General features: G+C 38.1%; 130 protein-coding genes, 1 tRNA gene and 2 pseudogenes (1 of these 133 running past the window's edge). 28 read left to right on the top strand and 105 right to left on the bottom strand.

Annotated features, from left to right (window positions below):
* Positions 1–325: the 3' portion of a type IA DNA topoisomerase gene (locus M2444_RS23150; RefSeq protein ID WP_280788167.1), read on the top strand. The gene continues 1,811 nt to the left of window position 1, outside the view; the window shows 325 of its 2,136 coding nt (coding positions 1,812–2,136); the start codon falls outside the window, past its left edge; it ends in the stop codon at positions 323–325.
* 310 nt (positions 326–635) lie between these two features.
* Here M2444_RS23150 and M2444_RS23145 read toward each other — a convergent pair whose 3' ends face one another.
* Positions 636–1,046: a hypothetical protein gene (locus M2444_RS23145; RefSeq protein ID WP_094877658.1), complete on the bottom strand. Its 411-nt coding sequence runs from the start codon at positions 1,044–1,046 to the stop codon at positions 636–638.
* A gap of 829 nt (positions 1,047–1,875) precedes the next feature.
* On the opposite strand from M2444_RS23145, the gene M2444_RS23140 reads away from it, so the two are divergent.
* Both M2444_RS23140 and M2444_RS23135 read left to right on the top strand, forming a co-directional pair.
* Positions 1,876–2,661: a ParA family protein gene (locus tag M2444_RS23140; protein WP_094877659.1), complete on the top strand. Its 786-nt coding sequence runs from the start codon at positions 1,876–1,878 to the stop codon at positions 2,659–2,661.
* The gene (locus M2444_RS23135; protein WP_280788166.1) at positions 2,651–3,352 is read left to right on the top strand and encodes a hypothetical protein; all 702 of its coding nucleotides are present in this window, start codon (positions 2,651–2,653) and stop codon (positions 3,350–3,352) included. The genes M2444_RS23140 and M2444_RS23135 overlap by 11 nt, the downstream gene beginning before the upstream one ends.
* Positions 3,353–3,433: 81 nt before the next feature.
* Here the strand turns inward: M2444_RS23135 and lepB are convergent, their stop codons facing one another.
* Entirely contained in the window at positions 3,434–4,024 is a 591-nt protein-coding gene (gene lepB, locus M2444_RS23130) for a signal peptidase I (protein WP_094877661.1), read from the bottom strand.
* 114 nt (positions 4,025–4,138) lie between these two features.
* Complete coding sequence (locus M2444_RS23125) at positions 4,139–4,342, bottom strand: hypothetical protein (protein WP_094877662.1); 204 nt, start codon at positions 4,340–4,342, stop codon at positions 4,139–4,141.
* A 621-nt stretch (positions 4,343–4,963) separates the two neighbouring features.
* Between M2444_RS23125 and M2444_RS23120 the strand changes: the two genes are divergently transcribed.
* From M2444_RS23120 to M2444_RS23090, 6 genes and pseudogenes are all read left to right on the top strand, one after another.
* On the top strand, positions 4,964–6,187 hold the full coding sequence (locus tag M2444_RS23120) for a hypothetical protein (RefSeq protein WP_280788165.1): 1,224 nt from the start codon (positions 4,964–4,966) through the stop codon (positions 6,185–6,187).
* A 761-nt stretch (positions 6,188–6,948) separates the two neighbouring features.
* The gene (locus tag M2444_RS23115) at positions 6,949–7,380 is read left to right on the top strand and encodes a hypothetical protein (protein WP_094877664.1); all 432 of its coding nucleotides are present in this window, start codon (positions 6,949–6,951) and stop codon (positions 7,378–7,380) included.
* A gap of 12 nt (positions 7,381–7,392) precedes the next feature.
* Complete coding sequence (locus M2444_RS23110) at positions 7,393–8,736, top strand: FtsZ/tubulin family protein (RefSeq protein ID WP_094877665.1); 1,344 nt, start codon at positions 7,393–7,395, stop codon at positions 8,734–8,736.
* Between the two features lie 419 nt (positions 8,737–9,155).
* Complete coding sequence (locus M2444_RS23105; protein WP_280788164.1) at positions 9,156–9,989, top strand: hypothetical protein; 834 nt, start codon at positions 9,156–9,158, stop codon at positions 9,987–9,989.
* 821 nt (positions 9,990–10,810) lie between these two features.
* Positions 10,811–11,509 (top strand): hypothetical protein, encoded by a 699-nt coding sequence (locus tag M2444_RS23100; RefSeq protein ID WP_094879046.1) that lies wholly within the window; start codon positions 10,811–10,813, stop codon positions 11,507–11,509.
* A gap of 930 nt (positions 11,510–12,439) precedes the next feature.
* A pseudogene (locus tag M2444_RS23090) lies at positions 12,440–12,586 on the top strand (group II intron reverse transcriptase/maturase); the annotation flags it as partial.
* 4 nt (positions 12,587–12,590) lie between these two features.
* On the opposite strand, the gene xerS reads toward M2444_RS23090, so the two are convergent.
* Together xerS and M2444_RS23080 are read right to left on the bottom strand one after the other, a co-directional pair.
* The gene (gene xerS, locus M2444_RS23085) at positions 12,591–13,661 is read right to left on the bottom strand and encodes a tyrosine recombinase XerS (protein WP_094875994.1); all 1,071 of its coding nucleotides are present in this window, start codon (positions 13,659–13,661) and stop codon (positions 12,591–12,593) included.
* An 889-nt stretch (positions 13,662–14,550) separates the two neighbouring features.
* Positions 14,551–15,150, bottom strand: coding sequence for a hypothetical protein (locus M2444_RS23080; protein WP_280788163.1), 600 nt, complete (start codon positions 15,148–15,150; stop codon positions 14,551–14,553).
* Positions 15,151–16,227: 1,077 nt separating this feature from the next.
* On the opposite strand from M2444_RS23080, the gene M2444_RS23075 reads away from it, so the two are divergent.
* Positions 16,228–16,725 (top strand): hypothetical protein, encoded by a 498-nt coding sequence (locus M2444_RS23075; protein ID WP_094875992.1) that lies wholly within the window; start codon positions 16,228–16,230, stop codon positions 16,723–16,725.
* A 419-nt stretch (positions 16,726–17,144) separates the two neighbouring features.
* On the opposite strand, the gene M2444_RS23070 is transcribed toward M2444_RS23075, so the two are convergent.
* The 27 genes from M2444_RS23070 to M2444_RS22940 all read right to left on the bottom strand — a co-directional run bounded on the left by M2444_RS23070 (position 17,145) and on the right by M2444_RS22940 (position 40,122).
* Positions 17,145–17,738 carry a hypothetical protein gene (locus M2444_RS23070; RefSeq protein WP_280788162.1) on the bottom strand — a complete coding sequence of 198 codons (594 nt, stop codon included), beginning with the start codon at positions 17,736–17,738 and terminating at the stop codon, positions 17,145–17,147.
* 62 nt (positions 17,739–17,800) lie between these two features.
* Positions 17,801–20,083, bottom strand: a complete 2,283-nt coding sequence (locus M2444_RS23065; protein WP_280788161.1) for an adenine nucleotide alpha hydrolase family protein — start codon at positions 20,081–20,083, stop codon at positions 17,801–17,803.
* 177 nt (positions 20,084–20,260) lie between these two features.
* Complete coding sequence (locus M2444_RS23060; RefSeq protein ID WP_280788160.1) at positions 20,261–20,914, bottom strand: hypothetical protein; 654 nt, start codon at positions 20,912–20,914, stop codon at positions 20,261–20,263.
* Positions 20,915–21,621: 707 nt separating this feature from the next.
* Positions 21,622–22,146: a hypothetical protein gene (locus tag M2444_RS23055; RefSeq protein WP_280788159.1), complete on the bottom strand. Its 525-nt coding sequence runs from the start codon at positions 22,144–22,146 to the stop codon at positions 21,622–21,624.
* A gap of 62 nt (positions 22,147–22,208) precedes the next feature.
* On the bottom strand, positions 22,209–22,589 hold the full coding sequence (locus M2444_RS23050; RefSeq protein WP_280788158.1) for a hypothetical protein: 381 nt from the start codon (positions 22,587–22,589) through the stop codon (positions 22,209–22,211).
* Positions 22,590–22,764: 175 nt separating this feature from the next.
* On the bottom strand, positions 22,765–23,388 hold the full coding sequence (locus M2444_RS23045) for a zinc metallopeptidase (RefSeq protein WP_280788157.1): 624 nt from the start codon (positions 23,386–23,388) through the stop codon (positions 22,765–22,767).
* A gap of 59 nt (positions 23,389–23,447) precedes the next feature.
* Positions 23,448–24,227 (bottom strand): hypothetical protein, encoded by a 780-nt coding sequence (locus tag M2444_RS23040; protein WP_280788156.1) that lies wholly within the window; start codon positions 24,225–24,227, stop codon positions 23,448–23,450.
* Positions 24,228–24,294: 67 nt separating this feature from the next.
* Positions 24,295–24,786, bottom strand: a complete 492-nt coding sequence (locus M2444_RS23035) for a hypothetical protein (protein WP_094875983.1) — start codon at positions 24,784–24,786, stop codon at positions 24,295–24,297.
* Between the two features lie 60 nt (positions 24,787–24,846).
* Positions 24,847–25,380: a hypothetical protein gene (locus M2444_RS23030; RefSeq protein WP_280788155.1), complete on the bottom strand. Its 534-nt coding sequence runs from the start codon at positions 25,378–25,380 to the stop codon at positions 24,847–24,849.
* Positions 25,381–25,611: 231 nt separating this feature from the next.
* On the bottom strand, positions 25,612–25,977 hold the full coding sequence (locus M2444_RS23025) for a hypothetical protein (protein WP_280788154.1): 366 nt from the start codon (positions 25,975–25,977) through the stop codon (positions 25,612–25,614).
* Positions 25,978–26,598: 621 nt separating this feature from the next.
* Positions 26,599–27,075: a DUF1292 domain-containing protein gene (locus tag M2444_RS23020; protein ID WP_280788153.1), complete on the bottom strand. Its 477-nt coding sequence runs from the start codon at positions 27,073–27,075 to the stop codon at positions 26,599–26,601.
* 174 nt (positions 27,076–27,249) lie between these two features.
* Positions 27,250–27,594, bottom strand: coding sequence for a hypothetical protein (locus M2444_RS23015; RefSeq protein ID WP_280788152.1), 345 nt, complete (start codon positions 27,592–27,594; stop codon positions 27,250–27,252).
* Between the two features lie 26 nt (positions 27,595–27,620).
* The gene (locus tag M2444_RS23010; RefSeq protein WP_280788151.1) at positions 27,621–29,060 is read right to left on the bottom strand and encodes a DNA cytosine methyltransferase; all 1,440 of its coding nucleotides are present in this window, start codon (positions 29,058–29,060) and stop codon (positions 27,621–27,623) included.
* A 455-nt stretch (positions 29,061–29,515) separates the two neighbouring features.
* Positions 29,516–29,887 (bottom strand): hypothetical protein, encoded by a 372-nt coding sequence (locus M2444_RS23005; RefSeq protein ID WP_094875977.1) that lies wholly within the window; start codon positions 29,885–29,887, stop codon positions 29,516–29,518.
* 79 nt (positions 29,888–29,966) lie between these two features.
* Positions 29,967–30,887 carry a DNA adenine methylase gene (locus M2444_RS23000; RefSeq protein ID WP_280788220.1) on the bottom strand — a complete coding sequence of 307 codons (921 nt, stop codon included), beginning with the start codon at positions 30,885–30,887 and terminating at the stop codon, positions 29,967–29,969.
* A 182-nt stretch (positions 30,888–31,069) separates the two neighbouring features.
* Positions 31,070–31,936: a hypothetical protein gene (locus M2444_RS22995; RefSeq protein WP_280788150.1), complete on the bottom strand. Its 867-nt coding sequence runs from the start codon at positions 31,934–31,936 to the stop codon at positions 31,070–31,072.
* 76 nt (positions 31,937–32,012) lie between these two features.
* On the bottom strand, positions 32,013–32,840 hold the full coding sequence (locus M2444_RS22990) for a hypothetical protein (RefSeq protein WP_280788149.1): 828 nt from the start codon (positions 32,838–32,840) through the stop codon (positions 32,013–32,015).
* A gap of 201 nt (positions 32,841–33,041) precedes the next feature.
* Positions 33,042–33,887, bottom strand: coding sequence for a ThiF family adenylyltransferase (locus M2444_RS22985; protein ID WP_280788148.1), 846 nt, complete (start codon positions 33,885–33,887; stop codon positions 33,042–33,044).
* The gene (locus tag M2444_RS22980; RefSeq protein ID WP_280788147.1) at positions 33,884–34,978 is read right to left on the bottom strand and encodes a hypothetical protein; all 1,095 of its coding nucleotides are present in this window, start codon (positions 34,976–34,978) and stop codon (positions 33,884–33,886) included. Before M2444_RS22980 ends, M2444_RS22985 begins: the two co-directional genes overlap by 4 nt.
* A 55-nt stretch (positions 34,979–35,033) precedes the next feature.
* Positions 35,034–35,792, bottom strand: a complete 759-nt coding sequence (locus M2444_RS22975; protein ID WP_280788146.1) for a hypothetical protein — start codon at positions 35,790–35,792, stop codon at positions 35,034–35,036.
* On the bottom strand, positions 35,761–36,237 hold the full coding sequence (locus M2444_RS22970; protein WP_280788145.1) for a hypothetical protein: 477 nt from the start codon (positions 36,235–36,237) through the stop codon (positions 35,761–35,763). Before M2444_RS22970 ends, M2444_RS22975 begins: the two co-directional genes overlap by 32 nt.
* A gap of 98 nt (positions 36,238–36,335) precedes the next feature.
* Complete coding sequence (locus tag M2444_RS22965; protein ID WP_280788144.1) at positions 36,336–36,728, bottom strand: hypothetical protein; 393 nt, start codon at positions 36,726–36,728, stop codon at positions 36,336–36,338.
* A gap of 76 nt (positions 36,729–36,804) precedes the next feature.
* Positions 36,805–37,941: a DNA polymerase III subunit beta gene (gene dnaN, locus M2444_RS22960; RefSeq protein ID WP_280788143.1), complete on the bottom strand. Its 1,137-nt coding sequence runs from the start codon at positions 37,939–37,941 to the stop codon at positions 36,805–36,807.
* Entirely contained in the window at positions 37,911–38,369 is a 459-nt protein-coding gene (locus M2444_RS22955) for a hypothetical protein (RefSeq protein ID WP_280788142.1), read from the bottom strand. The genes dnaN and M2444_RS22955 overlap by 31 nt, the downstream gene beginning before the upstream one ends.
* Positions 38,370–38,843: 474 nt before the next feature.
* Positions 38,844–39,170, bottom strand: a complete 327-nt coding sequence (locus M2444_RS22950) for a hypothetical protein (RefSeq protein ID WP_094875966.1) — start codon at positions 39,168–39,170, stop codon at positions 38,844–38,846.
* A gap of 144 nt (positions 39,171–39,314) precedes the next feature.
* The gene (locus M2444_RS22945) at positions 39,315–39,578 is read right to left on the bottom strand and encodes a hypothetical protein (protein WP_094875965.1); all 264 of its coding nucleotides are present in this window, start codon (positions 39,576–39,578) and stop codon (positions 39,315–39,317) included.
* Positions 39,579–39,681: 103 nt separating this feature from the next.
* Positions 39,682–40,122, bottom strand: a complete 441-nt coding sequence (locus M2444_RS22940; protein ID WP_094875964.1) for a hypothetical protein — start codon at positions 40,120–40,122, stop codon at positions 39,682–39,684.
* A 913-nt stretch (positions 40,123–41,035) separates the two neighbouring features.
* Between M2444_RS22940 and M2444_RS22935 the strand changes: the two genes are divergently transcribed.
* The gene (locus M2444_RS22935; RefSeq protein WP_280788141.1) at positions 41,036–41,311 is read left to right on the top strand and encodes a hypothetical protein; all 276 of its coding nucleotides are present in this window, start codon (positions 41,036–41,038) and stop codon (positions 41,309–41,311) included.
* 245 nt (positions 41,312–41,556) lie between these two features.
* Here M2444_RS22935 and M2444_RS22930 read toward each other — a convergent pair whose 3' ends face one another.
* The 12 genes from M2444_RS22930 to M2444_RS22875 form a co-directional block, all read right to left on the bottom strand.
* Entirely contained in the window at positions 41,557–42,441 is an 885-nt protein-coding gene (locus tag M2444_RS22930) for a hypothetical protein (RefSeq protein ID WP_280788140.1), read from the bottom strand.
* Positions 42,442–42,626: 185 nt separating this feature from the next.
* On the bottom strand, positions 42,627–46,091 hold the full coding sequence (locus M2444_RS22925) for a hypothetical protein (RefSeq protein WP_280788139.1): 3,465 nt from the start codon (positions 46,089–46,091) through the stop codon (positions 42,627–42,629).
* An 87-nt stretch (positions 46,092–46,178) separates the two neighbouring features.
* Positions 46,179–47,216, bottom strand: coding sequence for a DUF6094 domain-containing protein (locus M2444_RS22920; RefSeq protein ID WP_094875960.1), 1,038 nt, complete (start codon positions 47,214–47,216; stop codon positions 46,179–46,181).
* Positions 47,217–47,288: 72 nt separating this feature from the next.
* Complete coding sequence (locus M2444_RS22915) at positions 47,289–47,717, bottom strand: LysM peptidoglycan-binding domain-containing protein (protein WP_094875959.1); 429 nt, start codon at positions 47,715–47,717, stop codon at positions 47,289–47,291.
* Positions 47,718–47,785: 68 nt separating this feature from the next.
* Complete coding sequence (locus tag M2444_RS22910; protein WP_280788138.1) at positions 47,786–48,148, bottom strand: hypothetical protein; 363 nt, start codon at positions 48,146–48,148, stop codon at positions 47,786–47,788.
* 423 nt (positions 48,149–48,571) lie between these two features.
* Complete coding sequence (locus M2444_RS22905) at positions 48,572–48,799, bottom strand: hypothetical protein (protein WP_280788137.1); 228 nt, start codon at positions 48,797–48,799, stop codon at positions 48,572–48,574.
* Between the two features lie 86 nt (positions 48,800–48,885).
* Positions 48,886–49,578 carry a hypothetical protein gene (locus M2444_RS22900; RefSeq protein WP_280788136.1) on the bottom strand — a complete coding sequence of 231 codons (693 nt, stop codon included), beginning with the start codon at positions 49,576–49,578 and terminating at the stop codon, positions 48,886–48,888.
* A gap of 99 nt (positions 49,579–49,677) precedes the next feature.
* Positions 49,678–50,499 carry a hypothetical protein gene (locus M2444_RS22895; RefSeq protein WP_094875955.1) on the bottom strand — a complete coding sequence of 274 codons (822 nt, stop codon included), beginning with the start codon at positions 50,497–50,499 and terminating at the stop codon, positions 49,678–49,680.
* Positions 50,500–50,516: 17 nt separating this feature from the next.
* Positions 50,517–51,086 carry a 4Fe-4S single cluster domain-containing protein gene (locus tag M2444_RS22890; protein ID WP_094875954.1) on the bottom strand — a complete coding sequence of 190 codons (570 nt, stop codon included), beginning with the start codon at positions 51,084–51,086 and terminating at the stop codon, positions 50,517–50,519.
* 59 nt (positions 51,087–51,145) lie between these two features.
* Positions 51,146–51,346 (bottom strand): DUF2997 domain-containing protein, encoded by a 201-nt coding sequence (locus M2444_RS22885; RefSeq protein WP_280788135.1) that lies wholly within the window; start codon positions 51,344–51,346, stop codon positions 51,146–51,148.
* Between the two features lie 488 nt (positions 51,347–51,834).
* The gene (locus M2444_RS22880; RefSeq protein WP_094875952.1) at positions 51,835–52,341 is read right to left on the bottom strand and encodes a DUF6516 family protein; all 507 of its coding nucleotides are present in this window, start codon (positions 52,339–52,341) and stop codon (positions 51,835–51,837) included.
* Positions 52,328–53,089, bottom strand: a complete 762-nt coding sequence (locus M2444_RS22875; protein WP_094875951.1) for a MerR family transcriptional regulator — start codon at positions 53,087–53,089, stop codon at positions 52,328–52,330. The genes M2444_RS22880 and M2444_RS22875 overlap by 14 nt, the downstream gene beginning before the upstream one ends.
* Positions 53,090–53,727: 638 nt before the next feature.
* Here M2444_RS22875 and M2444_RS22870 point away from each other — a divergent pair.
* The gene (locus tag M2444_RS22870; RefSeq protein ID WP_280788134.1) at positions 53,728–54,483 is read left to right on the top strand and encodes an AbrB/MazE/SpoVT family DNA-binding domain-containing protein; all 756 of its coding nucleotides are present in this window, start codon (positions 53,728–53,730) and stop codon (positions 54,481–54,483) included.
* A 144-nt stretch (positions 54,484–54,627) separates the two neighbouring features.
* Here M2444_RS22870 and M2444_RS22865 read toward each other — a convergent pair whose 3' ends face one another.
* Positions 54,628–55,134 carry a small ribosomal subunit protein cS23 gene (locus M2444_RS22865; RefSeq protein WP_280788133.1) on the bottom strand — a complete coding sequence of 169 codons (507 nt, stop codon included), beginning with the start codon at positions 55,132–55,134 and terminating at the stop codon, positions 54,628–54,630.
* A 355-nt stretch (positions 55,135–55,489) separates the two neighbouring features.
* Here M2444_RS22865 and M2444_RS22860 point away from each other — a divergent pair, with 355 nt between their 5' ends.
* Positions 55,490–56,788: a hypothetical protein gene (locus M2444_RS22860; protein WP_280788132.1), complete on the top strand. Its 1,299-nt coding sequence runs from the start codon at positions 55,490–55,492 to the stop codon at positions 56,786–56,788.
* Positions 56,789–56,913: 125 nt separating this feature from the next.
* Here M2444_RS22860 and M2444_RS22855 read toward each other — a convergent pair whose 3' ends face one another.
* The 32 genes from M2444_RS22855 to M2444_RS22700 all read right to left on the bottom strand — a co-directional run bounded on the left by M2444_RS22855 (position 56,914) and on the right by M2444_RS22700 (position 85,485).
* The gene (locus M2444_RS22855) at positions 56,914–57,246 is read right to left on the bottom strand and encodes a hypothetical protein (protein ID WP_094875947.1); all 333 of its coding nucleotides are present in this window, start codon (positions 57,244–57,246) and stop codon (positions 56,914–56,916) included.
* A gap of 20 nt (positions 57,247–57,266) precedes the next feature.
* Positions 57,267–57,653: a DUF1257 domain-containing protein gene (locus M2444_RS22850; RefSeq protein ID WP_094875946.1), complete on the bottom strand. Its 387-nt coding sequence runs from the start codon at positions 57,651–57,653 to the stop codon at positions 57,267–57,269.
* 81 nt (positions 57,654–57,734) lie between these two features.
* Complete coding sequence (locus M2444_RS22845) at positions 57,735–59,279, bottom strand: AAA family ATPase (RefSeq protein WP_280788131.1); 1,545 nt, start codon at positions 59,277–59,279, stop codon at positions 57,735–57,737.
* A gap of 101 nt (positions 59,280–59,380) precedes the next feature.
* Complete coding sequence (locus tag M2444_RS22840) at positions 59,381–60,352, bottom strand: DUF6744 family protein (protein WP_094875944.1); 972 nt, start codon at positions 60,350–60,352, stop codon at positions 59,381–59,383.
* 72 nt (positions 60,353–60,424) lie between these two features.
* Positions 60,425–60,718 (bottom strand): hypothetical protein, encoded by a 294-nt coding sequence (locus M2444_RS22835; protein WP_143812395.1) that lies wholly within the window; start codon positions 60,716–60,718, stop codon positions 60,425–60,427.
* Between the two features lie 68 nt (positions 60,719–60,786).
* Positions 60,787–61,227, bottom strand: coding sequence for a hypothetical protein (locus tag M2444_RS22830; protein WP_094875942.1), 441 nt, complete (start codon positions 61,225–61,227; stop codon positions 60,787–60,789).
* Between the two features lie 72 nt (positions 61,228–61,299).
* Positions 61,300–61,725, bottom strand: coding sequence for a hypothetical protein (locus tag M2444_RS22825; RefSeq protein WP_280788130.1), 426 nt, complete (start codon positions 61,723–61,725; stop codon positions 61,300–61,302).
* An 83-nt stretch (positions 61,726–61,808) separates the two neighbouring features.
* Positions 61,809–62,393 (bottom strand): single-stranded DNA-binding protein, encoded by a 585-nt coding sequence (locus tag M2444_RS22820; RefSeq protein ID WP_280788129.1) that lies wholly within the window; start codon positions 62,391–62,393, stop codon positions 61,809–61,811.
* A 27-nt stretch (positions 62,394–62,420) separates the two neighbouring features.
* A complete protein-coding gene (locus M2444_RS22815) occupies positions 62,421–62,753 on the bottom strand; it encodes a hypothetical protein (protein ID WP_280788128.1) in 333 nt (110 codons plus the stop codon).
* Positions 62,754–63,098: 345 nt separating this feature from the next.
* Complete coding sequence (locus tag M2444_RS22810) at positions 63,099–63,461, bottom strand: hypothetical protein (RefSeq protein WP_280788127.1); 363 nt, start codon at positions 63,459–63,461, stop codon at positions 63,099–63,101.
* On the bottom strand, positions 63,454–64,491 hold the full coding sequence (locus M2444_RS22805) for a hypothetical protein (protein ID WP_280788126.1): 1,038 nt from the start codon (positions 64,489–64,491) through the stop codon (positions 63,454–63,456). The genes M2444_RS22810 and M2444_RS22805 overlap by 8 nt, the downstream gene beginning before the upstream one ends.
* 568 nt (positions 64,492–65,059) lie before the next feature.
* Positions 65,060–65,869 (bottom strand): hypothetical protein, encoded by an 810-nt coding sequence (locus M2444_RS22800; protein WP_280788125.1) that lies wholly within the window; start codon positions 65,867–65,869, stop codon positions 65,060–65,062.
* Between the two features lie 67 nt (positions 65,870–65,936).
* A complete protein-coding gene (locus M2444_RS22795) occupies positions 65,937–66,776 on the bottom strand; it encodes a S1 RNA-binding domain-containing protein (protein WP_094875935.1) in 840 nt (279 codons plus the stop codon).
* A 22-nt stretch (positions 66,777–66,798) separates the two neighbouring features.
* On the bottom strand, positions 66,799–67,893 hold the full coding sequence (locus tag M2444_RS22790) for a hypothetical protein (protein ID WP_280788124.1): 1,095 nt from the start codon (positions 67,891–67,893) through the stop codon (positions 66,799–66,801).
* A 4-nt stretch (positions 67,894–67,897) separates the two neighbouring features.
* Positions 67,898–68,134 (bottom strand): hypothetical protein, encoded by a 237-nt coding sequence (locus M2444_RS22785; protein WP_094875933.1) that lies wholly within the window; start codon positions 68,132–68,134, stop codon positions 67,898–67,900.
* A 115-nt stretch (positions 68,135–68,249) separates the two neighbouring features.
* Positions 68,250–68,321, bottom strand: a tRNA-Ser gene (locus M2444_RS22780).
* Between the two features lie 111 nt (positions 68,322–68,432).
* Complete coding sequence (locus M2444_RS22775; RefSeq protein WP_280788123.1) at positions 68,433–68,732, bottom strand: hypothetical protein; 300 nt, start codon at positions 68,730–68,732, stop codon at positions 68,433–68,435.
* An 11-nt stretch (positions 68,733–68,743) separates the two neighbouring features.
* A complete protein-coding gene (locus M2444_RS22770) occupies positions 68,744–70,471 on the bottom strand; it encodes a DEAD/DEAH box helicase (RefSeq protein ID WP_280788122.1) in 1,728 nt (575 codons plus the stop codon).
* Between the two features lie 55 nt (positions 70,472–70,526).
* Complete coding sequence (locus tag M2444_RS22765; RefSeq protein WP_280788121.1) at positions 70,527–70,946, bottom strand: hypothetical protein; 420 nt, start codon at positions 70,944–70,946, stop codon at positions 70,527–70,529.
* A gap of 221 nt (positions 70,947–71,167) precedes the next feature.
* Positions 71,168–72,052, bottom strand: coding sequence for a serine protease (locus M2444_RS22760; protein ID WP_280788120.1), 885 nt, complete (start codon positions 72,050–72,052; stop codon positions 71,168–71,170).
* A gap of 142 nt (positions 72,053–72,194) precedes the next feature.
* Positions 72,195–73,655, bottom strand: coding sequence for a type IV secretory system conjugative DNA transfer family protein (locus M2444_RS22755; protein ID WP_280788119.1), 1,461 nt, complete (start codon positions 73,653–73,655; stop codon positions 72,195–72,197).
* Positions 73,656–74,022: 367 nt separating this feature from the next.
* Positions 74,023–74,247 carry a hypothetical protein gene (locus M2444_RS22750; RefSeq protein ID WP_280788118.1) on the bottom strand — a complete coding sequence of 75 codons (225 nt, stop codon included), beginning with the start codon at positions 74,245–74,247 and terminating at the stop codon, positions 74,023–74,025.
* Positions 74,248–74,269: 22 nt separating this feature from the next.
* Positions 74,270–75,286 carry a hypothetical protein gene (locus tag M2444_RS22745; protein ID WP_280788117.1) on the bottom strand — a complete coding sequence of 339 codons (1,017 nt, stop codon included), beginning with the start codon at positions 75,284–75,286 and terminating at the stop codon, positions 74,270–74,272.
* 155 nt (positions 75,287–75,441) lie between these two features.
* Positions 75,442–75,807 carry a hypothetical protein gene (locus M2444_RS22740; protein WP_094875925.1) on the bottom strand — a complete coding sequence of 122 codons (366 nt, stop codon included), beginning with the start codon at positions 75,805–75,807 and terminating at the stop codon, positions 75,442–75,444.
* Positions 75,808–75,900: 93 nt separating this feature from the next.
* The gene (locus M2444_RS22735) at positions 75,901–76,944 is read right to left on the bottom strand and encodes a site-2 protease family protein (protein ID WP_280788116.1); all 1,044 of its coding nucleotides are present in this window, start codon (positions 76,942–76,944) and stop codon (positions 75,901–75,903) included.
* A gap of 637 nt (positions 76,945–77,581) precedes the next feature.
* Positions 77,582–78,907, bottom strand: a complete 1,326-nt coding sequence (locus M2444_RS22730) for a hypothetical protein (RefSeq protein WP_280788115.1) — start codon at positions 78,905–78,907, stop codon at positions 77,582–77,584.
* Between the two features lie 739 nt (positions 78,908–79,646).
* Complete coding sequence (locus tag M2444_RS22725; RefSeq protein ID WP_280788114.1) at positions 79,647–80,306, bottom strand: hypothetical protein; 660 nt, start codon at positions 80,304–80,306, stop codon at positions 79,647–79,649.
* Positions 80,307–80,470: 164 nt separating this feature from the next.
* On the bottom strand, positions 80,471–80,872 hold the full coding sequence (locus tag M2444_RS22720; RefSeq protein WP_280788113.1) for a hypothetical protein: 402 nt from the start codon (positions 80,870–80,872) through the stop codon (positions 80,471–80,473).
* 453 nt (positions 80,873–81,325) lie between these two features.
* Positions 81,326–82,420: an HD-GYP domain-containing protein gene (locus M2444_RS22715; RefSeq protein ID WP_094875920.1), complete on the bottom strand. Its 1,095-nt coding sequence runs from the start codon at positions 82,418–82,420 to the stop codon at positions 81,326–81,328.
* A 59-nt stretch (positions 82,421–82,479) separates the two neighbouring features.
* Positions 82,480–84,117 (bottom strand): putative bifunctional diguanylate cyclase/phosphodiesterase, encoded by a 1,638-nt coding sequence (locus tag M2444_RS22710; RefSeq protein ID WP_280788112.1) that lies wholly within the window; start codon positions 84,115–84,117, stop codon positions 82,480–82,482.
* 13 nt (positions 84,118–84,130) lie between these two features.
* Positions 84,131–84,442: a hypothetical protein gene (locus tag M2444_RS22705; protein WP_094875918.1), complete on the bottom strand. Its 312-nt coding sequence runs from the start codon at positions 84,440–84,442 to the stop codon at positions 84,131–84,133.
* 53 nt (positions 84,443–84,495) lie between these two features.
* A complete protein-coding gene (locus M2444_RS22700) occupies positions 84,496–85,485 on the bottom strand; it encodes a stalk domain-containing protein (protein ID WP_280788111.1) in 990 nt (329 codons plus the stop codon).
* Between the two features lie 737 nt (positions 85,486–86,222).
* On the opposite strand from M2444_RS22700, the gene M2444_RS22695 reads away from it, so the two are divergent.
* Complete coding sequence (locus M2444_RS22695) at positions 86,223–86,606, top strand: AbrB/MazE/SpoVT family DNA-binding domain-containing protein (RefSeq protein WP_094875914.1); 384 nt, start codon at positions 86,223–86,225, stop codon at positions 86,604–86,606.
* Between the two features lie 503 nt (positions 86,607–87,109).
* Here the strand turns inward: M2444_RS22695 and M2444_RS22690 are convergent.
* Complete coding sequence (locus tag M2444_RS22690) at positions 87,110–87,727, bottom strand: hypothetical protein (RefSeq protein ID WP_280788110.1); 618 nt, start codon at positions 87,725–87,727, stop codon at positions 87,110–87,112.
* 134 nt (positions 87,728–87,861) lie between these two features.
* Here M2444_RS22690 and M2444_RS22685 point away from each other — a divergent pair, with 134 nt between their 5' ends.
* Positions 87,862–87,996: a hypothetical protein gene (locus M2444_RS22685; protein ID WP_280788109.1), complete on the top strand. Its 135-nt coding sequence runs from the start codon at positions 87,862–87,864 to the stop codon at positions 87,994–87,996.
* 177 nt (positions 87,997–88,173) lie between these two features.
* Here the strand turns inward: M2444_RS22685 and M2444_RS22680 are convergent, their stop codons facing one another.
* Both M2444_RS22680 and M2444_RS22675 read right to left on the bottom strand, forming a co-directional pair.
* Entirely contained in the window at positions 88,174–88,380 is a 207-nt protein-coding gene (locus tag M2444_RS22680; protein WP_280788108.1) for a hypothetical protein, read from the bottom strand.
* A 105-nt stretch (positions 88,381–88,485) separates the two neighbouring features.
* A complete protein-coding gene (locus M2444_RS22675; protein ID WP_280788107.1) occupies positions 88,486–88,806 on the bottom strand; it encodes a hypothetical protein in 321 nt (106 codons plus the stop codon).
* Between the two features lie 92 nt (positions 88,807–88,898).
* On the opposite strand from M2444_RS22675, the gene M2444_RS22670 reads away from it, so the two are divergent.
* The gene (locus M2444_RS22670) at positions 88,899–89,021 is read left to right on the top strand and encodes a hypothetical protein (protein WP_280788106.1); all 123 of its coding nucleotides are present in this window, start codon (positions 88,899–88,901) and stop codon (positions 89,019–89,021) included.
* 777 nt (positions 89,022–89,798) lie between these two features.
* Here the strand turns inward: M2444_RS22670 and M2444_RS22665 are convergent.
* From M2444_RS22665 to M2444_RS22650, 4 genes are all read right to left on the bottom strand, one after another.
* Positions 89,799–89,948, bottom strand: coding sequence for a hypothetical protein (locus M2444_RS22665; RefSeq protein WP_280788105.1), 150 nt, complete (start codon positions 89,946–89,948; stop codon positions 89,799–89,801).
* Positions 89,949–90,122: 174 nt separating this feature from the next.
* Positions 90,123–90,422 carry a hypothetical protein gene (locus M2444_RS22660; RefSeq protein ID WP_280788104.1) on the bottom strand — a complete coding sequence of 100 codons (300 nt, stop codon included), beginning with the start codon at positions 90,420–90,422 and terminating at the stop codon, positions 90,123–90,125.
* A 41-nt stretch (positions 90,423–90,463) separates the two neighbouring features.
* Positions 90,464–90,952 (bottom strand): hypothetical protein, encoded by a 489-nt coding sequence (locus M2444_RS22655; RefSeq protein WP_280788103.1) that lies wholly within the window; start codon positions 90,950–90,952, stop codon positions 90,464–90,466.
* Between the two features lie 253 nt (positions 90,953–91,205).
* Positions 91,206–91,535 (bottom strand): hypothetical protein, encoded by a 330-nt coding sequence (locus tag M2444_RS22650; RefSeq protein WP_280788102.1) that lies wholly within the window; start codon positions 91,533–91,535, stop codon positions 91,206–91,208.
* A 102-nt stretch (positions 91,536–91,637) separates the two neighbouring features.
* Between M2444_RS22650 and M2444_RS22645 the strand changes: the two genes are divergently transcribed.
* Complete coding sequence (locus M2444_RS22645) at positions 91,638–91,814, top strand: hypothetical protein (protein WP_280788101.1); 177 nt, start codon at positions 91,638–91,640, stop codon at positions 91,812–91,814.
* Positions 91,815–91,908: 94 nt separating this feature from the next.
* Here M2444_RS22645 and M2444_RS22640 read toward each other — a convergent pair whose 3' ends face one another.
* The 15 genes from M2444_RS22640 to M2444_RS22570 form a co-directional block, all read right to left on the bottom strand.
* A complete protein-coding gene (locus M2444_RS22640) occupies positions 91,909–92,172 on the bottom strand; it encodes a hypothetical protein (protein WP_280788100.1) in 264 nt (87 codons plus the stop codon).
* Positions 92,173–92,511: 339 nt separating this feature from the next.
* On the bottom strand, positions 92,512–92,979 hold the full coding sequence (locus M2444_RS22635; RefSeq protein WP_280788099.1) for a hypothetical protein: 468 nt from the start codon (positions 92,977–92,979) through the stop codon (positions 92,512–92,514).
* Positions 92,980–93,016: 37 nt separating this feature from the next.
* Complete coding sequence (locus M2444_RS22630; RefSeq protein ID WP_280788098.1) at positions 93,017–93,328, bottom strand: hypothetical protein; 312 nt, start codon at positions 93,326–93,328, stop codon at positions 93,017–93,019.
* 41 nt (positions 93,329–93,369) lie between these two features.
* Positions 93,370–93,549: a hypothetical protein gene (locus tag M2444_RS22625; RefSeq protein ID WP_280788097.1), complete on the bottom strand. Its 180-nt coding sequence runs from the start codon at positions 93,547–93,549 to the stop codon at positions 93,370–93,372.
* 334 nt (positions 93,550–93,883) lie between these two features.
* Positions 93,884–94,114: a hypothetical protein gene (locus M2444_RS22620; protein WP_280788096.1), complete on the bottom strand. Its 231-nt coding sequence runs from the start codon at positions 94,112–94,114 to the stop codon at positions 93,884–93,886.
* Positions 94,115–94,319: 205 nt separating this feature from the next.
* Entirely contained in the window at positions 94,320–94,472 is a 153-nt protein-coding gene (locus tag M2444_RS22615) for a hypothetical protein (protein WP_280788095.1), read from the bottom strand.
* 87 nt (positions 94,473–94,559) lie between these two features.
* On the bottom strand, positions 94,560–95,186 hold the full coding sequence (locus tag M2444_RS22610; protein WP_280788094.1) for an XF1762 family protein: 627 nt from the start codon (positions 95,184–95,186) through the stop codon (positions 94,560–94,562).
* Positions 95,187–95,256: 70 nt separating this feature from the next.
* Positions 95,257–95,730: a hypothetical protein gene (locus M2444_RS22605; RefSeq protein ID WP_280788093.1), complete on the bottom strand. Its 474-nt coding sequence runs from the start codon at positions 95,728–95,730 to the stop codon at positions 95,257–95,259.
* A 423-nt stretch (positions 95,731–96,153) separates the two neighbouring features.
* Complete coding sequence (locus M2444_RS22600) at positions 96,154–96,552, bottom strand: hypothetical protein (RefSeq protein WP_280788092.1); 399 nt, start codon at positions 96,550–96,552, stop codon at positions 96,154–96,156.
* Positions 96,553–96,586: 34 nt separating this feature from the next.
* Positions 96,587–96,979 (bottom strand): hypothetical protein, encoded by a 393-nt coding sequence (locus M2444_RS22595; protein ID WP_280788091.1) that lies wholly within the window; start codon positions 96,977–96,979, stop codon positions 96,587–96,589.
* Between the two features lie 54 nt (positions 96,980–97,033).
* On the bottom strand, positions 97,034–97,309 hold the full coding sequence (locus tag M2444_RS22590; protein ID WP_280788090.1) for a hypothetical protein: 276 nt from the start codon (positions 97,307–97,309) through the stop codon (positions 97,034–97,036).
* Positions 97,310–97,500: 191 nt separating this feature from the next.
* A complete protein-coding gene (locus M2444_RS22585; RefSeq protein WP_280788089.1) occupies positions 97,501–98,988 on the bottom strand; it encodes a TniQ family protein in 1,488 nt (495 codons plus the stop codon).
* A gap of 21 nt (positions 98,989–99,009) precedes the next feature.
* Positions 99,010–99,852, bottom strand: coding sequence for an ATP-binding protein (locus M2444_RS22580; RefSeq protein WP_084065083.1), 843 nt, complete (start codon positions 99,850–99,852; stop codon positions 99,010–99,012).
* Positions 99,743–101,806: a hypothetical protein gene (locus M2444_RS22575; RefSeq protein ID WP_280788088.1), complete on the bottom strand. Its 2,064-nt coding sequence runs from the start codon at positions 101,804–101,806 to the stop codon at positions 99,743–99,745. Before M2444_RS22575 ends, M2444_RS22580 begins: the two co-directional genes overlap by 110 nt.
* Positions 101,807–101,819: 13 nt before the next feature.
* A complete protein-coding gene (locus M2444_RS22570) occupies positions 101,820–102,509 on the bottom strand; it encodes a TnsA endonuclease N-terminal domain-containing protein (RefSeq protein ID WP_052098491.1) in 690 nt (229 codons plus the stop codon).
* Between the two features lie 189 nt (positions 102,510–102,698).
* Between M2444_RS22570 and M2444_RS22565 the strand changes: the two genes are divergently transcribed.
* On the top strand, positions 102,699–102,914 hold the full coding sequence (locus tag M2444_RS22565) for a helix-turn-helix domain-containing protein (RefSeq protein WP_082451815.1): 216 nt from the start codon (positions 102,699–102,701) through the stop codon (positions 102,912–102,914).
* An 8-nt stretch (positions 102,915–102,922) separates the two neighbouring features.
* On the opposite strand, the gene M2444_RS22560 is transcribed toward M2444_RS22565, so the two are convergent.
* Complete coding sequence (locus M2444_RS22560; RefSeq protein ID WP_038696225.1) at positions 102,923–103,246, bottom strand: hypothetical protein; 324 nt, start codon at positions 103,244–103,246, stop codon at positions 102,923–102,925.
* Positions 103,247–103,381: 135 nt separating this feature from the next.
* Between M2444_RS22560 and M2444_RS22555 the strand changes: the two genes are divergently transcribed.
* The 6 genes and pseudogenes from M2444_RS22555 to M2444_RS33595 all read left to right on the top strand — a co-directional run.
* Positions 103,382–103,723, top strand: coding sequence for a helix-turn-helix domain-containing protein (locus tag M2444_RS22555; protein ID WP_052098489.1), 342 nt, complete (start codon positions 103,382–103,384; stop codon positions 103,721–103,723).
* Between the two features lie 105 nt (positions 103,724–103,828).
* Positions 103,829–104,662: a non-homologous end joining protein Ku gene (ku, locus tag M2444_RS22550; protein ID WP_052098488.1), complete on the top strand. Its 834-nt coding sequence runs from the start codon at positions 103,829–103,831 to the stop codon at positions 104,660–104,662.
* 195 nt (positions 104,663–104,857) lie between these two features.
* Positions 104,858–105,001: a hypothetical protein gene (locus tag M2444_RS33610; protein ID WP_481857518.1), complete on the top strand. Its 144-nt coding sequence runs from the start codon at positions 104,858–104,860 to the stop codon at positions 104,999–105,001.
* Positions 105,002–105,075: 74 nt separating this feature from the next.
* A complete protein-coding gene (locus tag M2444_RS33605) occupies positions 105,076–105,213 on the top strand; it encodes a hypothetical protein (RefSeq protein ID WP_425339974.1) in 138 nt (45 codons plus the stop codon).
* Positions 105,200–105,478, top strand: coding sequence for a hypothetical protein (locus M2444_RS33600; RefSeq protein ID WP_054940685.1), 279 nt, complete (start codon positions 105,200–105,202; stop codon positions 105,476–105,478). Before M2444_RS33605 ends, M2444_RS33600 begins: the two co-directional genes overlap by 14 nt.
* Positions 105,460–105,629 (top strand): annotated as a pseudogene (locus tag M2444_RS33595) (rhodanese-like domain-containing protein); the annotation flags it as partial. The gene M2444_RS33600 and the pseudogene M2444_RS33595, both read left to right, overlap by 19 nt.
* A 95-nt stretch (positions 105,630–105,724) precedes the next feature.
* On the opposite strand, the gene M2444_RS22540 reads toward M2444_RS33595, so the two are convergent.
* The 4 genes from M2444_RS22540 to M2444_RS22525 all read right to left on the bottom strand — a co-directional run bounded on the left by M2444_RS22540 (position 105,725) and on the right by M2444_RS22525 (position 111,352).
* Positions 105,725–107,569, bottom strand: coding sequence for an ATP-dependent nuclease (locus M2444_RS22540; RefSeq protein WP_277467757.1), 1,845 nt, complete (start codon positions 107,567–107,569; stop codon positions 105,725–105,727).
* Between the two features lie 409 nt (positions 107,570–107,978).
* Entirely contained in the window at positions 107,979–108,398 is a 420-nt protein-coding gene (locus M2444_RS22535) for a universal stress protein (RefSeq protein WP_038696223.1), read from the bottom strand.
* 21 nt (positions 108,399–108,419) lie between these two features.
* On the bottom strand, positions 108,420–109,883 hold the full coding sequence (locus M2444_RS22530) for a SulP family inorganic anion transporter (protein ID WP_082451814.1): 1,464 nt from the start codon (positions 109,881–109,883) through the stop codon (positions 108,420–108,422).
* Between the two features lie 191 nt (positions 109,884–110,074).
* Complete coding sequence (locus M2444_RS22525) at positions 110,075–111,352, bottom strand: MFS transporter (RefSeq protein ID WP_038696221.1); 1,278 nt, start codon at positions 111,350–111,352, stop codon at positions 110,075–110,077.
* A gap of 73 nt (positions 111,353–111,425) precedes the next feature.
* On the opposite strand from M2444_RS22525, the gene M2444_RS22520 reads away from it, so the two are divergent.
* From M2444_RS22520 to M2444_RS22505, 4 genes are all read left to right on the top strand, one after another.
* A complete protein-coding gene (locus M2444_RS22520; protein WP_038696219.1) occupies positions 111,426–111,854 on the top strand; it encodes a universal stress protein in 429 nt (142 codons plus the stop codon).
* Between the two features lie 390 nt (positions 111,855–112,244).
* Positions 112,245–112,433: a helix-turn-helix domain-containing protein gene (locus M2444_RS22515; RefSeq protein WP_038696217.1), complete on the top strand. Its 189-nt coding sequence runs from the start codon at positions 112,245–112,247 to the stop codon at positions 112,431–112,433.
* Positions 112,434–112,524: 91 nt separating this feature from the next.
* The gene (locus M2444_RS22510; protein WP_038696215.1) at positions 112,525–114,234 is read left to right on the top strand and encodes a ribonuclease J; all 1,710 of its coding nucleotides are present in this window, start codon (positions 112,525–112,527) and stop codon (positions 114,232–114,234) included.
* A 24-nt stretch (positions 114,235–114,258) separates the two neighbouring features.
* Entirely contained in the window at positions 114,259–114,789 is a 531-nt protein-coding gene (locus tag M2444_RS22505; RefSeq protein ID WP_038696213.1) for an NUDIX hydrolase, read from the top strand.
* A 74-nt stretch (positions 114,790–114,863) separates the two neighbouring features.
* On the opposite strand, the gene M2444_RS22500 is transcribed toward M2444_RS22505, so the two are convergent.
* The gene (locus tag M2444_RS22500) at positions 114,864–115,283 is read right to left on the bottom strand and encodes a universal stress protein (protein ID WP_038696211.1); all 420 of its coding nucleotides are present in this window, start codon (positions 115,281–115,283) and stop codon (positions 114,864–114,866) included.
* Between the last annotated feature and the right edge of the window lie 60 nt (positions 115,284–115,343).

Genomic DNA, 115,343 nt, shown 5'->3' with positions numbered 1-115,343 from the left:
GAAAATAAAGGATCAACAAACAGATGTTGCGAATCGAATTAAGAATGATTTTGGTGATTGCCCCATTTGTAAAGCTGGTAAAATTATAGAGGGTACAAGAGGGTTTGGTTGCTCTCTTTACAATGAAGGTTGTAAATTTACGATATGGAAAGTTCAGTATGGAAAAACCATTTCACATAAACATGTTAATGATTTGATTAGTAAAGGAAAAACGGAAACTATAAAATTCAAAAATAAATCTAAGGTTGAATATAAAGCAAAACTTATACTAATGAATGCTGAAATTAAACTCGAATTTGTAAACAGCAGGAAATTAAAGAAGTAAATCTATCTCTGAAAGTAGAAAATAAAGTAGTAGACTGATGCTGGAACTGCGCTTAAAGCCGTAACTCATCCTAAAGCACCGGCACAAGATCTAACCTGCTCCAGCTAAGCACGTATACTGACGATCCTACCTACTACTTTATTTTCAGACTAAAAATTCTGACACCAATCCAAATCCTCGCCAGTCTTTCACATTTCAAACAAAACGTATGCCAAGATCGTGCGATCGTGCGATCTTTCGATCTATCAAACTTTCGTAACCTTATTATCCAAACGATCCTCTTCCATGAATTCGCTCCTGCAGTTGTGTTTTAAGATTCAGTTTTCTTTCTAGTGAATGATTTTATGAATTTCTGAAAATTGTTATCAGGCCTACTTACTTTTGAAATTTGTCCATTTTGAAGTTCCTTTTCGTAATGTTCACAACGCTCCTTAAAGAAACTATCCATGGATTTAAGTTCATCCAAGGAAATAGAACGAGTTATTCTCATTTTACTTTCAAAAATATAAGTCGGTTCATAAGGAACTTTGTAGAAATCAGGTTGCCCTTCTGGTTCAACTTCAAGAAAAATTAATTCTAGTGGATTTTCAAATTTTGGAAAACCGCAAATGGTATTTGGAGAATCCATTACGCAGTGCCCATTGACAGTTCCTCCGATACTTACAGAAGTATTATTGTTGTTAATTATTTTCATATCCTTACCTACAGCTTTTATAAACAATATAATCACTCTCCATTATAGATTCATAACTAATTATGAATCTATATGGATGATAAAGTGAATGCTAATATGGTTCTATTAAGTCTGGCGGTTCAGGAGCATGAGATGGAGGTTTAAGATCCTCCGGACTTTTCAACATCGTGAACGATCGCAACGAATCGGCATTTCCGGAGGTACAACCAGGAGACGAGCTACAACCCTCATACGGGTTGTAGCTGGTTTACCTGTTTTAAGTTATGTTAACCATTCAAAATAAAGAAATGTGGATACCTCATAAATATCACCCTCTTTAACAATGCAAACAAATATAAATATAGATTAAATATTATTTTATAATCACAATATAAAACATCTTATATTAATAAATCCAACTCCATATCCTAACTTAAATACAATATTGTATATAACTACAATTTTAAATTTATATATACGTTTATCAATAGATTGTAATGCATTCTCTAATTAAGTTCTTAATACGTTTACATTTATAAAATTATATTCATATATAAATATAATTTTACTTTTTATATAACTATACGTTGCAGATTGTAATTATATATGTGTTGATCTTTGTGTTTTATATGTAGTTGTAAATTTACTTTTATAGATACATTTATGTATAGATTCATTTATGCATGCATGTTTAAATTCATACATAAATGCATGATTAGTATTAATCATATATCTTAATTTAATTGTTTAATTGGTGGTAGAACGAAAGGTATAATTGAAACGTAAGTTGTCTTCAGATTGACATACTATTTTAAAATCAATTAAACTTATAAATGAGACATCATAACCACTATTTAATATAGGAGGTATTACGAATATGGCGGACTCATCCGCGAAGACTATTTCTGTCGGCATCACAAAAGGTGGTTCCGGAAAATCAACTGTTTCTAGCATCCTATGCCATCTGCTAAGTAAAAAATACAAGGTTCTTGCAGTGGATGCAGATGGCCAAGGAAATCTCACACAATTATTAACAGGTGTAGAGGATATATTCGAATTTACTGACAATTCGGTCTATAATGCCATCCTAGATGAAGATGCTAGTAATTACATATATCAAATTAACAAGAAGCTTCACATCCTACCAGGTGATGAAAACATCAATACACTAGGACCCTACTTTCACATAGAACTTCGTGATAGAAAGGTGCTCTATCAGCACACATTACAAAAGGCACTTGAAAAAGTTAAACATCTCTATGATTTTATAATTATAGACTGTCCTCCTGCGCGGGGAGAAATTTGTATCGTATCACTTACAGCTTCAGATTATGTACTCATACCTTTTGAGACAAGCGCGTTCTGCTTTTCTTCCTTAAAAAGCTACTTGGAAACTGTTGAAAAAGTTCAGGACCATCTTAATTCAGATTTAAAAGTCATAGGGATTTTACGCTCTATGATAGATAGCAGACGAAAAGACAATGAATTTTATTCAAATCTTGTGGCTGAGACTTACCCGGATTACACATTTGATACTATTATTAAACGCACAGCAGCTGTCGGAAGACTTCCTTCATTTGGCTTTGATGATAATCCAGATTTGAAAGCAATTATAAAACAATATCAACCATTCTATAAGGAGTTGTTAGATAATGTCCGCTAAAATAAAATCTATCGAGGAAAGGATGAAAAGTAGAGTTCTTACCGGAGATAGTGCCTTGTTTCCAAAAAAAGTGAGTGAATTAGGTCAAAGCCTAGATAAAGACAATCCTAAGCCTCTTGTAGTCGATTCTGATCCCCTAAAAGGGCAAGGAGAATCACGAGGACAAAGCCAAGACAAAGACGGCCCAAACCCTCTTGTAGACGATCCTGATTCCCTAAAAGGGCAAGAAGAAGGACAGGGAAGAGATAAAGACGGTCCTAAGCCTCCTGAAGTCGATTCTGACCCCCTAAAAGGGCAAGAAGAGGCAAAGGGTCGACAAGCAAGTGGTGAACATTTAAAACACTCTACAGATACCCATCCAGGATTAACAATACAAGATGAAATAGAAGCGTTAAACAACAAAATGGGCGGGGGAAACGCCCTTCAAGGAGCTGTATACACACAAAATATGAATACTTCTAACGCAGAAATGACACAACCTGTACCTTATAAAGTTAAACACTTTAAAAAGGAAAGACTTATAGATACCCATACACAAAGGTCCTATTACATCGAAAACGAAATTGCGCTCATAATTGAAGAACTAGCTGGTGACGATACAGGGTTCAAATATAGATTTGTGAATGAAGCCATTAGATTGTTAATCCATCAAGAATATCCACATTTAGTTAATCGACTAAGACCTCAATAATAAATATCCATATATTCAAAAAGCTACTGCAGAAAATCTGCAGTAGCTTTTTTTCGAAGTAATCAAAGGAAAACTCCAAGTTCAAAGAAATCTTATTTTATCAAGTGGCCAAAAAGAAATAACCGCCTTTCCGATGATCTTACTTTTTTTGATTGCTCCAAAATCACGCGAATCGAAACTATTTGGTCTGTTATCTCCCATTACAAAGTAACTATCTGAAGGAACAGAATAAGGACCAAAATCTTTCATTATGACACTTGTTCCATTCTGAGCATAGTACTCTCTAATTGGAAGTAGATATTTTTCTGGCAAAGGGGATCCGTCTATATAAACAACATTGCTCTTTATCTCCACCACCTGTCCAGGGAGAGCGATCACCCTTTTAACATAATCATTAACTTTACTAGCATGAAAGGTGATAATATCACCTTGCTGTGGATCTGAAAAATAATAAATCGCTTTTAGGGATAAAAATCTTTCATTGTTTATCATTGTCGATTTCATTGAATCACCGGATACAATAGTAGGTAATACAACAAAATGTTGAATTAAAACAACAATAACTATTGCATAAATAACACTTTTTATTAGCTCCCAGCTGGAAGTAAATAATCTCATAGTGAATGAATTTTCTTTAGATGTCGAGTCATCAACGATAGTATTATTTTTCATGTAACCATCCCTTATTTAATCAGATAATTGAACGAAGAAAATAAAGCCTATAACTTCCTTTTAGCCAACTTAATTGCAGCGGTTAAGGTCATGGAATTTACTGTATTTTCGTTATTATTTCGAATATTTAGACTCTAACCACAGGTATAATTTTTCTCTAACTTCTGTATCAAACCATCCCCATTGTTGAGCTAATCCTTTAATGAAAGATGGGATTTCTTCGGCAACAATTATGATTTGTTCTTCGCTCGGTTTAACACCTCTTATATCTAAAAAACAATCGTGCAATTGATCTCTCATTCCTTGAGTTTCATTCATTTTCAGTACCTCCAGAGTAGGTATAATTAATTATAAATGTATCAGTGTACACTCAACTATGATTGTTCCATGCACCAAAGGTCTAACACATAATCGACTTAGCATTAGACTTCCACAAAACGCTCCTGGCAGGGTGACCGGTCGTTGTTACCCCGCGTTTGAAATCAGCAAAGCATCCTGGAGTCCACGAACGATTCAAAGGGAGCGTTCGCCATTTCTACTTCCATACTACCTCCGGTTGATTACTGGTTCTCGCCATCGACATCAGACTAATAATTTATTTTGCTAGTCTAGCGCTTTATTGGTCACAGACGAGTGTACAATCTACTTTATTGTAATTAGTTGTGTACACAAACACAAGCCATAGTACATAAATATATTGATTCTAGTAACTTCTAAAAGCGCTTCCATCTAAACCAATTCGAATAGAGCACAAATCAAAATTTACAGTGATGTGTTAAAAGCGGTCCGATCTCAATACCATCATTAGCTCAAATACAGGTATAAAAAAATTACTAAAGTTCTATAATAATTCTGAATCTAGCTTTCTTGCCATTACGTAAGTATTGCTGTATTAAAAAGTGTGTTTGTAAGTTAATGAGATAATTAGGAGGTTTCATAATGACATTAATTGCAGCAATAAAAAATGAAAATCAAGGTTGCATTATTAGTGACTTTCGGATGACTAATGAAGTAACTCACGTTCAACAAGATGTAGGGCTCAAATATATTGGATTTGATGACCGATTGATGATTTACATGGCAGGGAAGCCATCGTTTCTCTTGCCGAAGCTTGAAGAGATTCTCCCTTCTATAAAGGATCAATTAAATTTTGAGAATGTGGACCAAGCTGACAGCCCACTCAAATTTGTTTTAGAAACTATCATGGCTGACCTGGAAAGTGATTGTGAGTCTTCTATTATTGGAGTGTTTTTAAACAAATCCACTAATGAATTTAAAATGTTTCGTATGGATTTGCAATTTAGAGGGAATGGTTGGGAAATCGGAATTCTCCCAGATCAAGACTTCACTTGGGAAGTCATTGGCACAGGAGGAATACTCATGGATCGTGATTTCTTCCCATCATGGCGTCCATTTTCTCTGCATGAAGTATTTTGCAAGGGGATTAGACCTAAAGTTAATGCAAATGAAACTTACAGTATAAGTATAGAAACGGTGGCTGACTCTATTGAACAGTCGATTAGAATGAGACTTTTGAGTTTAGGCCCAAGTGTTTTTAAGAAGCTAGGTATCAGCCCAGTAATGAATATTAGCATTATTGAAGGAAGCCATCTAAGAGTAAGAGGAGCAGAGTATGAAGTTACAACCTTCTCTCCTGATATGGAAGTGGAAATAACTAAGTATGCTATACAAAAAGCTCCGGGTGATAGTACAAAATTAGTAGATCAAAACAACAAAGAAATAAGAGCTCACCAAACAAATAGCGATTTCCCAGGTACTACAACGGTACCTATTATTTTTGATCCGCTTGGAGTAGAAGGTGATGATAACACTCACCCAGATTATACATTGAGGCAGGAAATAAATCCTCTACAGGGAGGAGCCATGGAAGTTGTAAGATATATAAGAAAGAAAATACTCCGAGAGTGGTCAGGTGAGTCTTTCGAGATAAGACATGATATAAAAAGTCAAACGGAATTGATTGATAATATGGTGAACTCTATCCCTGAAAAGTTTCTATTTGTTAATCCGTTCGATTTTAATGAGGACGAAGATTTATACTGGGAGCGGGTAGATTTATTTGATCAGCAGTGGATTGAGCAAAGATATGGAAAACAAAGTCCTTTTAAACTTCAAACCGAAGAACAGGACCTTGTAGAATAAATGTACTGGATATATAGGAAAGAGGATAAAGATAAAGAAAGACTGCTCAGAAATTCTCACGCAGCCGCCGCAGTTTGGTACATTAAGGAATCTAATCAGTCTAGCCACTTGCAGATAGTTGCAAATTGAGAAAACGCTGAAAGTGGAAATTCAACAAACTAAGGACAAACTCACTGAAACTCTTGTCCTCCAATTGGGTATCTCTCACAAAACGAAGCAACTTCATCTGACTAATATCTTTAATCCCATTTCCCCGGCATAATAAGGGTTATGATTTTTGATTACTTCATGAAATCCGAACTGTAGCTAACGCTAATGGATACAAGCTATTTATTGTTGATATGGTTCTTTCTTTCTACAAGCGTATGCTTTCTAAAGGAGCAAAAGCAGCCATAGAAGCCAATGATGTCATATTAATCGATGATGAGACTGAGCTGCTTTCGCATCGATCTTAACATTTTAGAGTCGTCCATTCTTGGGACGGCTCTTTTTGTTTTTTCACTATTAGCACTGGTAGAAGTAAGCAAAGTCAAACTACATGTAAAATTCGATCTATATAATGCTTTTTAAAAAAAACATTAGTGCATCATTAATTCAACTATGCTCAACTTAATACATCGAAACAATAAAAACCCTTTATACATAAGCGTTTTTATTGTGCATCATTTATTCAATTTAGTATTATTTAATTGAATTAAATCGCCTTTTATTGTATAATAAAGATAGCGGATTTTTGAATCCTAAGAAGCGAGGGGATAAGTTTGTTAAGTATTTCAGACCTGGAAAATAAATATGCAGGAGAAAATATCCCTATTTTTGAACTTGTAAAAAATCATCTTCATGGTACGGTTTTAGATATTTTCACTCTCATAATGGATGCCGACCAAGGAATTTCGAAGACACAAATACAGGAAGAGTTCAAAAGATATACTAGTTCAATTGAACAGACGACTAAATTCCGTTATCCGGTAAGTATGGGAGTGGCAAAACTGGAGGGAGCGATGATGGTTGAAATACGTAAGGAGGGAACAGCAGATTTGCTGTACTTAACTCCATTTGGGGAGACTGCAAAGGAAATATTAGGAGACTTGTTTGAAGTTGATCAAAGAATATTACGAGGAAGTAAAATTGCAGCTGCAATCTACCAAGAAGGAATATTAAAGAGAAACAATATATCAGGCACTAGAGAATAGGGAGGAAAAACAATGGAAAACCTAATTACTCGGATTTCTTTATCTCTTGACGGAAAATGGCCCCTTGAGCAATTCGTGACTACTAAGAATGCTGTTGCTGGAATAAAGTATGGTTTTATTGGTTTAGGACAAGGCGGCTCCAAAATTGTAGATGCTTTTGCTGCAATTAAAAATCCAGTAACACAAAAATCCATATACCCCTGCATGATAGTAAACTCGAACTTAGGTGATATGGGCCAATTGAAAAACATTCCTCAATCAATGCAGCTTTCGCTTGAAGGCTACGAACGTGGGGTCGGAAAAGATCCTGAAATAGGCAAGCAAGCGTTTATAGAAAATGGAGCCAGAATATTCGAAGTTATTGCTAAAGTAATGAAGGATTGTGACATGATCTATGTTGGAGGTTCCATGGGTGGAGGAACTGCAACTGGTTCAATTAATGTTCTTGTAGATGCTATCTCTGATGGTTTACGAATAAAAACTGGTGCTATCATTTCTTTGCCTCGGCCGGATGCTGTTGAGAGCCTTAATGCGTACAACGCAACTTCGGAACTAGTGAGTAAATTGACTGATTTTAGAGAAGATCTATCTGGGGAGATTTATCGTGGACTCGAAAATATAGTAATCCTTGATAATGAAAAAATATTTACAGACCACATGAATGACCCAGAAGCACCTAAATTAACATGGGATTTTTATAGTAACTACAAAGTTGCGTCAATTATGCATGAGTGGAATGTCCTGACTAGCATGGAAGGCGATATCACACTGGATGCTACAGACTTGATGAACCAGATTCTCTGCAAAGGGGGTATTCTAACATTTGCAAAGAAAAAAATTAACATGCTTGAAATAAACACACGAGAAGACCTAATAAATGAGATAGTAGATACGTACAAGGGACGTAACGTATTGGCTAATGATTTTAGTTACAGTAAAGATCTTCAAAGTTTAGGTTTAGTTATCGTGATACCGAAAGATCGGAAAGATTTACTTAATCAAGATGCCCTCGGCATAATTAGAAACAGATTTAATGAAGAAATACCAGATGTAAGTGTTTATACTGGATTAGTTACCTCGAGCACAACTCGACAAATCCTTGTTTATACGATCGCAAATATGAGCGGCCTGCCTGCCAGAGCAAAAAACCTTAGAGTTGAAGCAGAGGAACTACTCCGTAAAAAAGTGGAGAGAGAGCAGCAAGCGAGTGGATTTACTATGGGAGAGCCGCTACTTCAGGGCACATCAGCAGTAAGCGCTCGAAAAATCACTGGTGCAAATCCATTCGATAAGAAAGATACAAAGGTAGCTAAGAAAAGTGTTGCCTATAATCCATTTAAAGATTCAACTAAATAGTAATAAGCACTTATTAATAAAAAAGTGGGAAACGTCATCACAGTGATACGTTTCCCACTTTTTTAACTAACACAACAAGAGATTTTGCAACTCTAAAGGAAAGCCATAAAAAGAATCGGATATATGTGTAACATAATTCGTATAACGGGCTTATTTCATTCAAGAAGGAGATATTTATGGATAGAGCTATAGAATTCTTACTTATACTACTAAAGGGGCTCGGAGTGTCAGTTTTAGTTTCCTTAATGCTTTTATATTTCTTCGTTAAAACCATAAACCGATTCCCTAAAATTCGTACAGCGTTCCGTATACTTCACCGATTATCTATAATAAGTTTGTACATTTGCATATATGTTTTTATTCCTTTGTTAGTTATTACTTTAACAAACCTGTTTTTATCTGCGTTTGGAGTAGTATCGATGCCTTTTGATTTTGCAGAAGAGATTTTACTTCAATCGTGTAAAATTATGGTTATTACTTTAATTTTTATCTTGAGTGTTAATCTCATTATATGTGCAAAAACAATTCAATTATTAAAACTTACTCACCGGATTGAATATGAAAAATATGGTCCGCTTGCTGGATGGGGAAACCAGACTCGTAGGTTCAAAAAGGAAATTAACTGGATGCCAGTTGTCATAGAACAACTGGAGCCTTTATTGAAAATTTGGGCCGTTCAATCCCCAATACTGAGAATAGTAGCTCCTGCTGCAAATAATGGCCAAGAAGAATTGGTGCTAGCTGAAGAATTGGCTGCACGCTTGAACTGTAAAATCAGAATGTGGACCAGTGATGGATCTCCAATGGATCATCAGGCACCAGTAACAACATCGCAGGTAGAGTTTACATATGAGCAATTAGATGCCTATGCGCTGCCACAAGTAATCACTGACCCTCAAGATATAATTTACGATCCTAAAGGTATCCTCTGGTTTTCCTTTGGTAAACTTGAGAATCTTATGCCAGCTCTTAGACTCTTTTACGATTTGCTTTCTCCAAGCGGGTTTATATTGATTGATGCTCATGACTACCCTAAAGGTGGTTTTCACTTAAATCGGCTTCGTCTATTATTTGGTCGAAAGATAAGAAACTATTGCGAACCTTCGACTTACCATTACATACACCAATGTTTTACGGATGGATCGGCGGCGAGTGAGCTATTCAAACTTGAAATGATAGATGGACTTGAAGGGCCCTACAAAATGGCTATTCTTCGGAAGCGACCAGAAGATCAGTCGCAATGGAGCAAGTAGGATAAATCAAAAATAAAGACAGCTACTAAAAAGAGGTACCTGATAAGGTATCTCTTTTTTTATGAGCGCCCAGCATGGGCGCTATCTATGGGGTCGAAGTCCCGAATGGCGAAGGCAGTAGTAGCCATTAGCTTAAGGCAAGGGTGTCCACCGCGAGGTGGAATCTGAAGGAAGCCAGCGGCAAATTCTGGTCTGAGGAACACGAACTTCATACAAGGCTAACGTAGGCTGGATGAGGTTGCATAACAAACCAAAGTCCATACTGTTAAAGGCATACGAGAGTAAATGAAGCAGATAGATGGAGAGGAAGGCTCGCCGCCCCCTCCTACTCGATTTAAGAAGAAAACGAACAAGGCTATTCATCATATCGTATTCAGTGATTTTCAATTACAAGTTTATATCGCCCTAAGACTTTCGCCCCTATATATTTAATTTCTAACAATATTTATGAAACTTCGACACTATGTATGCAAAAACACGAACCATAATTAACATATTAATCCAATACTTTTATACTATTGGAAATTTTTACGTTTGTTGTAAGATGGATATATACCATAAGAAGGGAGAGTTGTAAAAAATATAAAACCGTATGCAAGTTGGCTAGTAAAATTGTGTACCCATCCACTGTTAGGATCTATCGCTGAAGAAATCCTAGACAACGAACAAAGGTACGTCAAAGAAAGTACAATTCTTCCATCCAAATGAAAAGAGTACTTGATCTCATACATTGAGTGCTCTGAGATTCAGTCTTCTGATTATTTTAATTAAAGAATAAAGGTTATGAAAACATTCCAAATAAAAGAAAGAGAGTGATAAAAATGAGTTTTAAGAAACTATTACTAACTTCTTTATCTGTGTGTCTCTTGGCGGTGGGATCACCTGCATTTGCATCGAGTAGTGTTGAAGAAAGTCCGGCTACGTCAATTGCACAAACTATCGATTTAGAAAATGATTTGGACCAATTGTCCAAAGATGTAATCGTAAGTGATGTTTTAACTTACGATGAATTGGTTTCACTCATGTCTGAAGAACAAGGAATCACTGAGGAAGAAGCCTCTGCAATCATTTTAAATAATTCTGGTGCCAATAATAGAATTTCGTTAGAAAGTAGAGAATCGGCAGCACGCTTAAACACATATAGAACGGTAACCAAATACCTCGAAGGTATTAATAACTCCTACTATCGACCATCAATGGAGTTCTACTGTCAAACAAGTGAAGGTGACGGTTTTCGTGGTATTATAAAAATTATGACTTCAAGTATGAATACATTGTATAATAATGGTTCTACGACGGTTGCAAAGACTTATGTTGGTACTCTTTACGTGAATCTTCAAGATGCAAATACCATTTACTACATTGCAGACGGGAAGTTTTATAATAACGGTGGTATTCAATCAGTTACTGGTAATATACAAATAGGCGTTGGTGGTTCAACAACTCTTGGAATTTCTGCTACCGCTGCTACTAATTTGTATATGACGATTTTCCAATCCGATCCTTTTACTTGGTACTAAAATAAAAAAAGATCAAACCATGAAGGATCTAATTACTTTAGCGATCCTTCATGGTTTTATTTTTTAAAAGAGTACATATATCGAGTAGAAAAAAATTAGTATGAATTGATATGTTTCCCTTTAAATAAAAATAATGGTATTATTGTCTTGCAAATACCCAATGATTAGGGGGTGTATAATTGAGTGGATAAAAACAGCAAATTGCTCTTATCAAGTATCATCATTGGTTTATTAATTATGTTCTCACCAATAATCCTTACAGGGTATACCTATTCTTCAGACAACATTTTGGGCCCTCTATTGTATGTTGAATTCATTATTAGATCATTAGCAATAATTATTGGATTACTTGTTATTTATGATGGTGTAAAGAATTTTTTGAAAAAATAATACAAAAAATTTATATCTTCTTATGATGGACAATACAGATATTTTCTTTGATCTAAGGAGACCTCTTAATTTCGAAGAGGTCTCCTTTTCTATGTGCGCCCAGCATGGGCGCTATCTATAGGGTTGAAGTCCCGAATGGCGAAGGCAGTAGTAGCCATTAGCCTAAGGCAAGGGTGTCCACCGCGAGGTGGAATCTGAAGGAAGCCAGCGGTAAATCTCTGGTCTGAGGAACACGAACTTCATACAAGGCTAACGTAGGCTGGATGAGGTTGCATAACAAACCAAATCCATACTGTCAAAGGCATACGAGAGTAAATGAAGCAGATAGATGGAGAGGAAGATAGCGTCCTTACCTGGGGAGATCTGTGTAGTAAGCGAAGTCACTTCGTAACCCTGCTTGTGAGAGCAGGCTGAACGCACAGAAGTCAGCAGACGCCATTGTACGCAAGCTGTTACAACAACTGCGGAAGGGCTGAACATGAAATAGGTATTTGTACATCCAGGCGTTCAAGATGAGTAATGAAAGCAGAAAAAAAATCCGAAAGCTTGCGGCAAGCGATAGAAGAAGGAACCTATGAACCGAGCCCCGTGCGCCGAGTCGAAATCCCGAAACCCGGTGGCGGAGGCGTTAGGTTATTAGGAATACCTACCATTGGAAAATTTATTGGACAAATCACATCTTCAATTCGACCTAGCTATCCGCTCTATTAACAGAGTCTCTACGCTCTTCCTGCCCAACGTGTGTGTAAATCATAGTTGTGTTCATGTCAGCATGGCCGAGTTGGTCTTTCAATGAAGCAAGATTTTTATTTTCCTTATGATACTTGGTCGCAAATGTGTGTCTTAGCTTATGGATAGTGAGAGCGGGCTTCCCAAAAGAATCCACATAACGTTCAAACATTTTCTGTGAAGCCCTGACTGTTAAACGGCTTACTTTTCCATTAGGTCCAGTAGGTAGAGAAAGGAAGACAGCCGGTTGTTTGTCATCAACGCTATATCGTGTTTTTCGAATAGCCAAATAAGACTGAAGATCCTCCAGAGCAATGTTGCTAATAGGAACGGTATCCTTCTTGTTGCCTTTCCTCGTAACATCTACTTTTCCCTTTATCCAATCAATGTCAACAAGATCAATTGATAAGGCTTCAGAGATACGGAGGCCTGAACCGAGTATGAGACTGACTAAAGCCAAGTCACGATCCTTGTTTTTTATATGAGAGTTCAATATACGTTTATTGTCTGCATATACTACTTGGAATCCTTCAGCAATAAACATGCGAAAGTCAAAGATTTCTTCATCACGCAGAATTTTATTTTCAATCCGAGATGCTTTTGCCTCAACGGTGAGTTTTTCTTTCTCTGTCTCAATTTTAACCATCACATTCCGTTTTAGATAAGGATAACCGTAATCATCCTCCGAAATTAATGATAGGAAATGAAAAAGTGATTTGAGAGATGCAATCTTTCTAGCGATAGTATCTATTGAATTGCGTTGTTCGATTGACAAGAAATCCTTAAACCGTTCAACATCAGTAGCACGTAAAGATTCTAAAATATCGAGGGGAAACTCCCCCCGAGAACCACTAAAGAATCCTTCTGCTATCAACCAATCAAAAAACGTTATAAAATCAAAGCAGTAATTCAAGAGAGTATTAGGTGATTTTTTTCTCTTATTACGTTCAATGTATTCCTTAGCATACCAAGGAAGCTCAATTAATTTATTTTCAGTTTTCTCATAAAGACGTTTGCGTTCATCAATGTGCATAATAACCCTCCGGTAGTGGAACCAATTTAATTACGTATAATGAGATGACTGTGTAATTATTTAACGAGGTTAAATATATGATAACACTATCAACATTATACCAAACATAAGTTCTCTTTACTATGATTTCGTCTAACTAGAGTTATACGTAATTAAGTTGAATACTTCTTCCTGCTTAATATTTATTTCTATATGTACGTTGAAGCAAATCCGGTTGCATTGTTACAGCTGTGTGAAGCTAATGTGGTTGCATTCCTATATATGACTTTCAAACGCCGGCTGCTTTCGAGCCCGGTACTATTATTGCATTTTGCCTCATGATTCCTTCATGAAGAATAGTTAATGTCGGTGTTTTGAGTTTCTACGGCATACAGGACGCGCTGCGCCTGATTCCTCTCTGGTGCTGCTTTATTTTGTCCCACATCTGAAGCACGCAGCTGGCTGCATGATCGGCAAAGTAGATGACCTATATGCTGCAGGTCTGATTAGCGTCAAAGCAGTAATAGATCATAGCTAGTAGCATGTCATGCTGAAATCCTTAACGAACGCATCATCATCGAACTACCACCTAAATACAAAGACACCCATTACATCTATATCCATCACCTAGTTCCTCACACCCCGCCTGCATCTTGGCGGGGGGATTTTGCCGAACATTATGTCACTTTATATAAAATTCTTAACAAATACGGCTCTTAAAAGAGATCTCGTATACATCATATTACAATGTATTTTGTGCACATGTCTAAGTCAAACATATTAATATGACCCTCTCATACAAATTTTATACTCCCTCAGAGCTGATTCGTACGGATCTCCCTCTTAATGTGACCTACAAACATATATAAAAAGTCCTCACTTATGTGAGAACTTTTAGCTAAAAATATAGTTATTCAGGTAACGGAACTCTAGTGATAAGCTCTTCTAATATATCCCTATAGTAGAAGATAGCTTCGTGAAATTCTTTAAAGGCAGCTAGATCTCGATTATTGAACGCATGGATTCCATTACGGCGTTGCTGTATTGTCTGGATGGCATTATTCCGTTCTTTTTTGTTATTGTCATCCCATATCTTCTTATAATAGAAAATCCGAAGAGCTTCGAAACTTGCGTCTCCCGGCTTTAAAATCTTTTGACGCAGCTTAATAGCATCTTGATCTGTCATATAATCATCAAGATAAACGCTCAAGAAAAATTTCAGTGTGTTTTCCGTTAGTGCTCCAAGGTTTGCCCAGGCTAAGATGAGGGCACCATCGTATTCAGGATCATCCGCATCAGGCACCTCTAGCCATCTTTTTAATGTGTATGATAAGGATACCTGCCAGTCTAAACGAGCTTCATTTAACACGTCTGCTGCAGCCGTAGAAGCCCATTCATGTGAACTTGACCAGAAGGCTTGTATACCCTTATTCCGATGAATAATTATATCAATTACTTCTGGTAAAGTCAGCTCACGTTTCGCACTACCTATGAGTAGCTCAAATATCATATTTAATTCCACCTTCCATTTTATTCGTAATTCAAGCTATGAGAAGTTCTGTATCGCTTACTAATACTGTCTGTAAGAAAATAAGACGTTTTTCTAAACTACAATAGTTCTATTGTGCGGCCGAACCATCCTCAATGTAAAGCAGAAAAGTATATATAAAGATACAAAAGTCATTTATCATGTTTTAGACAAAAAGAAGCCGAGATTTCTCTCGGCTTTTTTGAAGCAGCAGCTTTTATCTAAAACTATAATAGTAGTATAAGCATGTATTTTTAATAATATTCCTATTTTATCCAACAAGTTAGAGCACAGCACTATATTTTAGGATCTCGACTATCTTAATTGGCTACCCAATCACAAGTCTGCTAAATGTGTAAACACCAAAAACGGTGGTGCGCTTGCTCTACGACTTCGTCACTCTACTATCACACAACTTTTGATTTAGGCGCTCTAATACACCTGCAACCCTTATCACTAAGCATCAGGATTAACCGTTATTGCATAAAAAAACCTTATATATCACTGGATTTCTTTCTTATCCCTCATTAGTGAAGAGAAAGAAATGAAATGATATAATATAATTCGTATATAGATTTTTTTGATTTACACGTTATCGTATATAAATTCAATTGAAATATTTCTTACACTATAGCTTTCTTAACTAAGCGGAGACAAGTCGCCTCTATTTACTACAAAACACAGTATTCCACTGAATATTTCGAGTGGATTTTCCTTTTCATCGCCTAAAAGTATCTTTTTGTTTGTGTATTAAGTAGAAATTCAGCGGTTATTTTGAAGAAATTTATTACTATGAATAAATTACAACATAATGTTATCTTACTGGAGAAAATCGTGCTTAATTCTTCAAAACCCCTTATATATCAAGCTATTTCTTTCTTCCTCTCAATGAGTAATGAAAGAGAAACGAATAAAGATATTTTAATTCGTGTATGATTATTTCTAATTTACACGAATTGGAGTATAATTATTTTAGTGAAAAATACAGTTTACGCATATTTGTGTTTTCATGAATAATAGAAACACGATTTCGAGTTTCGAAAGGAGATAATCATCATAATGGATCTCATTGGTGACTATAAAACTAAAATCGAAGAATATAAAAGGCTAAGAGAAATTGCAGAAACAATTCCAACAGAAATGCCCTACCGGTTAGAAATCATTATTGACTTGAATTCAAAAATTAAAGATACTGAAGCTCGCCTTTACAAGATGCAATCGTTTCGAACAACTATACGGTGTAATCAATGTAAAAAATATCTAGACGGAGATCAAACTTACCGTCAGGTCGGTCCATCTTATATCATATGTGAAGCCTGCATTCAAACCATTTATCAGAATCAGTTATCCAGTGAATGGGAACGTATCTACCAGTTACCTAAAGGGTGTATCAAACAGGATATTTTGGACCATAAGTTGGATGAGTACAAAGCTGCCGGCCTCATATATAGATCTGGACGTTATCATATGGTTTCCCAATATGTCGTAATAGATTATTACGGGAAAAAACGTAAGTTGCCTGATGTTCCTTACCCTTTTATCGAGACTATATCATAAAAAAAGCTCCATTAGGAACGACCTTTCAAATTAAGCAGGTCAACGCTTGAAGCAGCTACTCAATCTTAACAAGCTTGATGTGCCTATCCGGCTTTAAATGTTGTGTCATCCGATGTAGATTGGGATTAAAAAAATATACATGATCTGCAGGATAACCTTGAATACCCAAGATAATATGGCCAAGCTGGTCGAATATGATGCTTTTTAAGTTTAGCCCCATACTTCCTCCAGAGGTCTACCTCTTCCCCTCGTCCTTTTGTGTCTCTATTCCTATCGACAAGTCAGCTAAGAAAGATAGCTTTTCACAGATCATTATTCGTCCTCCAATACGAAAAAAGAGAAGAACCCATTGGAATAGGTTCTTCTCTTCATTACAGATGTGTATTTCATTCTATCGAATTTTTATAAACTCTGAATGCCTATAAACTAAAGGCCATTTGATTATCTTCGCAATAAACTTCATCCGGATTATCACTTGTAGTCAAACATTTCTTCAGTTCCAGGGAACTACAGCAGTTAGGCAATATCAAGCCGGTAAAACGTTCAAATAATAGCTTGAAATATGGAAATTCTTCTGCTCGCTTCATCCAAGCAAAACGATTATCGTTCAATAAGCGTTCAACTTGACCATTAAGAAAAAAGTACAAAGGATTGAAGTGATAATCAGACCAGTTGTTAAACCACTCTATTTGGCTTTTTGCTTCCGGGAATGGGTATAGCATTAAATAGATTCCTAGGTCTTTATGTGAGACTTCTTTTGGCTCCGGAATATCTGCTGATACGAGTTCTAAATCTGTAGATTTATGATCTGTTATAGAGAGGTCATCCTCGTTTCGAACGAATACATTATCAAGATAAATATTAATAACTCTGGCATGCATTATGACGTTACTCAATTTACAAAGATAGCTTACGCGTTTTCCAATAGTTATTAATCGTTTTACCTCACTCGAACCAAGAAGATCAGGATAAGTTTCGGTCAATTCTACTTTATAGGTCATTTGCTCATTCACTATTATCATCCTTTCAAATTTAAAATCCATTCTAGGCTTATAGCTACATAGAGGACTTGATTTTAGAATTCAAATGTCAGTTGATTTATTTCGTTACTGATCAATTGATATTGAAATTGTTGCCGTTCGATCGTTCTTTCAGTGATAATGAGTAACTCGTGAATGTAAGCCAGCGGTATTTCATAGCTGTCTTCATTAACTTTCCACTCACTAAGGTTGATATCTTTTCGATAGGCAAACCTCCGGATCGATAAGCAATGGAGACGTTGATGAACATCTCTCAATAAGCCATCAAACTCTCCCTCAATTGTATAGCCATTTAAACGAATAAATACCAATTGACCTTTTACTAGTGATCTTACCTCGTCGCATACTCGGTTATGCCTGGCAATCCAGTCCCGATCTTCTTGTGTATAACGGTCGATACCTACTGTATCCTGAAAGACCTTGCCCCCCTTTGCATCAAGCAAATATGCAGGTTCCCAGAGAGGATCAAACATCGCACCGGAATACGGACCAGGGTGTACCGGAAGGAGCGCGTAGAGAGCTTTCCAGAAGCGTTCTGATATGGGATTACCTTCAGAGACTTCCCTCTCTTTAACCATTCTGGAGATTGCCAAAATTTCTTCTTCCAGCATAGGCAGATCAAGCCTTTTCCAATGTTCAAATAGGAGTGCACGGTGATCCACCGTAAGATCTCCAAATCCAGGTTCAAAAGTTGCAAAACGTCGCTTGCGTTGGTAACCTGTAAATCCGCCATAGCGAAGATCTTGAGTCGCTTTTAAGTATCCTCTCATTTGATAAAATCCTCCCAACTCATCCGGGTAGACATTTACCAAGTTTTTAAGAGAATTATCCTCTTTTACCACAGAGCAAAATACACAACCGAACCTTGCAGAGCTACCTCCACAGCCTTTGATAGCATCATTTTCGTTCGTTATCATTGCGCCGATAGGACATTCCATAGCACCTGAAGCGAAACCATAAATATCAATTAATCGGCGGTTAGAATATTCCTCACTCCAGGGAGATGAATAACGCACCAGATAGGTAGCAATATCAGTAGCTGACCATGCTCTGATCGGAGCGGCAGTCCGTATATTTTGAACTACATGCTCACCGTAAAAATCTACTCCAAAATGAGATTCTACTGATCGCGATCGAGCAGAGGATTCCATACTCCGTACACCAAGTAACTGGCATATGATTTTTTCTTTCGAAAAACGAAGTAAGTCCTTCCTAGCCGGCATGATCTTTAACCGGGAAATGCACCATTTGTAAAAAACGGAAGGGGGTTGATAGGATTTCCCAAAGATACAGACTAGAAAACGCTCATCAATATCTGGTTCCACTATCACAAAGCGATCTTCTGAAAATCCATTTACAAATCGCTTATTAAGAGTCTTGATTATTGCATTGCGAACGCTACGCAAATGGGTCTCAATGATGGGATTTTCAATACCTGTCGATGCACTTACAATAAACAGTTTATCCTGGTATTCCGGATTTTTAAGTACGAATTCAACACTCAACTGTAGCAGCACTGATGAGTCTTTCCCCCCGCTAAATGCAATGACAACGATAGGATTGTCTTCAAATACTTGTTTAATTGAGGATATAGTATCCTGCAGAAGACAATCGGGTACATCTTCTTCTATCCCCATGAATTCACCTTTACTGTCGCTTTTAATTGCACTCTCATTGATAAATGGTTCGATTTCAAACAGGTTAAGCTTCTCGTATTTAGTAACCGGGTTAAGATTAGGCCACTCCATCGGTTTATAGATGCCATAAGGCGGATATGGTTGCTTTCCAAAATAGATTTCAACAAGAAGGCTGAAATCATCATTTTGAAACCACAGTTTTAATTTGTGCTTCGGAGATATTAGTCGTTCACTGATCCTGCCAATGCATGCTTCCTGCTTATATGCATCAGTGAATGATTGGACTGGAATCATGCAATTCATCTTAAAGACTTCTTCAAGTCCGTATGCTAAAGCTGCCACTGGTAGTTGTTCCTCATAGAGAAGTAAATCTTGCCACCTAAGTGATAACTCCGGACTCCCCATTAGGTCATTAATCGGCTTATCTGTTATAAAATGATGAATTACAAGGTAATGGGTTTGGCAGCCAAATACTGCTGTCCAATCACGTACACTACCAAAATAATCCCAGCCCTTATTTTTTAAATAGCTCCATATTTTTCTGGTCTGATTGTTATGCCTAGAGATGTTACCTTCTGGGGTGATTTTGTTTTTTGCTATACGAAAGACGTATTTTTGAGTATGTGCGCCTTTAATTACGTGAGCTGATTCTTGTTGAACCATCGACTCTCCATTGGACATTTGAACCTCTCCTTTCGATGGAACAAATAAAAGAGAACCGCACATGAGCGATTCTCTTTATTTGTTGATGTCGTAATCTATTAAAATAGGGCGATTTGTTCTTTTTGGGGAGGGGAATAATTCATAAATACGTACTCTACATCGTCCCTTCGCACTCGGTTATAATTGCAATTCTATTCACAACTCCACCACATTAGATTGAAGTACAGGAATTTTACTCACCGTGTCCCCATTACGAACCCACCGTACAGCGGTCTTATTATATACGATTTTCCCAGCCTCTTTTCGAAGCCATTCCTCAGCAGCATCGATTGCCTGATCTTTCAAAAACAGTTGATCGTTGAATAGAACTTTATCATTTGGAAAATCATTGAACATATAGAGCCGAAATAAAGGACCTTCGTCGTAACCAAGAAGGTCCATGTCTGTTCCTTCAGGATATAAATCCGGTTCCTCAGCAAATTCAGCGAAGATTGATAGTTTATACAGATCTAATCCAAGCCAGCTGATCTTTATATCGATGGAATCCATAGGGCCAAAAAAAAGCTGGGCTACGATGCCATCTCCACCCTCTAAAAGCCCCTTACTGATTTCGTATGGTGAATTTGTCCAAGATTTCATAACAATACGCTTAGAATGATCATCGTTAGTTATCTTGTAATTTCTTTTCCAATGGCCCAAACAACGGTTACAGTATTGTCCTAAACCATTCAGTACTGCATCAGCTGGTTTGCTGCAGAAATCACAACAAATCTGAACAGTATCTTGCACCTCTTCTTTAGGAAAATCTGAATTACTTTCCGTTTTAATGCAATTTGACATTGTGGTCATTAGTCTTCCTCCTTGTTTGATCGCTGAACGCAAAAAAGCCCTATCCAATTGGATAAGGCTGTTGTAATCGTTAGCGATATTTTTGTTTTTAAATTAGTGATAAGACATTACTTCTGGCGAATCTTATCAAATTGAGGTCAATTTTTACGAATGACTACAATTCGGTGTCGCCTGTGTCATCATCATGAAATCTAATAGGTTTAGCTCATGTCCATGACTGTACTTCATTCTCCTTCCGATTTGAAACAAGGAAGTCCTTTGTTTGGCTTGTTATTCTATCGTCGCAAAGGCGTACATAGATTAACCAGACTAAAAGAAGTACAAAAGTGTGTATCTGTCTATATTGTATCTTTTTTCTTAGTAAAAGGAAATAGTCTTATTGTGCACTTCGACGAACATCATCGATTTGTCACCTTGTTCTTCAAGGAGAGATAGTACACTAAGTGAATCTGGTAAGGCTCCGTGATCTGTGAGGGTGCCTGCAGCTTCTGAGAGCTTCAGGCACCGATCTCAGCCAACTATCAGACTATTCTTACCCACCTTCTCACCGCATTTGCTGCAACTGTGCTGCTGTAAAAAAAGCCACTTACAGACATTGTGTGTCTGCAAGTGGCTTTAATGTGAATTTTAGATAATTATTCATCAGCCGATCCTCTAAAATCCATTTAAAATTGCAACTGAAGTTGAATTCTGGTTTACTAGGGCTATTAATTTTCTAAAGCAATTCTAATCGTCTCTAGTCTAATGGCTTTTCGTAAACTAATTTGTTCCTCAACCCTTTCAGCTGCTTTTACTACTTCGCTGTAAAAGGCAGGCCGTTGCTTAACTTGCTCGTGATTAACGGGGATTGTCAGCAATAGTTCGATTATTTCTATATTCTCGATATCTTCTTGCTGGTTTAAGATAAACTCCTGAATCCCATCATAATCCAATGTATCAAGCATATTTTGTAAGTACTCGGTTATCGATAAGTTCACTGTAGGTGCTCCCTTCACTACGTCCTTAAGTATACTCCATAGTTTTTCACGTGGGTGAGTTTCAAGACCGTAAAACCTGTTGACTGCTCCCCTAACAACTACTGAGCGTATTTCATGAAAGTCATCCATATTTAGTATATTCTGATTGACAAGAATGCCAACTTTTTCAGCAATTATTAGTTTATCGTTCGGAGTTAAACTTTTCAGTAGAGACTGCACTTCATGCCGCTGATGCTTACACACCATCTCATTCATATTAGATCGCTCCTTTAATCTTAATTAAAGACTGTGGCTACAGCTGTAGACAAAAAAGAAGTTTACGCAACATAAACTGTTTCAGCTGTATTTTCTATCCAGTGGATGACTTTTGACAATAGGGTTTCATCAAATGTTTTTACCTCTATTACCTGACCAGAGTCCATGATTAGCGTAAGGTAATATCCTTCGATGCTTCCTTCAATAAATTTAATTTCCCCAAGGGTACCTTGAGTTTCAGTCGATAACTGTAAAATATCCTTTTTAGAATAACTAAGATTTCCATACTGAATGAGTTCGACTGTAGTTGATTTGAATTGCTGCATCATACACGAGAAATTAATGTTTTCTTTTAAAAAGGGCATATTTACCCATTCGATATTATTTTGTTGTAAAAAGGAGCAAGCATCTTGATAAACAATGGTTTGTGAAAAAAGCGTCATTATAAAACCATCCTTCTAAATATTATTTTTGTATTAAGTACACATTTTTAGGAATTTAAAAGTATTTGAACATAGCAAAGAACACTTCCTTGTTATGAGGAATGTTCTCTTTTCTTACGTTTTAAATGTGGTTTCTTTTATTTTCTCCCTAATTTGTCATAAAACATATGTCTAATCACCACCTAAAAATGGCAGAAGCATAAGTTAGTGCCATTGCTTGAAGCGTTTGTTTTACGCCCATATGTTCTTCGGGACTAATACAATTGTGTTTAGTCAATAAAGTGAAAGCACGTCTACTAGCATCCAACTCAACCATAAGGGTTAAGATTCGAAATCCAACGACAAACAGCGAGAGTGCCATTGAAAGAGTTAGTAGTTCATGGCTGAATAAAAGACCGAAGAACAGACTTATTGGAATTATCGTGATTGAGAAAGCTACGCATGGTAATAGTTTAGTCTGGATTCGCATTAGCATGTTCCTATCCCGATGACACTCGGCATGTCCGATTTCATGGGCAGCAACGGCTATACTTCCAATGGAATTTCCATAATAAACTCTCTCAGATAAAAAAACGGACCTTTGAATGGAGTTATAATGATCGTTTATTTTTCTTTCGCCACTTAGCAACTGAAGCTCAACATGCTTTAGCCCATTATGGTTAATGAGCTGTCTAGCAACTTCGAATCCTGTTTTTCCGGATCGATTGGTGATATGAAGCCATTTCCCTATACATGTTTTCATATTGTAGTCCGTCCAGATGATAAAAAGCAGCACAGCGATGAAAAGCCACATTAGCATTATTCATTTCTCCTTAAGTAAGAGCCCTTTACAAGCATCTCAGCACATTAAGATTGTGCTCAGCCAAGGACAATTATTTCAATTACGTCAAAATCATCAAGAATTTCTTGTGAAGAGTTATTGAAGTGAATATCTTCTTCAGGCGAAAAAATCCTGCGGTGATTTTCCAATCGATGTAATGCTCTTTCCCGCGTAGCGCCATACCCAGAATAATAATTCTGGGAGTTTTGAATATCATCAGCTTTAAACAAACCGTTTGCTAATTGAATAAGTCGGACACCCTTTTTCGCTAAAATATCCTTGCGAGTTGAGTAGGGCAGACTATTTTTGAGTTTCATCAAACGGTCAATGATGTTTTTCTTCTTTCTCTGGTTATCTTTCTTTTTTTGTCTCCATTCTTTGTTCATAACTTTATAATGTTTTGTAAGCGTTTGTTTTAACCGATAATCTTCGAAGGTTGGCTTCGAATTGTAACGATCAAGAGTATCGAGCAATATATCTTGAGTAACTTGGTATGGAAATTCCGGCTCCTCAAGATAAGCTGTTTTTATCTGTTCTATGGCATTTGCCAAGTGATCGGTAAACTGCTGGGACGGAGTTTCGCTAAAAAGGTGACTACCCTCTCCATTAACGACACTGATCATGATACTGCACGAGTAAAATGGCCACCGTTTGCTTAACGGAAAAGCCCCTGCGCAATGAACACGATCAAGAGATAAATCCCGGCTTAATATCAGTTTGACATTTGAATATGAAATGAAGCCCTCCGATTCAATTTCCTCGAAAGGACTACCCATTTCAATCATCAATCCAATGAGCTTTTCAATAATTGCTTTCATAATAATTCTCTCCTTTTTAGAGAAGCAAAACGGACAGCCTATGGCTGCCCGTTGCAACTTTATTTAGTTACACGCTTTTTGCATGTTCATCCAATGTTGTGCCGTATACATGTTGAATGCATACCGGATTACGAGTAGCTAAAAAAGGTCTCATTAGATTTTTTCTGACCCGCTTTCTCTCCTCTTCCAGGCGTTTCTCTCTAGCTTCATTCTCTAACTTTTCTTTTGTTCTTTTATCTGCTCGCTCAGCACTTCGTCTCAAAATTTCTTTTAAAAAGATTCGAGTTATACCGCTTGCCTGTTGCTTCTCATTTCTTTTGAATTGATCAATGGGATGAATGGAGGAACGATCAATTTCTCCCACTACTTGAACCCATGCACGATCTATATCCTCTAAAGTCCAGTTCAATTTACTGTACCAAATTGAATCACTTTCATATTTAAAGACATATATATTCTCGTTACTGTCCGGGTGAACTGGATAGCCAAGATTATGTAGACCATGGAGTTCAATAACAGATTGGTCACAGAAATACAAATCGAATTGTAGGTTAGACATACTAAGCCTCGCTTTCTATCAGATGGTTGAACCATATGACCGTGTATTTGATTACAGCAGCTACACAATTAAATTGGAATGAGCTGCCTGATTAGTAGAAGAAATAAAATCACCAAACTCTTTCTCCTTCAACCATTGAAATTTTCGAAAAAATGCATGGTTCGTCACTTTGTATACTTCTACTCTTTGAATATACTCAGAATTCAGCACTAGATCCTTAACCAATTCCATAACTCGGTTACCTAGCCCAATCCCTTTTTCTTTCACCTTAATTTGAGAAATGTATAAACACTTATTTTCAACTTCAACGTCCATGTACACACGATTCCCATCTGGAAGGAGCAAGTCAAAACCGCGTCCTCCAAATAAAGAGTTGTCCTCATTAAACCAAGTTGATTCAGTAAATTTATTGATACGGCGATAGCCTATAGATCCAATTCGAATAGCTAGATCAGATTCAAATTCGCGCATTCCAATTGCATGATTATCTTGTGTAGAGTGGTAGTAAGCAAATGGACCTAATTCCTTGTATTGAGAGCAAGCTTCATTCCAAAGTGCCAGATTCCTATTAGTGGAACCCAATTTCGATAACATTCTGCTCTCTTTGAACTGCTGCTTATTCCGTCTCAACTCTTCGAGGTTACCCTCAAATGATTTGCAAAATCATGAGCTGTAGCATTCAAGATAAGACGTTCCTTTGTGCTCATACAGCATTCACCAGGATTCATACTGTAGTTGCTGTTTCTCTAATTCTAATTTTGCTATCAATTTTTTTTAGCATCTGTCCAATTCATTTTAAATCTCCAAGTACTGATGAAATGAGTGTTAGCTTTTTACGTACTGTAATACATCTTTTTTAAATTCATCAGCTAAACCTTTATGGAAAAAGTCTACACCGTCAATAAAATAATTGATCTGATTTTTAAATTCTCTTTCTTTATCTAAATCCTTTTTTTCAATTGACCACTTCAAAAACTTTAAATATTGCTCATATTCTTTTCTTATTTTATCATCAGTTAATATAAGTTCTCTGTCATAGTCTATAACAGGCTTGTTTGTTTCATCATTTTTAACGCCAAAGGCTTTACGTATAATAGCAATCTGCACCATAACCCGCGCGCTTTGTTCTCTACTAAATAAAGTTTGTGTATCTAGTTTTATCACTTTCTCCATAATTTCCTTATTTCTCAATGTGATTTCCCCCTATAATGAGTATTTCGAGTCAAAGCTTTATTCAGCTTCTAAACCGTTTGATTGGTTTGTTGAAATCTCGGCCAATTTATCACAAAGGCAATTAGCGTTAATACAGGCACAGTTTTTCGTCATTTTCATCCCATCTTTCTCGACTTTTTTGTATATAAAAAAAGAAACGCTCATTTGCTGGACTCAGCAAAATAAGCGTTTCTTGTATTCTAAAGTAGAATCTTTTTATTTTTCTTGAATAATCCCAGTAGTAACAGTTTGAACAGAACATAGTAAAGTGAAGTAATAAAAAATACTGGCACCTGACTGCATTCATTTTCCGTGTCTTCTTGAAACCTAATCAAGGTCAAGTTCACACGTGCTCTTTCCCTTCCATCAATCGTCCGCCAAATAAGTCCTTATGGTCCACATCATGAGTTCATGTACTAGACACTGACTTATTCCAAGGAAAGAAGCAAATAAAGAATATACTTATATTTTAGCCTATATTATTGAAACGCTCAACATATAAAAAAAGCCCGGAAGGTCCGGGCTCTTATCTGAGGATTTTCTAGGATGATGATGTATATGAACAGAAGCATAGCAGCCTTTTTATCATGCTAATACCAATTACTCTCCGCTTTCAGTATCTATACCGTTTTCTAATTCTGATTCCTTATGCTGCTCTCGTTGTAGCTGGTAGCTCTTTTCAACCTTAATCCACTCATCTTCCTTTAGTGCGAATAATTGCAGATCACCAGGAACCCAGCGATAAAAATACACATCATATTCACTGTTTTTTTCCTGATCAGTACGTACTAAAGAAACATATGAATTCTCCTCGACTTGAAAACGATCACGCAGGCGATAAGGATTTTGGTTCCCATCTTCGTCTTGCAGAATGAGTATGTCTTCCAATTCCAACTTTTCTTTGAGTTCTTCACCACTGATCCCAGCTGGCTGAGGAAGGGTGATTGCTTCCAATGTCAGATACTCATTAATAGCCAGGATGAGTTCCATTGGTTTCTTCTCTAAAATATCTACATTATACTTTTCAGCATATATCAGTGCCTCTTCATAGCTATCCACTAAACCTACCATTTTCATTATTTATTCCTCCAATTGGTTATTTTATTTTATTCAACATTTATCGTTGTAATTATTAAAGAATCGTCGTTACTCCACAGATCGTCTTCAATGTTATAGCATCAGATTACTGCTGATAGTAGATCGGGAACGTCAATTATTTTCTTGGCTCCGAAGTCCTCTATATTGTGGATTTCATTCGTTTAATCTCTCTCCTATTTGGGTCTCGTTGATTTCTGGTAAGGGAAGGGTCGACTCTACAAACTCCGCTACTGTTAATTCCCCATCAAATGAATACGACCAGAATTTTTCTATACGATTATCTTTTATAATCCAAGCTACTACATAGCCGTCTTCAGTAAACCGTTCTTTAACTCCGTCATTCCAGAGGCCATTTTCGGCAAGATAACTATCGATGATTGAAGCAACCGAGTTACGGAAGAATTGATAGTTCTCGAAGTACGAAGCTTCATCGCAAAGCATACCTTCATTTACGAATTGCAAAAGAAATTGTTCATTGTCATGTTCTTTGGTAGTCATAGTTTTACTCCCCTTTATGGATTTAGTTAGAAGACAAGTTCGAGTTGTCCATGCTGATTTAGAGAAATGGGAATAGAGTATCTCATCTTTTGATTATCTTTTTCCTTATAAGATGAATTTTCAATCTTATTTCTTCGCACCTTGTAGATCATTGCGGCTAATCGGTTAGCTATCGAAGCTATGACTCTACAATCAACGGATTGGCCTAACATCTCATACTGGCGTATCTTCCCGATATAGTCAGGAATCTCAAACCATGCTGGTACGGATAGGATGCGTAGAATCTCATTTATAGAGAAAAATCGAAAGTAATTTCTATCTTCTGATAGCAGGTAGCTAGAGGAAGCAGATTGAGCTGTATACCGTTTTGGAATACACTGAATTTCCGTTGCCATTTCATCTACAAACGTCTTAGCTAAACCTCTATCACTCCAACTGTTTCCTTTTTCTGCTTTGCTGGTGAAGCTCTGCATCCACTTTTCAAGAGGCTTCCATTCATGTGGGGTTCCTTTACGATCGAGGTATTCACGTACTTTTTTTCTAATAGTACGTTTTGGGGGACTAGGGAATTGAAAATGAAGAAAATCTTCTTCACTCTTAACAGCTAAAGCATACACTCGTTTACGCCGAGCAAGGGAACCAAAATCAGCTGCTTCAATTCGCTGCTCCTGCCAGAATGGATAATCGTTCATAAGAAGATTTTTAATATCTTGATATTCCTCCGATTCATAAAACTGAGGAACATTTTCGAAGAAAACTGCCCTACATTCTGTTGCTCTTATAAGCTCCGATGTCGCAAAGGCCAAATTTCTAAAAACTGCACCTTCACCATCACCTATAAGACTATGCTTGTCACATGGCAGCGTTACAATTGCTACATCTGCCTTTGCGACTGTCGAACAGTCCCTTAAGTCACCGTTAAAAACAAAACTGGACTTAAAGTTATGCCTATATACAGATGAGCTGTCTTCTTCAAGCTCAATTGCCCCAACGGATGTGAAATAGCCCGTCTCCTGAAAGGCAGCTGTTACAACTCCCATTCCGCTACAGATCGTAAAAGTGGTAATCCGTTCATCATCCGGTTTTACTAATACTTCTTTATCAAAAGAGTTATATCTTAGAGGTCGAATAATGACTTTGCTCATCTCACCTTCACGGTAAACACAAATTTCTGCTTTTTGGCTTACATCAATAATCGAACGATAACTATCTTTAGCAGTGTCTACGATCGGACGTAACTTACCTGACGTTTCGTTCTTTTTTCCGGTCACATGAACTACATGATCATCGTCAGAAATAGGAGCATTCTGAATAATGATTTGTTGTTGTTCGACGTCCAAACTGATGTAAAGTGGTTGGCCAATCTGAAAGCCGGCTGCCTCCGATACGGTTTCATATAGCCATATTCGCGGCCGGTTCCTTCCCTTTTTTGAAACAGTGTATACTTTTTTGAATGTTAGTGACATATTGTCCCAACTCCCTTCGACAAAATAAAAAGCCCATAAGCACTCCGTAGAGTTACTTATGGGCTCTATATAAAAAAAGGCAAACCATTGGTTTGCGTTTTTTCTATAACGTATTTAAATTTTATGTTCTCTCTTGAAAATAGACTGTAATTCAGATCAATAGTCTGGGGCCAGATAGATTACTTCCTTGCCATTGACTTACTGAACTACACTAGCAATTTCGACTACTGTAAATAATATCTTTACGGTCGTATAAGCTCTTCCTTAACCATACCCGTTTTCACGGTCCGCTGTCTGATTAATTGCCTGCCATCATCATATTTAAATGTACATGGCTTTTTATCTGACTAGGTTAGGATAAATAATGGATATAGTATTATTGTACTCGATTATATACAAAACTTCAAAAGTTTTTCAGAATATTGAAGTACCTTACCAAGCTTAAAGTCGTCTTGTTATTCTGACTGAGAGTGTTTATTTATAGCTTTTAAACGGAGTGAATTTTCTCTCGCTCTATTCGTTTTACTGCTCTGTCCTACACCGATATAACTTACTTCATTTTCAGAAAGTATAAATTGGTCTGAATCACCTAACCGGATCTCTTTTTCGGTTTCGACAATCAAATTCTTTTTTTCTGCATCCAATTCAACATCAGCTATTAAATTTGTAGTACTCATAATCCTTCTCAGATTAGAAAATGTGATTTCTTTCTTCTCCACAATAATGATCTTGTTTTCGTGAGGATGCAGATAAACATCAACTAGGGCATTATTTGACCCCACCTCCTTCAAAAGATCTGCAGCTGGGATAGTTACTTTTTTTCTCACTATTTAGCCTCCAATTTGTATGCCAATAAAAACCTACTTTATGTATCGACATAGCCAGTTCTAATCTTTAGATAGATGTTTATATAGAATATCGCCGGGCGAGCTTAAAGATCTCCGGATACTGGTAAAGTTCCGTGATGAGAGGATCATCATCATATGTCAGTACAATATCAGCTCCAGGCATTCCGTGATAAAGAGATTCTAATAACACATTTAACCGGATATGGTCTCTTTTATCGTAGTAATGCAAATACAGATCTTTACCTGCCTTTACATAGGGCGGATCAATATAAAGTGTCGTACGATTTTCCCAATAGGCTTCTTCAATGACTTCACAGGCATCGTCATTAGTAATCGTGATGTTTTTGCTCATTTGGTGAATAAACTTAATTCTTTCGATTAAGTTAAGTGGATTCCAGCGAGATAACAAAGAATTCTGATCCCCGTTACGCCCACCAAGTGGATTAGCCTTATATATACCTGAAAAGGCAAGCCGGTTCACCACCAATAAAGAAAGAGCAGCTCCGAACAAATCTTGGTCTTTGTATTTATCCTTAATTATTTTTCGGGATTCGAAAAATTTATCATGAGTGGGTGTGAAATTTGCTATCCAATGAATTAAAGGACGAGGGTTGGTTTTAATCAAATAAAACAAAGAATATACACCGAAATCATAGTCATTCAGGTGTAATTCTTTCACCATTCCGGCAGCCAGCAAAGCTAATTCTACACTTCCTCCACCTGTATAAGGGGATACTAAACGCTCCGTATGCTTTTGTACAATTAATTCTGAAAGTGATGTTATTACCTTTCCTTTAGAACCAGGATATCGAAGCGGGCTTAGTTGAGATCTGAATTTATGTTTAAGTGTTGGAGGCCGATGGGTTTGCGTCTGTTTTTCTTCCATTACTAATATAAAACGATGAACACTCTCTGTATTATTTAGGTAAGTATATCCGTCGCAATATACGCACCAATAACCCTTATGTTGAGCATCCATCTCCAACTCAGATTCGTCTTGTTCAGCGGAGCAAAACCTACAAAGATACATTAGAGTCACCTACTTGATTTATTTTCTTATACGTGAAAGCTTAACACACGACTTATAAAAGAAAACGAGCACGGTTAATGTTTAGTTAACTGTGCCCTTAGTTATTTTTAGTTTGCAAAAGCCTGCCATAATTATTTGTTATCATATGTGCCGGTTTTTAATTGTTCATAGCAAGGGTTACAAACTTGTCCATCAAAATCTTCTCCATTTACGATTCCTTCGAATTCTTCAGTTTCATTTATATGAAACCGATGCCCGCAGGCATCACATTTACAAGTAACATGTATTACTGCTGATCCTAAACCTAATTTATCAGTCATTGTATTGAAGATGGAACGAGCTGTTTCCTCCGGATAATAGTTTGAATGCACCCGAAAAAAACCACTCCATAGAAGCTGAAGATTATTTTTTATATTTTTCGTACCAATCGCTCTTATGATATGTTTTAAGGTTCTTTCATCAGTACTAGCCATCAGTACTCCTAGTCCCTCGAATAAAAAATCCTTATGATTTACATCAAAGATTCCAGATTCATCGATACTGATTTCATTCATAAGATCATATGACTCTGAACCAGGTTCCCCCTCACTTACTAAACTCGTGCCTGCACAGAAATCACATTGTTCTCCGTCTACTTGGCCGTCTACACAGCCCTCTGCCTGATAAGTAACCAAAGAAGGCACAATATTAGACTCACTATCGCAGTCAACAAATATCTGAAGACCAGAAATTGTAGTATAGACCCTGTCTTCTCTTTCCTTAGAACAATCTTCACAGATTTCTTCTAATAAAGTTCTAATCTCCAGCTCGCCTTGTTCGCCAGCTGCACAAGTGATAAAACCAACAACTAAAGATTGATTTCGATCAACTTGAAATGATATCAACTCTTCATCTTCAGGTAGCCACTCTAATGTTTTGAGTATTTGAGCTTTAGTAACACCACATTTGCTGCTAACCTTCCAACCAGCTGCATCAAAATTTTCATTTTTATATTCCATAAACCTCTCTCCTTTAACCTTCAGTCGGATTTGTTAAAAAAGCATAAATCGAATGAAGCAATAGTGCCTCAATAACTTAAATATCGATGAAATTTCGGCTACGAGCTTCCTTTAATAAATTTTGAATTCCTGTTTTTCGTGTCTCTTTTTCTAAACAATACCTAAGATCATCATCACTTAGTCGTTTAATAGCATTTCTAGCATTTTCGTCATTACAGCTACAATGAAGGACCCATTTTATATTTTCGGACTCAGGAGCGGGTTCTGTCTGGCTTGAATTAGGTTTTGGCTGCACGCCTTGCTTGATTAATGGTTCTTGTGGAATAAGCAAGCATCTATCACCTACCCAATAGGGTATATCAGCCAAAATTGAGTAAAAGGCAGGTAATGATGATAGTTTTCTTGAAACCTTCTGGAGAAGAAGAACTCCTATTTCTGATTTTGGCACTAATATCACAGTGTATTTATCTCCGAACACATTAGTATGACAATCCAGTATATGAACTAACGAGTTTTTCCACATGAATGCATCAAAAAGAGTTCCATCGTTTCCTACTCGTATTTCATGATCGTAAGCAAGTTCATCTTGTAACAGGAAAGGAGTCAAAATTTGATGATTGAACCATTCCTGAAAGAAGTCATCATGACTCTCATTTCCTTTTTTATTTTTCTTAACAAACCAGCCTTGATCGATGATAAATGTTTGAGTATTACGATGAAAATACATATCCCAAAAGACCTTTTTCATCACGTTTCCAGATTCCTTAGTTCTAGGCAGCTGTGAAAGAAGACCATATAAATGAGTTTTTTGATCATAATGATTAGAGCGGTCTATCTCTTCACAAATAAGAGTAATTTGCTCGTCATTATAGCTTCTTGCAACTTCCGTTAAGTAGTTAATCATTCATTATCGACTCCTTAGATAAAATTCTTAGAATCATGAGAATCGTTTACGTATATAAGCGCCAATAAAAACAGCGGACTGATTTACTACTCAGTCCGCTGTTTGATGAAAATTTATTGATTCATAAATTTTGACTATCAGATTTGCGTAAATTGTTGATAATTTAAGATCTCATCAAAAATTCCGATTGAAAATATTTAATTAAATTTGAAGTGTCACATCAGCACTAGCCTGAATGGTTCGTACTTTCACTTTGCTCTGAAGTGTAATATAGGACATATGATTGCTGATCCTATTTTCACTGAAGATTTCATTAAAAAAGGACACAACTTCAAGCGCTGCGAATTTGTTAGTAAGAAGGCGCTGAGGCTCGCTCACCACAATCTCTGAACATGCAGTTGCTGATGGCGCAATAGGATCATCGTCTTCAAGCACATCAGGAAAGACTTCAGCAACTGGAGGTAGTAAGGTCTCACCTTTCCATCTTACTCCACAGACAACCTGTCCTACCCATCCGGATTTCCGATAATTCTCTTCTTCTTGAGCAGTCCAATTCTCGCGACTACGTCCGTCTTGTGGCACTTTAGCTCCCTCGATTCCAACATCTAGATAGATGAGGTTATCTTCTGATTCGAAATAACGGTGCATCATTTGACGTGTGAAATTATTATCTACCGCGGAAATCAAGATCGGAATAAAGCTTCTTCGTCCGAGAGCAAGATAATCCCGATAAGAAAAGAGTTGACGTAACATCGTTTCATCTTGTACAAATTCTCTCGTATATGAACGAATAGGAATTTGATAGTGCCCAGAATAACGCTTAGCCAGCACTTCTGCCTTTTTGAACCCAACGTCTTTGGGAATAAATAATTGGTTGCCAAGATTCTTGGATTCCACCGTATCTGGATCAGCTATCGTGTAACATCCGGCCACATTAAAGATATTCATCATCTGAACGACCTGCTGCAGGATGTACGAGCCATTTCCTCCAGATCCAAGCTGAACGATGTAGAAAAATGGGGGATGCACTGTAGGAAGTGAGATCACAGGACCTCCTCCTTTTGCGGAGTATCCTGGATTGTTACTTTTTTTAGAAGCCAAGAAAAGTCCTCGGAATGTTTCTTATCATAAGGGGATTCGAAAATCTCAGCTGGATCTACTCCGAAAAATTTCCCATCTACATGAATTCTGCATGTGATATCTGGCATCAGTTTATTCAACGTCCCAACGATGACGTATAGGCAGCTGGCTGTCTCACTCTCATCGTCTTGTTTGGAAGGGTTAGCTTCCCAGTAATGATGTGAATGAATCTCCACTACTTTAACCCATTCCTCAATAACTGGGATGATACTATCATCTTCAAGCGGAGTTACATTCTCTAAAGATGCTACTTGTTGTGGAAACACTAACAAGTATTGACGAGAATTATAATTCCAATAAATCTCACCATATAACTCGACGCGATATGTTTCAGCAAAGAATTTTGATGCGCTGATAAATCGGCAAAGGAAAGACCAGTCAATTTTTCTGGGAAGGGTGATTTTCACACCTTCTACAATTTGCCTTGTATCAGGTACAATTTTTGCTTTTTGGCTAACAGAGAAAAACTCACTTTGACGAATATGATATACACATCCATCAGCGGACGGAATGTACATATTACGGCGGCCGTCCTTACTGGCCTCCTCCAAAGAAGCATAGATACCAGTGAATCTGGTTAATACAGCACCCCGCTTTTTGGCATGGATAGTAGGAACCACAAGGTTGGGCCCTTTAAATAAGACCATCGTACAGTATTCCTCTTCGCTCATTTCACCACATTCATCCATCATTCGAAGTCGTAAATCATTGCCAGTAATTTTGCGCAACTTTCCCTCTTCTCCATCTTTGTCAACTATCCCCTCAGAAATTTCATTAGCGCTAAAATATTCTGTAATGGGGGTCAGCGTGCCGTCATATTTAATGCGGGTTTCAGCATTAATTTCAAACGATTCTGATTTGTCCTGCTGTACAGCTTTTGCTGGCTTGATTGGTTTAGTAGTAGTTTTTGCTGGAACTTGTGGTTTTTCCAATCCTACTGGTTTTATTTCAGGAGCAAAGTCGAAAATATCCATCTGTGTTCTTTGATCTTGTGTCATTGTATTGTCCTCCTTGAATTTTTAAATCTATCATTTCGTAGTGTTCAGCATTTTTTTAGAAGCGCTTTAGAAATTTTTCGAATGTCATCCCTTCAGAGATAAGCCAGTCTTCAGGAAATTCTGAATGTTGCATTTTCGTGTACAACTCTCTCAGTTCCGTAATTCCGGAATCATTTCTTCCATCTCCAAAATAGCAATCCGAACTCGGTGAGCCGAAAAACATATTATGCAGCGTAGAACATTGACTGAGATTCTTGATATTAGGAAGGTTATTGTTACCCATACAAACACTTCCTCCGATCGTGACATTGGCATAGGGATACTTATAGAGCATTGTATCGCCTTTGATTTGCCGAGTGCCTTTAATCGAGAAAATGTTAATTTTATTAATATATCCTCCATTAGAGATTCTATAGGCGAAAATCATCCGTGGATGCCCTACTGCCTCCAAGAAGGTTTGATGATAGTACATATCCCAATTTTTCTTGGAGAGTTCACAGACCACTAAGTGTTCGTCTTCGTCTTTTTTGTAAATATGCTTTATCCAGTTATTGTTCATAATCGGTGTCTCCACCCGAAGCTGACTGTTTCTCTCTCGTCTAAATCCGACGATCTTCTTCGTTTCTTTTCTCAAACCTATGACAGTTTGATCTCTTGCTTCATAAACTTCGGCATCCATCATAGTTTCAAAGAAATGACCAAAAGTCATTTCGCTATTGAGTAATTCAGTCCCTTCGTTTGAAGAGACAAGGACATGTACATGAGTATCAGCTTTTTGGGCCTCATCCGACCAGGAGATTTGATAGTTGGTCATCTTCGATTTGCTCCTTTTTTTCTTTCTTTTTGGCTATAGAAATCAGTTTTTCCGTCAATTCGGAAGCTGGCACCAATAATTCCAGGTAAAAGCTCATGTAACCCGGATAGTCATCAAATCGAATGACCAGCACCTCTTCTTCTCTCCATAGAACAGAACATGCAGCTGCTGAATAATCATCGCCCATTTCTATGAAGCGGGAATATCTCTTTTCCACTTGTTCAAAGTTGAGTTGTTGTTTTATCCGGCAAAAATCCGGGTTTTCAATAACAAAGTCAAAATTGTACATTCCACTTTCGTTTTGATTCTCAGAGTATTCAATCTCACTTCCTGGGAATAACAGATGAAGACACTCCTCAAAAATTAAAAAGGTCATTGTATCCTCATATTCATTGAATATTCCCCATTGTCCTAATTGACTGCCTGAGTACCCAAGATCATCCATGAGTTTCATCATTCGAAGATTATCAAAGGATGTTTTCAGGAGACTAATTCCCGCTTCGTAGAACTTAGGCATAAGACACTTCCTTCCTTACTAATTGGTTAAATAAAATCATCAGTAGGACTGAATATTTTATTTTCTAACTTGAGAAGAACACCGCTTTTTTCAATTACATCTAGGAATTGATAAATGGGGTTGACCCAGTTCCGTTTAAATTTTCCAAGCTTATCTTGAATAAAATCATTTTCAGTCCCGTATGCATAATAATCCTCATCTTCTACTGAGGATAATGAATCAGCGATTTCAAAACAGTTTTGAACGTCTTGTAATGTAAAACTTTCAAAATTGATTTCAGCGGCGTCAGTATCACCATTAAAAAAAGCCTCAATAATGTAATACACCCCTGCAGTCTGCAACCTTGGAGGAGGTTGCTGTGCTTTTTCCATTAAGTTTTTTAGAAACCGTTGATGATTAAACTTTGGTCTATTGTCCATTAGAAAAATAGCCTCCTAACACTTTTAATTAAATGAAAAAGAGAAGGCTATGCCTTCTCCTTTACTTGAATCTTCATCACACCGTACGTCGGTAAGGTAAAATTAAATGAAGATCTAATTTGTTGTTCTCAGGGTAAATGACAAATGGACTCATTTCCCCTGTTAAATGGATCTCAATCATGGTAGTATTGATCGCTTTTAGAGCTTTGAGAACGTAATCGGTGTTTAGTGACATCTTTAGTGCTTCACCTTCCAGATCCGCAATAAATATTTCTTCACGGACCTTTCCAATACCACTACTATCAGTTTCCAGAACAAGACTTCCACTGTCCTGAAGAGAAAGTAGCATGGTTGGGGTTTTTTCTTTCATGATGTTCACACGTTCCAGAGCATTCATCAATTCAACACGATGCGCTTTAAAGGTTGCCTTAGAATTTTCAATTGGCGGAACAATCCGTGATAAATCGGGATAAACACCCTCAATCAAAGTTGCCTTATATTTCAACTGCTTACTCGTAACCATAAAAAAGTTATCCTGAAGGAACAACGAGTACTCTTCATCTTCATGAATAATCTTCGATAAAGCGTCGAATGCCTTGGCTGGAACATTACGGCCGTTGCCCAACTCTTCCTTGGTATCAACAGCTATAGCAGATCGTGCAAGTCGATGGCGATCCGTTGCATTAAACGTTAGGACTCCTTCAACGATATTCATATTAATGCCGTTCAAAACAGGAGTAGCTTCCGCTGTAGAGGCTGCAAATTTCGTATTGTTGATTAAAGCTACGAGTTCATTTCCCTTGATTGTAAGAATAGGCTTTCCCTTAAGCTTTGGCGTCTGGGGATACTCATCAGTTTCCATACCCATTAATTCGAATACTGATTTGATTTTTGTATCAACCGATGTAATTTTAATTTGGTTTCCGTTGTTTACACTAATTTTTACACCGGTACCAAGTTTCTTCACCATTTCTATTAAAATTGCTGGAATAAGCACAGAGCCATTCTTCTCGATAGTAAGGACGCTTCCGCTTTCGTCGCTAATACTGTACTCCGTCATGAATTCACCGTTACAGGTGGTCAAAACGACGCTACTATCGGTTGTACAGACTTTGATCAAGTCAAGGACTGGTCTGGAGCTGTTGGACGGTAAGGTTTTTGATACTTTACTCAAAGCTTCGTTCAATTCTTTTGTTGCAATTGTAATTTGCATGGTTCATCGACCCCTTTGGATTTTTGTTTTTTTGAAAACTTAAAGGCATGCCAGCGATCACTCGCGTCATGCCTCTTTCGTTGTAACTTTGTTTTTACAGCTTCAATGTACTTCTTAAAGGTGTGCTGGATGCCAAGGAATTGAATGATTTCGGAGAAAGTAATGAAATAATACGTACGCCTTCTCCAATTCAAATCCAATCGAATCTGGGTCACATAGACCAATCTGCCACGATCCATGGACACTCCTTCATAACTAAGTTTATTCTTTGGGATGTCGTATTTGGCCGCACAAACGCTCATCATACAGTCGATTAAATACCAGTCGGTTCCAACCAGTTTATAAATCGCTTGAGCTTTCCGCTGAATGATCCAACTGGTTATTGTCTTCCACCAGATAACTAGGATTTCAAATCTTTTTTGTAACATAAGTGAGGACCATCCTTTCGACGGCTTTTGACTTTTTTGTTATATAAAAAAACCCCGTGCATCGCTTTTTTGCGAATGAACGGGGTTGAATTTTTCCCTAAAGGAATCTTTTGAAATTAAAAAAAGCACCTGAAGGATCGCTAAATGCGATTATCAGATGCTTTAGACTTCCATATGGAATTTATCATTTTTTTCAATATAAGGTCGACAATACGATACAGGTGAGCATTTCAATGTTCGTAATGAAACGATCCATTTTAAATCCTAACCTAGATCAATACGTTGTCCTCACTGTGCCACTGGCAAGTGTTCACAACTAAATCTCTTCATCCTGTGTATCACAGTCCGTCGTCAAGTATTATTTCAGTTATCGTCACAGTGGTGTACATAACGAAATACAAGACTTGAAGAAAAATCATTTATTAATTCATACTTTTATTTTATCGGTTTTAGAGATAAAAAGAAAGTATCAAATTAATTTTTTTCCTCTGTAGCATCCTTCCTTTTAGCAAGCTTCGCTTTTTCAATAATTTCATGAATTTCTTGTTGCATTCTATTCATGTCGTTTATGCTCGTGCTATTAAGAATGTCTGTTTGCAGCTGAAGAATCTGGTGCCGTTCTTGTGGGCTCAATACCATGAGCACAGGCTTTACAGTCGGAGCCTGATGATAGCGTTTAATAATTAGTAATACCTCCTGCAACAGATATTCCATTGTATTCGGATCTTCAGCTTCTAATATCTGTTCCTGCAGCCAGTGTATCCGTTCCTTGTCCTCTTTGCTAATTGCACGGGATACCATAATATCACTCCTTATTCATTGACTATATCCTTTAACCATCACGTTATACCAGGTTAGGAAAATGTCAAGTGAATAAGCAGAGAAAAACGCCGCGGATAAATCCGCAGCGTTTTCCTGATAAGCCGGTTTAAGGGTACCGATCCCTCATAAAATTGTTGTCTGGTATTCAATCAAAGATATACGTTCCATACCCACTTGATTGATGTTCATAGGTGCCTCTACTTTCGACGGCTTTAAATGTGAAACAAAAGTAACTGTTCGTTGGATAATATTTTGAATTTGTTCACTATATCCCTTTACTTGATGTGTGTCCCCTGATTCGATGATCTGTGTTTGTAAATTCAGAATAAGCTCTCGTTCAGATTTGGATAGTAAATCCAACACTGTTCTTCCTTTTTCTCCTGGCATTTTTCTCACCTCCAGAGGTTATGTAATATATAGAACTTGTCCCCCGAATTGAGGAACAAGGCTACATATTTTTTTAGACACATCCTTAGGATATGCAAGTTTACTAACCGTCTTGAGACTGCTCGGTTTCCTTTGTAGGTTCTTCAATAGGTTGTAGTAGAGCAGCATTGAGTTCACTGACAATTTTTGCTTTTGCTTCGCTTTTGGCTGCTGAATCCTTGTGTTTCATCATGGCATTCTGCACCAAAAAGCTAATACCGCTAATACCCGTAAGTGCACTCGTGATCAGTACCTTAGAAAAGGTAAAGGCCTCGATGGGAAGTATCAAGTGAACCCCGATTACTCCAACAAAACCTCCAGTAATTAGGGCCTTCCAGTAGCCTAATGAGTAGTATGTTTTTCCATCACGCTTAACTCTGGAAAAGCCCGTAAAACAGTCATCTTTTAGCACATGCAGGTATTGTAACCAACACGCAATAGCGCCCGATACAAAAGGGAGTATAAGTTGCATAAAGCATTTTGTGATAATCGCCATCGAAATCATGGTTTTTCACCTCCTTTTAAAGTTTTTTTATATCAAAAAAAGCATGACTTTAGATAAAGTCATGCTTTTTGATAATTGATTTCCCTCACTTAGAGGTAATCTTTCTATTTATTTTGTATACTGCTTACGCTCTTTTTAGAGTAGCAAGCGCGGTGTAATGGGATTTATGAGCAACAAAAAGACACATTCCGCCATAGGCATTAAATGTGTTTTGGTCTCGGTCCTATACCGTATTTTAAATTTTAAACTTACGAAATAACGAAAAATCAAACCAATACTTCAATGATATCTCGGGGCTTAGCCTGCTCGAGGACCAAATGAATAATCATGCTGTCTTCACCTAATCAAATAAAAATTGGTGTACACAGCATTCTCCTTTATTCCAATTGATTTACAATTGTCCACTGCTTACCCTTACCCTATCATCACAAATGTGTACATAGATTAGGTGAGCTTAAAAGAAGAAATGAATTAATATATGTGATTATTATACCTTCATAGGAAGAAGAAATAAAGAATAAATAATTTTAGTGATTGGGCTGATTATGATGTTTAAAAGTTTTACACAATGCTATTTTATGCGCTTTTCAATTTTAATAACCGTGTTACGATAGCGCTGATTCAAGAACATAATATCCAGGAGGATTTATATATGTATAGAATAAACAGTAAACAAGACCAATGAATATGTGAAGCGCCTCGACCGTGAATTCAGACGTAGAATAAACACATGAATTGACTATTTAACAGCGGTGGGAAAACAGTATTTAATAAAAAAATTAACAACAGATCACATTTACGTTTGAGAGGGAGAATTATATATATCTAACTTTTTCAAATGGTATTATTATGAATAATGATAAGAAATGATAAATCATTGAATGCGTTGATATGAGAAGGGACAAGATCAAAAATGAGCCAAGAAATTGAGGTTTTAAATATGGAAGAAGATAAAGGTAAAATAAGGATACCTGTAATAGATTTTATAAAACAACATAGTTTGTCCATGGATACTAAGCTAACGGGAGTAGCAATTGAAAACAATGAAATTATCTTTGAATATGTTGGAGATATTGAGGAAGTATCAGAGCGAGGTGTATCAGACAAAATTCAAGGCTTAATTTGGGTGAGTGTAGCTTTTGTGCCTGTCCTTTATGTGATTGGAAATTTATTAGGTTTTCGTTGGTAATCCAGGGAAGTGTTCGGACAGCCAAACATTGAGGGACTCTTACACCGACATGAAAAAAATGAGAATTACGATATCTAGGTAGAAGATCGTCCACCCTGAAATTTAATAAATTCTATAAATAAAAAAACAGTCCCGATGTAGATAAATATCTCAACGGGACTGTTTTTGATGTTGAACTTCATAATAATTTGCGGTTCACGGTCATTCTTCTCTGGTTCGTGAAGGCCTATGCTTTACCTCACCGCTTATCCTACTGCCCGAAAGAAAATTTGTTCCATTTCTTTAAGTGAACGTGTCTTTTCAGCTGCTTGCATAATTCGGTCCTGCAGCATACCAAGAAATCGATCTTCAGCGCTTTTTTCTAGCATCATGAATTTCAAATCCACACCTACTACTTTACGGAAATGACTGATCTCTTTAGGTGAGATGAAACCTTTAGGCACAAATTTCTCATACAATGTTCCTATATTTACGGAGGCAAATTCGAACAAAAAATCCATACCTAATTCTCGATAAATAGCGGGAACATCATAGGTATAATCCTTTTCATACAAACTGACAGATCCATAATTACAGCTCAGTTTCTTCTCTCTTGCTAATATAGGACAGCAGAGTTGTTTTTCTTTAGCTTTATCCATTACTTTGGAAGTACGGTCCAGCTTGTTTTTTTCACACATCCATTGTTGAATTAGAGCTTCTTCATGAAGCCCTGAGTATCCCATATCTGGAATATTTACTCTTCCGTTTACATTAGGACTCATTTTGACGTAGCAATCAACTGGATTTGCAAAGGGTTCTAACTGTTTAATGATATCTGGACGATCTTTTTTAAGTTTATTGCAATTTATTTTGGCTGATGGTACAAATATCGATAAATCACATAAGTACTCTTTCAATCGTAATTCGTCAACCTCATATCTTGGTGATGGAATATACTTAGCCACTACACCAAATTGACTCCAGTCCCGGCGTTTTTCATCCTCATAAAAAAGACTTTTTACCGCACCCTTGATTTGATCAATTTTCTCGTTGGTTCGCTTATGATTCTGATATACTCCTGATAGATAGAGTTGCTCCATAATCATCGCAGCTCCTTCGGGAACTAGGGAAGATAAGGCTTGTTTGTCCATCAATTATTCTCCTCCATCACTAATATTTTTCAAGAACAAAAGATCATGTAAATTATAGTACGCACTCTTATCTCATCAACAACGTACAGTCATTTCTGAAATGCGTGTATATTACCTCAACCAGGTGCTTTCTAAGATGGTGAAAATCCCCCTTGGCTATAAGCGGAGGAGGATTTTTGTCTAGATTAGAAATTAAACGCAATTTGTTCTTTACTAATAATTTCATTGCTACCGCGTTTTTTGGTTTTGACGATTTCTATTTCATAATTAAAAGAGAACAAATCTAATTCTCCATATAAGTGTTTGGTTTGGGGTGAAGTTAAAGAACTTGGATGTGATTTTGTAGATTGAGTCTCCTCAGCTGTGAAAGATATTACCTGATCAATTTCATCTTTCTCTACATAACCACATAATCTCTTAGTTTCAGCTGTCAGTCGTTCGAAAGCTTCGCTAATTGATTGTTTGTAATCAGTTTCGCTTACGATCGTTAAATTCATGTCCATATCTCTTTCGGCAGCTGACTTCCAAGTTTCCGTTAATTCTGCAGCAGAAAGGCTGCTTGCAAGTTCTCTGGTTAAGCCTGAAGCTGATTCTTGTGCGTACTGAGCAATACGGTCTGAGCGCTCAATCCGACCTTCGACCAGAAGTGCACTAATTCTACGCGACATCAATCTTTGGAACTGTTTCATTTGCTGAGTATCTGCACTCACGTAATAGCGAACCTTGCATTCACGAGGTTGGCCTATACGCCATGCGCGCCTGCTGGCTTGTCTCACAACGTTAATATCATCATTCAGTTGCCAGAAATTCAGAGAAGGATACTCAAGTAAATCCAATCCAACCTGAACTAACGTCTGATTCATAATCAAAACTTTCGTTCCTATTTCCCGCTGTTTCTCTAACCATTCAAAACGTCCAAGACTGCTAGTTGTTTTGACATCGAGAATTTCAGCTTGAACTCCTTCATTAGCCAGGATTCTCTGAATTCTTTGGTTTGTTCCGTAAATACCGGTATAGTGAGTGAAAATAATGCTCCCTCTATTTTCGCTTAGATCGGCTTTTACGTCCTCAATAAGTCTTCTTTCGGTTGCAGTTAGATATTCTGCCGGAAATTTAGGTGCTTTCACTGAACGCAATAGATCTCCTTCATCATCATAGAAGTTTACTTCTACTTCACGTTGAGGCTGAGAAGCATAATTTAAAGTTGCTGGATTGAACTGCGACCATGCTTTAGATTTTAATATTGGTTGCAGGTCTTTACAGACAGCTTCCAATTCGTCATGAAACTTACGATATGCATCTTGATGCTCTGGATCAAGCGGAACAATGACCGGTTCCTCCTTAAGCTGTACAAGAGGAATATTCAGGTCAGCCAGTTCAAGAAAGATGGATTTATGAAGAAGATGTCGTGCGACCAGCTGAGGAGCGATACCCGCTTTTTCTTTTATAATAACTCTTTCAGTTACTCTATTACTTGAACGTCCTAAGACACCTGCGGCCTTATCATCCATATAAGTGATACTTTCCAGTACACCATATTTCTTAGCCCATTGTTCTTTGCTCGTTTTGTGGTTAAAACCTTCATCAATCAATGGTTGAGGATCGGATCGCCAAAGCGTCGACTGAATTGAAGAAGAGGTTCCGTTTGTAAGCGTTCCTGTTAAAAACAGAGATTTCCTACAGGACCACATGATTTTGTGGAAAGACATACCGCGGCCGCTATCTGATGCCTTCATTTGCTGAATTTCATCAAATATACCCACTTGAAAATGATTTCGCAGATGTCGCTGAAAGATTTCCGCGATCATCCACCGAGGCTTGTTACGGTCTTCTCCACGTGATTTGAGTGCTGGTCTTACCAGTGTGGCATGACGCTTACGTTCTACCTTTTCATCTTTTGACTTTTCTTTCAATTTATTTTTTTTCGTTTTTTTAAGGTGGCAAGAACATTCAAACGAGCGGATATGATCAGTGTACCTTTTGACAAAGTTTCGGGGTAAATTATTGACATCTATTAGCTTACTTTTGCGAGCTGTTTTCATTTGTTCTTTAGAAGGAGGATAAATCGGAGACTCGACACCATCACTCCAGGTCGCTAAAAGGTCTGATTCATTCGCTTTGGCTTTTGGACATCTTAATGGTTGATGACAGTCTGGGCAACGCCAAACCTGTTTAATATGATCCCAATGTGCAGCAAGAACGAATTTATTAGCTGCCAGTTTCATTCGGTCAGTTGAAACTAATACAAAATGAATGTAACCCTTGGGAACTTTGTACGGTGTACGTTCACTTGTATTCGGGTTATACCCTTTCACTTTCGCCACATATCTAAGAGCATCTTCTGTTGAATTAATGATAGTGGTAATAATTTTTTGACTACCTAAAATTTTTGGGATTTCAGAGGTAGCCCATTTGGGGATAGTAATGGCTGGGGCTGTGATGAGAACAGATATTCCATCTGGAGCACCGCTCTCCATTCGTCTTCTTAAAATCGCGAAAATTGCCGATAGTGACATCTGAGTTTTTCCTGAACCCATATCCCCCACAAGGAAACAGGAGTTCAAGAACTTCAATACGGTTAATACTCCCATCACTGATCTTGCTTGGGCAGGTAGGCAAACCCGATTTGTCATCCCAAGAAATTGTGCATAGGTATGGCCATCATATAGTGGTTTGAGATAGGTATCAATTTTCTTTGTGATGATTTCCGCATTAACGCGGAGATAGTCCTCGGTGGTCATCCCCTCAGTTAATACAGCTGCCTCACCAATTTCCGAAAACACGTTCAAATCACCTTTGATTATAGCAGCATTGATAACCTCTAATACTTCACTTTCTTGCATCGATCTGATTATAATCGCACGAAGATTTCCTGATTCGCCAACCATATCGGTTTTGATTAGTTCCAACTCACACCATTTATCTGCCGGCAGAAGGGAGAGGTATAGGTTTGCCCAATCCGATGTGCGAGGCAAGCTATATTTTTGTGCTAAGAATTGTCCAGCTACTTCAGTGATATCGTCACCACGGCTGATCAGTATACGATCAGGGTGTGCTCTATTGCTTACGTCTGCATTCATGCATTCATAATTGTATTCCTGTACAATCGCATTCCGTGGAAGCAGAAAGGTATGGCAAACTTTCCCTTGTACTTCCTCAATCCGACGGTAATGAAAATTGGACCGGTATTCTTTTACGGTTCCATTTAACAAATCCGTGACATAAACCTCTCGATTGTTATATATGGAAGCATGTATAGCACGGCATGACGTCAAATTCCCACCTAAGGAAAGACCGCGAATGGTAATTCCATCTGGATCTAGCATAATCAGCTTTACATAAGCTTCAAATGTCCGACCTTCAGATTCGACCGATATGATTTGTATGTTACTAAGGCTAAATTGAAGTATATCTTTAAATGTTTCTGTATCCGGCATTTCAGCCGTACCATTTTTCAGTTCAAGCAGCTCCTCAATTGTATATCGCCCAATTTTGAGAACTTTTATTCTATTCCATCTATCCATGGTTTGATCAGTAAGAAATGTTCGTATTTCATCAATCCCCAACTCTGCTACAGTGGCATTAAGTCGTGAGAAGGCGGTAGAAGGTCTTTCAAGACGAGATTTTATCAAATTTAGTATTTGTTCCATTTTTTCGCCCGAAGCAAAAAGGGGGGAACCCCTAGTTGTATCGGGCTTCCCTCCTTTAAGATTATGTTTGTTCTGCCGATTGAAGTATTACTTCAAATCGAGATGACCTTCAGGTCCAAAGGTACGAATTACGGACTTTCGTACGTAAGTCTCAACTAAACGCTGCTTACCGTTGTCCGGATCAGTTTCTAAGCGCTCGGTATGGACGGACTCGTCTTTAGCTACAAGCAGGTGACCCCCCATGTGTTCAGGGAGGGCGCCAGACTGAATAGCCTGAACCTGATGAGTGATTTTTAGCGGCATAGCCGGCTGTCGCATAGCTCCGTTTTGGAGTCGGACATCTTCAACCTGAGCGAATACCTTATCCAAGAACCCTATTTCAACTTCGGATTTGATAATATCTTCCGGTTCAACAATCGTTGAAGTAAAGATCTCTACTGGTTTCTCTTGTGCCGGAATCATATAGCTGACTTCGTCCCAGTCCGGATAATCCAAGGCATTCAATGATGCCTGGCTTCGCTTTGATAAGTTTTCAAGATACTCCTGCAATTGTTCATCTCGGCCTTGCCCAGAAGCTCTCCTGTACCCATATACGATCACTTGATGATAATCATCATAATTCTTGTTCGTAAACCTGTATACTCGGACCTGTTCAAGGCGAGTGGCTATTAGCCTTGCTACATCAGCTAAAACATACTGCGGGATATTTAAAACTACCAAAGAGCCTACTGAAAGATAACCATCGGGTTCTGTGAGATCACGGAAGAAACGCTTCTCTGCTCTCTCTCCGTGTATTTCCATAAACGGTGGATTGAGGTATAGGAAGCTGAAGGCGTTATGAGAAATACGTGCATCCTCATAGCCACAAGCCAACATATGATCTACTTGGTTAACCGCTTCCCGTGCTCTGGTTTTTTCAATTTCAATACCATAAGTAATCGGTAGACAATCTTTCTTTTCTAGATGTTGTTTGATCTGTTTCACTACATTTCCTTTACCGGCACAGGGGTCAAATATTGATAATGTCGCCCCATCTTCCCCAATAATCCGCTTTAAAATAAACTCCATTTCATCAGGGGGAGTGGGATAAAACCCGCCTTTCGCTTCGCTCTCCAGTCTTGCCATTGGTTTTTCCTCCTTGAAATCAAAAAAGAAGGTGTTGGAAACACCCTCCTTCTTTTTTAATTAAATAAGTTTTTAATCAGCTTGTTTTTGTTGTTCTCCTGCGCTAACTGTTTGATTGGAGATCACAACTTCATATGGAATCCGGAGGATTTCACCAGCGTAAATAACACTTCTTTCCATATTGTTCACTTTTCGAATCCAGCTAACACCTTTACGCAGGTCACCAGTGTAATAATCTTTAGCAATAGAGAATAAAGAGTCTCCTCTTTCTACTACATAGTTGTCATACTTTATGACGGTTTGTTCTTTGTTCAAGATATCCTGTAGAAACGGAAATCCCCCTCCAAACAAAAAAAGTGAAAGGAACGAAAATGCAGCCACTTGTGCCTTGAGCTTAGGATGCCCCTTGGCGCGTTTAAAGAAGTGAATGGCATTTTCCAGAATTCCAATTAAAAACAGGGCAGCATGAGCAATACAGAACATTATGAGATTTTTTTTCATAAGATTTTATCCTCCTTAGATTTTTTAAAATAAGAAAAGAGCAAAGACAATTATTCGTCTTTGCTCCTTTAAATATCCGCTGTATTCACGGTTTTATTTCCCCATCCATCAAGAAGTAAATCTATTATCCTCCTTCTTGATCCCTTCTTTTGAAAACAGTCGGTTCCGATGTTAATTTCACCTCTTGGAGAAGGTCTCCATGTTTCCGGATCCATTCCAGGAATACCCTCAAATCGTACCTTTCCAGATGGGATAATAAAAACATCATGATTAGTATCACTATCAACGAATTTTTTAATAAGGACATTTTCTCCTGCTTCACGGTACATTTTGTGTAGGGTGAACTTTTGTCCTTGATACATATCTACTACCTGTGATGCCGTAAGGTCTTTTGTCAGTGTCGCTTGAAATTCATCTACTAGTTTTAACATTTGAGTATCCTCCTATTGGTTTTTGATTCTTATAGACAAAAAAAAGAGACTAAAATGTCTGAATAAAATCAGCTCAAATTAGTCTCTTTTGTATCCCTAATGGGTTATCTTAAATTTTTTTCTTCCATTTCAGAAAAACCAAAATATTTCTTTTATAAAAGCAAAAGCATCAGTTTATGACACATCGCCAAAAAAGAAATACTTATAACTCACGTCATCACCAGTAATAGCTTTTCAGCCATAGATGTCCACGAATCTCCACATGCATCTAAACTCTAATATTAGAGATTATCCGCTTTGCGATCTACTAAGGTTATCTTCGTAATATACGTGCATAACTCAGATCGTAATTGCATGAGAGGAAATTTAGATTATGGTATTATTTTAACTGATACAATGCTTCTATACAACAATAATGTATTGCTAGAGTAAGCGGTGAATCAATTCCTCATTATTAATATCTTTGTTATGATCAATGTGTAACCGATCAGTATTAATAGGTTCGTCCTCAAAGAAACCATTATTCATTTCATAGGAGTATTTATCATTTATATGCTGTCGAATTTTTTTCTCATTTTTTTCCATTATTCCATCGGACATTTCGATGTCAAACATCGCGCGCAACAAAATCCAATCGTGTAATTTAAGCATGCTGTACCTCGCTCTTCTGATTATTATAATCCGCTGAGAATGAAGTCATGATTTTACAACGCTTTATTTTGATAGAATAGTATGTTTTAACACGCAGATACTAGCCTCCAAAAGAGATTACTTTTAGCCTTGGTATCGATTAACATTCTTCTGTTTTCATTTGATAAATTTGATTTCTTCAACGGAAATGTTGTCAATCTTTCACTGTTACCGAATTTTACAAATAAAACATCTCTGTCATCAGACTGCTCAGAAACATAGAATCCAGCAACTTGTCTATTAAGGGAGAGGTAACTGCTTCTAGTAGCTAGCAGTGAATTAGTAGAATATTTAATTATGTCTCCTAGAGTTCGATTTACATAACTCTCTTTCAGTTCCTCCAGGAGACTATTATACTTATTGACTTGTTCACTACCAAGATAATTAATCATTTCTTTTTGGAATTTTGTTCCCAAAGAATTTTCGTAAGTAGAAAGACACCACCATTGGTCATTGCTGATTTTAAAAATGATTAAGTTCTCCATGAGAGATTCCCCGGTTCTATCACCTTTATAAATTTTTTCTGGAACTAGATCTTGGATCATTTGATATTCAGAACTTATTTGAGGCAATCCCAATTGTCGATAGTCAGAAAAATATTCTTGTATGGTTTGTCCGTTATGATCGACCAAAACTTCAAATTTAGCATCCATACCAAAAGGAAATTGAACAGGTTTCCAGTTTTTACCCCAGCAGGAACTTTCAATAGCAGTTTTTTCCCCATAATTTATCATTTTCATCTATCCTCTCATATCGTGATTTGATTTTTAATCAGCATTAAACCTGCAGACCCCAAAGCGGATGTACACGCTGTCCTATCTTTCCTAGCCTAAGAAGCCTTAAGGAACTATTTTATAATAAACTGCTTCAATACTCCCTTTAATTGGACGTGCACAGACTCCAGTTCTTTTTAGGTCAGATATAATCATTTGCGCTTTATCTTTGTCATAAGATTCTTCTAGAAGTTCTTCGAAAGTTGTATATCTTTCGAAACGATTTCCGTAGTAAATTGCAATTCTCAATTCCTTATTTTTCTGATTTTCATAGTAAGCCGTTATTGCTTTATTGAAAGTTAACCTCGGGTTTTTAGTGTTACTTTCTTTGACTACCCATTCTGTTGTCCGAGCGTGATACTCCTCTTCGTATGTGAGTAGAAAATAATTTTTACTCCCTACATCTTCATCTGTGGCCACAAAGTGAAAAACATGTATATCATTATCCACTGCAAACCAGCATTTTAGATATACTTCTACTCCAGTTTCGCTACACACATTAAGAGGAACTGAGGTATTGAATGCGAATGAAGAATCACCGTCGCTAAACCATTCATAATTAAAACATGCTCCAGGTCCACGCGCTTTGGTAACTCTCCCAAGTTCGATGTTATAATCGTTATTTGGCAATATTATTTTAATTCCCTTTTCAAAGTCAGCGATTAGTTCTTCTACAGCATGCTGCCAGTCTTTAATGCTTTTCTGCTTTGCTGCCAGTAATGAATTAAAGTCCGATTCCGGTATGTAGAAACATTTACTTTTTTCATATAAGAGGGTTTGTGTAGGGTTTTCTTGATCTATACAAACCAAATAATCTCTATCCTCACTTATGACTTTAAGAGTCTTTCCTCTGTCATCACCTTTATCAATCATAATGAATTTATTCATTTTCTACTCCCCTATCATTAAGAGTTATTTTTGTTAGAAACGAGTGCGCTAAGAAGATCATCATTCGGAAATCCAGTGATGGAAACTTTTCCTGTTTCATCGAAAATAAACTCGATGTCCCGTATATGAAAATCTTCAATTGCGTATCGATTTGAGAGCAAATGCACCGTTTGATTATCGCTGCCATGTAAGCCGGTGTGAGAAATACTATTTTCTTCAAAACGACCATCAATCAAAGCATCAATTTTGGAAAGTATCTCATGACCATACTTCAGCTTTTCAATCTCTTTGCGGTAATATCCGCTGAAGATAATGATTGGTATATTTTGCTTAAATAATAGATCTACTAGCTCGAACAAATCCTTTTGCTGAAGAAAAGGTTCACCGCCACTGATAGTAACTCCATCGATATTAAATGGAATGGTATCGATGATCTCCTCTAACGTCATTTCTGTTCCACTCTCGAGTGAATGGGTTTCCGGGTTAAAGCATCCAGGACACTGGAACCGACAGCCTTGAAAATGGATGACAGTGCGCTCTCCGGGTCCGTTGACCGATGAGAACGGTGTGATGGAATGGATTTTCATACCTTATACCTCCTTAATAATAAAGGCACAGCCTGCAAAGGCTGCGCCAGTTTGATTTTTTAACGACCATTTTTTTGAATAGTTTTGTTTTTTAACTGCATTTGATACTCTGGTTTTTTTTCTCGCTTGACCATCATTCCCAGAGCTTCTTCATAACCTTTTGTAGCAGCTTCACAACCAATCCCTTGAAAGCCAATTGCCTCGATTTGAATAGATCCGTCTACTGGGAATGTAAATTCAATTGTTTTTTTCAGATTCATGAGGTTATTCTCCCTTCGATTGAGTTTTATATGTGAATCGCTATAAAGAGCGATAAACAACAAAAAAAGACTATTCCAGATTTGGAATAGTCTTTGGATTCCCTTATAGGGGCATTGATAACATTTAATTAATTTAGCAAGTTCCACTGAGAAAAAGTCAATCTAATAGGTACAGCAGTGTTGTCTGCGCCATTGAACTTTTTCACTTGAGCTGTCCTCACGGATTTGACCTGTACACAGCATTAATCTTTCTCCTCAACCTAGTCCTTCAGGTAATGAGTCCGTCGAGCTGTTATTATCCCTGTCTTCACAATTTGAGTCCACAGGTGTTACAGCACTGAAAGATATTAAAAGTAAAGAATATACCTCATTCTATCATGCTTGAATTAAGGAATAAAGCCCAAATTTAGTCGGGGCGGAAATGAATTGGTTAAAACGATAATAGCTATCCCTAGAAAAAAAGACCGCCATTAGGACGGTCATTCTAGTTAGCAACCTTTATATTCGGCACCACTAAGTATATAAGGCGCTACGAAAGCAAATGCCTCTTCTAGGGTATGCACATCCCAATTCTCTTTTCTTCGTTTGCGATCACCAGGAATATGATGATGGTGATGAGGTTCAGTTACTATTTTAAATTCTTCGGGTGTATCTGGTGAATCGTGGGGATCGTTACCCCACGCGGATATATGGTGCAAACTCACGCCCATCTTTGGAATGATAATTTTCCAACTATAAGTGTACCTTCTAACATAACCAGCGTCATCATAAGACTCTAATGCATGTAACCCCGTAATACCGTGAACCGGATGTTCTTTTAATGGGAAAAGCACATCTAACTTATTTGTATTTCTTTTGTAAATACCATATATGCCTTCGTTTCCTGGTACATTAGAATAGGTCTCCAGTAAATGACCGAATCGATCTGTAATATCCATGAGCTCTGCTGGTAAGAGTTTTTTTTGTGCTAATTGCTCTAGCCTACTTAGCGTCATTTATACCTCCGCTGAGTTTCATGATCTCAGCTAATTCTTCGTCCAGGTCTAACCATCGATGGTAGTCGGTAGGATCGTCCATTTCATCACCATCATAATCTGCAAAAGCTTCCTTAATCGTTTTAGCTTTATATTTCAATTGAAGTTCCATGAGTTCTAGCGCAATTTCTTTTGCTCGTTCCTCTTTTGACTTAGTACCTTTCTTCTTTTCCTGTGCAAGAATCTGCATGCGTAAACCATAAATAGGATCTTTCAGAAGTTCTATAGCATACTTTGGGATTTTCCGATGCTTTTCCGTATTAACACAGTCTAGGCCTTGCTTTATATATTTTTGTACTGTGACTTGTGAAATATTTAATGCTTTTGCTGCTTGAGAAGTTGTCAAAAGATAGTTACTAGAGAAGACAAATTCGATGTTTTGTCCGCCAAGTTGCGTATACCAAATTTCAAAATCTATTTTGAGTTTTCCAAAATCTAAATCTGACGCGGGATGCTCCATTTGAGAGAAACGATTAAGCCACTTCATTAAATTTCCTTTATGTTCCTCTGAGAAGAGATAGTTTTGCGATAGACTTAGCACTTGCATATCCATTTTGATCCCAATTACTTTATCTGAAAAGGCAACCAAGAACGTCTTGTAGATCATATTGAAGAGAAATTCTGTTTCTTTTTCAATAATTCCTTCATTCCGTTCTTCATATCCCATATTGATTTGTTGCTGGGTAAGATCGAAAAGAGCTTTACTCATAAGATTCATCTCCTTTTATTCCTCCATTCTAAAGTATTGTTTGGGATATTGCAATATCACTAAGTTATAGATAATAAAATATCACTAATTATATATTTACTTTTATCCCTAACGATTTATGTGGAAACCAAAAAATATAATTCGAATTTGGTAATTAGTGAACATAGTGCTCTAAGACTGCACCATTAACATTATGAGTATAGGTAATAATATATAAACAGTTGCGATGAGATATTTGTTTAATACTTTTAGGTTTTGTTCAGCTAGACCTATGTAATTGAGCTATGTAGTTTTAATAGATCTGCAAGTTCCGGACGAAAACTTGAAATCCAGCAATATTGGACCCGAAACGGGCAGTATGAGAATACGACTGTGACCCTAAATGCGGATACTGGTTGTTTCATTGGTTGTAAGAGTCGGCATTATTTGAGTTACCAGGAGCGGGAGATGTTACTTAGTCTTCTGGATCTGCACGAATGCGCAGACTGTACGAACCGGAAATAGCTGATTAGCAGAAATTCCTTGTTGTTTATATTAGCTATTGGATTCTAACAAAAATATATATCATTGACACCACCCTTACTTTCCCTTACATTTAATTGTATGGAAAAGTAAGGGAAAGTAAGGGAGGATTCAATGTGGCGAAGGTCAGCAAAAAAGGACAGATTTTTTTCCCGGTTGATTGGATAAAAAAATTAGGTGGGCTAAAAGAGGGAGAACTTTTATTTCTACATGTCGACGAAAACAATCACAAAATCTGGATTTCAAAAACAAGGCTTCATGACAAGGTGATCACCGCACCGCTACTGAGTGAAAACCAACTTACAATCCCTGTGAAAATTCGAGATTTATTCGAAATTGAGGCCGGAGATACCATCGAATTCGGTTATTCTGATGATCAGAAATATGTCTATTTCAAAAAAAAACTCGATACTTACAAGTGCCCGATTTGTACCGGCACAGGAAATATCGAAAATCATAAATGTGCTGTCTGCAGAGAGACTGGAGTTATTGAAGTGGAAAAGTTTCAGGACCAGTTTTTACGGCTCTTTGAACAATCTCGTGTGTACGGAATCGCGGTGAATTATTCATGGGATGATTTCGAACCGACTACTGGGGAAATTACGCCGCGTCTTTATCCTCAGGTCAGAATGTTTAGCAAGGAATACCCGCAGCATCTATTAGACCGCATGCAGGACTATTATCAATTGAGAATTATCGAAGAATTTTCACCAAATTCAATCTCCGATATCAAATTATTTCAGACACCAAGCGATGTCTTATTAAACGAGATCCTAACCCTTGTGAAGACTGAAGATGCTAAAAAAGAGATACGAAGTTGGTTTCGCGGCAAAAAGTCAGTTTTTGCGTCAGCCCTTGAAGAGATGAAGTGAAATTGGAAAAAGGGAGACCGGTATCACCGAGTCTCCCTCCTTCTTCTGAAAGTGTTCGCAGCAGTTGTACATTGGCAGTACCAAGTGCTATCACATGTACATACTCTTATACGAGTTTATAAATTTATTCACTCAAAAAAAACATCAATACACGATGTGTATTTGTCCGGAATTATAGATTTCAATTCTTGTTGCTCCATTCGATAGTTCTGCTATGCGATCGTTTTCTTCAATCCAAAAAACTTGATCGGATTTCATCTTACTCTGAGCCATTAATTCTTGCTGAAGCTCATTCCATTGTTCATTATTATTGATGAAGTTAAAAGCAGTGCCCTTGTATTCTCCCTCTCCAAATTCATCAGCTTCCAGAAGTTGATACCCTTTCCGTCTAAACCAGTTCAGTACATCTACTTTACGCTTATATCCCTTTTCTTCAAGGATACGTTCAACGACATGTCGATCAGTAGCAAGATGTCCAATACGAAAGTCCATCATACATATCTTACATATCCCTACTTTTCTCTCAGAGAAGAAGTAATGAGCCATTTCGTCGTCTTCTCTTTTTTTTCCACAATAGAAGCAACTAGCATCTGGATTATTCGACATCCATTCATAGATGCTTTCATATCTATTTTTTTGGTATTTAAACAAAAAATCTCCTCCTATTTATATGAGCTGCAAACAAGTGCAAATTAAAAACAATTAGTATAATGATTGTTAACTTATAGATTAGGGACGTTCCTTCTATAATCTATTGACAGATTTCAAGCTACATTTACTTCTCTCTTATTATAATAATTATAGCTACCCGCATCTATAGTATGAAAAGTTAATTTAATAGTTATGAAAATGCTCGTAATATTAACTGGTCAACTCTTGTGAAAACTTAAGATTATGAGAATATAAGTTATGGTGATCTATCTTTAAAACCGAATTATAAAGTTTTCGAAGTTAATCCTTTGGGAATAAGTGAAATCAAAGATTTCGAATAATAAGGAGGACAACTATGCGATATCGTATATATTCAAATTTTCAAGTTACGCCAGAAATTAAAGTTCGGATCTGGTCAGGAGATTTTGAGTGTGATGACTATAAGGCTGCTGCTGCCATAGCTTCGGACCCTTTGGTTAACGCGGGAATGATGGAAGATCACATTGTCCTCTTAATCAATGGTGAATCTATCCGGATAACAAGCAAATCTGATACGAAGACAGTCCGCTATAGCTTTAATATTTTCACGGGGGATAATTCACATCATCCATTGGGGTTGAAGGATTGGAAACAAGTAAGCTGGAATATCGAAGAGGTGTATAGCAAGCTAAGCGCGACGCTAGGTATTACGGAGGGTACGATTATTCCTTTAACGTTTGATTCATATAAAGTTGAGAAAACTAAGCACGATCCTTTGCTAGTACATAGAATCACTCAATGGAATTTATCTCTTTTCGAAGCTGAAGCTTTATTGGAGTTAGTCCAAGAACGAAAGGGCATCTTAATTACTGGTGATATTGGCAGCGGAAAAACAAAAATGCTAAATGAGCTTCTTCGCTTGCAAGACCTAAATATTCGATTTCGTTATATCTCAAGGCTACCACTTCAAAATTATGCTCTAGAACCGGATAACCTGGAGAGAAGATTTTTTTCTAATAATGCAGACTTCTTTGTAATTGATGAAGCAGATGAAGATGAGATGATGTCAGTGATTGGTAATCTAAATAGAAAAGATTTCATTGTGACATATATTACTCCTGCAAGTTCTCCCAAAAGAAGAATGTTTGCTCATAATCAGATTGGACCGAAAGTAGAAGCATCAATTGAAATGACCGGATATAATAACATATGGAATTTGGAAATACACACGATCCATGACAGATTGCTATTCAATGCGGAACTAGTGCTTAATGAAATAACAGAAGAGAATCAGCAATATTCATTTGTAAACTATATACGCCCGATTTGGCTAGAACGAATCTCACCTTCAGAAAAAGCGGCTGTGCAACTTGCCTATTTAAATCGTCAAGTTGAAAATGGTGGGCTTAGTGGTTGGTATCAAAATGGATATATTGCTGATGATGATATTGATGATCTTATTCAATTGGCCAAATTAGGAATGGAATATGATATTCCAGGCTTTGTGTTTTTCGAACGATGGCTGGAGAAGGTCAAGGAAGAATACTTACCTTCAGCTCATAGATTGGTTGAAGAAAATGATGAATATGATTCTACACCTCTGGAGGAGTTGTACTGGGAGTGGGCGGATCGAAATGAATGCTTTGATCAGCTATTACACAAAATGGAAGGCTGAAGACGATTCTGTAGATTATACGAAATGAAGACGTAAAAAAGAGCTGCAGTTATCATCTATGATGATAGCTGCAGCTCTTTTATTTTAATTACTCTTTGAAATAAACATCCTACTGGAACCGGCAATTAAACGGTTTTAATCCTCAGAGGCCGGCAGCTACGTTTAGCATACCGAAGTGCATTATCCTTGAGTTTGTAGATATTTCCGCGTCCTGCCGAGTAAAAAGGAAAGTCTGCAGAAAACAGAAAGCAAAGGGGAACATCAACATAAACTACTTCTTTCCCTTGAGCTTTATCAATTAGTCCATCTTTCTTCGAACTCCATGATGGAAGAACTCTTTTTTGATTTAGAGACAGGCAACTACTCTGTATTGAATAGAGCCGGACTTTATCACAGCTTAGAGATGCTAAAATAGCAACAATCATCTGTAACATAACATACTGTTGAATAATAGCCATTAAAATCTCTCCCCTCATTATTAAAGTCCGCTCACTGTAACCTGCAATTTCACCGTACCATCGGCCGCGACTTTGCGGTGTACGGTATGACCTTGTTTGCGGGCTTTTTGAATGGTTACCGCGATTCCGTATTCCTGAAGGAGGCGTCCACCGTTCTTACCAATTTCTTTCTCCACATGGCCAGCCCACCAGTCGGTTTCCATGGAATATGCGCCGTTCTGGCCTTTGATGACGGCTACATCATATGGACCTTTGAGTTGAATTACATAATCTGCTTTTATATCTTGGGAGCGGGTATAACCACGGCAGATGCCATTCTCGATCAGAAGCAACTCCAATGCTTCTGCAGCGGTTTTCAGTGCTGGTATATTAGTGATTATCATTTGGATTGTTGAGTAATGAGACATGATAAATTCCTCCTTTTATTTAACCCATTTGAATGCTAGTCAGTTCCCATGTTATTTAGGACCTGCAGAATTTTATTAGAATCAATCAGTACTAAGTTCTCTTCGACTCCCTGGAAATGAAACCACAGATGGATTTTTCTGTGAATGTGGTGTAGATGCCATGCGCGCGTTTTCAAGCGCCCACTTTCTCATATCCTCGATTTCAGTCGATTTGGATTTAGATAGCGGTACAGTCGATTCGGCTGCCTCCAGAAGGTGTTGTGTATTTAAATCGTTATCCTCTGAAAAAGCTATATTTAGTCCATCTACAACCACCTGTTCAAGTTCTGCACCAACAAAATCCTTCGTTTTTTTCACCACTAAATCCAAAGAAAATTTTTCAGGTTCGCGACCACGCTTACGTAGGTGTATTGAGAGAATTTCTTTGCGATCTTCTGGTTCTGGTAAATCAAACCAAAAAATTTCATCGAATCGTCCTTTACGTGTTAATTCAGGTGGAAGCGTTCTGATATTGTTAGCTGTTGCCAGTACAAATACGTTCTCCTTCTTTTCTTGCAACCAAGTGAGAAAGTATCCATGAACACGAGAGGTTGTACCGCCATCAGACGAGCCAGAACTACTTAAACCCGAAAATGCTTTCTCAATTTCATCAATCCACACAATACAGGGAGCTATTGTTTCTGCCATCTTGAGCGCCCGGCTCATATTATCCTCTGATTGACCAACTAATGAACCAAAAACACTTCCAACATCGAATCTTAGAATTGGAAGCTGCCAGAAATTACCCAAACCTTTAGCCATAGCAGATTTTCCGTTTCCTGCTATACCGGTTAAGACAACACCTTTGGGAGGTTGTATGCCAAACTTTCTGGCTTCCTCTGTAAAAGCTTTAAGCCGTTTTTGCGCCCATTCTTTAAAATTCGAAGCCCCACCAATATCGTTTATGGTATTGGTTGGAGGGATAAACTCCATCATTCCGGATTTTTTAACAATGTTTGCTTTTTCTTGTTGGATGGTCTTAACGGATTCCTCATTAAGTGCCTTATGGACGACAATAGCTAACGAAAAAGCATTTTCTGCTTCTGCTGCAGTAAGTCCAAGGGCACTCTCAAGGATACGTTTACGATTACTTACCTCAATGGCATTACCTGATGGAGTTAAGATATCATCCAATATCTGTCCCAGTTCCTCCAGATTTGGAAGATCGAAGTCCAATACAGCAACTTCTTTTTCGATCTCTACTGGAAGAACGATCCGACAGGACAAGAAAACAATTGATTTAGCATGACTTTTGCAGTGATTAATCAAATCTTTTAATAATTGCAGAATCATAGGATTATCCTCCAAAAAGAAATGAAAGCTTTGAAGGACATAGATGCTGTGTGTTTCTGTATCGTTTTTGATAAACTCAAGTGCAGTTATCGGATCTTTACATTCATGACCAGAATCATCTGAAGGATCTACCCGATTCATAAACCCTTGAGTGATACTCCATACCTTCAGCTGCTTAGCTCGTTCTTTTGCGATTTTTCCAATTTCTTTCAGGCAACGTTCCTCTTCAAAGGATTTGACCCAAATTACCGGATATGCAGCCTTGATATAATTGACAATTGTATTAACACTCATGAAAATTCTCCTTTGAATGAATATTTTTTTATGAAAAAAGCCGCATTTCCAATTGGAATAGCGGCTTGAGTATTAAGTGAATCGGCCGGGTGCTTTCTGAATTAATCTAATTCAAGAAAGCGGAGCTGACGGCTATCATCCTTAGCAGTATGATTTTTTTTGCGTGATGACAAATCCCGTAACATACGTTGCATGCTTCCTAGGGATTGTTCCACAGTGGACAAGTCTCCTTGTAAGAGTTCCTTGTAATCTTCAATAACTTTAAAAGACAAATTACAGCTTTCAACCGCAATGGTAATATCCGCTGCCGATGCCTGCTCGTTGTCATAAGTATTTTTCAGCTTTTGAAAAGATTCATTAAGCTGCTTTACAGTTGACTTTCGAATTAAATCCATATTACTGGACGTCTTGATCATTGGAACCATGTGTGCCTCTTCTGGACTGATTTGGTTTGCGAGGTCACAGAAAGCCATGAGTTCTTCTTCATACTTTATAGGGATAAAATATACTCCACCAGATATTTTCACCATAACGGGGCTCATACTGTTGATGATATTTTTAAGCATCGCCCGAATCGCAGCATCATCATGTGTGGTTTTGAATGTCTCGAAGAGTTCTATTGCTTTTTCGACTAGTGGCTCCACCTCTGTGTTATAAATGCTAGTGTGGATAGTATTATTATTTTCCTTATCAAGAGTAATAATCGCCTCTTCGGTGTCATAGCGCAGTTTATTAGTTTTCCGAGAGTTAATTACTTCACGGACTACGTTACGCTGTACCATCTCTCGGGTAGAAACAACTTCTTTCACTAAATAACTTACTGTGTCATTCCCCATTTTGATTTGCTTTTTCCCTGCAATGGCGCTGGTGGCACGGCGAAATGCATCCGGAATCCTAATATCATTTGGCATAAAGCGATCGGAGACGCCAGAGAGTCCAATGTAATCTCTCAGCAAGCTTCTCGCAATCAGCTTAGCTGTACAGGAATACCAGCAAAGATGCCCAACAATACTCACGTTATTCCGATCTTCCATACCGACAGCTGCATAGTTGTTCATTAATCCTGTTCTCATGAGTTTTCCTCCAAATTTATACGGCAAAACAAAAAGCCACTGATTACAGTGACCTTTTCTTTACACCGGTTTTTAGTTTTTTTCGATATTCAACAATTGCTCTAGACGATAGGCACCCTGCAGCTGATGTTCTTCCTGTAGGTCCTCCACGGCTATCATGATCGATGCATTATGGATATGTTCGCCACAAGATGCGCACATCGGTGTTGGCATATTCGGCACGGTAATTCCATGCAGGATAAGCTGAGTAGGTTTGATGTCAACTACTGGTTCAGTACATGAACAGAACTTAGTAATCGGACCTCTTTGCTGGATGTCCAGCGCTTCAGATAATGACATCTTTCGAATCCCCTTTCGACGCTTCATACGCACAGCCCCTTATTAATTAGATAAGGCTATGGTAGCACGGCTTTAGATATTTTCAAGTTTATCATCTATACCCAAGCATCTAACTCATGGGGCTGACACCAACAAACCCGAAAATCGAGTGAGTCGTTATACAAATGAGATGATGCTTTTGGATCAAAGACTGTTACGACTTTTGCTTCGATATAAGGACCATTCGTATCCAATTGCAATACCACGTGTAAATGACGGTACTTTCCTTTTTCGATTTTTTCGCATCCATGTACGACAATGGATTCATTATCCGTATTACAATCTACGGCAAATCCATCTGCAACTACTATTTCCAGCAACCTGCGTGTATTAATTGCACGTTCAACACATCGCTTAGTAGCGTGACTGGTGAAATTAAAATGAGTAGATACGTCGTCTTGGTCCAAAAATCTTTCCAGAAGGCTCTGACCTCGTTCTAAGTATTTATCTCGTCTTATTTTATTTAACTGACGGTATTTGACACAGCTTGAGTTCATGCAGAGCTCCCCTCTTATCGGGGAGTAGGAATGACTAGTCATTTGCAGGTCACCTCTCTCCCGATAAGCGGGTTATTGTATTGTTGTAAATTCCAGTTGCATTTGATCCGAACCAATGTCGGATCTTTTATTTTTCGATAAATCCTCTACTATGATATTCGTAGACGGAGCATGTACCTCAATTTGAAATTGTTTCTTTTTTTCAAGAAATGACGACTCATTAAAATCAAAAAAAGACATTTCTTTAATACTCGTGGTGTTTCCTTCTTCATCAATCCGGAAGTACTTTACCTTTTTCGTACGCAAACTAAGGCGCCATTCAATCCCACATTCAGGACAGTAGAAGACACGCCCTCCCATTTGCACCGGTTGACCATAGACTACATGTTTATCGGATTCCGGACAGCAACGAACCGAAATAAGCTTCGGTTTTTGCTGCAGTTCAAAATCCAAGGTCTTCTGGCGGGGATCGCTAAGAGTTTTCTTCTTTCTTCCCATTGTTGTTCCTCCTTAAAAAAAGGAAATCTCACGAAGAGACTCCCTTTTTTTGAATTCTGGACACAGCCAGGTATATATAATTTTTAGAATGGCAAGTCATCATCACTAACATCGATTGGCTTGCCATCTCCGTAATAAGGATCATTCATTTGATTCCGCCCATTGGAATAAGAAGTCCCGGTAGGTCCTCCAAATGGCCCTCCAGAAGGTCCAGCAGATGGTCCACCTGAAGATCCGTTTCTTCGTTCGGATTGGTTATTGCCTCGAGCTTGACTACTATTGCTAGAGTTGCCACGAGATCCAGAATGAGAGTTCTCATGATGCTCCGGATTTTTGTCTTGTTGAGCTTGATTAGATTCTAAGAAGCGCACGTTGTCGATGATAACCTCAGTGACATAGACGCGCTTACCTTCGTTGTTTTCATAATTACGTACCTGTATTCGTCCTTCAACTGCTACCAGACGTCCCTTTTTCAAATAATTGGCGCATGTCTCTGCGAGCTGTCTCCAGGCTACGATAGGGATGAAATCTGCCTCACGCTCACCATCATTACCTGTGTATTGACGATCAACGGCAAGCGTGAATTGACAGACAGCGACTCCTGCAGGGGTATAACGCAATTCAGGATCACGCGTAAGTCTACCGATTAATATAACTCTATTTAACATATTTTTGTCCTCCTTAATAAATTCACCCTAGGCACTTTGACCAGGAGATTCTTTTATTTCATTCAAATAAGATTCATAGCATGCCTCGACCCACTCACGCACACCCGATGCCCACTTCGGTGGTTTATCACCACTTCCGTACGCTTCAAAAGCATCAATGAGCAAATCGTGACCTATTTCCTGCGACATCTCTTTTATTTTTTTAATTGCCATGGGATAAGCATCTACCTTAATTCCATACATGAGATGGCCAAGTGCTTCTCTTTGTTTTTTCTTAAGAATCCTTTCCATACCGACCAGACCCAATCTAAGGACTGCTTCCGGTGCCCTGGTTCCAATTGCTGGAAAGAAGACGGCCAAGAATCAAATCCTATGAGTTTCAGCTGGGTTGTATATAGGCGTTCCGCTGGATGTTTGCGTGCACGGTTACGCTGGTAATTGGTTTCATTAATACCGGCTGATTCGCGCAGTTCTTTCAAAACCACTTCCCTAGACTTTTTCTCGAGAGTGGTAATGAAATCTAGCGTGCCTCCATTAAGATGGCAAATGAAGCAGCGAAATAGTCCCTTTTCTCGATTGAGTGTTAATTTGAACTTCCCTTTAGAGAGGGTATCCCCGCACCACGGACAAACAAAAAATGTTTGTTTCTCCGATAGGCTATCTCGTCGGACGTTCAAGTTTTTTGAGAGTGCATACTCAACAATATCAGGCAGTATGTTCGTTCCGGTTTGTTGATTCATCTTCGTTCACTCCTGCTTGAGGTATGGGGATTTGCCTCCATTCCTCCGACATTTTTACTTTTCGGTTAATCGAAATGACTGGCGCTGAATCAAGCTCCCGCTTCCACCAAAAAACATCTTTAAGGGTTTGAGCAGCAATTTCAGTGTGCCAGCATGATTTTCGGGTCCTACTTGCTGGGCATTCATGCCCAATTACAATTTGTCCATTTAGTAAGGATGCACCGGTTAAATACATTCCGTTTCCAGAAGATGACGGCAATGAAACGATGATAGAAGTTTGGCCGCTAAGTGTGAACAATGCAGCTGCTATTCGATTTTTATTAACCATGATTTTGAACCACGTTCACCATCCGTGTAATAATCCATTCTTTGGATGGACGTTGCTCGAAAGTCATATTGTATGGTTTTCTAATTTCAAAATCATCACTATCAATGAATTCCAAAATTTCATCAACAGCAAGCGCTTCAAACTCATTGCCGTTATCGACCTGTTTTAAATGGATACGGTAGTATGGAACACCAATACGGTCGAATGTTTCTGCTGTGAGATTTAATATCCTACAGCAAAAATAGCCTTCCTCGGCTTCTTGAGTGCGTTGTTGGCGTTGGACATCGTTACGAGTCTGACGATCTCGTAAACCGCTGTTTCCTGATTTACCTGTATCTCCCGCTGTGTCAGAGACCGAACTAGGTTTATCTTCTACAGCTTGGTCGGGTCTGTGCACACGCTCTTTTGACTCGAGCGGAGCGTGATCAATTCCCTTAGAACGGGTTGATTCTTGCTGTTTTTGAGAAGATCTTGATTTTTTCATTTCTTCATCGTAACTACGCGCAAGTAAAATTTCTTCGGCACTGGCTATGCCAGTTCCAAGGAGTCCATACCCCATAAATCCAAGAGCTCTTCCGACCGCATTGGTTTCGACATTTTGAATATCACTTCCGCTCCCACTCCAGTTTTTATTTGCTGCCCACATAGAGTGGCCTGTCGTGGTTCCATACATTTCGGAGGATATGGTACAGACAATGGTGTTTCCCTTGGCTTCAGAAACGATGTCCAGTCTTTTTTTCATTTCTCTATGCTCTTCACGAGCCCAAATGACACGGCCATCAACACCGAGGTAAGGTTCCTGTATTAATACAAAGGTTCCTTTTTCGTTATGTCCCATTTGGTGAGCTCTTGCGTTCTCATCCAGAGGCACATGTTGTGTAGTAAGAATGCGTTCCTTTGGAATTAACGCTAAGTAACCATGGTACTTTTCTGGAACCTGAGTTCGGGCACTTTCATACTTTTTCTGAGTTTCTGAAAGATACACTTTTGCCATTTCTACTAAATAAGATGGGGTTTGTTCATTTTCCATCCTGGTGTCCTCCTCGAAACATTTTTATCTATGTAAACCGATTCTCTCTAGAATAGAGAAGATCCGGACATTTCCTATTTATAATAAAAAAAAGCCAAGATCCCTTGATAGGGTCTTGGCTTTTTGTGTATCATTCCATGGAATGATGATTATTAAAATATTCGTTGTCAATTACAAGCAGATCACTAGCAGTATAGTCTATCATCGTACGCTCACGAAATTTTCGTCTTCGTCAGCAATGAAAGGTTACTTACTACTTATGTTGTCTTCGTCCTGTCGGTAAGTTACGGGATCCGAGAGTTCGTACACAACTTCATCAACGTTTTCCTAGCCTGTGGTAAATTACCCGATACACAAGCGAGTCCTTTTCGTCTCAATAATTCAGGTTATCTTCGTTTGCTAAAACGTTCATAACACAATTGGACGCCAAAGTTGATGCATATAAAAAATATACTTTTATTATATAGGCATCACTTTTGAATTTCAAGAACTAAACCTTCATTTCGTATAATATTATCAAATAATGTAATAAAAAACCGTTTCGATTAACTCGAAACGGTTTAGAAATCTAGCTATCTGAAGCCGGAAGTAATGGATGATCATTTTCATTCCGAACACTATTCGCATCAGTCTCGACACGTATCTCAAAATGAGCGATGTATTCCTCTTCCCATCCTTCTTTCCCTGCTTTCCAAAAACAATGTGCCAGACTCTCTTTAAGCAAGTTATGATCCGTGGTTACGCGGAAAAAGTCTGACTGCTTCTTCAACTCTAAGAACATATTTGCATCTGGCCAATCGGGAACAACTATAAATGTTCTCATTTTTTCTTCCATTACCTTTAGATGCTTATAAACACGATCACGCTGGAACTTATCACGTAATACGGCCACCCGAAATTGCATGTCCTGTATATAGAATACACCATCGAATGGATCGGGAAATTCCTCTAGCGTGGTGTTTGGATCCGTTTGATAGAATCGAAGAAACATTTGTGCAACCACAAGTCGCCGAAGCACACCAGATACATTGCTGCGTGCCCCCTTTGGCAGTGTCATTAAAGCACGCATTGGATTAGAAAGGGTATAAAAGGATATATACCGACTATTACTGAAGGCTACGAGTTGATGTTGGACCAGATATCCTTTATCACAAAGCGCATCTACATTCTTCTTTCCCTTTCGGAGATTTCCGGGGTTGAGAATCAATGCGAGTTGATTTTTAGTAGCCCATTGCAGAGACTTCAGAACCTCTAATACCTTTTTCTGTCCTGTGTTTAAGAAACGAACCGGGAGAGCTGTATTCTCTGGTGGTTGATGCCCCCATTTTAAAATATAATCATTCCCGTTATTGCTGAATGGCGATACATCATAAGACATTCCTTTGGTTCACCTCTCTTTCCTGTATTTCGCCCAGTTATGTGTCCATAGGATCTTATGCTAATCCTTACAGCTTGGCTTTGATCTGCCCAGTCATTCGTTTGGTTTCTGTTAGAACCTCACGAATTCGTACCTTTACTTTATCGCCCTTCCGAACTTTTCCCACATTAGGTGCAGGATGCGTGCAGAGTACGTCTACACCAGCCTCGAGATTTACAAATACCCCATAAGCTACAATTCCCGACACTTTACCGCCATACTGGTTGTTTTTTGCGTAACGTCGTGTGCAATCCGGCCAAGGGTTAGTGTACAATGCTTTGGCACTTACCTTCAGCGTACGTTTTTCTTTGTTGACCTCCAAAACTTTAACTTCAATATCGTCTCCCTTGACGTACAAATCGCGGAGATCATCGATCCATTGGTAGGAGACCTCGTCTACGGCGAGCTCAACGTCTAAAGCTCCAACATCCAGGCGCAGAGAACGTGTATTAACTCGGGTTACGGATCCTACTACGATCGTACCTTCACTCACCATATCGAGCGTAAGGCCTTGAAGGTGGTCTTTCGCCTCTTTAACGGAGGCTACAAATGTTGCTGCTTCCTTGTCTAGACCAAGAACTTTAAAATATATTTCCTGCCCTACAGCATCTTTAAGGTATTGGGTTTTTTCAAACCCCGTTTCTTCGAATGGGATAATTCCTTTGATATGACCGATGTAGACTATAGCGCAGAGCTTATCACCGATAGTTTCTGTGGTGCGAAGTTCTGCCCTTAAGATACTTCTATTTTGGCGGGCGCTATAAACGAGTTGCCACTGCTGAGACTCTCTTTCTTCCTGGATTTCTTTTTCGCTGCGATTGACTATACGGACAAGAACATCTGTTTCGTTAAGAACGGTTGTTTTCATATAAATTCCTCCTGAAATGAGATTATGATTTGCTACTAAATTTACCCCAGAACGCATTCTCCCCTGTGCCAGGCTTTGCCTGTGATGGTTGATGCGGGGATGCTTGTTTAGAAGGAGCGGGTTGTACTTTTTGTTCTGAATTCACATTAATGTCTGGCAATCGTTTAGGCTGTGAAGCACTGTTAACTGTTTGAAAATTCACACGTGGATTGTTCTGCTTTTTCTGGTCTCCCGAAGGTGCTTGAGAGCTTCTGGATGGCGGTCCGTATGGTCGGCTGATATAAGGAGGCTCGGGTGGTAAAGGAGGCAGCCATGACTCATCAGGGACGTTACGGTTCTCTTCTTCTTTTTGAGTCGTTGAAGAAATTGATTTTCCATGTGATCGATCATTGAAAGGCACCTGCAAGTCTGAATCAGCTGGTGGCAAATCCTCAGTTGGTAAGTCAAAAGTTATAATGAATCCTTTATGTTTCACCTCTGAAACATCCTGATCTGTCTCAGTTCTGGTTGCTTGTAAAGTCTCTTCTACATTCTCGCCAGCAGGAATCAAGTTCACTTCTGCAGGTACTTTGTTTTTATTACCTTTAATCTTATTACGAATCCACTTAATTGCTGAGTGAATATTCTCTTTCCCTTGTTCAGCTGCATCTTGTGCAAACCGCATACGATCGTTCCATCGTTCATTACGATCTTGAATATCGTACTTAAAGTCTTCCCAGGTATATTCTCTTGCAACTGGAGATTGAATATTAGACATTACTTTTAAATACATAAGCATAATTACTATACAGAACAGAAATGCAATAGCAGCTAGTAACCGAGGTACGATTGATTCACTATCCGGACGAAGACGTTCCATTGCACGCGTTAAAAAACTTCCAACCATCCAATCTACAGAGAAGACACATGCCATTAACGAGAGATACCCTACTCGCTTGCGAAAGTAGTAGCTGACCAGATGGCCTGTAGCTGCAAAAAGCCAAACAATGAAAGGAATTCCAAATCCTGATGGCGCAAGATTAAGATACATCATTAAGCAACCGAAAATTGATATAAAAAAGAAAACTGGATTATATAAGCGTGTTAAGAGCGGGATGTATTTATCAAGATATTTCACTTCATTAACTCAGTCCCCCTTGTTCCTGAATTTCAATTCGGAAGTCCTCTCCTCCAGCTTGAAGCGCTTGAATAATACTGACCCATAGTCCAATACCGGCTCGTAGCTCCTCTTTGAGCGACTTGATTAATATTTCTTGGCTCGAAGTTGATAAGCTAGCGCAACGTGTCGCCAAATCATCATCGTCTGTAAACTCTACCAACTGCTGCAATGGTTGAATAAGGCAACCGTTTGATTCCAATCGGATTCCTCCTTCCTGGTAAATAAAAAGGCGTACATAAGCGAATGAGGATTATTCCACATTGCTTCTATGCACGCCGATGTTTCGGTAGTGTAAGAAAAAGTATTCAGCTAGACGAGGGAGATAGGAGTTGAACCTACACTAGCAACTCTCAACGAATTGCTGTTCTACTTTAAACTACACCCTCTGAGCTCTACAGATTTCCATATAGGATTACACCTATTTGAAAATATATATTCACATTATAATTATATCGATTGCCTGATTTTCTGTCAACGAATAAATACAGTTTTGTAAACTATCTTGATGAATAATCCTTTACAAGGATAGATAGTTGATGTTCGAATCCATCAATTTCTGCAGTACCTTTAAAGTCAATTTGTTGATTAACGACTAGCTGTTCAATTTTTTCAATATCCTCTGGTGTGTGTGCGAAAATTTTAATCCTTCCTTCGCCAGATTGATCAGAAACGAGAAGGTTCCCTATTTTCTTTCCCGTTATTCGCATGTTGATGATATTTATTTCAGTGATGGTAGCTTTTTTAATATGCATAAAACGACTTCTTTTGATTTCATTTAACCGATTATAAGTAGTCATATGACCCTCCCTTAGTACTGAGCAGTTTGCCGGCTCAGTTCTCTTTGGATAAGCTGGATTTTAAGTGTCGTTTTCTCTCTAACGTCTGGGTTTTGTAGTAACATACGATAAGATATCGGATCAAATCTGCGTAAGGCGTTTTCAGCAATACGTTTGCCAAAAACCAAGTCTAGCGCATCGGATGCCATACCTTTAGACCATGTATGGTCAAATGGAATAGAATGTTTTATTAGCTGTTTACGTTGCCCTTCTGACATGGGAGTTCGTCTCCAAAATGCTTCTTTTAAGAATAAATTTCGTTGCAGCGATTTTAAAAAGGTTTCAGCTACCCCCTGAGCGTACTCGAGATCCAATGGCTCATGATACAACGGATATAACTTATTATCTGAATGCTCGAATAGAGCCCACCATTCATGAGTACTTTCTTTTAGAAGAAAACAAGCTCTTTTATCACCTAAACCAATATAGTAAGAATTTTCACTTGCCTTTACCCAGCTGAAGATGGTTTTATCAGTAAATAAGCTGACTTCATATGCCATTTGCCCTTGAACTCGATGGGTTTCTTCTTTACGTTTCTGAAATGAGATTACGGATTCATCGTCCTGAAGGTCCAGCTGAGTTTGTGTCACACTATCCGACTCAGGCTTTTCGATTGGAGGGAATAGTTTAGATAGCGTCATAAGGGAATTAGTTTCTGTTACTCCTACAATGTCTAGGATCAGACAATTGGTTTTATCCGGATGTAGTCTTGTTCCCCTACCTACAGACTGAATATATAGACTCTCACTTTTGGTTGGTCTTGCCATGATGATACAGCTGACACTAGGTTCGTCAAATCCTTCCGTTAACATCATGCAGTTCACGATGACCCGGTATTCATTTCTTTCAAAACTTGATAGAATGCGTCGGCGCTCTTCATCGTTAAGAGATCCGTCAATGCCAGCTGCCAGAATTCCATGACTACGTAAAGACTCTGCGATCTGATACGTTTGTTTCACACTGGCCGCAAATACGATCGTCTTCCTTCCTTCCGCATGTTCAATATAAGCATCTACTACAGTTTGTATGGCGCTTTCTTGAGACATGACTTCACCGAGTTCCATCTGATTGAAATCGCCAGCAACGATCTTGAGACTTCCCAAATCCAAGGATTCAGCGACAACTCTTTTTGCCTTAATATCACACAAATAACCAGAGACAATCATTTCAATTAACGATTTTTCATAGACTACTTCTTGAAATATATCACCTAGACCTATCTTGTCTGCTCTATTTGGGGTTGCGGTTATTCCCAGGAGAGGAGGACCGTCGGGATCAAAACATCCTAGGCTTGTCAGAATACTTTTTGATCCCTTTGAACCACAATGATGAGCCTCGTCATAAATGACAAGTCCGGGGTCTACTATCTTCCTACCTCGGACTAAGGTTTGTGTGGAAGCTACGATAATTTCTGCATTTTGATGATTTGCCTGCCCTTTTACTTTGCCAACCTGTACGCCATTCCAAACCAAATTCATTTTTTTTGAGGTTTGCTGGAGAAGTTCTTCCCGATGTGCGATAAATACAATGGGCTTTTCGTTCATAACATTCTGGTAAAATCGCTTTGATATATCGGCAGCTACAACGGTTTTTCCTCCGCCGGTAGGCAATACAATGAGTTGACGCTTGATACCTTCATGCAGCTTCCTGAAAAATGAGTCTGATGCCTCCTGTTGATAATCCCGCAAAGCTATCCCCATGATCATGTTCTCCTTTCATATTGTAATGGTAGATTTAAAAATGAAAAGATAGAAATTAAACAGAATTATTAACCTCCATTTGATCTAGCAAATACCTAATAGCTTGCAACTCATAAAGCGACAAAGCAATTCCTTTTTTTCTGCCATAGTCTTCAATAAAATCATAGAGTTCATGATAAGCTAAGGCATTTTTCCCTTCTTGGATTAGAGACTTGCAATGGAGAAAACAATGAATTTGACGAAGTGAGAACATATCGTTTCCCCTTATGTGAAATTCACAGTCAGTGTAGAATTCGATTTTTAGAGGGTCATAATGTACATCAGACAGATTTAATTCGATTAGTATCTCCTTTTTTTTCTGTTCAAGAGCTGACCTTTCTTCATTCATGCAGGCTAAATAGCTTGAGTCATTTCTATGTGCTTCTAGAAACAACTCTCGATTCGTCACTCTTTTATTAAAAAATATGAATCTCACCACACACCTCCTGGATTACTTTTTTATAAAATGTTTAGAATGTTTGTTATATACAAAAAAAGCGTCCGAACACTTCCATATTAAAAATGGAAAGTGTTTCAAACGCCTTATTTTAAGGTGGTTTGGTTTTATGAATTGCATATTCCTACACTATTAGTATACATGGATACCATTTTCGTTGAAAAGTACACTTATGTATACTTTTCAGCGAAAATGACCTGTTATTTAACTATAGTTCCGTAAGTTACATTAGGTTCTTTAATGTTATATACAGAATTGAACAGATTGATATCTTTTAAGACAGTTTGTATTTCATTGAGCGTTATTCCAAAGCTCATGTCATCACCAAATCCAAAGATAATACTAGCTACTTGACCTTTAGAATTAATGACTGGACCTCCTGAATTCCCGTGATATATTAGTTTGTCAAACAGATCGGTTGATAAAAATACTCCCTTAGTTGAATCTGGGATGTTCGTTACTTCTATTGGAAGTACTGGTGAATCTATTTTTTTAGTGGATAATACATCCCAAGTCTTAAGGGTACTTCCATTAAAGAGATTGAAGTTTGTTTCCTTCTTTTCCTCTTCCGGCTGTAGAATGTTATTAGGCACCACTGGATTACCGATAACGGTAACGGAATCACCTTTTTGAAGTGGTTCCGAGCTAAATTCAAAATATGAATGATTCACTTCATTCGTCGACAATACAGCAATGTCCTTGTCAGGGTAGGCTTTTACCAAAGTGGCCGTATTGTATTTACCAGGTGGTTTTTTTCCATCTTTATAATCTTGGTATTGGATAGTTTTTTTCTTACCTGTTCCAGATATTACGTGATAGTTTGTTAGTATGTATCCACCTTTAATGAAGAATCCAGTTCCACCATTCTCCTCTTTTTTATTATGTTTGTAGCCATCTGACTCAATAATAATCTCATCATAAGTGATAATGGTATTGATTCTGGTTACATTATATTTCCATGATTCTATCATCTGGGCTGAAGGAGCGGTTTGAATGGTTGATGTTAGAGATTCTTCTGCTTCTGTTACTGCCGTACTAGCTGTTCCCATAATAAACATAGTTGTTAATAGAATTTTTTTTAGCATTTTTAACATCTCCTATTTTCTAATATAAGGTATTCAAGAGTATTATTCCCTCGCTCTTAATTCATTGTAGTATGACTATTGAAAAAGAAAAGCCCCGGAGGGCTTTTCTGGTTTGTCGAGAAGTATTTCTATATTATAAATTTCATAGTGCAAAAAAATCACTATCACCAGGATCATCATTAGGATCAATATTATATCGGTTTCTCATTTCATCAAGTTCTTCGGAAAAGTCTGGGTCGCCCCAGCGAATCCGACTTGTATATTTACTTTCTTGATAGTACCAAATTTTATCAATGATGGCCGGATCGAGATAGTCTGAAATTACTAAAGCTTTATCCGGATTAAGCCGGCGAACTTCATCAGGAGTCATCGCAGCCCGCTCTGCAAAGGATTGCATCTTTTGTTTTGGCATAAATGAGAAAAAGCTCCTTGTAATATTCTCCTGAGCGATTGTTGCCGTTCCGCAAAAGCTTGAGGCATACTCACAGGAAACAAGTGATAATCCTGAAAGAAATACCTTAGTCTTTAGATTATTTAACAGATTGTTGGCCTTATCTTCTCCATACTTCTGATTGAGTTGTTCAACTCCCTGAAGCCCTATTGCAAGTCCCATACGACGTGAACGAGCAGTTGCAGCGACTGTATCAATTATTGGTACTATTCCGATATTAGCGAACTCATCCAGAAGGAAGAGAACTGGAAATCCATCAATGATATCCTGCAGTCGCTGAAGTAGCTGCTGATATATGACGGCCATAAGTGGTGCAGCATATAATGACTTTGTTTCTGGGACTGAAACAAAAAGAACAACTGGTTTTTGATTAGTTCCATCTAACCCATGGCGCAAAAATGAAGGATGCAGGTCATTTCGCTCAGCGAATTTTACGATCTTATCATCCATAAAAAGCTGCATATTCGTTGCAATGGTAACCTTAATACTAGCTAGTATTTTTTCGGAGCCAGCTGCTTGTTTAAAAAGATTAAATTCCCGTCGTGCAATCTCCACTTGATCGAAGACCGCTTCCATTTCTTCCATATCGAGATAAAGGATTTTCTCCATCGCTTTTCCGATTTTTGGACACCCTGGTTCCATCTTTTTTTCGTACAAAAATGCAGCAACCAGAAGGGGGAGTGACATATTAAGCCAAGTAGCATCTCCCCCTCCTTTCCCTTGCATCTCAAACGCCAGTCCACCGTTCATGAGAATGAGCTGTGCTATTTCCTTGATTTCCGCATAATCTTTTGCAACTGCAAGCATGTTATAACCAGGATAAAATCGTTCAAACGGAGCTAATCGTATTGTATCAAAACCACGTGCCCTCAAGTCCGCTCCTGTCTTCCAGTACAATTCGCCTTTTGGATCTGTCACTACTGCAGACACGCCTAATGGTAATTCCATCAAATTTGGTATAAAAAATGTGGCCGATTTACCAGAACCTGTTGGTCCTATCAATCCTAGATGTTCGTATGACTTTAGAAGGCTCATTACTGCACCTTTACCGAGAACAAAACCTCCTTTGCCTAGGACTGGCCTTAATGCGCGCTTGTCCTGAATAAGGGACGAGCCCTTATTATTTTTATTTAAGAATCTGGTCGCTCCCATAATTCCCCTCCTAATAGCAGACAAAAAAGGCGTTTGAACACAAAGCTCAGATATTTACTGAGCTTTATGATCAAACGCCTTTTTCGGGTAGCCTGATTTTGTATTTATTTGGTTACAGATAAGTATATACAAACCAGAAAGAAATGAATAGTACACTTATGTGTACTTAATTATCTAATAATGCACGAAACCACCTTATTGCCGGCTGCCTATTTCACTGAGAATCTCCACGTCCAAATCATGTATCTAGTAGTGAATGGATATCCTGCAGGTCTTTAGATCAGCGAATGGTAATTCGCGGCTGTAAGTAATCCTCTATATATGCATAGGATGGAAGCAGGTAATATACTCATTTCATTACTGCTTATTATCCTTCATCATTAGCTTCTGCATTAATAGATTTTCTTTTGAAAATATTTTTGGACAATTCAACAGTTTCAAGAAGAACAATAAGTGCGATTAGCATAATACCCATATTAACCCAAGGGACGGGACTACCAATAAGCTTTGAAAGTATAACTACACAGATTAAATAGGCAAAATAATTCTTTGAATAGAAATGTAATTTATCTTTGATCCATGATTTCTTCATCCCTATCACTCCCTCCTTAACCTTAATGAAGACCGATTTTTGGAATCAGGTAATACCCAGTCTCAGGTGAGGACTGTATCGGTTGCAACTGTTCGGCTAAACGGAATTCAGTGGATTGCCAGTCAGGACGTGTTCGTAAGATTGAGAAAAGATCATTTGAGAAGTCGGGTGTCTCATTCGAATTTGGATCAGTGTACACAACCCACTGTTCTACAAGCATACCCTTATCCAGAAAATTAAAAAGAACAATATCTGTTCTGTCCGGACCTGCAAATTTCAGGTCGTGTTCATGAGAATGGAATGTGCAATATACTACCCGCTTATCATCGAAACTACTCCCCATATAGACAGGTGTTTGAATTATGATTTTTTCCATTATAAACCCTGCAGCGTTGAATACAGGCTGACCACATTTTTCTCCTGATGAAAAGACATACTCTGCACGTACATTGTTCTTCAAGCATGCTTTGGCTTGTGAGCGCCAAATTTGGTACATGCGTGCATAACCGGTTCCCTTTTCCTTAGAAGTGAATTTCTCAGCTTCTGCCGTTTTGAGAAACTCGCTAAATGTAAAATAGGGGATCCCCATCTCCTGCATTGGTATGAGTTGCAGCTGCATATCTATTTCTTTAAATGCACGAGCGTGGGATCTGAATTCAACATTTGGTTCATGTTCAAGTATATTTCGAAGTTGTTTTCGAACTTCTATCTTTTCTTTTGAACGAAGGCTGGCCATCAATAAAAACTCATCATATTCCCAGAATTGTAGCATTGGAGGAACTAATTTTGTCAAATACTCTTTGTTCTTGGATAGTACGATAAACCGGAGGTCTGCCAGTTCTGACAGATCAGCCATATCCAAGCTGAGATTTGTCTGTACTTCGTAAATTTTGCACAACTTCGGGCTAAATACAAGAGTAATGGTCGTCGTTCGGCTATTTATCAAATTGTACTCAACAGATACTACCTTAATTTCCTCAGCTTCGGTTATTTCGTTATAACGAATATTATAACAATCAAGGTGCTGATATATTTTCATGATCTATTCTCCTCTGAATATTATCAGAAGTGAAGATCACCACGAATTATTTTGTATGTGTGTAGAGAACGCAACACAATGTGTTCTCTTCCCCTTTGGGGCATTGAGCAGTTAAGTCATTTTTCGGGCTAGCTTTCATCTTCTATACAAAAAAACTATTTTTGATTCTGTAGAGTTTTTAATATATTCCATGCCTTAGCAAAAACACGCTCTACTTCATCTGTTTCTGAAGAAGTCATTAATGGGTTTTTAAAGTTTTGAAAAAAGTCAAAACAATCGTGAAGCTCGTAAAGAACTTCTGCCATTGCTGGAGCAGCGGCAAACAAATGCGCCAAACGTTGTGCATCTGAATAAGATTGTTGAGTTGAAACTGGCAAGACAGCTACTTGAAATGATTTATCGGGTACTGCTGCTTCATGTGTGTTTTGAAACGTTTCTGCATCAGTTTCAACTAACTTTCGAATGATCGTGTGATTGTCCGGATCGACGGATAATTTAATGGTAGGGATAATGGTGCTCATAGTGTTCCTCCTAAAATGAGTTTTGCCACTTGAATAGTATTACTTAGTGGTCTGGAAAATAGCATACATCCATCTTATAAAAACACAACTTTTTTACGCCAAAAAGTTGTGAATATCACTCCAGGTTGTAGCTACCATTAGGAGAACGAGTACAATACTACCTGCTAAGTTTATAAGACTCTCTTTACTAGATTCCATCGGCTTACGACGTATAGCTTCCAGTATGAGAAAAAATATACGTCCCCCATCTAGTGCCGGAAACGGAAGAAGATTAAATATCGCTAAGTACATATTTATTATACTTACCCATACCAAAAAGGCTTTAAGACCTTTTTCTTTGACCGTGTAATAACTCTCCATAATTAAACCCGCAGGACCAATAGTTTTATGCTGAATATCATCCCCGATAACCGTTCTTTTGAATCCGTTAATGAATAGGGATTCATGTGAATAGGTTTCTTTTATACCATTTTTTAGAGAATAGGCTGAGCTACTTCCTTCTTGAGATGTAATATTTGTATGTGACTCTAATTTATCCTGTTTAATGACCACCGTCGATTTTTCAGACATACCAATAGAAAAAAGTATTCCTAATACAATAAAAAAAGAAAATACAAGATTTGCTAATGGTCCTGCTGCAAAAATGCAAATCCGCTGTGAGATGGTTTTGCTTTGAAATAACACATGATCTGGTAGTAGTGGATAACGCGAATTTCTAGCTGTTACTATCGACGCACTTGGTAGAAACTTTAAAGTATATTCATCTGTTTGACCAGGTGACCTAAAAGTGACGTTCCCTTCTTTAGGATCAACTTTAATGAGATTAACAGGATATGAATTTTTATTTTGCACTTCATAAATATTACTGAGCATCCCGTTAGTATGATGTATGTAAACTGTTTTATTGTACCAATAGGACCAATCATCTCTCCCAGCCATTCGTAGAAATCCGCCAATAGGTAAAATCCTGAATGAATAGTATGTGTTTCTAAAATTGAAACCATAAAGTTTAGGCCCCATACCTACCGAAAACTCGTGACAATATACCCCTGCTCTTTTTGCGAGGATCAGATGTCCAAGCTCATGTAAGGTAACCATACTAAGAAAAAGAAAAATAACAGCGATTACTTCAATCATGATTCACCCTCTATTCTTTAATCGGTTAAATAGGTTGGAAGATTTATTGATTTATGAATTTTAAAGGTCTGGCGGATGATGTTCTTTATCGGATGAATTAAATTCTACCTAATAAATGTTAATGCTGTTAATGATGAAAATTGACTCCCATAATACAACTCCATAAATAAACTCCATAATCAAATACAATAAATGAATACAATAAAACAATACCATTAGGACATTTATGAAACTGCATTTAATCTATGTATGACAAGGGTTTGCGCAACAAGTGTTTTTTTTATTAGAACGAATTCGAACAAAGTTCCATTAAAGAAAATTTGAATTCATATTTAAGTGATGATTAACCACCTTAGTTATTTATGTATTCAATTCATTATAATCTCTATTAAGAATTTAAAAGCATGAATTAAGATAGTAAAACCAAAAGAACACAAGCAAAAAAACATTATCCACAACCTTAGAAGGCAAAAAAAAGAGTAGAAATACATTACCTGCTTGTAAATTGAAGATAATCAGTGATTTTCTAATTTCATTGGATGAAGATAAGAGTGAGATTGTTGATTTTACATGAACTAAAAAGTAAAATTGCAGCACAAATAACCATACCCCCCATACTAAAAAATCAATAAAGGTACTATGGCATTACTTGTTTGAAATGTGACATCAAATATCCACCCAATTCTCTCATATACCGAGTAGCTGATGAGAAGAACCTATCATTTTGTACAATTTCATCTTTAAATGTGTGCCCAGTTACACATCGATCTAGCCACAATGTTTCGATTTTTCGAAGTTTTTGAAGTTGTATTTTTCTTAGCTCCGTAAAAGCATCAAGTAGTGAATAAGAAGTCTTATTAGACTCGATAGACGTTTTTTCGCTTTGTTTCTCAGTTTCATATTCTATCCGGTTCGTATATTCTTCATAAGTTTCAGTTAAAAATTCTGCGACTTCACGTTCAGCTATTCCTTCTGCCGTCTTCCGGAAATACGCACTTAAAGAATTAAGTGTCGTGGTGTCCTCAGACGCTCCGATCCAGGTCGCTTGTTCAACCCCTTCAGGAACAATATGTGAAAGGTTTCCATCTAGTGCCATCTGACCATATGCCTGGTGAATATCTACATATAGTAAATTACCGAAAGTTGTATCATTTTTGAGTAGAACTAATGTATGGGAGATGATGTGGGAGGCAAGTTCATAACCAAGCTGACGATAATAGTATTCCATTACCTTAGCTAGGGCTTCTAGTCTAGGCTTGGTGATAGCTCCAACATGGTAAGAATGCTTTTGAAGAGCATTACAAATCCAAAGCACATTTCCCTCACTCTCATGTACCCCTAACTCAAGCATTTCTGGTCGAATTCCATATACCTGAACCATTGGTTCTGATTTAGTTGAAATGTGTTTTAGTGATTTAACAATTTTAAGATCTAAAAAAGCAGAGGCTTCTTCTATAACCTTCTTCATTTCACCAATACTACGTATATTAAATAAACCAGTAGTTCTTTCATAATCACTATTATTGAGTATCATATTTCGAAGAGTACAAGTATATACTTTTAGCCCTCTATGCATTTGACAGAGTACATCTAGTACAAAACGCTGTGCTCGAACACTAACACGTTTGAATGCATCAGATGATAGGAATTTATAATGTTTTAGATAATAGTCTTTGTTTTTATCAGCCTTTGAATAATCAACCGATTTAAAGTCTATATATTTCTCCGGATTAGCATATAACTTATCGTTCCGATAAAACAGAACATTCTGTGTCACAGCTTCAGCGATTGCTCTCTTGGCTGCTAGCCGTCCAACACCAAGTTTTTCAGCTATTTCCTTTACATCTACTGGGATTTCACCGTCATAAGCAGCCAAATCACCAACAAGGCATTTTAATCTTAATAATGTTGGAGTATCGTACTGGGTTTCTGCAGCTGTAAATAAAGAAGTGGAGGCTTTCATGACGCATCCTTTCTGACGCGCACGGGGAAAAAAGGCAGTAAAAAAGAAGGGAACCACTTGGATTAAAAACATAAGTATGATATTATTTGTATAACTAATGTTTTTCCTTGTGATCCTGCCATTGTCACATTTTCATCGAGGGCTAAGTTTGGAGACTGCCGACCTCTTTGGAAATGCCCCGGGCTAGGGTCTTTTTTTATTTATCTATCTAATCTAAAAACACCAAAAACGGCCACACACGCATTATCGCATGTGTGACCGCATCCTGAATAAGGTACGTTAGCACTTTGCCAGAAAATGATATCACGACCCTTAAAGGGACACTACTTCATTCGGCTGACAGGTTAGCGATTTTGCGTCGTAAAAACTAAAACTTTTTCACAGCCTGCCTAAAAACCATTTGAAATTGTCCCATTCCTATTTTATAATAAGGGTATCAATTTCATATGCGATTTTTGCGGATCCTCCTTGTTGGTAGCAAGGGGGATTTTTGCTGTTAAAAAAGAAAATTTCAAAGTGAAAATGGTAGAATTACTTCGACTATAAAACTGATAATATTACATCGTTCTTTATATTTCTATTTAGAGATAATTTTACTCCAAGATTTCTCATTTGTATATCACAACTTATTTTTGTTTGTGAATTTTGTCTGACTGAAAATATGTATGTCGCTTTTGAGTTAAATAAGAAATCAATTATAGAATGGATAATTCCCCACTCGTTACATATTGTTATATATCTAAAAGTCAGTGTCATCTTCAGAAAATTGAACATCATCAGCCAACCATTCTCCTGGTTCCTGCTCGATAAAAGAAACGCGTGCTGTTACAGAACGATCGAAATGTTCATTGGCATCAATACCTTTTTCTTTAAGGTGAACTAACAATACAGCAGATTTTCCTTCTATTTTCAGATCATCTATAGTAGACGTAATCTCATATGGTTCTATTACAATTCTTCGGCCAGCAATAATCGTTTTTGTGCGTTTTGCATTTTCTTTTAAAGCGGTTTGGTAACCCTTAGTAAAGTAACTTAGATCGCCATATCCTGGATACTCTGTATCTTTATACGTGACTGACCGATAGTTCTTAATTAAGGGTGGACCTAAACTCAGAAGAATGTCTTCTTCCTCTTTTATTTTTATAGGGCTTTGAGATGGAACCAAAGTTGCAACTGGTTCTATCTGATTATTTACCTTTTGGGCTTCTTGAATCCCATCTTCTTGTGATGTGGCCGATGGATAGCTTGTCCCTAGCTGGTTTTGAATTAATTCTTTTTGATTGTCTACAGTGGCTTTATCGAGTTCACCAGCAAAAGGACCTTTCAACTGGCATCCTGTCAAGATGACAGTTAAACAGGTAGCTGCTGCCGCATAAGGAAATACTTTTTTCAGCCTCAATTTGTTTCACCTCTTCACCGCAATACTATCAAAAAATACATTAATCTCTCTTTGATATTGTAAACAATGGTATACAGAAAGTCAAACGATTTTAAAACAGTATTCAATGTAATGCTCCGGACAAGCTGCTTACAAGTACATTAATATACTACATTTCGAACTAATCAAACGTATTCTTTTGAATCATTCCCTCCATTGATTGAACATATCGCATGTATTCCTGATGGGATCACGCATTTAACCGTACCCCTTAAAATCAAAATCCGGTATGCATTTATTCCTTGAAGCTTCAGAATAGATTTTTTTCGGGGATGTAATCTATCAATTTCAATGGCCAATGTAATCCCATCTTTATGTGCGACTATATCAACTCGACCCTTTTTTCCATCACCACGATCGTTAATGAATAATTCATTTTTACAGCTCCAACCTTTTTTCTTTAAAAAACTCGTAATTTTGGTCTGCGTTTCTTTTGCATTTAATGTCGGGTTTAGAGGGGGGGCATTTTCAAAAAGAAATTGAATCTGTAAAGGTAACGGGTTCTGAATAGAATTTAAAACAAACATTTAAGTTCCCCCTCGGATTCATCTTAGATGAGTATATAACATTGTTGGAAGAGGTGAAAATGTCGAATAAATGGAATTAAATGGGAGGGTGGTAACGCTTTATACCATGATTTTGTTCTTTTAATTCGTTACTACATGGAATTTAAATTCTATGTAGTATTACAAAAAGACATCATTACGACTCTCCGGCCGCTACGCTACCTTCGAGTCTAAAAAAAAGCCCCCCTCCCCCTTAATCCCCCTCCCCCCAGTCCTTCAAACCGTCAACGCTCCGATTTTAATATTAGATTCATGCTCCAAGATAAGGCTGCAGCGGTCAGCAACTATCGCTTCTCCGGACTTAGATAGCCTGGTATGGCACCCCTGAGGTTAAGCCACCGGCATTGATTCGCTTAGCAGACCCCAGACTTTCACCTCTTGGTTATTAGATACGCAGCACACATCATTAATTACCTATATGATCGCCTCACATTCAGTAATCATGACGCTTAGTTCTTTTGATAAATCTCGCTCAAAGTATGGATTGAGTTTATTTCCCTCTGCATCCTTAAATACTCTTACTAATGGACGTTGAGGATAATTGTGATCATTTCCAACTACAACTGCTGCTTCATTAGTATTTAGAATAACGGTGACTCCAATCGGATATAACGCTACAGATGCGTGAAATGCTTCTATCACTCTTTTATCAAATTGTGTATGACACCCCGCCCAAATGATCTCTATAGCATCATGTGGAAGCATAGCATTCCTATACACTCTATGTGAGGTTAATGCATCAAAAACATCAGCAACAGCCAAGATACGGCCAAATAGATGGATTTCATCACCTTTTAATCCACGCGGATAACCAGTACCATCCAGCTTTTCGTGATGTTGATATGCACAATGTGCAATGATAGAAGATACTTCGGGTTCTTTTCGAAGAAACTCAAAACCGTATTCGGTATGACGTTTCATTATTTCAAATTCAGCTTCTTCTAATGCCCCCTTCTTGCTGAGTATGTATTGAGGAATGAATAGTTTGCCGATATCATGGAGTAATGCCCCTACCCCAAGATTTTGTAACTGTTTATACGTTAAACCCATCTTTATACCCATAGCAACTGCATAGAGAGTTACATTTAATGAGTGCGTAAATAAACATGTATCTTTAACATTAATCTGAATTAGTAAATTCAATAGCTGTTTTTTTTGACGAAATTCAGCAAGTATCATATCAAATACTTGCTGAATTTCTTTAACCATAAGTCCACGCGTCAGAGTCTTTGATTTATGATTGCCTTCTCTAATAGCACTAAAAGTGTTCTCTATCGTCCGAATTGCTTCTACACGCTTCTGATAAGGAATGTCATCTTCAATAACAATCCCATCAGTGACATAATCCCCGTTAATATATATTGTGTTAATATTTAAAATTTCTAGTCTTTCTATTAATGCATTCGTAAGCTTGGTACTTTCACTTAAAAGCATGTTTCCACGATCATTAAATATCGGTTGGGCCAAAATCATTCCAGGCTCACACCGATTCAAACCTAATAATCTCATTCTCAAATCCCCATTCTAATTGCTTTGATCTTTAACTGAAAGCTAAATGGCTTTCTGAGTCATGCCGGAGGAAGCAATGAGTGAAGATCTGTTTTCTTTGACATCATAGCCTCAAAATCTTTTGCTTGAATTGATACGCTAAAATAGTCACCTTGCATCTCACGGAAGCCCATTTCATATAGCATTTTTGCTTGTTCACGCGTTTGTATTCCTCCGGCGAGCAAACGAAGGTTTAAGCTTTGACTAAGCGAAACGATTGCAGTAGCTATAGCTGCAGTATCCGGATCTGTAGTGATTTCGTCTACGAAGGACCGGTCCATTTTAAGTGTATCAATAGGCATTTTTTTTAAATGCATTAATGTGAAATTTTCTTTCCCAAAATCTGAAATAGTCAATTTAACACCTATATTTTTGAGTTGTTGTAAGCAAGCTATTGTCGTTTCCAGATTTACCATTGCTAAACTATCAGTGATCTCAATCTCTAACAACTCAGGTGCTATTTTTGTCTCTTGGAGCAATTTTGTGAGATTTTTCAAAAATAATGAATCAATTAGTTGAGCCAGCGATATTTTCACACTTATATTAATAGTAGAAAATCCTTTATCCATCCAAGCCTTTCCTTGAATACAGGCTGAACGTAACAACCACCACTCTACTGATGGAACAAGTCCAGATTCTGATGCTAAAAGGTATATTTCTTCAGCATTACGAATCCCTTGGTCCGGTACGTTCCATTGGATTGTTGCTTCTACCCCTGTTATCACTTTTTTCAGAATATCTATTTTAGGTTGAAAAAGAAGTTGTAATTGATTATTTTCAATCGCTCTTGTAAGAAGGCGCTCCATTTTTCTTTTCCTGATATTAGACGAAAGTAATTCTTCATCATAGAAGACATACCCGTTTTTCCCATTTTCTTTTGCCTTGTACATCGCTATATCCGCATTCTCAATAATCTCTTCAGTATGTCTCCCATGATCCGGATAAATAGCAATCCCTACACTTGCTGAGATTTCCAATTCATGTTCACCAATTTTAAATGGAGTGGCCAAGGCTGCAATGATCTTTTCCGAGAGTGATTTCAAGAGTTGCGGAGATCGGTTATTTGGTAGAATTACCGTAAACTCATCACCGCCTATCCGAAAGAGAAAAAACTCTTCATTTTTCCGAAGAGTACACATTCGTGCGCTAACTTGGCATAAAAGATCATCACCATATTGGTGTCCATAAGTATCGTTCACTTGCTTAAAATGATCGAGATCAAGAAACATTAACGCTACTTTTGAATCTGAATTAGAGGCATTTTGAATGGACTGCTCTAAATACTCATAAAACAGCGATCTATTAGGCAATTTGGTTAAAGGATCTTGGTTAGCCTGGTGGAAAACATCTTGTTGATAATCCTTCATTAGATTGAGAATGCTATTTATGGAAGCTCCCATTAAAGTAATTTCATCCTTCTTCAGGGGTAGCGGGAATCGTAAATTGATATTCCCGGTTAATTGAACATGATCGAGATGCTCCCATAAATTTCGTAGTGGCTTAAAAAGAAGAGCATGTAATACAAAAGCTTGTATCACTAGCATTGTTACTCCAACCAAGATCTGCAATGATACCCTACCAGGGATCATTTCATTGATTGCTAAAGCGCAGCTGTTGATAATAAAAATAATAAAAATTATTCGATATTGAAGTTTCATTTCTTATCACCTTCTATGTTGCGTCTTCATTCATCAGATAATGTCTATCTGCAGTATCCCCACCCAAATAAATAAAGCGCCCATCGTGTACTCCCGCTTCCAGGTACTGACAAAGTGCAACATATAACTTTGGCTTACCTGAAATAAAGTATTCCACTTGTTCGCCTTCTTCAGAAAGTGCAGTTGCGAGTTTAATAGCGATTTCACGAGCACTTTTAATTCCTGAACTAAGATAGGTGTCTACTTGTTGGGCATACAAAAAGAAGACAGGTTCAAGCACCGAAGGCTGAGAGAACAAATCCATCTGAAAATATGATTCTTTCATATTCATCCTCCTTATCCCCAAAAATCGATAAACGATTTTAAGAATTGGAAAAGTTACTCTGTTTTAAAAAAAGTGAAATCATTAAACGCTAACAGACCTTCGAACTCTACCTTTCCATCAAACAAAACGTTTCCTTCGTTCGTATATATCACTCCGATACCTAATAACTGATCTCCTGAAATACGCCCCTTAAATGTGGTACCATCAGGAAGTCGTAATTTTCCAGTATCCAAAGTTTGAGTGCCAAAAGTTCCTTCATAAAATACTTTCCCGTGTTCTTTTAATATCCCCGTAACGATACTGGCCTTCTCAAATCTACCTTCCAAGGTTATTCCCCTCTCGGCACTGAGTTCCATCACACCTTCTCCATGGGGAAGACCATTTACCCATTGCCCTTCATAAAGGATCGTCATATCCTGTGCGAATAATGTACCATGACCGTTTGGCTCCTTTTCCGTGTTCTGTTCTCCTATGTAGACAGACCCCCAGAAGAAACCAATGCCCATCGTTCCTGGTAATTTTTTAGTCTCGTGTTCAACATAAATTCGAATTGGTTCTAGATGACCATCATCCTGTGGACTTTCAAAATCAATTCGAACTGTTTGATCCTGCGAAACCCATTGATTCGTTGCTCCGATTTCTTTTACGAAGGAAAGCGGGACATAGGTTGTCTTCTTCCGAACAACGACCGGTGCCCCCATGTTTTTTCGCTTTCCATCTAGAACGAGATACCGAGACCCCTCTTCCATATCTTTACCGGCATAGAGCAGTATGGTTTTGTTTCCCTTTCTGATTAATACATGTGCCGTACTATCTTCATATTCAATTTCCATACCTAAATGAGTAACAATCTGTCGTAATGGCACCATAGTTTCACCGTTTAGGCGAAAGGGTGCATAAGAAGAGAAATCTAATTTTTTTCCGTTAATTAGAATATTAATGGGTGTGTTCACCTTCTTCTGAAGAATTGTGGATGATTCGGCTGTACATCCGGCAAGTAACAGGACGGAAGTAAGCCCAAATGCAATGCTAATCATTTTCATTAACTTCGACTCCTTTATTTGTCTGTGTAATTTCAGATTCTGAGGCTTTCATTGGTTATTTAATTGTAATTTTATTGTACCTGAACGCCCATTTTTTGTAAACAATTGATTACAGTATAACTGTAATCAATATTAGGTAATGTTAGAAAATCAAAAAAAATTATCATTATCGATCCATGGAACAAATATCACCGTCAGAATACTCTCCTTATGCAGCATCAGTATATTGAATTTCAATTCCCTGAACTAAACACGATCGTCCACAGCTGGGCAGGGTGTCCGATTCTAAATTGTTTCGTCTGTTCCGTCTGTCCTTCATCTTTTAGAGCATACCGAGTCACATTTCAACCACAATGTATGTGGAATGGTGACCAATGCATAATTCTAATTCCGCTCAGTCCCGAGTATCCAAGGAAGCGGGATTACGGCAGCCGAAAATATGACTTCTATATTCTGACTATTGGAGCAAAGTCGAATACGTTTGGAGTTTCTAAACCTCAACAAAAAGATAATTTAATTACCAGAACACAAAGCTTTGTTTCTATGAATCATAAATATTTACAAACCAAAAAGAGTGTACCTGAGAGTCGTATTCCGAAGTTGACTGGAAGGGATTAATCAGCATTCCTGACATTTATTTTTGGGTTGCAAACTAAGGATAAGATGCCATTGACTATTCCTTTACTTTCCTTTACCGTGAAGTAAAGTAAAGGAAAGTAAAGATTGGAGGGGTACTAATGCCAAAGGTTTCGAGTAAGGGGCAAATCAGATTTCCCGCTCGTTGGCTGAAAATCATGGGCGGAATAAATACTGGGGAATGGGTGTTCTTTCATATCCATAAAGAAGATCAAATCGTTTACGTTACGAAAGATAGCGGTCACAGCAGTTTTTGTACGCAAATGCTTGGGAATAGCGTTCTGACGATCCCTAATGACATTCGCAAATTGTTTAATATTAAGCCGGGGGACGATCTGGAACTCGAATACGATGCTGATAAGGAAGCACTCTACTTCAAAAAACATTCAACGTTGTTGACATGCCCTACATGTGGTGGCCACGGTACTGTAAGCAACTGGAGAAGAAACGCATTATCAAGTATCGATCTCAATCAAAGAACATGAGTTTCAGTAAGTAACGCAAAAGCAGGCAAATTGTTGAATAGGAGGATGTCCAATACTTCTTGGACGTGAAATTGGGAGTTTTCCTTGGAGGCGAACATAACCGAGTACTAGTCAACAAATTATTATACATATAGAACGTTTATCCGGTCGTTACACACTGACGCTCCAGAATGGCCATCGCAGTGTGTCAGCTTGACAACAAGGATAATTGACCAGGAGATCTATTTGAGCTGCCAAGAAGGGGGATTCGGACTTTCTTAATGGTTTCAGCTAGCATCCGAGCTGAATCGAGACGAAATGATCGAGCTAACCCACTTTCAAGAAAAGAGATAAACAGATAAAATCGAAAAAACAATGGGCTTAATTAAAGATCGATTTGGAGAGACTTGGATCTTCCGAGCACCAGCTGATTGACTCCAGCAGGTCAAGCTACCGAAAGAGTTGGAAGAATAGGGAGACATTATATATAGACCCTCTGGGGCTCCTCAGGGGCCTATTTTTCGTTAACAGAAACTACTCACGAATTTTTTCACAATTTCTTTTTGTTTTCCGGTCTGCAACTGGTGAACAAAGTCCAAAATCAAAATTGTAATCAGGTCATCCAAGGTCATTTGAAACGGAGCATACATCTGTTCTAAATCATACAATATGATCTCTGCGCGTAAGGCTACTTTACGAGGTATCTCGAGCTGCAGTTCAAAATATCTACGGCGCCGTACCCGCTCCCGCTCTCTAAGCGCATTATGTCCAGGTGCAACCTCCACCCATTCTTTCACTTTTTCTTTCGTCGATAGATATTCTGCTCTTCTGCTCATTAGATTGTTTTTCAATTCTTCCAATTTCGTATTCGTAGATGTGACACGAAGAAAATCTTTTACAAGCAGTGCGGTCAATTCAATCATTGAAACTTCATATTCCCGATCAATAGATTCCATAACATCTTCTAGAAAAACTTCAGCTCGAAGAAGATCATATTCAGGTATTTTTATATTCACTGGGATATATGGATTTTTCTTTGTGGTTGAGGAGAAAATTGTACTAAACAAACTCTTCGTTTGAGATTGTAGTGTTCGAACCTGCATCCCTTCTAATTCTGATCGAATAATAGAGTGTTTCGACATATATATTAACCCCCATAGGAAAAGTTATTTTCGTTTTTTCTTATTCTATGAATATGCTTTACTACCCAGGTTTAATTCCTATATTTTTTGGAAATGCTAGAATAGTAAATCGAGTCCATATAGGAGGTCCTATTATGAAGAATCAATCAACATCACTAACGCGCGGTGATGCACTATCATTTGCGAAATTATTGAAATCTTCCAGTAGGGAGTTAGGCATAAAGGGTCATATTCTTAAACCAAGCAAAAGCAAAAAAACTACTAAATAGACGCAAAAAAGATGTGCCGGACTCTTATAGCCAGCACATCTTTTTTTCATTAGCATGAAGCTAAAGTTCTCTACTTATTTTATTTCCTTAAAGAATCACACTACATTTACAAACAACAACAGTAAGACTTGAACAGATTACAGTACCAAGACAATACCCTATATCATAAAAGAAAAACTATACCATCTTGTTCTTTGTTTTCTTGCGCAACTCAATCCTATCCAAAATATAAGGAATCAAGGAAATTCCTATAATTATACCGCTACCAATTAAAGAAACCTGCATAGGAAGATCGCTACCCATTATTCTTAAAGCAGTTCCAGCACTCATACTTAAAATAAAAAACATTAGACTGCAAAAAATTCCAAACAATACAATAATCATATTTACCCTCTTTTCAATTGTATTACCAGGTACCGGTCATTTCCATATCCCAACTCATGCTGCAGGAGAACCTTGTTGCCGCCAGAACATATGGATAATTACTCATTATGTCTCTTTCAACCTACATTCTTTTTTTCTAATAATGATTTCGTTTTCCAATGAAAGCCTGAATATATTCATTTCTTGTATATTTATATTGTGCAACAATAAAAACACTGGTTCATTTCTGTACTGAATAATCACTTCTTCATCACTTATTTGCTTCAAATGGGGCAAGATCTCCTTAATTTCAAGCACGGTTGTACCTTGATTAATTTCGTGTAAATCTTGATATACATTATAGTTGCCAGCTTCATTTTCAAAAATATAATAATCATTTCCAACTTTATGTCCTTTTAAAGCGAAACCATTGTTATTAATTTTCATAAATCATGCACTCCTTATATTCAATACTGAGATCTCTCCATGGTTGCTTATCGTGTGATATGTACCCCATCTTACGATTTGAAGGAGATTCGATGAATCCAAAGGATCTATTTTCATTGCGGCTGTCTATACCTCCAGAGAAGCAGCAGGGTCAGTCCAGTACGGTGCGAATTGATGCCATTCTCCGTAATCCGGTTCGTTCTTCGGGCGGTTGAATCACCATCTATTTCTGTAGAAGCTATCGAAGTGTTTCTCTGTTCTGCCGATTACAACCTCTACTATGGCATCGTCCAGTTCTAATTCGCTCATAGACTGTGACTGTGTTCATGTCGGGATCTTCATACTGCGTAAAAAAGTATTTAATCTGTATCCTTAGGAAATTTAATTCTAATTCGCTCTATAAAAGATAGTGCTGCAATTACTCCAGTTGCCATTAAAAGAGATAGAATGAATTTCCACACTGTTAAGTCCCCACTTTTAGCAGCTGAAAATATCATAAACGGATACGTTACAACCACAAGTGTAATACAAGCTTTATTGAAAAAATTCATTATGAACACAACCTTTTTTTTATCTACTTCTCAGTTTAGATCTACTTTTAATTTCATTAATGCTATTACTTCCAGCTAATCCACTCCACAGTGACTTCATATAACCAGTAACGGTGACAGCATGAGGAACTACCTCTTCCAACTATCCATCACAAAACATAGAAATAACCTTACACTCGCGTTCCTTTCTTACGGTCCCATTTACCAGGCTCATAAAATGATGGTGCAGATTTGTAGTTTTCATCAACTCGTGCGGATCCGGGAGGTGTCTGGATATCAAACGTCTTACGGAAACCGACTTTAACTGGTTCTGATTTAACAAGATTCGGTCTATACTTTGGTTTTTTCCTAAATAATTTGAACATAAGAACACTCCCGGAATTTATTTACTTCGCTATATGAGTCTTCTAATCCATGTCTTCGCAATGCATCACATAGTATCTAACGAATGTTCGTAATGATTTTACCAATTCGCTCGTCGACCTTGTCACGCAAAAACAGTAAGGCTTTTAATGAAATTAACTCATCTTTGAGCATTTGGTTTTCTGCTTTCAAATTCCGCACTTCCTCACTCAACGCTTGTTTGTTCATGCCTTTCAGCCCCTCCTTGTTGCGCTTTATGCGTTTACTATTCACAGAACCGAAGCATTGCTTGGTCATTTCTATTTATTTTTGTTTTTTAACTCGAAAAGTATTTCGAGTAGAGTTGCAGTGATGACCGCTAATAAAACAGCAATTGTAGTTTCATAATGAGAAAACCCATATTTATTGGATATTACTGCAACACAGATACGCTTGCCCTACACCCAATTCTCCATACTCTGCCTTCAGATCATAATCATAGTGTTCGCAAATCGCTCGGATACCTAGTGCGATATGATACTGATTGTGTTCTGCTGTTTGGCATTCGTTCGCCTTTTCAATGCAGGTAGATAACTTGGCAATAAACGAACTTTCCTTTGAAGCAGCCTCTTCATTTTCACTTGTTAGCTTGTCAAATTTATCTGCTTTAGTTTTGATAGCTTGGAAACTTTCATAACTGATCGTTACTGTGGCATCTTTCATTTCTATCATCGTCCTTTCAGTGTCCTCTTTCTACAGAGAAACTACTCGTTCCAACAAAGCAACTGAGGTCCGCTGTATTTGAAATCAACCAGCCATTCTCCGAAGGTCATTTCGTCAAACCCGCGTCCGTCCCCACACTCGAACCTTCCTTTTTGTTCTGCCGGAGTAACTTCTACTACCGGTTCTTCGCCTTCTGAATAGTAATTTGAACCGACCGCCTTCAGATGGTGTTGTACCGCCTGTTCTTGCGTTACAGCAGCAATATAATCATCATTAATTTTGAAAATATTCCAGTAGATAACGCGTTCTGCATGCAAGTCTGATTCGCAGAAATCCCTTGCTTCTTCTCCTGCTTTCCGGGATCTGGACAAATCGTTCAACGCAGCCTCAATATATACGTCGGATACCGTAAACAAGACAGGACATTCTCCAGAAGCAACAATCTGTTCCGCCTTTTCTTTCGTGATAATTTCACCGTTGTAGTTTATGTAGCGTCCTGGGAGCAGATCAGATAATCCTACATTATTCATTATTTATTTCCTCCTTGGTTTTTGTTGAATAGTTTTTGTCAATTGCATTCTATCTGTTGGGAGAGGAGGGCTATTAACCCTCTATGTCCCTGTATCTCCGAACTGGGTAATATACTTTTACTTTGTAGCTATATCGTTAAATATGATGTATAGCATCCCAGCAAATATAAGTACTGCCATAATGATCGAAAAAATCATGCCTTTCTTATCTATGTCCTGCATTGTTTAAACCTCCTTCATACGCTGTATGAGTCTACTGCTCAGTATCTTCGTACTGTTTTGGTTGATCTGGAATTGTAATCGGTGTCCAATACGTATGATAATCTGGCCAACTTAAATCTAAAGGTGTGCCGACATACGGCGGTTCTTCAATCGGGAATTTCCACCACAATACATCTCCAAAGCCTTCATTCCATTCATCGATTGACTTCGGTTCTAATGATTCCTCTAACTCTCCAAGTCTTTTTACTGCCATGTTGTAGTTAAAAAAAGAATCATAGTTGTTAAATTCCCCTGTTATTGGCTTATGGTCTTTCAGTGTGTATTGGAAACAACCTATCGTTTTCTTGGTTACTCGGTTCACTTAAATTCACCTCATCTTCGGACTGCGTCACACAATTCAAACTGTCCGTCTACAGAAAACCGTGTTATACTTCCAATAAATGCCTGTAGGCGGTGGTCAACAATGTCAGATTATAAAGAGATTGAGACTTACAAAGAGATTCAGATATTGCAATATGATACCGAAGATGGTTATAGGGCTGATTTCGGCACCAAACGCTCAAAGTTAGTTCCAACTGTCCAGGATGTTAGGGAGTTAATAGATTTCTACCAGACTCCTGATAAATGGAGTGCTGAATAAGAAATGCATCTTAGGCGTTCCGACGATGGAACGTCTTTCTTATGTCCTCACATCTTCGTACTACGCAACAAAACATTCATAGAAGTACATTGGCTCATAGATTCTCTTTTAGCCATTCTAATGCTTTACTATTTATATTTTGAAAATCGAATCTTCCGGAACGGTAAGCAAACTGCATTAGATGATCGTAATCACCTAAATCCTCGTTATAAACTAAAACATGAACAAATATCTCCCCGGCCCAATTTGGATCGAACCTCCATTTGTATTTTTCGACCCCCCATTCCTTTAAAGTTGATTGAATGAACTCAACAAAAGATTGCGATGTAGCAGCTAATATCGGAACAAAATCGATCATTTTATACACCATCCTATTCATTAGTAATTTAGAAAGTCTCTTCATTTAAGAACCATCCTTTCATTTTAACTTCGCTAATTTGACTACTAATTCTTTTCGCTCTTTTCATACTTTTTTATAAGAAATGTTACGATTTGCATGATGATATACGCGCCACAAAGGATGTAAAATAATTTATCAAACTCAATATACTCCTTATAAATAAAACCAATAATACTAATGAACAAAACAATTATAGACGTTTCCATTGGTCTATTTAGCATATACTGATATTCCTTTCCTTTACTATTTTTTCATGGACCTCCACACCAGTTGTCGTATAAATCATTGTCATTTCAATTAATCTGAGCCACTAAAACATCCCGAATCTGAACCTCCACCACTATCATGACCTCCACTCCCATCACATCCTACGCTGCTGTGGTCATGCTGAGAGTGATGGGAGTGGTGTAAACCACTATCGTTTACATGATGACTGTTTTCGGAATGTCCATGAGACTTATGCGAAGATTCATACGAATTTGCATTGGCTATTAACAAAATTGTATTCAGATCATCTAGGCGATTTGTGGAATTAGGATCTGTGACACTTCCATTGCGTCTTGTAGCTTTATAGGAATCGTACAATGGAGAACCCAATCCACTGCGAATTTTTGAAGTGATTTCTAATGTACTATCTATACCCGGGTAATCTCTCTTACTTCGACTTTTAGACTTAGTTGATATATATTTACTCAATACCATAGAGATTGCGAATAAGAGAATACATGCCACCACTGCACCCATCACCGTAGGAAAATAATCCATTATTTATACCTCCCTTTATTTGTCCTCTCATTGTTCACTAACTTATCCAAGTTCCTGTGACGTGTTCAGCCCAATGTTTCAATTGGGGATTCTGATTTTTGTAATGATGAAAAATATCAATTTCATACTCTGTAGCTTCTCTTTTGAAGAACTCTGCAAGCCAATCATTTTTATAAATAGAATCAAATTGATTATCTACTAAAAGCATAGTTTCCGTTACATAAAACTGTTTTTCCACCTCTATCGTTGAGTTTTCCCTTACTGACAAAACATGAATAATATTTGTTTCAATAACTCCATTTTCATTTTTATGATCTATCGCATAGAATCCACCTGTTAAAATCTCCACTTCAATCAGCTCCTTTTATTACATAGTTTGTGTCCACACTCTTATATAGCTGTATATGTTTTCAAACCAAATTCATCAATTGCATAATAATTTAGGAATTCCCCATTTTCTTTTTCAATTTTTTCTATACCTAAATCAAAGCATTCATCGGCAGTCGGGGCTTCAATGATACATCCAAAGTTCTCATTATCCTTTACATAAAGAAATTTCATTTTTTCCAAAGCCCCACTCCTTCATAGTTTGCGTCTTACGTTCATCCGATCTCCGAACTTTTTCACTTAGTCTTATAAAATACATGATGTGAATCATGTTCCCGATCATTTCCTTGAATAAAAATAATCTTATGTATAGTAATATTTTGTTTTCCAGTGAAATCATTTAATTTTTCCCAACCGTTATATCCGTTATAAAAAACTGATAGTTTGCAACCGCTAATATCTTCTCCATACCTCATACTTTTTCAAGCTATTATTGTCCATAGATACACGCTCCATTTTTTCATTTTGATGCTTCGCAATATACGTCTACTATTCATTAAAAAAATTATTACGTCCATTATTTAAAGTTACTTTCCATGTATTTTAAAAATCTAGTCCTCTGTTCAGGAGGTATGCCGCGGACAAACTCCATTTTTTCAGATTTATTCAAACTCTCGAATATCTCTGCAAAGGCTTTCTGATCTTCAGGTTTTAAAGCTAGATTCCCAAATTCATGTGTCTGAATTAAACTTCTAGTCAAATTTATAAGTGAAATCGATGAAATATTTATTTTCCTTGTTTTGCTCATTTTATCTCCTTTAGTAGTCCAATTTCATCGTAATGCGCAACGAAATATTCCTTAAGCTCTTTCGATAAAGGTTGTATCCCTCTTTCTTTAACCATGGTTCTGTATACGTTGATATTTTCCTCTGTTGTCAGCGGAAGATCCATTCTATATGTATTTCAAAATAGAATATAAGTGTCTGGATATCAGTTTGGAGTCCTATATGCGTCTACTCTACTTTCTCTGCCTGTTCATCGCTGGTGCACGCACTACATAAATCATGTTCTTCGTTCATCCAGGAGCAAGGGCCATACTCATTCACGCATGCGTTATTATCTGTACATCCGCATACCTTACATTTGCCAACTGGAAATATGATCATTAAACATACATCCTTTCAATCTAATTCAAATTAATTCACTTCACCGCAGCCTTAAGATCTTCCGCACCAGGAGTCGTGCACTGTGCATTAACTGACTTCCCGAACCCACAAATTTTTTTTCATTGTTGGGTGCTTATCTGTCCGTTTACGACTCTTACTCCCCCAAGAACCACCTTCACTACTGCGCTCCAATGTAAAATTTGACGCTCTCATTGAAGCACCATTCTCAGAAGCTAGTGTATAAGTTATTACTCTTGTATATCCCATAGCCTTAGCTACACGACACGCAGCTGCGTAGAGTATACTAATTCCATTTTTATACACATCTCTCACGCAACAACGCGTAACTTCAAGGGTTAGTCCATTGTCCTGGTGTCTTGATACTGGGCGACCTGCTATAATAACACCCAATATTTTATGACCGTCTGTCAAACCTATTGAAAATTTATGGCCTTGAGGAGCTATATGATGGCGATGTTCCAGGTCTACAAATTTCTGAGCATCTTTTAGTGAGATTGGACGCACTCGTAATCTGATTTTTTTAGCACCATAATATTCATGAGCATAATCTTCTGCAGCAGGGATACTTTTGAATGAATCAGAAATCAATTCATAGTTTTCCTCTTCAAGATTCCATCGCCCTTCTTCTCGCAGTTGTTCTTCAGATAGTACTATGAAACTATTTGATTGATTAATAAATAGCCAATACCACATACATATCATCCCATTTCCTGCACTATATGAAGTCTCCTAGATCCTTTTGAGTAGAACCTATCTCCATTCATCAGAACCTTCGTTCCTGCACGTAAATCAGAATGCCGTCCTGGTACAGGTCTGTCATGTGAAATCCTATCAATACTGTTGGAAACGGTAATGGACCATATTGGCACGCTTCACAACTGCTGTACTTTACTTCGACTGTGCTCTGTTTCCATTCTGCTGTAGGCTTATTTGGTCTGACGTAATACCAGTAATTTGCTTTATATTGCACATGTTTTATAGACTCTACTACTTTCCGACAGTAATCACATTGGAAGGGCAAGAATCCATCAAAAATATCTCCTTGACCATCTACAGGTCTATCCTGTCTGTACCAGTTAAATCGTTCATGGTCAATTACCTCATAAACATTACCGTACATCCCTCGCACAAACTCCCACCGCATACCAGATTCAACCTTATTTGCAGATCGTCGTTGCGCTCTTTGATCCGCTCGAACATTAAGCTTGATACCTGTATTCATACATGTGTAGGGCATTCTTCCATTCACATCCTATCCGAAAGTGTTCCTCAAACTGGACTCACTAATTAGCATTTCTCTTTTAAAGAGCAGCATTCTGAGCCATAGGTGTCAGTGCTATGATTACTTTCACCAACGTGGTATTCCTTATGAAACGGAGACCAATGATAGGAACGTCCGTTTTCACAAATTACATCGGCTCGACTACATCTGCATTGCATTGTAATCTTCCCACCACAAATCCTACAGACTTTTTTTGTGTAGATTCCATATCATTACCTGGCATATCAAAAATTCATCCTTCCTAGTTATCTGAATTATTGCTTTGTAACTGATTGATCCAACGCCAGGTCTACTCTATCATAATTTCATTTCCAAATTTTACAATACGCATGCCATTTCGATATGTCACTCGATTCCCTTTTCCAATCCGGTCGGGGTTTATTTATTTACTCCAAATGCAATACAGTCAAATGAAATAAAATCTTTATTCATTTCAAATAATTCCTTTAAAATACCTCGAGTTAATTGATTTAGGGTAATTTCTATATAGCCATTAATGGGATAAACCGGGGTTTTCAATAAAGGTATTTCTACAATCTTTTTACTCGAATCGCAAACTTCACATTTAAATATATTTTCTTCATTAAGTATTTTTGATTCTTCATTTTGTATATGATAAAAAGTATTTTGGTTAAGATCAAAAATTACTGTTCCTAATTTCATTTCACTTACAATATCCATTGCGTCTTCATCATCTTTCGCATCAATTACACCGACAATCACATTAATAAGATATTCATTATATTGATACACTCCATAAACGTTGACTTTTTTCATTATTAGCACTCCTTATAATCTAATAATCATTTAGTTACCATAAGACCGCTAATTCAGATTCATGAAACCAATTAAAATCTTTTTTTAATAGGGCGTTCAGCAGCTCACCTGTCATATTAATTTCAGAAGACTCAGGCCCTAACGAGTCGCGCTTATCTTTAATTAAATGTTTGCACTTTGGATAATCATGAAACAAAACAACTTGAATTGAGCTATCATCTATTTTACGAAGAAAGAAGGGACATCCATTAAATACGCTTTCAAGATTCTCCTCCATGTTAATCTTACTATCAGGTATGTTAAGACTAAGGTAAAACTCCCGTTTAATCTTCAACTCTGTTCCGCATAGAGCACAATAATATGCATACTTATCTTCATGTTTGCTTTTATTGCAATTGGGACAATATTTTCGCAGTTCTTCATTCATATAAACAGCCATCCCCTCTGACAATATAGTATTTATTGAAGATCATTAAACTAGTTATTTACATTTTTCAACAAATCCGTTCATTATTAAATTGTAGACTATTTCTAATTCCTCACCCTCATTTGCTAATCCACTAAAATGAACACTCGATGTTTCAATTGTTATTTTTCTACTATCCAACCAGACTTGTAATTCTAAATAATCTTTTGGGAATTTTTCTTCTTTAAGATACTGTATGATATAAGCATTTTCTTCGTCATTCAATTTAAATCCGTATTCAGGACAATTAACACTGAATTCTACCCATTTGTCTTCTTTTATTCTCAGCAAATTAATGTATTCTCCTTATTCATTGAATATCATTAGAAGTCCTTATTGAAATTTCATTAAATTATTTCCAAACCAGTAAATGTCGGAGGACAAGAACATATATCCTTAAAGGACAAGAACATGTATCTATTGTCGTAAGTATGCCTCTTTTCATACAAAAAGAACACTGATATCGATTAATCAGTGCTCTTTTAGAAATTGTATTTTTTCACGTATGCATCAACATAGTTTTTTAAATCACTACCCTTGTAATTTATTGCTACATCTAAAGGAGTAAATGGCTTCATCCTTGAGATATTTCTTCTCTTTTTCATTGTATTATTCGGGCAGCTATACTTAGGATATACCATTACTTCTGGACTAACATATAACTCTAATGTGAGTGTTCTCTCTGATTTTTTGAAATGGTTTGTTGTATATTTAAATGCAAGTTTTGTTTGCACTGATGAAACTATTTGTTGAACATCGTTCCAATTTACTCTCTTTTCGCGCTTCAAAACGTTTTCGGCACAGTTCAGCCAGGCATAAAATAATTTAATTCCAAATCGCAACGTCCATTGATCGTGAACCCAAAACAATGCATCTTTATTTATCCCTCGCTTTTTCTCACTTTGTGTGATGAATTCCTCAAATAATGTTTTGATCTCATTAGTAATAAAATCTGTGGCCAGTTCAAATCCACTCTTCTTAGTTCTAGAAATATCATCGCCCCTTGTGTTTTTACGGTGGAAATATTCTAGTTTTAGAAGTGTCTTTCTCCAGTTAACGTAGGCGTATGCATATGGGCATATTGTGGGAAATTCCTCATCTTCGTTTTTTAATAGATTCCAAAATTGATGTATACAATGTTTGTGACTTTTCAAAAGCGTCTTTCTTATGTAACGATCAACAGTATGAAAAATGTTTATGTTACGTGAATATAGTTCTTTGTTGAAATGTGAGTGGTAGCTTAAATCATCTAGTTTTATCAAGTTTTTATCATAAGAAAAATGTTCTGTTGCTATTTTAGGAGAGGATTCAGTTACTAAATTGATGTTACATTGATCAGGTAAAAATAAATATCGACTCTCCTCACTTCTGCTTTTTGACAACCAATTGATTACTGATATGTCATTGATCCTTATTTGAGTATTCCAGTTGTTCCATAATTCATTAGAAAAATCAACCAATTTGTAACCACACTTACATGTAAATGCTTCCTGCATTCGTTCATTTGATAAAAGAAATGGAAATATAGTTTTACATTGAGGGCAGGACTCAAACAATGGACAATTATGATATGGGCATTTTTCTATTAATCGAAATTGATGAAGCCAACTGTGGTGTCCAACACTCAGGCACTCGTTACACCATCTTAGTTGGGGAAAAAACCATGACGACGAATTAGAATGTCCAAAATAATCCAATGGAGATATTATCTTCTCTATTGAAGATTTAACTTTTTCAACAAACTTGTAATTAAATACTTCTGTTAACAATTCCTCATCAAACCCGCTTAAATCAAAAAACTCTCTCCGAATGTTGCCAATCATATAACCCTTTATCGCTTTTACATCTTTACTGCCGAGAATCTTTAATATATCATCTCGGTTTACTACATTAGCTAGAGAGAGTTTTTCAAATAATGACCACGGAGATTCAAATTCATTTACCCACTCTTTTCTCCAAATAGCATTCATATTTACACCTCCTTTACACACTTATACTAAAGCCATATAAATTTCCGACTCAACATACCCCGACATTTCTATTGCTTCTTTCCACAATGCGCTTGTTAACCAAAAGTGTTGATTTCCATGAGACCCATTTTTCTTCAAGGCGTTCTCTATGCTGAAGGCGAAATACTCCATGGGTATTTCAAAATCAGCCGAAACTCCATGCTCTTTACGTAACTCACTAAATAGACTGAAAATGGTCTTTGCATCTTTTTCTAATCTTTCCCCTCTACTATATCCTTCAGGAAAGAAAAATCGGCTAAAGCTCCATCCACTTTCAACTGGATAGGATGAAATTTCCTCATCATCATAGCATTTTAAAATTAACTTCATTTCTTCGATCGTGCGAATTCCATAAAAATGATGTTCATGTGTCATGAAACGTCCGATAATCTGAGATTTCTTTTGTTCCAGGAAAAAAGTACGACGAGATAACAGCTCCTCTTGCCCGACAGAAATAACAGACATACTTATTTTCTTCCTGTCCAATTCATTATAAATATCCATAAGCCAGTTATAGTGATATTCGGTTAATCGATGAGCCTCATCCATAATTAGAATGATTCGACGCAATCTTGATTTTTCAGCTTTTTCAAGCATTAAGTTAACAATTTGACGGCGCATCTCCGCAGGTTTTCTCTTTGCAGGAAACGGGAAATTAAAATCATTAAGAAGATCCAGGAAAAATTTTTCTTCACTGGGAACTCGATAAGAATTACTATTTGCAATCAAAATGGGTAAAGGGGCTCCAAGATCCGTTGGTAGATGTTCTATAGCAAATTTTAATGCTGATGTCTTTCCAATACGAGGTCTTCCGTACACAATCATACCTGGTAATTTTTGTTTTATATACTTTTAATAATTCTTCATAGATCTCATATTCTACATTCTCTTGCTGCTGCTTTGAGATTTGTCTAGCCCTTTCTAGTGCATCATTGCGTTCTTCTGCTTCCTGAAGTGCTTTGGTTTGTTCTGCAGGCTCATTTACGCGTTTCCTATTTTTATTAGAAGCCTCTCTTACCTGTGTCACTTTATTGGCTGCTCCTCTTTTTCCTAATGTTGCATTTTTCATCAAATAATCCGTGTAAATAAATACTGGATCGTCCCATGTTGTATAATAAATGATTTTCCGCTGAACCAAAGAGTTTATAGCCTTTCTAGTCTGTAAGGAATGGGGTGTTAATGACCACTTCCCGGCAGCAGTAAGATAGTCAAACTCACTACCATCTTCCAGATAAGCTTTAACTGTACGTAGGTCATCTACATTAACATGGAGATGAAGCTCCTTATTAATCAAATGTGCTGAATGGGCCAGTTTATCACTTCGATATTCAACACCTTCATACTGGATATATGGCTTTTTACCAGATGTGTGAGATCCGCGCACGGTCCGGGTAATAACAGTTTGCATAAAAAGCACCTCTGAACGTTTCTCTTCTTCTAATTGTCTTGGGAGTAAACCATTGTTCAAACGCTTACCAAGTAATTCTAGTGGGGATTGGTGATAAATCCCTCCATGTGGCGTCCCATTATAATCAGAAATCATAACATCAATCAGCTGTTTCAAATGTTCAAATGTCATATGGTATCTAATTGCGTTCTTCTCAGGGTTCTTTCTTCTTGGATCATCAGGATTGCTTCCAGTTGTGTTTGGCAGCCGGTGAAAGCCTGTCTCCTCAAGTGTTTTGAAAAAACGCTCAATAATTCCTCTTCTCATCGGGAGTGCAACCGGTCCAAGATTAGTAGCGCACCCAATCAGATTCTTTAATCGATCCTTCACCAAATTTGCAAGATGAGACTTAGCGTTATCAAAACAAATCACATCCCACACAGCCCAGGAAGTATTTTGTGGGTATACTTCGGAAGGGAATCCTCCCAATTCTGAGTACTTCATTCCATCTATTGTGATTTGTATTTTTTCATGAGGGATTACTGAATTACGAAAACATATCATAACATCACTCGCACTGTACTCTTTGCTTAAACTTATCGAATAACCAAAAACTATACGAGTGGCTACATCAATTAATGTAAGGATCCAAAATCGATCCAGTGTGACTGATACTAAATCACCTTCTGGGGTTACTAAATCAACAATGAAGAAACCGTCTATGCGATGAGCATCAAATTGTACTTTCTGGTAGGGGTGTAAAGTTGAAGGATGGTTCTGTTCACCTTCACCGGTATGTTTAGCTCGAGTCTTGGCATCTTGCCCATAGCGTCGATTTCCTTCACCAAAGTGTAGATACGCAATGCGATTTAAGAAACGTTGTAAAGCTTTTCTGCCCATGTTCTTAGTATTAAAAGGATATTGTGATAAAGGAATTTCCTTATTTCGGCATTGCTCAATAAATTTTTTATGAATATTCAGAGGTTTCATGGCTGGTTCAAGCGTTCGACGATGAGTTCCCAGATATAAGTCTGTTATTAAGTCTTTTATGTCAGGGTGTGTCTCTAACAGCAGATTAAACTCCCCTGTTTTTCTCGATTCATTTCGGTCTTCCTTTAGTACGTCAAGTCGGTATGATTTCACCTTTTTGTACGGAATCAATGCACGAAATCCCCATACGACTCCATTTTCGTCTAGGTCTATACATCTTTTTACTAATCTTCTTAGATTCTGAGGACTTATCTGGGTGGATCGTTGAATCTCTTTCATATCCACTCGCTTAAAATACATAACGATAGCATCTCTTCGATTCACGTACCTGTTCTTTTCTATTTCAGATAATCTGGAATCATCTACAGTTGGCCAAAGATCTGGATTGACTTGTTCCTGCAAATAACCGTCTTTCTCAAATAATCGACATCTGCTCAAGTTTCCAGACCTCCATCTCATAGTTCCAAATCATCGAATCAATATCGGCAGTAATTATTCCTTTGTAGTACAACCAATGACAAGAAAGAAAAACCTCATAAGAACTACATGTATCAGATAATTCATAGCAAATCTCTTTCATCGTTCTTTTTGTGCAGTCAAGAGATTTGGATACTTCTTCGATAAACATCGGATGTCTATGATTAATTACACTAGCTAATATTTTGATTCTGTTTTCAATGGAATACCTACCTGAGCGAATGGATTTCTCTGTCCTCACTTCATGAAGTTTTCCATTAAGCCTACACCATTCTTTTTGAGCTTCAAGTTGCCTCATGACACGGTCGTAATTCCGATTACTCGGATGAAGTTCTTTCTCATATTTAACTTCCACAAAAAGCTCAGACCCATTTTCATAAAGGCACATATCAAAAATAGTTCGATTCCGTTTTCCATTCAAAGTATAAGTAATCTCCAGTGGTTGTTCACAATATGTTTTTACCTTAGCATCTGTTTCAACGGTCACCCAATGATCATATTCTAAGTCGCTATATAAGATAACATCCCGGTAGCTAACTTTTGGCCCCATCATACCCCAGTAATTGTTACCGTATCTTTTACTTCTTGGCATGACGATTGGAGTATATGGAATCAAGGTGTGCTCCATAGAATCACATCCGCTCTCTTTTTTCGAATAATAAACAATTCGAATTTCTGAAGATTCTTTCATTACTTCTTGGGATTCTTTATTTCCGAATGTTCAGATTTTAAACAGCATTTTTGTTATTGACTTCAAAAATACTAAAGCTCTCTCTTATTGGTAATACTAATCTTAATAGATTAAGAGAGGAGTATTATGATGAGCGAATTCATGTATTATAAAATCATTGGTCAACTTATTAAGAGTAAAAGAGAAGAACGAGGCATGACTCAAGAAGAACTAGCAATACGAGTCCATATTTCAAGACCTTCAATAACCAATATTGAAGCCGGTCGTCACCTTATTCGAATCCATTATCTTTATCAGATTGCCACTTCTCTTGAGGTTTCTGTCCATGATCTTCTACCTTAGAATGTCTATCATTTGTTTTTGTTATGTCTTAATTGTACTTTCAATGACGCTATGGCTGAAAAATAGAGTTCTCTCATCTCAGAGTCGATTTTTTGGCTTGCATCTTCAATTTGGAATGCACCTTTTGTAGAGTCGATATCAAGTAACATAATTCTTGTTAAATCCTTACTATCGTAGAGAATTGGTATCTGCCATCCCTCTTCTCGCTGTGCTAACTCAAACCATCCATGCTTTATCATCATTCCGTTTGTGTAAAACACGTTTTCGAATTTTAAGCCAGATGGTGTAACTAAAGCAAATCCTAAGGTCAATGAGTTCTCTGTATTTTCCAATCCTATCACCTCACTATATAGTGTTGCCATTTACTACTAAATAATACGTATACATATCAAAAATATGTATTGATATTTATGTGAGTATGTATCGCTGTTGCCCCATTGTTTACACTTAGTTTTAGAGGTGTAATCATGGAAACTTCAGTAATTCAAAAAATAGGACAACGCATCCGTGATATTCGGAAGCAACGTGGATGGTCTCAAGAGGAGCTCGGTGAAAAGGCCGGCTTTCATTTCTCCTATATTGGTGGCGTTGAACGAGCTGAAAAAAATATTACTTTAGTGAACCTACTGAAGATCGCCGATGCTCTTGATGTTCAGATTATGGATTTGTTTATGTATACGAAATATCAAGAGTCCGCATTGAATGAAAAGGACGAATTATTGAATCAAATCATCCATACCTTAGTTTCCTTAAAAAAAAGAGATCTTCGAAAGGTTCAAGTCATGCTAGATGAGTTTTTCGAAAAATAGACCGATCACATGGCATAAATAAACCGCACCCTTTGCTTGGGGGTGCGGTTTATTTATGTTTGATATGGGAATGACTTTTTAGTATAAACTTTAGGAGGTGTTCCCATGCATACCATATGGAAAGGCGCTATCAGTTTTGGATTAGTTCACATCCCGGTGAAACTTTACGCCGCCACAGAGGAGAAAGAAATCTCTCTCAACTTACTCCATAAAAGCTGCCATGGTACAATTAAAAACCAGCGATATTGCCCAAATTGTCAACGATCCGTCGAGTCTGAAGAACTCATTAAAGGCTACCCACTGGATACGAATCAATATGTAACCTTTGAAAAAGAGGAACTCGATCAGATTCAAGAAGACGCTAGTAAGCAGATACGGATTATTGATTTCATGAAGGAAGAACAAGTCGATTTAATGTTCACGCAAAAGGTTTATTTTCTAGGTCCTGATCAACTTGGGAGTCATGCGTACTATTTACTTCTCAAGGCTCTTGAGACATCTAAAAGACTCGCAATCGCCAAGTTTACGTTTCGAGCTAACACGAAATTATGTATCCTGAAGCCGATAAATGGAAATTGCATTCAGTTGGCCACCATGCACTACGCGAATGAAATGCGGCCCGTAGAGAACGTCCCCAACCTCTCTAGTACCATTTCTGTAGATTCCAATCAGCTGAAGTTAGCCTTACAAATCGTCAAAGGAATGACAGGTACCTCCGATTTAAAATCATATTCCAATCCAGAGCAAGAACGATTGTTAGCAGCTATTCAATCTAAAATTGCCGGACAGAACATTGTTTTAAAGCCCACGCAAGAATCAGAGGTTGTTGTTGATCTTTTAGAGGCGCTTCGGGAGAGTGTCAGAATGAATAAAGGGAAAAACAAGGTGGCAGCCCCGAAGGAAAGTAAACGTGGGACCCCTAATGAAAAACTGGGATAGTCTTTTGCAAGCAAATGGATGAAGTAGCTAAGGATCCAAGTAAGGTGGTTCTTAGCTATTTTCATGTCCTTCCTGGACTTCTCCAAAAGATTACCCTCTGCCGAATTTTCTATATATCCCTCCCTGAATATACGAGCAAAACTCTAGTTTGTTTTTATAAGCTAATGCTAATATAACTATATGGACGTACTTAATTTGAAGATTATTATTGTAGGCTCTGTAGCTGCAGGAACCTATGTGGCTGCTAAAGCCCGGTGGAATGATGAATCGGACGAAATTATTGTATATGAAAGGGTCCAGATATTTCTTACTCCATCTGCGGGATACCTTATTATTTAGGGAATGAAGTCGATGACCTGTCAGAGTTGATTCCTCGAGATAAAAAGTGGTTTGAGGCTCGCTACCACGTCAAGATGGACATCAACCATGAGGACATTGTAAACGATCCGGTGAACCAGGCCATCCGTGTGATTGATTTAAGCAATGGTGCCGAGGTGGAAGAGACTTTCGATAAGCATGGGCTGGCTACAGGGGCCAATGTTACGATTTAAAGCAAAAGTTGAGGACCTCTTTCATCTGGATATGACCTATGCGCCTTCTTTCTCTAGCACGAAAGACCCTGTTATGTACACAGCGATGACCCTTCATAACGCGATCAGCCGCAATCGTCCTCTACTTTCTCCGGCAGAGCTGGTGGGCAAAGAAGACGAGTATCAAATTGTTGACACGCGTTCGAGAAAGCAATATGAAGCCAGTCATGTCCAAGGAGCACAGATATTTCACTTAGCGACCTGCGTGAGAAGGCTTCTACCTTAGATTTTCAGAAACCTACAGACACCTATTGCAACAAAGGAACAACCGGAAATGCAGCCCAGAATATTCGGGCTTTGAGAAGGTCTTTAACCTGTCGGGAGGCAACAAGAATTATCAAGTATATCGTCGTTACCTGAAATCATTCAATTCGTAAAGAACGGTTTATCTAGCTCCAATTCCAAATTTATAGGACTGTACTTTTGTCGCACAGTCCTATAAATCGGGAGTTATTGTATAACTTCTACGTGCTCAAAGTCCCTCGTCTATTTCATCTTCAGTACCTGCAGCCACTAATTCCTTACTGGCTTGCACAGCAACCATCTCCTCTAACTGAGCAATGCTTGTCCATTCAAGCGCGCCTTCAGGCGGAACTTTGCTATGATCCAGAAGAGCATCCAGCAGTTGTTCCACCTTTTCGAATCGTTTCTCATCGTGTTGCAAATGAACAATTGCATTGTAGGGTTTCTCACTACTTACTTCCTCCCCAAAATACGCTTTCTCAAAATTCCCCAGTGAGGCTAGTAGTCGAACATTTGAAGTATGCGGTCGATCCTGTATCGCTGCATATATTTTTTCGTTATGTGCCCATGCCGGATTTTTTATCGTTTTTCCCTTTCTTAGGGTTGTCGGTGTATCACTATCATGCAGGACAGAGTAACGAGAACCGAAATGATTTAAAATTTTGACTAATGAAATAATGGTCGCTTTTCCTCTTGCTCTAATAATATGTACATCCTTATATATACCCGGCTTTGTTGCCATGATGTGCTTAAACGCCGTATACTCCGTGTCGCCTTCAACGATAATGCAACGTCCTCCAAAGAAGAATTCGGCAACATAAGGATCAAAAATGTTCATTAGCTTTAATAGGGAGCGGTCTTCATCATCTAATTTGACTCTTTCCGGACGAAATACCGTTGTCCCGGAAATGTGTCCATTAATCTGTTCTACTCTTATAATGGTTGTGTTATCGCGAGAGACGTCAATAAAAGCAGGAGAGTGTGTCGTTACAATCACTTGCCAGTTTCCCGTATTCGGTAAATCGTATAATACCCGGCAAGCCTCTCTTACTGCGTTTGGATGAAGGCATAGCTCTGGCTCATCCAAAAGAAGGACATGAGGCCTATTCTCCTCACCTTCGATTGCTTCTTTTTTAGCCCCTTTTTTAGCCCCTTTAGTCACATTCGTTTCTGCAATCATTCGTAAGGCACTCCATAATAAGGTACGTCTTGCACCGCTCCCTTGACGATCCAGTGTGGTTAAATGTCCATTTTCACCATATCCCATCTTTAGCTGCGCGTTATTTACCTTTTGAAATAGATTAAGGTCACTCTCCGCTTCCTCTTCTGCCCGAGGATCAAATTTAACAACGTATCCGGGGAATACTTCACTAAGTAGCTCTGAGACCTGCAGCTCAATTTTTTCGATATGCGCAATGGATTCACTGATTACTTGCTGTCTTAATGTTGCGATCGTACGGAGCAAATGTTTGTATTGAGATTCCCCAGCCTCTTCTTGAACATCCTTTACTCTCTCTTTAATGACATTGCTCAGCAGTTTGACGATGACATCCGCTTGTACTTTAGGATCTGAAAATGCATCGATTCGATGCGGCTTTGGTCGATTATAATTTGCGACATTAGGTGCACCCCATGGAACCGCATCTTCTGCCCATACTTTTTTTTCAACATCGAAGCCCTGACGCTTGGGTGCACCTGGAGTAGCCCATGTCCATCTCTCCTTGACCAACTTTTCTTGGGTAATTGAATCCGTATGTATCCATCTCGCTCCAGGAGCATGATTCTGAACAACTGTGTGAAGCTCGATCATGGGAAGAGAATCTTGATGTACCACACCACCTGGAAAGTCATCTTCCTGCAGATTAGCTTCGTTCGAGCCCTCGGACATTGCTACTTCATAGGCCCTTAGAATGGAGCTCTTTCCGACATTGTTTGGACCTACTAATACGACAATCTTATCCAGTTCAATTGTGACTGGATGATTGCCTATTCCGCGAAAATTCTGGATGATCAATTGCTTCAATCGAGGACGCTCTTGATTCAATGGTTCTATCGTACGCTGCTGCTCGTTCATTTCTATTCCTCCCATACATTCGTTCTTCACCTCTCAACAGTAAACTACCTAATTTTGGATTTCAATCTTTTTTAGATCGGTCTTCCATACCCTTCAATGCTCATTTCAGCTACGAATGGCGACATGCAAAAAGGACTATTTCCCTCTTAGGAAACAATCCCTTCATTACCGGCGTTCGAGAATAACTCCGCTATAGTCTTGACATGGTCCTTCAGGTTAACGCGCAATCAATAGGTGAACTTCAAATTCAATAACGCAGTTACCGGCAGGTTGGTGTATTTGAGAAGCAAGATGGTAATGGCGGAGAATTTATTGATGTAATGATTATGGAGAAACTGCTTTAAATTGAATAAATATATAACAAACGTGGGAGCTCTAAGCTCCCCACGTTTGTTAAATTACACCCTTGCTATTTCACAATAATCACCGGACATTGAACCAACTTCATAACCTTATGACTGACGCTACCCATTATCATTTCCTGAAGCGTATTCAGCCCCCGACTTCCCATGATAGCAAATTCAATGTTTTCTTGTTCAGTGTAATCAACGATAGTCAATGCCGGATCACCGTGAAGAATTTTCAAATGATAGATTATTCCATTTTGCTTTAGCAGCTCTTCAACCGCCACTAATTTTCTCCGTCTCTGTATGTCTAACTCTTCCACACGATAGGAATGCAGTACTTCATCTTTAGATTTAGAATAATCCGCGACATTGAGAACATCCACTTGGCAGCCTGGTGACAAACTCGCCAACTTTATTGCTTCTTGGGTAGCTCGTAGAGAGTTTTCTGATCCGTCCACAGCTAAGGCAACCCGCTTGTACATGAAATCCACCCCAATATAGAATTAATGTGTACTTAACTTTGCATTCACATCGTTATAAACAGCCAACTTGTCCACCGTCTTTTTACTTGCCGAGTTCAACCCCGTAATAGTGACTACATTATTGTTCTCACGATATTTAATTACTACTTTATCAATAGCGCCAACCGCAGAATCATCCCATATGTGTGAGTTTTCAAAATTGATAATGAGGTTTGTATTTTCGATGGAAAAATCAAACGATTCAACGAACCTTTCAACAGAAGCAAAAAACAACTGACCTTCTACATCAAACAACGTTTTATGATCAAGCTCACGTCTATAAATTCTAATTGTCGAGATCTTAGCTACAAACAAAATAGCGCTCAGTATAACCCCGGCAATAACTCCAATTGATAAGTCATGTGTAGCAACAACAAGGATTACGGTTACCAGCATAACAGCAGCATCACTTTTAGGGGCTTTACGTAAATAGGAGAATGACGACCAATCAAATGTTCCAATGGACACCATAATCATAATGCCTACCAGAACAGCCATCGGGATTTTCACAACCAAATCTCCCAGTAGGAGAATCAGAAGCATTAGAAACAATCCTGAAATTAAAGTTGACAATCGGCCTCTCCCACCAGACTTCACGTTGATTACGGTCTGGCCAATCATCGCACAGCCGGCCATCCCGCCAAAAAATCCAGTAATGATATTCGCGATGCCCTGTCCTCTGGCTTCTTTATTTTTGTTACTGTCACTCGATGTCATATCATCCAAAATGGAAGCCGTTAGCAAAGACTCCAATAGTCCTACTATAGCTAAAGCTACAGAATACGGAAAAATAATTTGTAACGTCTCTAAATTGAAGGGTACATTTGGAATGAAGAACATTGGTAAGGACTGTGTGATGTTGCCAAGATCCCCGACAGTTCCTAAATTAATTCCAGATACGATAGCAGCTGCGGTTAATAGAACAATTGCAATCAATGGAGCCGGAATAGCTTTAAAGAACTTGGGCAATACGTAAACTATGAGCAAGGTAATGCCTACAAAAACATAAGTCATGGTAGAAATCCCAACGAAATGTGGAATTTGAGCCATAAAGATCAAAATAGCCAGAGCATTAACAAAGCCGATCATCACTGCACGCGGAATAAATTTCATCAATTTAGCTACTTTCAACAGTCCGAATATACACTGAATGACACCAGTCAATACCGTTGCAGCTAATAAGTAGTTTACGCCATGCTCTTTGACGAGTGGTACGATTAGCAAAGCCATTGCTCCTGTTGCAGCAGAAATCATACCCGGACGGCCACCAACAATAGCAGTGACAACGGCAATACAAAAGGAAGCATACAAACCGACCATAGGATCTACACCTGCAATAATGGAAAAAGCAATCGCCTCGGGAATCAAGGCCAAGGCGACCACTAAGCCTGCGAGCAAATCTCCCCGGACATTTGAAAACCAATCTTTTCTTAACTTGCCTAACACTTCAGCACTCACCTCATTGGTATATTTTTATGACCTTTAACTCTCATAAAGGTCAGTCCGCACTCAATCCATAAAATCAGTTTACCATCTTTATTCCCAAAAAGGAACCAAAATGGTTCTTCAATTTTAAATTTTATTAATTTGCGGTCTAAGAAGCGAGGTGAATAAAAGCAGTTTTACTTTCTGAACAATTAACTCTCTTGTATTTCCTTCTCGTTCCTTTTCTTGGGTTTAGGGCTAATTATGGCGAAAACACAGCCCAGTATCGGGAATAAGATCATGATCCAGAGAATCTCTGCATAACCTCCAAAATAATCAAATGCAAATCCAAAGGGTAAAGGTCCGAAAGCTGAGCAAACAACCGTTGAAGTCATGGTAATTCCCTGAATATTAGCAATGCTGGATCTACCATAATAATTGGGCCAAATGGTGTTTAAAGTGATCGACTCAAAGCCCGCGACAATCCCCCGTACCACACCGAAAACAAGCGCACTTGCCGCATCTTGACTGTAAATTAATATGAGCATAGTCAACACTTGACCCACAAAAACAGCAGCAAGAATATAATTCGTTTTAAATCTTTCATTCACAAATCCGGAAATGAAAGATACCGGAAAAGAAGTTAAAGCCATGAGGCTAAGCACAAATGCCGATAAAGTAGCATCAATCCCTTTAGAGCCAAAGATTGAAATCAAATGAAACGTTAACCCTGTATTCACCATTGCAGGTATGCCTACACAAACGAGTAAAAGCCAGAACATTCTTGTCCGCAGAGCCTCATTTAAAGTCCAGCTTTCCTCCAACACTTGAGGTCCGGTAGTACCGGTCAATTGGACCCGGTTGTCTGGCAACAAACCAACAGATTCAGGTGTATTGCGAATGAAGTAAAAGGCTAGCGGGGCAAAGATAAAACTCAATAACCCGCCCCAAAATAACCACGCCTCCCGGATTCCCCACTCTTGAATTATCCAGGTATTAATCAACGGAACAAATGAAGATCCGGCGAAAGTACCAATCGTCATTAAGCTAAAAGCTCTACCTCTGTGTGAGATGAACCATTGCGAGACTAAAGTAACAGGAATAAGTGTCATTGATCCTTGGCCAAAAAGCCGGGTCATAAAAAATCCAAAAAAGAGCATGATCGGAGTAAAAGCCATGCTGTTCCAAAAACAAGCCAAAGCAAGTATAATGGCTACAACGAATGTAACGTTGCGCTGCCCCCAGCGATTCACTGCCCTGCCTACAACAAATAAAAGCATCCCGGCCATAAAGGTAGCTGCGGAATATAAGCTGGATATGAGCGACCTGCTCCAATGATTTTGTTCGATGTATGCATTAATAAAAGTGGAAATGGAGTAAGTCTGGCCGGGTCCAGAGAAAAATAGACCAAGCCCGGCAATCAATACTATGATCCATCCGTAGAAAAATGGCGGTTGAAACGGAATTTTGTTTTTAGATATTGTATTCATACTTATAGTACCTCCATCTGATGTATTTCTGCTTCTGCACAGGTATTCATAAGTTCTTTAAGGAGTGAATGATATGATTAAAACGATACTCGTCGCTTCCGACGGTTCTAAGCATGCCCACCATGCAGCAGAAAAGGCGCTTGAACTGGCTAAACAGTTGGGTAGCGATGTGTCCATCACTTTATTTCATGTTGTTTCTAAAACCATTTCCAGAGGCGAACTAATTCATCACAATCTTAATATCAGAGCGATGCTTGAAGGGGATGCCCACCAAGCCCTCATGCGAACAGAGCTGCTGTTTAAGAAAGAAAACATCCCATTTGATCTTCAAGTCGTCATGGGTGACCCTGCCCAGGAAATCACACGTAAGGCAAATATAGAGAGCTATGATCTTGTCATCATCGGTAGCCGCGGTTTGAATAAAATGAAAGAACTGATTATGGGCAGCGTTAGCCGCGAAGTCGCTCATTCCGTATGGGGACCTGTGCTAATTGTGAAGTAATCCCCGTTTATAGGGTAGGGCATTCTAAATCTTCACCTCTGGAGAATTACCGTTTGTTTCTAAATATCAAGCACACCTAATGAGGGGTGCTTTTTTTCGTTAAGCACCCGTAGATGACCCGCAACCATTCCATTGCCTTTTATGGCTCTTCACTCTCAGAAAAGCCGAGTCCGTTTTTTATCCAATAAGATAAATAATAATAATTCAGGTTCTGTATGAACAAAGAGTAATTCATTGAAGTAAGCGTATTAATTCAACCTTCTCTCTATTTTACTAACCTATTCTCTCCGATGCTTAAGTACAGTTATAATTAAAATAATTTGATATAAATAAGTCCTATCTATTATAATTGAGTATAAATTAGATGCAACAATAAGGAGCGAATCCCACTTGGACGAGCAACATGAAATAATGACGATCGCTCAGGTCGCCAAATATCTGCAGTTAAGCGAAATAACCACATATAAGCTTGTGAATGAGGGTGTTATTCCCGCTTTTAAAATTGGACGGCACTGGAGAGTACAGAAAAGTGACCTTTCTGAATTGATTGAACGACTGAAAAAGGGGGAACGAATCTAACTGCTATTCAGATTGTATTTCACTATTCTGTATTCTCTGTTGACTCATTCTATGAACATCCACTCCAGAGAGATCAGAAAGGACAATACACGTGAATAAACCTTTGCTTGTAGATGCTTCCACAACTCAGAAAAAGAGCCGTCCACGTCCTCAGCCTGTACGCATTTTTGCGCTTGGAGGCCTCGGTGAAATCGGTAAAAACATGTATGGCATTGAATATAAAGATGAAATTGTCCTTATTGATGCCGGCTTAAAATTTCCGGATGCCGATATGAATGGGGTTGACTACATCATCCCTGATATCCGCTACCTGCTTCAAAAAGCAAAGAATATTAAGGCGCTATTCTTGACGCATGGACACGAGGATCATATTGGAGGTATTCCTTATCTCCTTAAACAGCTGTCCGTACCCATTTACGGAGGTCCTTTGACCCTTGGTCTAGTAAAGGCGAAGCTTGAGGAGCACCAGATCCTTCATCAGGCTCAGCTTCACACCATACAGGGTCATGAGATCATATCCTTTCGCCACCTGAAGGTCCATTTTTACCGGACGATACACAGTATCCCTGACGCCTTTGGCATTATCATAGAAACGCCCTACGGCCCTGTTGTGCATACCGGGGATTTCAAATTTGATTCCACCCCTGAGGGAATACCTGCTGATATTCACAAACTGATGATGATTGGCAGGAAAGGAGCTCTAGCCTTACTTGCTGACAGCACAAACAGTGAACGCGAGGGTCAAACCCCTTCAGAGCTGGCGGTAGGTGAGTCCATATTGGAGTCGTTCAGACAATGCAGCGGACGGGTTCTATTTGCCACTTTTGCCTCCAATGTTCACCGGCTACAGCAGGTAGTACGAGCAGCTGTGGAATGCCAGCGGAAGATTATTGTAATTGGACGCAGTATGGAGAAAGTATTCGCCATAGGACAAGAGCTGGGGTATATTCATGTGCCCGAAGGAACCTTGGTGGACAGCAGACGGATTAACACGCTGAAGGATCATCAGGTCCTTATCATCTGTACAGGCAGCCAGGGTGAAGTTAATGCTGCACTCACCCGAATAGCGACCGGTTCTCACCGTTCGATTCAAATTCAGCCGGACGATACCGTCATTTTTTCTTCGTCCCCTATTCCTGGCAACGTACAAAACGTAAACCGCAGTATTAATATGCTGATGCGTTCCGGAGCCAACGTTATTTATGGAACGATTTTTGATATTCATACCTCAGGCCACGGTTCACGAGAAGATTTGAAGCTGATGCTGAACGCCGTCAGGCCAAAATATTTTGTACCCATTCACGGGGAATACCGGATGCTCGTCAATCATAAACGGCTGGCAAAACAAGTTGGTGTTCCGGAAGATCAAATTTATCTGCTGGATATCGGAGAAACCTTGGAAATAACCAGAAACAAGGCAAGAAAAGGCCGGAAGGTTCCTGCCGGTTCTGTATTCGTGAGTCAAAACGAACTACGCTACCACGAAAATGAACTGATACAAGAGCGGAACCAACTCGGAACTAACGGGGTGGTCATCGCCGCATTCACCATCAAGAAGAACACTAAACAAATCGTATTTGGTCCTGATTTAATCAGCCGGGGATTCGTCTACATGAAGGATGCAAAGGCCCTTTTAAAGAAGGCAGAAACCCAGCTGAAATCATCCTTAAACACATTGGGGCAGCAGCATAGATACACTCATGCGGTCTGGTACGATCACACGGTTGAGGTTTTGAATCTATTGTTTGATCAAGAATTAGGCCGTGCTCCCGTCATCCTACCCTCTATCCAGGAACTTTAATTTATCTGAAAAGGAAAGTGTGCAATGAAGCTGATCAAAAAAATGATTCACCAAGATGTACAAAGCATTGAAGGAAACATTTACGAGCGGAGAGCTGCACGAGGGATTATCTTACGGGGTACAGATATCCTCCTTCTGTATACCAAGCGGTATAATGACTACAGCTTCCCCGGAGGCGGCGTAGAGTTAGACGAGGATCTGCTGACTGGACTTCGCAGGGAGCTCGCTGAGGAGACGGGAGCCGCTAAAGTAGAAGTCATTCGTGAGATCGGTTATATTGATGAATACAGACCCCACTACAAACCGGAATTTGATCTCATCCATATGCTGTCTTATTATTATGTCTGTTCCATTGGAGAACAGCTTGGGGAATCTAAGCTTGAGGATTATGAGATCACAAACGGGATGTCTGCCGTATGGATCGATATCCAGGAAGCTATTCATCATAATCGGCAGGTCATTGCCAACCAAGAAGCATCCATGGGTTTCTCTATAGAACGGGAAACGTTGGTGCTTGAACTGATCCTTGAAGACCTTCTCCGTCAATCAGCTTGACGCGCAGAATCAAAAAACCAACCTCAACACAATTTGAGGTTGGTTTTTTGAATTAAGCATTCTCAAGTTTCTCGCTATTTTACAATCATTACAGGACAATGCACTCTTTTTACAACCTTATGGCTGACACTTCCCAGTACCATCTCCTGGAGCGCATTTAATCCCCGGCTTCCGATAATAACCATCTCCACTTTTTCCTTGTTGGCGTAGTCAATGATCGTCGGACCTGGTTCTCCATGCAGGATCTTTAATTTATACGCGATATTTCCTTGCTTCAGTATTTCTTCGACAGGCGCCAGCTTTTGCCGTCTTTTCAGCTCCAGCTCCTCTCTGCCCTGGGTGTGCAGAATTTCACTCTTCGATTTAGAGAAGTCTGCAACGCTAATCACATCAATCTGGCAGCCTGGTGTTAAAGACACCAGCTTCACCGCTTCTTTGGTTGCTCTCAGCGAATTCTCCGACCCATCTACAGCTAATACGATCCGGTTATACATCCTTCATTCACTCCTGAAGTCAAATTAGTGGGCACTTAACTTTGCATTGGCATCATTATA

It is taken from the genome of Paenibacillus sp. PastF-3 (genome assembly GCF_029893135.1).
Lineage (GTDB): Bacteria > Bacillota > Bacilli > Paenibacillales > Paenibacillaceae > Paenibacillus_AQ > Paenibacillus_AQ nitricinens.
The sequence above is the reverse complement of the archived record's forward strand: the minus strand, read 5'-3'. Positions and strand labels throughout refer to the sequence as shown.

Excerpts from the sequence above, each read along its gene's own strand:
- M2444_RS23140 (WP_094877659.1), top strand. The coding sequence starts at position 1,876 with ATGGCGGACTCATCCGCGAAGACTATTTCTGTCGGCATCACAAAAGGT.
- M2444_RS23135 (WP_280788166.1), top strand. The coding sequence starts at position 2,651 with ATGTCCGCTAAAATAAAATCTATCGAGGAAAGGATGAAAAGTAGAGTT.
- lepB (WP_094877661.1), bottom strand. The coding sequence starts at position 4,024 with ATGAAAAATAATACTATCGTTGATGACTCGACATCTAAAGAAAATTCA.
- M2444_RS23125 (WP_094877662.1), bottom strand. The coding sequence starts at position 4,342 with ATGAATGAAACTCAAGGAATGAGAGATCAATTGCACGATTGTTTTTTA.
- M2444_RS23120 (WP_280788165.1), top strand. The coding sequence starts at position 4,964 with ATGACATTAATTGCAGCAATAAAAAATGAAAATCAAGGTTGCATTATT.
- M2444_RS23110 (WP_094877665.1), top strand. The coding sequence starts at position 7,393 with ATGGAAAACCTAATTACTCGGATTTCTTTATCTCTTGACGGAAAATGG.
- M2444_RS23105 (WP_280788164.1), top strand. The coding sequence starts at position 9,156 with ATGCCTTTTGATTTTGCAGAAGAGATTTTACTTCAATCGTGTAAAATT.
- M2444_RS23100 (WP_094879046.1), top strand. The coding sequence starts at position 10,811 with ATGAGTTTTAAGAAACTATTACTAACTTCTTTATCTGTGTGTCTCTTG.
- xerS (WP_094875994.1), bottom strand. The coding sequence starts at position 13,661 with ATGCACATTGATGAACGCAAACGTCTTTATGAGAAAACTGAAAATAAA.
- M2444_RS23080 (WP_280788163.1), bottom strand. The coding sequence starts at position 15,150 with ATGATATTTGAGCTACTCATAGGTAGTGCGAAACGTGAGCTGACTTTA.
- M2444_RS23075 (WP_094875992.1), top strand. The coding sequence starts at position 16,228 with ATGGATCTCATTGGTGACTATAAAACTAAAATCGAAGAATATAAAAGG.
- M2444_RS23065 (WP_280788161.1), bottom strand. The coding sequence starts at position 20,083 with ATGTCCAATGGAGAGTCGATGGTTCAACAAGAATCAGCTCACGTAATT.
- M2444_RS23060 (WP_280788160.1), bottom strand. The coding sequence starts at position 20,914 with ATGACCACAATGTCAAATTGCATTAAAACGGAAAGTAATTCAGATTTT.
- M2444_RS23055 (WP_280788159.1), bottom strand. The coding sequence starts at position 22,146 with ATGAATGAGATGGTGTGTAAGCATCAGCGGCATGAAGTGCAGTCTCTA.
- M2444_RS23050 (WP_280788158.1), bottom strand. The coding sequence starts at position 22,589 with ATGACGCTTTTTTCACAAACCATTGTTTATCAAGATGCTTGCTCCTTT.
- M2444_RS23045 (WP_280788157.1), bottom strand. The coding sequence starts at position 23,388 with ATGCTAATGTGGCTTTTCATCGCTGTGCTGCTTTTTATCATCTGGACG.
- M2444_RS23040 (WP_280788156.1), bottom strand. The coding sequence starts at position 24,227 with ATGAAAGCAATTATTGAAAAGCTCATTGGATTGATGATTGAAATGGGT.
- M2444_RS23035 (WP_094875983.1), bottom strand. The coding sequence starts at position 24,786 with ATGTCTAACCTACAATTCGATTTGTATTTCTGTGACCAATCTGTTATT.
- M2444_RS23030 (WP_280788155.1), bottom strand. The coding sequence starts at position 25,380 with ATGTTATCGAAATTGGGTTCCACTAATAGGAATCTGGCACTTTGGAAT.
- M2444_RS23020 (WP_280788153.1), bottom strand. The coding sequence starts at position 27,075 with ATGAAAATGGTAGGTTTAGTGGATAGCTATGAAGAGGCACTGATATAT.
- M2444_RS23015 (WP_280788152.1), bottom strand. The coding sequence starts at position 27,594 with ATGACTACCAAAGAACATGACAATGAACAATTTCTTTTGCAATTCGTA.
- M2444_RS23010 (WP_280788151.1), bottom strand. The coding sequence starts at position 29,060 with ATGTCACTAACATTCAAAAAAGTATACACTGTTTCAAAAAAGGGAAGG.
- M2444_RS23000 (WP_280788220.1), bottom strand. The coding sequence starts at position 30,887 with ATGGATGCTCAACATAAGGGTTATTGGTGCGTATATTGCGACGGATAT.
- M2444_RS22995 (WP_280788150.1), bottom strand. The coding sequence starts at position 31,936 with ATGGAATATAAAAATGAAAATTTTGATGCAGCTGGTTGGAAGGTTAGC.
- M2444_RS22990 (WP_280788149.1), bottom strand. The coding sequence starts at position 32,840 with ATGATTAACTACTTAACGGAAGTTGCAAGAAGCTATAATGACGAGCAA.
- M2444_RS22980 (WP_280788147.1), bottom strand. The coding sequence starts at position 34,978 with ATGACACAAGATCAAAGAACACAGATGGATATTTTCGACTTTGCTCCT.
- M2444_RS22975 (WP_280788146.1), bottom strand. The coding sequence starts at position 35,792 with ATGACCAACTATCAAATCTCCTGGTCGGATGAGGCCCAAAAAGCTGAT.
- M2444_RS22970 (WP_280788145.1), bottom strand. The coding sequence starts at position 36,237 with ATGGATGATCTTGGGTACTCAGGCAGTCAATTAGGACAATGGGGAATA.
- M2444_RS22965 (WP_280788144.1), bottom strand. The coding sequence starts at position 36,728 with ATGGACAATAGACCAAAGTTTAATCATCAACGGTTTCTAAAAAACTTA.
- dnaN (WP_280788143.1), bottom strand. The coding sequence starts at position 37,941 with ATGCAAATTACAATTGCAACAAAAGAATTGAACGAAGCTTTGAGTAAA.
- M2444_RS22955 (WP_280788142.1), bottom strand. The coding sequence starts at position 38,369 with ATGTTACAAAAAAGATTTGAAATCCTAGTTATCTGGTGGAAGACAATA.
- M2444_RS22950 (WP_094875966.1), bottom strand. The coding sequence starts at position 39,170 with ATGGTATCCCGTGCAATTAGCAAAGAGGACAAGGAACGGATACACTGG.
- M2444_RS22945 (WP_094875965.1), bottom strand. The coding sequence starts at position 39,578 with ATGCCAGGAGAAAAAGGAAGAACAGTGTTGGATTTACTATCCAAATCT.
- M2444_RS22940 (WP_094875964.1), bottom strand. The coding sequence starts at position 40,122 with ATGATTTCGATGGCGATTATCACAAAATGCTTTATGCAACTTATACTC.
- M2444_RS22935 (WP_280788141.1), top strand. The coding sequence starts at position 41,036 with ATGAGCCAAGAAATTGAGGTTTTAAATATGGAAGAAGATAAAGGTAAA.
- M2444_RS22930 (WP_280788140.1), bottom strand. The coding sequence starts at position 42,441 with ATGGACAAACAAGCCTTATCTTCCCTAGTTCCCGAAGGAGCTGCGATG.
- M2444_RS22925 (WP_280788139.1), bottom strand. The coding sequence starts at position 46,091 with ATGGAACAAATACTAAATTTGATAAAATCTCGTCTTGAAAGACCTTCT.
- M2444_RS22920 (WP_094875960.1), bottom strand. The coding sequence starts at position 47,216 with ATGGCAAGACTGGAGAGCGAAGCGAAAGGCGGGTTTTATCCCACTCCC.
- M2444_RS22915 (WP_094875959.1), bottom strand. The coding sequence starts at position 47,717 with ATGAAAAAAAATCTCATAATGTTCTGTATTGCTCATGCTGCCCTGTTT.
- M2444_RS22910 (WP_280788138.1), bottom strand. The coding sequence starts at position 48,148 with ATGTTAAAACTAGTAGATGAATTTCAAGCGACACTGACAAAAGACCTT.
- M2444_RS22905 (WP_280788137.1), bottom strand. The coding sequence starts at position 48,799 with ATGCTTAAATTACACGATTGGATTTTGTTGCGCGCGATGTTTGACATC.
- M2444_RS22900 (WP_280788136.1), bottom strand. The coding sequence starts at position 49,578 with ATGAAAATGATAAATTATGGGGAAAAAACTGCTATTGAAAGTTCCTGC.
- M2444_RS22895 (WP_094875955.1), bottom strand. The coding sequence starts at position 50,499 with ATGAATAAATTCATTATGATTGATAAAGGTGATGACAGAGGAAAGACT.
- M2444_RS22890 (WP_094875954.1), bottom strand. The coding sequence starts at position 51,086 with ATGAAAATCCATTCCATCACACCGTTCTCATCGGTCAACGGACCCGGA.
- M2444_RS22885 (WP_280788135.1), bottom strand. The coding sequence starts at position 51,346 with ATGAATCTGAAAAAAACAATTGAATTTACATTCCCAGTAGACGGATCT.
- M2444_RS22880 (WP_094875952.1), bottom strand. The coding sequence starts at position 52,341 with ATGACGCTAAGTAGGCTAGAGCAATTAGCACAAAAAAAACTCTTACCA.
- M2444_RS22875 (WP_094875951.1), bottom strand. The coding sequence starts at position 53,089 with ATGAGTAAAGCTCTTTTCGATCTTACCCAGCAACAAATCAATATGGGA.
- M2444_RS22860 (WP_280788132.1), top strand. The coding sequence starts at position 55,490 with ATGCGATATCGTATATATTCAAATTTTCAAGTTACGCCAGAAATTAAA.
- M2444_RS22855 (WP_094875947.1), bottom strand. The coding sequence starts at position 57,246 with ATGGCTATTATTCAACAGTATGTTATGTTACAGATGATTGTTGCTATT.
- M2444_RS22850 (WP_094875946.1), bottom strand. The coding sequence starts at position 57,653 with ATGTCTCATTACTCAACAATCCAAATGATAATCACTAATATACCAGCA.
- M2444_RS22845 (WP_280788131.1), bottom strand. The coding sequence starts at position 59,279 with ATGAGTGTTAATACAATTGTCAATTATATCAAGGCTGCATATCCGGTA.
- M2444_RS22840 (WP_094875944.1), bottom strand. The coding sequence starts at position 60,352 with ATGAGAACAGGATTAATGAACAACTATGCAGCTGTCGGTATGGAAGAT.
- M2444_RS22835 (WP_143812395.1), bottom strand. The coding sequence starts at position 60,718 with ATGAAGCGTCGAAAGGGGATTCGAAAGATGTCATTATCTGAAGCGCTG.
- M2444_RS22830 (WP_094875942.1), bottom strand. The coding sequence starts at position 61,227 with ATGAACTCAAGCTGTGTCAAATACCGTCAGTTAAATAAAATAAGACGA.
- M2444_RS22825 (WP_280788130.1), bottom strand. The coding sequence starts at position 61,725 with ATGGGAAGAAAGAAGAAAACTCTTAGCGATCCCCGCCAGAAGACCTTG.
- M2444_RS22820 (WP_280788129.1), bottom strand. The coding sequence starts at position 62,393 with ATGTTAAATAGAGTTATATTAATCGGTAGACTTACGCGTGATCCTGAA.
- M2444_RS22810 (WP_280788127.1), bottom strand. The coding sequence starts at position 63,461 with ATGGTTAATAAAAATCGAATAGCAGCTGCATTGTTCACACTTAGCGGC.
- M2444_RS22805 (WP_280788126.1), bottom strand. The coding sequence starts at position 64,491 with ATGGAAAATGAACAAACCCCATCTTATTTAGTAGAAATGGCAAAAGTG.
- M2444_RS22800 (WP_280788125.1), bottom strand. The coding sequence starts at position 65,869 with ATGTCTTATGATGTATCGCCATTCAGCAATAACGGGAATGATTATATT.
- M2444_RS22795 (WP_094875935.1), bottom strand. The coding sequence starts at position 66,776 with ATGAAAACAACCGTTCTTAACGAAACAGATGTTCTTGTCCGTATAGTC.
- M2444_RS22775 (WP_280788123.1), bottom strand. The coding sequence starts at position 68,732 with ATGACTACTTATAATCGGTTAAATGAAATCAAAAGAAGTCGTTTTATG.
- M2444_RS22770 (WP_280788122.1), bottom strand. The coding sequence starts at position 70,471 with ATGGGGATAGCTTTGCGGGATTATCAACAGGAGGCATCAGACTCATTT.
- M2444_RS22760 (WP_280788120.1), bottom strand. The coding sequence starts at position 72,052 with ATGCTAAAAAAAATTCTATTAACAACTATGTTTATTATGGGAACAGCT.
- M2444_RS22755 (WP_280788119.1), bottom strand. The coding sequence starts at position 73,655 with ATGGGAGCGACCAGATTCTTAAATAAAAATAATAAGGGCTCGTCCCTT.
- M2444_RS22750 (WP_280788118.1), bottom strand. The coding sequence starts at position 74,247 with ATGAAGAAATCATGGATCAAAGATAAATTACATTTCTATTCAAAGAAT.
- M2444_RS22745 (WP_280788117.1), bottom strand. The coding sequence starts at position 75,286 with ATGAAAATATATCAGCACCTTGATTGTTATAATATTCGTTATAACGAA.
- M2444_RS22740 (WP_094875925.1), bottom strand. The coding sequence starts at position 75,807 with ATGAGCACCATTATCCCTACCATTAAATTATCCGTCGATCCGGACAAT.
- M2444_RS22735 (WP_280788116.1), bottom strand. The coding sequence starts at position 76,944 with ATGATTGAAGTAATCGCTGTTATTTTTCTTTTTCTTAGTATGGTTACC.
- M2444_RS22730 (WP_280788115.1), bottom strand. The coding sequence starts at position 78,907 with ATGAAAGCCTCCACTTCTTTATTTACAGCTGCAGAAACCCAGTACGAT.
- M2444_RS22720 (WP_280788113.1), bottom strand. The coding sequence starts at position 80,872 with ATGTTTGTTTTAAATTCTATTCAGAACCCGTTACCTTTACAGATTCAA.
- M2444_RS22715 (WP_094875920.1), bottom strand. The coding sequence starts at position 82,420 with ATGAGATTATTAGGTTTGAATCGGTGTGAGCCTGGAATGATTTTGGCC.
- M2444_RS22710 (WP_280788112.1), bottom strand. The coding sequence starts at position 84,117 with ATGAAACTTCAATATCGAATAATTTTTATTATTTTTATTATCAACAGC.
- M2444_RS22705 (WP_094875918.1), bottom strand. The coding sequence starts at position 84,442 with ATGAAAGAATCATATTTTCAGATGGATTTGTTCTCTCAGCCTTCGGTG.
- M2444_RS22700 (WP_280788111.1), bottom strand. The coding sequence starts at position 85,485 with ATGAAAATGATTAGCATTGCATTTGGGCTTACTTCCGTCCTGTTACTT.
- M2444_RS22695 (WP_094875914.1), top strand. The coding sequence starts at position 86,223 with ATGCCAAAGGTTTCGAGTAAGGGGCAAATCAGATTTCCCGCTCGTTGG.
- M2444_RS22690 (WP_280788110.1), bottom strand. The coding sequence starts at position 87,727 with ATGTCGAAACACTCTATTATTCGATCAGAATTAGAAGGGATGCAGGTT.
- M2444_RS22685 (WP_280788109.1), top strand. The coding sequence starts at position 87,862 with ATGAAGAATCAATCAACATCACTAACGCGCGGTGATGCACTATCATTT.
- M2444_RS22680 (WP_280788108.1), bottom strand. The coding sequence starts at position 88,380 with ATGATTATTGTATTGTTTGGAATTTTTTGCAGTCTAATGTTTTTTATT.
- M2444_RS22675 (WP_280788107.1), bottom strand. The coding sequence starts at position 88,806 with ATGAAAATTAATAACAATGGTTTCGCTTTAAAAGGACATAAAGTTGGA.
- M2444_RS22670 (WP_280788106.1), top strand. The coding sequence starts at position 88,899 with ATGAATCCAAAGGATCTATTTTCATTGCGGCTGTCTATACCTCCAGAG.
- M2444_RS22665 (WP_280788105.1), bottom strand. The coding sequence starts at position 89,948 with ATGAACAAACAAGCGTTGAGTGAGGAAGTGCGGAATTTGAAAGCAGAA.
- M2444_RS22660 (WP_280788104.1), bottom strand. The coding sequence starts at position 90,422 with ATGAAAGATGCCACAGTAACGATCAGTTATGAAAGTTTCCAAGCTATC.
- M2444_RS22655 (WP_280788103.1), bottom strand. The coding sequence starts at position 90,952 with ATGAATAATGTAGGATTATCTGATCTGCTCCCAGGACGCTACATAAAC.
- M2444_RS22645 (WP_280788101.1), top strand. The coding sequence starts at position 91,638 with ATGTCAGATTATAAAGAGATTGAGACTTACAAAGAGATTCAGATATTG.
- M2444_RS22640 (WP_280788100.1), bottom strand. The coding sequence starts at position 92,172 with ATGATCGATTTTGTTCCGATATTAGCTGCTACATCGCAATCTTTTGTT.
- M2444_RS22635 (WP_280788099.1), bottom strand. The coding sequence starts at position 92,979 with ATGGATTATTTTCCTACGGTGATGGGTGCAGTGGTGGCATGTATTCTC.
- M2444_RS22620 (WP_280788096.1), bottom strand. The coding sequence starts at position 94,114 with ATGAGCAAAACAAGGAAAATAAATATTTCATCGATTTCACTTATAAAT.
- M2444_RS22615 (WP_280788095.1), bottom strand. The coding sequence starts at position 94,472 with ATGATCATATTTCCAGTTGGCAAATGTAAGGTATGCGGATGTACAGAT.
- M2444_RS22610 (WP_280788094.1), bottom strand. The coding sequence starts at position 95,186 with ATGTGGTATTGGCTATTTATTAATCAATCAAATAGTTTCATAGTACTA.
- M2444_RS22605 (WP_280788093.1), bottom strand. The coding sequence starts at position 95,730 with ATGCCCTACACATGTATGAATACAGGTATCAAGCTTAATGTTCGAGCG.
- M2444_RS22600 (WP_280788092.1), bottom strand. The coding sequence starts at position 96,552 with ATGAAAAAAGTCAACGTTTATGGAGTGTATCAATATAATGAATATCTT.
- M2444_RS22595 (WP_280788091.1), bottom strand. The coding sequence starts at position 96,979 with ATGAATGAAGAACTGCGAAAATATTGTCCCAATTGCAATAAAAGCAAA.
- M2444_RS22585 (WP_280788089.1), bottom strand. The coding sequence starts at position 98,988 with ATGAATGCTATTTGGAGAAAAGAGTGGGTAAATGAATTTGAATCTCCG.
- M2444_RS22580 (WP_084065083.1), bottom strand. The coding sequence starts at position 99,852 with ATGATTGTGTACGGAAGACCTCGTATTGGAAAGACATCAGCATTAAAA.
- M2444_RS22570 (WP_052098491.1), bottom strand. The coding sequence starts at position 102,509 with ATGGAGCACACCTTGATTCCATATACTCCAATCGTCATGCCAAGAAGT.
- M2444_RS22565 (WP_082451815.1), top strand. The coding sequence starts at position 102,699 with ATGATGAGCGAATTCATGTATTATAAAATCATTGGTCAACTTATTAAG.
- M2444_RS22555 (WP_052098489.1), top strand. The coding sequence starts at position 103,382 with ATGGAAACTTCAGTAATTCAAAAAATAGGACAACGCATCCGTGATATT.
- ku (WP_052098488.1), top strand. The coding sequence starts at position 103,829 with ATGCATACCATATGGAAAGGCGCTATCAGTTTTGGATTAGTTCACATC.
- M2444_RS33605 (WP_425339974.1), top strand. The coding sequence starts at position 105,076 with ATGGACATCAACCATGAGGACATTGTAAACGATCCGGTGAACCAGGCC.
- M2444_RS33600 (WP_054940685.1), top strand. The coding sequence starts at position 105,200 with ATGTTACGATTTAAAGCAAAAGTTGAGGACCTCTTTCATCTGGATATG.
- M2444_RS22540 (WP_277467757.1), bottom strand. The coding sequence starts at position 107,569 with ATGAACGAGCAGCAGCGTACGATAGAACCATTGAATCAAGAGCGTCCT.
- M2444_RS22535 (WP_038696223.1), bottom strand. The coding sequence starts at position 108,398 with ATGTACAAGCGGGTTGCCTTAGCTGTGGACGGATCAGAAAACTCTCTA.
- M2444_RS22525 (WP_038696221.1), bottom strand. The coding sequence starts at position 111,352 with ATGAATACAATATCTAAAAACAAAATTCCGTTTCAACCGCCATTTTTC.
- M2444_RS22520 (WP_038696219.1), top strand. The coding sequence starts at position 111,426 with ATGATTAAAACGATACTCGTCGCTTCCGACGGTTCTAAGCATGCCCAC.
- M2444_RS22505 (WP_038696213.1), top strand. The coding sequence starts at position 114,259 with ATGAAGCTGATCAAAAAAATGATTCACCAAGATGTACAAAGCATTGAA.
- M2444_RS22500 (WP_038696211.1), bottom strand. The coding sequence starts at position 115,283 with ATGTATAACCGGATCGTATTAGCTGTAGATGGGTCGGAGAATTCGCTG.